Below are 115,343 nucleotides of genomic sequence, written 5' to 3'. Positions count from 1 at the left end.
TTGGCGCTGACCTGGATCGGGCCGGGCACCTGGAAGAATTCCTCGAAGACGCGCTCGTGGTACTCGGCGGGGATGCCGATCCCGGTGTCGGACACGGTGAAGATCACCTCGTTGGTGACCGCGTCCAGGTCGGCGACCAGGGTGACCGTGCCGTGCTCGGTGAACTTCAGCGCGTTGGACAGCAGGTTGCGCAGCACCCTGGTCAGCATGACCTCGTCGACGAACATCTCCCGGACCGAGTCGGCCACCCGGACGCTCAGCGTCACGTCGCTCGCCTCGCCGGAGGGCTCCAGCGCCATGCGCAGCCGCTCGGCGAGGGCGACCACGTCGATCACCGACGGGTGCGGTTCGAGCCGCCCCGACTCGGCCTTGGCCATGTCCAGCAGCTCGTCCACCAGGGCGAGCAGCGTCTCGGCCGAACTCCCGATCAGCCTGACCTGGTGCGCCTGCTCCTCGGCGAGGGGCTCGCCACCCGGTCCCACCAGCAGCCGGACCAGGCCGATGACCGAGTTGAGCGGCGTGCGCAGCTCGTGGCTGACCGTGGTCCAGAACCGCTTCCTGGTCTCGCTGGCCTCGCGCAGCCTGGTGGACTTCTCGTCCAGCTCCGCGTAGAGGGCGACGACGCCGCGGTTGGTCTCCTCCAGCTCCGCGGACAACTGGTTGTACATCGCCATGACCCCCCGGTTGGTCTCCTGCAGCTCGGTGTTCAGCTGCAGGACCTGCTCCAGGGTGGCGGCGAGCTCCCGGTTGTGCTGCCGCACCTCGTCGAGCATGTTGCTCGGGGTGAGACGGGCGATCTCGGCCCGTAGCTCGTCGAGGGACGGGGGCACGCTGTTGAAGGGCAGCCGCTTGCTCATACGGATCCGTCCTGCCCCGATATCGACGGTGATCTCATCGACCAGGCGTCCGGCCAGGGTGACACCCTCCGAGGCCGCCAGGTCGGCCCCCGCCAGATGGTTCACCGCGATGACGAGATCCCGCTCCTCCAGCGAGAACACGACGGTGGCGCCGGCGCCGGCGGCGAACGCCTCCCGGCCGACCTCGCTCAACGCGGTCGCCACCCGGATCTGGTCCTGCTCGCGCAGCCCGGCCAGCTCGGCGATCCCGCGGCCGAACCGGCGGATGGCGAAGACGTCCTGGTGGTCGGCCAGGGCGACCCGGACAAGCTCGCGGTCGGTCATCGGGCCGCCTTGAGGCTGACCACGCAGGCGTCGTCCCTGCGGCTGCCCGCCTCGCGCAGCAGGGTCGCGCTGATGACCGCCGCCCCGTGCGCGAACAGGCCGGGCATGGTCGCCGGGTTCCACCGGCTGGTCAGCCCGTCGGAGTGCATGACGACGGTGGCGCCCGGGGGCAGCGGGTACTCGTACTGGCGGAACCGCCGGCCCTGGTGTCCCACGATGCCGGGCAGCGAGATCATGCCCTGGCGGCTGTCGTCGTGCACGATCCAGCCCGCGACGTTGCCCAGCCCGGCGTAGGTCACGCTCTCCGCCCCGACCCGGGCGATCGCGATCGCGCCGCCGCGGGTGTGCCCGAGGCCGTGGTGCACGCGCTCCAGGATCTCCGTGGGCGCGAGGTCGGGCGTGCCGGCGAAGATGCGCACCGCTTCGCGGGACGCCTCGGCGGCGGCGTGGCCGTGGCCGAGCCCGTCGCAGAGCACCAGCGTCACGGTGGTCCCGCGGTCGGCGACGGCGAAGGAGTCGCCGCAGACCTCCTCCTCGCCGATGGGCCGGGACAGCCCGCTCGCGCGCGGCGGGACACGCATCTCTTCGGCGGCCGAGAAGTGCATGGTCAGCACAGTGCCCCTGCCGGGCAGGGAGTACACGTCGTAGCCGGAGGCCATTCGGGAGATGGCGCCGAGGCCGATGCCCAGGGTGCCGGAGGTGGAGTAGCCGTCGCTCAGGGCGCGCGGGAAACTGGACATGCCGGGGCCCCTGTCGATGGCGACGAACTCGATCATCGCGGGCGAGCCGGGGTGCGCGCGGATCAGGACGACGCCCTCCTGCGCGTGCTTGACGAGGTTGGAGACCGCCTCGGTGACCGCGATGGAGGTCTCCTCGGTGCGCACCCGGGAGAACCCGGCGGCGGCGGCCAGATCGGCGGCGGCCTTGCGCATCGCGCCGACCACGCTGGTGTCCTCGGCGCGGACCCAGACGTCACCGCGGGCGAGGGTCACCTCGCCCACTTCGTCACTGTGATGACCGTGCCCTCGCCGGGCTCCGACACCAGCTCGAACTCGTCCATCAGCCGCCGGGAGCCGCTCAGCCCGAGGCCCAGCCCGTTCCCGGTGCTCCATCCCTCGGTGAGCGCCTGCTGCACGTCGGGGATGCCGGGCCCCTCGTCGCTGAAGGCCAGCCGCAGGCCCTGCCGTACGCCGTTGTGCACGATTTCGATGCGGACCCGTCCGCCGCCGGCGTGCACCAGCGCGTTGCGGGCCAGTTCGCTCGCGGCGGTGACCACCTTGGTCTGGTCCACCAAGGACAGGCCCACCTCGACGGCGACCTTCCTGACGTGCTGACGCACGAGCACGACGTCCCCGTTGCCGGCTATGGGCAGTTCGCGGGGCTGGGTCACCGCCGGGCTCTGTCCCAGACGTGGTCCAGCAGCGCCACGCCCTTCTCCAGGTTGAGCGCGGTGCGCACGCCGCCCAGCGACAGGCCCAGTTCCACCAGGGTGATCGCCACCGCGGGCCGCATGCCGACCACGACGGTCTGCGCGTCGAGCATCCGCGCCACCGACGCGATGGTGGACAGCATCCGGCCGATGAACGAGTCGACGATCTCCACGGCCGTGATGTCGATGATCAGCCCACGTGCGCCGGTGGCCACGACGGTGTCGGCGAGGTCCTCCTGGAGCGCGAGCACACTCTGGTCCTCCAGGTCGATCTGGATGGTGACGATCAGAATGTCGCCGAGCTTGAGGATGGGCACCCGGTCCATCAGGCTCTCTCCGCCTTGACCGCGATCCGCGCCGAGCTTTCACGGCGCAGCTCGACGCCGCTGCGCTGGAGGGCGTGGGAGAGGGCGTCGGCCAGCGTGGCCTTGGTCACGATGTCGCCGAACTCGATGCCCAGGGTGACGATGGTGTGCGCGATCTGCGGGCTGATGCCGGAGATCGAGCACTCCGCACCCATCAGCCGGGCCGCCGCGACCGTCTTGAGCAGGTGCTGCGCCACCTCGGTGTCCACCGCGGGCACCCCGGTGATGTCGATCACCGCGTGCTCGGAGCCGGTCTCCACCAGCATCTGCAGCAGCTTCTCCATCACCACCTGGGTCCTGGCCGAGTCCAGGGTGCCGATCAGCGGGACCGCGACGATGCCCTCCCACAGCTTCACCACCGGCGTGGAGAGCTCCAGCAGTTGTTCGGCCTGGTCCCGGATGATCTTCTCCCGGGCGGCGGAGTAGGTCTCGAAGGTGAACAGGCCCAGGTCGTCGACGAGCTTGGAGAACCAGATGTAGCCGCGCAGCGCCTCCGGGTCGCCGTCGGCCTCGACCAGCTCGTACACCGCCTCCTTGAGCCCGAAGACGGCCCGGGAGGTCTGGGCGGGGGGCAGGCCCAGCCGGGCGCGGCTGCGGGAGAAGTCGGCGAGCAGCCCGCGCACGTCGCTGAAGTCGCCCTCGCCCACGGCGGCGCGCAGTGCCAGGAAGAGTTCGCGCAGTTCGTCCGCCGGCGTCTCCGATATCTCCTGCCAGCGCTTGAGCGTCTGCGCCTCGTGGCTGCCGAGCAGATCTTCGATGCGCCGCTGGGCGGCGGTCGTCGAGATGGTCAAGAAAACTCCTGGCATGAGCGGGGTAGGTACTCGTCGGCCACCTTACTGGGACCCATCTGCTGTATACGTGGTTTAAGGGTCAAATGCCGTCAAGGGTGGCGAATGACGCTGACATTCGACATTGTGCTCGTAGGCTCTTCTCATTTCGCGCCGTTGCCGCTGAGCTCCACCCAGCGTTGCATACAGGAGATCAGCTCCTCGGCGTCCACCGGCTTGGTGACGTAGTCGCTCGCCCCCGCGGACAGCGTCTTCTCCCGGTCGCCGTGCATCGCCTTGGCCGTGACCGCGATGATCGGCAGGTGCACGAAGTGCGGCATCGAGCGGATCGCCGCCGTGGCGGCGTAGCCGTCCATCTCCGGCATCATGATGTCCATCAGCACCAGGTCCACGTCCGGGTAGGCGCTCAGCATCTCGATGCCCTTGCGGCCGTTCTCCGCGTAGAGCACCTCCATGCCGTGCAGCTCCAGGATGGTGGTCAGCGCGAAGACGTTGCGGACGTCGTCGGCTGCGCCAGGTGCTGCGCAACCTGCTGTCCAACGCGGTGAAGTTCACCGAGACGGGCGCGGTCGAGCTGAGGATCGAGGTCGCCTCCGGGACGGGCCAGGCGAGCCGGAGCGGGCAGCGGGTCCTCGCCTTCCACGTGCAGGACACCGGCATCGGCATCCCGGCGGACAAGCTGTCCCAGATCTTCGACGCCTTCCAGCAGGCCGACGGCACCACGAGCCGGAAGTACGGCGGCACCGGCCTCGGCCTGTCCATCAGCAGGGAGATCGCGACCCTGCTCGGCGGCGAGATCAACGCGGAGAGCAGCCTGGGCGAGGGCAGCACGTTCACCTTCTACCTGCCGACGACGCACGTCACGGCCGGCCGGGTGGACAGGAAACCGGCTCCGGAGATCGTCCGGGCCGGCCCTTCCCCGGCTGCGGAGGACTCGGCGGGCTCCGGCTCGCCCTCCGGCGGGGAGGTGCGCCGCCTGCTGGTCAGGAGGGCCGGGCCGGCGGCCTGCTGTCCATGCTGGCCCAGAGCGTGGTGGCCGACCTGGCCGACACCTACGGCCCGGTCCAGGTGTCGGCGGCGGCCGACGCGGCCGACGCCCTGCGGCTGCTGAACGCGAACGACTACCACTGCATCGTGCTCGACCTGGGGATGCCGCACGACGCGGCGGCCGACTTCCTGACAGCTTGCGCGAGTGGTGGGCGAGCACCGGCAGCGCGCGCAGGGCGGGATCGTCGTCCAGCCCGCGCACGCTGCTCGTCGGTCAGCAGTACGGCCGGCACGTCCGCGGCGACCGTGATGCCGAACTCCAGGCCCTTCTCGGTGGTCAGTGGCCGGAAGTTCGCCTCCACGTAGTCCAGCAGCTGGCGCAGCGGCAGCGGCTCGGGGGAGATGTCCATCTTGCCGGCCTCGATCTTGGACAGGTCGAGGATGTCGTTGATGAGCTGGAGCAGGTCGGTGCCGGCCGAGTGGATGACGTTGGCGTACTCCACCTGCTTGGGCGTGAGGTTGCGGGTCGGGTTCTGGGCCAGCAGCTCGGCCTTCTCCTCCAGCTCGGCGTTGGACCGCTGGAGCTCCTCCTGGCCGACCTGCAACTCGGTGGCCAGCCGCTGCGACTCGGCCAGCAGGGCGTCGGTGCGGGCGTTGGCCACGATCGTGTTGACGTTGACCCCGATGGTCTCGACGAGCTGCTCCAGGAAGTCGCGGTGCACCTTGGAGTAGCGGCCCAGACTGGCCAGCTCGATCACGCCGAGCACCTGGTCCTCCACCACGATGGGCAGGATGATCAGGTTGACCGGCCCGGCCTGGCCCAGGCTGGAGGAGACCGTGAGGTAACCGGAGGCGATGTCCTCCACCAGGATCGTCCGCTTCGCCAGCGCGGCCTGCCCGACCAGCGACTCGCCGAACGCGTACCGGCGGGAGGTCTCCAGGTGGCCGTAGCAGCCGACGACCCTCAGCTCGACCTTCCCCGCGTACTCCTCGGCCAGCAGGAAAGTGCCGTTCTGCGCGGACACCAGCGGGGCCAGCTCGTTCATCACCAGCTCGGCGACGACCGCGAGATCCCGGTGGCCCTGCATGAGGCCGGAGATGCGGGCCAGGTTGGTCTTGAGCCAGTCCTGTTCCTGGTTGGCCCGGGTGGACTCGCGCAGGGACTCCAGCATGGAGTTGACGTAGGGCCGAACCGGGCAGGGGCAGGACGACAGACTGTTATACGTGATCCGTGTCGAAGACCGGCAGCGGGACCGGATCGTGGTCGAGCACGGCCAGCAAGTCGGCGACCGGCGACCCGACCCCGACCAGCCGGACCCGGGCCGGGTCGGCCTGGACGGCGGCGGCGAGCAGCCGGGCGGTGCCGATGTCGACGAAGGTCAGGCCGCCGACGTCGATGGTGACGGGTCCCTCGTGGTCGCCCGCGTCGGCGAGCAGATGGGCGAGCACCGTGGAGAGGGCCTCCCGGTTGGACAGGTCGGCCTCGCCGGTCAGCGTGAGCATCGGGCCGCTGCGGCGCATGCGCAGCAGCGGCGTCCACTCCTCCACGCTCCCCGCTCCGGCGCGGGCGGTACCCGGGTGGGCCGCGCCGACCCGGTCCAGCTCGGCCGCGGTGAACAGACGGCGGTCGTAGCAGCACAGCGCGATCGCCTCCGCCCCGGAGAAGATGCGGTTGGCCTGTGCCTCGTACCAGGCCAGATTGTCCACGCCGGGCACCGGGCGGACGGTCCACCCCATGTCGGCGGCCACCCGCAGCCCGGCGTACCCCTGCCCGCGCGCCTCGTCGATCGCCTTGTTCCACCCGCGCAACGCCCGCTCGGCGTCGAACGCGCCTCCGGCGAGGTAGGACTCGCTGGCGATGGTCACCTGGAGCTGGCCGGTGCGCTGCGGCGCCGCGACGGCCACGCCGTACGCGTCGAGCGCGGCGAGGAAGGCGTCGGGCAGGAAGGTGTCCGTGAAGTAGAGAACCTGGTCGTTGCGATTCAGGCCACTGCGGACGAAACGCGCAAGCGCCTTCAGATGACGCTCGTGGTCGTCGAAAGTCCAGCAGACATGATCACCTGGCGCCAGCCGGTCGACTGTCGTCGGATCAGCCATGGAACCTACTTCCAGCCGGTAGGAGAGGCCGGTCCGGAGCGAAGGGTTCTTGGCTCAAGTCCTACAGCCAGTCCTCCCATCCCGCCTCATGTCTGCGTCCACCGTAGAACACCGGTGGTGAGTCGGCCAACCGGGTGACGGCGAATCCCCGGGTCAGTCATCAGTGGCCATTCGGCGTACGGCCGCCACGATGTCGGCGTTCGGCAGGCCCTTGAGCAGGTATTCGGTCACGCCCGCCAGCCGCATCTGGTCGACCGAGCCGGCGTCGCCGTAGGCGGAAAACGCCATGATCCGGGTCCCCGGCGAGCGGCGGCGGATCCCCCGGGCGGCGTGCGCGCCGCCGCCGGCCGGCATCCGCACGTCCAGGATGGCGATGGCGGGGGCGTGCCGCCCGGCGAGTTCGATGGCCTCCTCGGCGTCGCGGGCGACCGCGACCACGTCGAGGTCGGGTTCGGCCTGGAGCACTTCGCGCAGCACCTCGCGGATCAACGGCTCGTCGTCGCCGATGAGTACGGTCACCACCCGTCCGGGGGTCTCGGTCATGGCAGGCGGTTCTCCTCGCCGCGCCACAGGGCGGGAAGCCAGAACTCCACCGTCGTGCCGTTGCCCGGCACCCCGCGGATGCTCCACCAGCCGCCGGCCGTCTCGGCGCGCTCCCGCATCTCGATCAGCCCGAAGTGCCCGGTGTCGGCCACCGCGTCGAGCGGGCGGGCGAACCCCGCGCCGTCGTCGGCGAGGCGGACCGTGACGCCGTGGTCCACCGACGACAGGGTCAGGGTCACCCGGCTCGCGTGCGCGTGCTTGCGCACGTTGGTCAGCGCCTCCTGGCAGATGCGGAAGATCGTGATCGCGGTCTCGTAGGGCGGCTCGCGGTCCAGCTCGTGCCGCAGGGTGTATCTCAGGCCGGTGCCCGCCGTCGTCTGCTTCAGATAGCCTGACAGCGCGGCCACCAGCCCGTCGCGCTCGATCTCCGGCGGTCGCAGGTGGAAGGTGAGGTTGCGCAGCCGGCCGATCGCCGCGGTCACCGTCTCGTTGAGCCTGAGCACGGCGTCCTCGTGCTCCGCGGGCAGGCCGCCGGCCAGCAGTTGCAGGCGCATCCCGACGGCCACCATGGACTGGATCGTGTCGTCGTGCACGTCCCAGGCGATCCGGCGCCGCTCCAGCTCCTGTGCGTGCACCAGATGGGTGAGCAGCTTGCCCCGCTCGTCCAGGGCGCGCTCGGCGGTGCGGCGTTCGGTCATGTCGCGGGTGACCTTGCCGAATCCGCGGAGTTCGCCGTGCTGGTCGTAGAGGGCGGTGATGACGACGTTGGCCCAGAAGCGGGTGCCGTCGTTGCGGAGTCGCCAGCCTTCGTCTTCGAGGCGGCCTTCGGCGACGGCGGTTTCGAGTTCGCGTCGTGGTTTGTCGGCGGCGATGTCCTCCGGGGGGTAGAAGACGGAGAAGTGCCTGCCGATGATGTCCTGCGCGGCGTATCCCTTGATGCGTTCGGCTCCGGCGTTCCAGCTGACGATGTGTCCTTGGCGGTCCAGCATGAAGATCGCGTAGTCCACGACGTTCTGCACCATCAGCCGGAAGCGGTCCTCGCTGTCGCGCAGCGCCAGGTCGGCCATGCGGCGTTCGGTCATGTCGCGGGTGACCTTGCCGAATCCGCGGAGTTCGCCGTGCTGGTCGTAGAGGGCGGTGATGACGACGTTGGCCCAGAAGCGGGTGCCGTCGTTGCGGAGTCGCCAGCCTTCGTCTTCGAGGCGGCCTTCGGCGACGGCGGTTTCGAGTTCGCGTCGTGGTTTGTCGGCGGCGATGTCCTCCGGGGGGTAGAAGACGGAGAAGTGCCTGCCGATGATGTCCTGCGCGGCGTATCCCTTGATGCGTTCGGCTCCGGCGCTCCAGCTGACGATGCGTCCTTCGCGGTCCAGCATGAAGATCGCGTAGTCCACGATGTTGTCGAGCAGGAGCCGGGCGTCCCTTTCGGAGAGGTCGGTGACGCGGGACGGGCGCGAGCTGGAGTCGGGCATACCGCAGCTTCGCACGGCCGGGCGAAGGTCACCACCGCAGGTCGGCGCCGCCGCGGGGGAGGTCATCGGTCAGGTCACGGCTCCCGGGCCCGCGGCCGGAACCGTGGCGGGCTGCGGGGACAACTCGCACCACACCACTTTCCCGCCCGGCTGCGGGGAGACTCCCCAGTCCGTGCAGAGGCGGCCGACGACGTGCAGGCCCCAGCCGTCCGCCGGGCCGGGCTCGCGCGGCTCGGGCAGCTCTTCACCCGCGTCGCCGACCTCGACCCGGACCCGCGAGGGGTGCACCGACAGCCGCAGCGTCAGCGGGCCGCCGCCGTGGAGCAGCGCGTTGGTGACCAGCTCGGTGACCACGAGGAGCACGTCCTCCTGGTTGCCCAGATAAGCGCCTTCCGTCAGGGTACGACGGGCCGCGTCGCGCGCCACCGTGATGCTGCCGAGTTCCTCGGCGAGGGCGCGCTCGTCCTCACACCCCCCGGCCTGCATACCCATCCTCACACTGTCGGGCACACCGGCGGCACCTCACGAGACGCAGCCGCGTCACATCACATAGTGCGAATGCATCAGTCGAGCAGGCCCTCGCGCCGGGCTACCGCCACCGCCTCCAGCTTCGAACGGGCGCCGAGCTTCTCCAGCACCCGCTGGATGTGGTTGCGCGCGGTGTTGTGCGCCACGCCGAGCCGCTCGCTGATCTGGCCGGTGCTCGCCCCCTCGGCGAGCAGCAGCAGCGTCTCCCGCTCCCGCGCGGTCAGCTCCGCCCCCGAGCCCCGTGCCCGGCCGGTCAGCCGGTTCAGCACCCCGGCCAGCAGGGCGTGCTCGAAGACCGCCCCGCCCGCGGCGACCTCGCGGACGGCCGACTCCAGCTTGCGCAGCCCGGCGGACTTCACGATCAGGCCCGCGCCGCCCGCCTCCGCGACCCGGGCGGCCACCGCGGGGCTCGCCTCGCCGGTGAGCACGAGCACCCGCACCCCCGGCGCGGCGGCGCTCAGCCGGGGGATCGCCGCGACGCCGTCCCCGTCGGGCAGCCGGCGGTCGAGCAGCACCACGTCGGGCCGCCACCGCTCGGTGTCCGCCACGGCGGCGGCCACCGACCCCGCCCGCGCCACCACCTCGATGCCCGCGGCCCGGCCGAGCGCCAGGCCGAGCGCCTCGGCCACCATGTCGTGGTCCTCCACCAGCACCAGCCGGATCGATGGCGACGCCGGCCGGCCGGGTGACGGTGACATGAGGCGTTTCCTCGGGAAGACGACGGTGCTGACCCTGCCCATTGTCCCGCCTGTGCCGGACACCGCGCCCCGGGGTCCTCGCCTGTCCCTTATATGGGATATTGTCTCTCATGTGAGAGAGGTTGAGGTGGGCGTGGACGCACTGGACGGGCGGCTGGCCGCGCGCCTGGCGGAGTTGCGGATCGAGCGCGGCTGGTCGCTGGACGAGCTGGCGAAGCGGTCCGGGATCAGCCGTTCGACGCTGTCCCGGCTGGAGCGCGCGGAGATCAGCCCGACGGCCGCCCTGCTCGGCCGGCTGTGCGCGGTCTACGAGCGGACCATGTCACGCCTGCTGGCCGAGGTCGAGACGGAGCCGCCGAGGCTGGTCCGCGCCGCTGCCCAGCCGGTGTGGCGGGACCAGGAGTCCGGGTTCGAGCGCAGGTCGGTCTCCCCGCCGCATCCGGGCCTGCGCGGCGAGGTCGTCCAGGGGACGCTGCGCCCGGGGGCCGACATCGCCTACGAGGAGCCCGCCGTCCCGGGGCTGGAGCAGCACATCTGGGTCATGAGGGGCGCCATGGAGATCACGGTCGCCGGTCACGTGTACGAGGTGCGCGCGGGGGACTGCCTGCGGTTCCGGCTGTGGGGCGACTCACGGTTCCGCTGCCTCGGCGCCGCGCCGGTGCGGTACGCGCTGCTGGTCGTCCTGCCCTGAATCCGTACGGCCTGACGCGGAGGCGCAGATCCCCGCGTAGACAAGGAAGCACGTCATGCACACCATCGAACGCCTGTCCGCCGGCGAGTTCCCCGGCAGCGTCAAGGACCTCGCGGAGCTGCTGGTCGACACCGTCGACGACGGGGCGTCCGTGGGCTTCCTCGCCCCCTTCGGCCACGAGGAGGCCGCGTCCTGGTGGCGGGCCCAGGCCCCGGTGGTGGCCGGCGGGGGACTCCTCGTCTGGGTCTGCCGCGACGGCGGCGGCATCGCCGGCACCGTCAGCCTGGCCCTGGAGAGCAAGCCCAACTCCCGGTACCGCGCCCAGATCATCAAGCTGATGGTCCGCCGCGACGCCCGCGGCCGGGGGATGGCCCGCGCCCTGCTGGCCGTGGCGGAGCGGGCCGCCGCCGACGCCGGGATCACCCTGCTGATCCTGGACACCGAGACGGGCAGCGCCGCCGAACACCTCTACCTCGCCGACGGCTGGACCCGCTTCGGCATCGTCCCGGGCTACGCGGGCGACCCGGCCGGCGTCCCCCGGGACTGCAGCTTCTTCTACAAGCGGCTCGGCTAGACGGGCGGCCCGCCGGGGGTTGCTCCGCTAGCTCCGGCCGGTCGCCGCGCCCGCGTGCTCGTACGCCGTGCGCAGCGCGGACGCGAACGTCTCGACGGGCTGCGCGCCGGACACGCCGTACGCGCGGTCCAGCACGAAGAACGGCACGCCGCTCACGCCGAGCGCCTGGGCCTCGCGCACGTCGTCCCGCACGTCCTCGGCGTACTCGTCGCCGGCCAGCATCCGGCGCGCATCCCCGGCGGGAACCCCCACCTCGGCGCCCAGCCTGACCAGCGTCTCGGCGTCGTCGAGCGTCTCACCCTCGATCAGCTGGGCGCTGAGGAGCCGCTCGTGCATCTCGCCGCCCAGGCCGTGCGCCGCGGCCAGGTGGGTCAGCCGGTGGGCGTCGAAGGTGTTGGCCGAGACGGACCGGTCGAAGTCGTAGGCCAGGCCCTCCTGCGCCGCCAGCGACGACACATGCTCGGTCATCGCCATGACCTGCTTCATCGAGCCGCCCATCTTCTGGGCGATGGTCTCGCGCACCGGCACCCGGGCGCCCCTGGGGGTCGAGGGGTCGAGCTGGAAGCTGCGCCACACCACCTCCACCTCGCCGGCGTGCTCGAAGCCGGAGAGGGCCCTCTCCAGCCGCCGCTTGCCGATGTAGCACCACGGGCACACGACGTCCGACCACACTTCGATCCGCATTGACCTCTCCTCGCTCACCACACGCAGCCGCCGTCCGAGCACGCCGGAGCGTCCTCGGAGCCCAGCGTCACCAGACCCGGCGTCACCAGCCCCGGCGGCACGGGAACCGGCGCCGGCCCGGGGGTTTCCTCGGCCGCGTCACGCGGCTCCGGCCGTGATGTCATCTTCCCTCCGGTGTCCTCGGCCACCACCCGTCCGTGACCATCATGGGGCAGCCCTTCACCGTGCCGCGCACGGGGTCAGGCGACGACCAGCGTGTGGACGAGGCCGATGGCCGCGCCGGCGGCGACGTACCAGGCGTTGTTCAGCCGGGTCCGCCACAGCAGGAGCAGCGTGACGGCGGCGATGGCCAGGGTGAGCGGATCGACGAGGGAGGTGCGGGCGAGCTGGTAGGAGACTCCGGCCATCAGCGCCAGCGCGGCGGCGTTGAGACCGTCCAGCACCGCTGCGGTCCACGCCCTGGACCGCAGCGCGTCGGTGAGCCGGGTGAGCAGCCCGACGAAGACGAACGACGGCAGGAAGATCGCCACCGTGGCCAGGAAGGCGCCGATCGGCCCGGCGACGAGGTATCCGAGGAAGGTCGCCGTGGTGAACACCGGCCCCGGGGTGACCTGTCCGATGGATATGGCGTCCACGAGCTGCTGCTGGGTGATCCAGCCGAGCCGTTCGACGAAGTCACCGCGCAGGAACGCCAGCAGCACGTAGCCGCTGCCGTACAGCACTGCGCCGATCTTCAGCATGGTCGCGAACAGCTGGGCGAGCTGGGCGCCGGTGGGATCGGGGAAGAGCGGCGACCCGTGGGCCGCGAGCAGCGGCAGGGCGAGCAGCCCGTGGCGCCCGCCGGGCGGGCGGCGCAGCAGGTGAGCCGCCGCCGCGAGCACCGCGCCGCCCGCCAGCAGCAGCAGCTCGTTCACGCCGAGCAGGTAACCGGCCAGGGCCGCGGCGGCCAGCGCGCCCAGCCAGACCGACTTGATCACCGTCCGGAGCAGCCCGAACAGCGCGTGGGCGATGATGGCGATCACCGCGGGCACGACGCCGTACAGGATGCCCGCCACCGCGGGCGTCTCGCCGTAGCGCACGTAGGCCCAGGCCAGCGCGGTGACCATGAGCGCGGCGGGCAGGATGAAGCACACCCCGGCGGCGATCAGGCCGCGCCGCCCGGCCCGGTCGTGGCCCAGGTGGATCGCCAGCTCGGTGGAGTTCGGGCCGGGGATCAGGTTCGTCGCCCCCATGAGGTCGGCGAACCGCTCGTCGGTGACCCAGCCGCGGCGGCGCACCAGCTCGTCGCGCATCATCGCGGTGTGCGCGGCCGGCCCGCCGAACGCGATCAGGCCCAGCTTGAGGAACAGCAGCGCCACCTCACGCCAGGAGGCCCCGGACGCCGCCGACTCCTGGCCGCCGTGCCGGGGAAGCTGGTCCTGGCTCACCTCGCGTGCCCTCCATCGGAATTTTACGTAACCCGATATCGGCAGACGATATCACTCGCTTCGCCGGGGGAGAGGGCCGCCTTCGGGCGTGGCCGGTGGGAGGCGCCGACCCGAGTCGAGTCGAGTCGACCCGAGCTGATCACGACGCGGCATCCGTGCGCGATACGGCGCGTGACCGGCGGATGAACAGCGCTGAGGAGGCCGCCGTGGTCGCGTGCCAAGGGGACGGGCCGGTGCTCCCGGCAACCGGTCGCGTGACCGGATCAGGTGTCGCAGTCGCCGCAGTCGCCGTGGGTGTCGTGGGTGTCGCGGGCCAGTTCGGCCAGGGCGGCGCGGTCCTCGGCTGTGCAGCCGTATCGCGCCGCGCAGGAAGTCGCGCACCCGTGCCACCCGCCCTTGACCGGACACCCGGGCAATGACGAAACCGATATCGGCAGCCGATACTACAGGGGGCGGCCCGCCGTACCGGCCGCCAGGCTGCGGCGGGCTCGCCAGGACGGGACGGGGTGTGGTCCGATGGGACGCGCGCAGAGCCGGAAGGGGTGGTACGGGTGAGCGATGACGAGGCCGCATCGCTGGTGCGGGAGATCTGCATGGGGCTGCCGGAGGCGGTGGAGAAGCCGTTCGGCGGGCACACGGCGCCCTCCTACCGGGTCCGCGACAAGCTCTTCGCGATGACCTCGGAGGACGGGCGGTCGCTGACGTTCAAGGCCGGGCCGGGCGTGCAGGAGGCCCTGGTGTCCTCCGACCCCGGGCGCTTCTTCGTGCCCGCCTACGTCGGCCGCAACGGATGGGTGGGCGCCCGCCTGGACGTCGCACAGGACTGGGACGAGATCGCCGGCCTCGTCGAGGACAGCTACCGCCTGGTCGCCCCCAGACGCCTGGCCGCGCTCCTCGGCGACTGACCAGGGCGACTGACACGGCGGCTGACAGCGCGACTCACAGGGCGACCGGCACGGCGGCTGACAGCGCGACTGACGGCGCGGACCGGCGGGTCACGAAACGACACGGGGAACAGATCCCGCCTGTGACGGGTTCGCACCGTACATGGCGACACTCGGACTCATCGGCAGTGGTTTCATAGGCGGCACGCTGGCCCGTATCGCGGTGAAAGCGGGGCTGGACGTGGTGCTGAGCAACTCCAGGGGGCCGGAGACGCTCTCCGGGCTCGTGGCCGAGCTCGGTCCCCGGGCCAGGGCCGGCACTCCCGCGCAGGCGGCGGAGGCGGGCGACTGGGTGGTGGTGACGGTCCCGCTGAAGGCTTACCGGGAGGTGCCGCGGGAGGGGCTGGCCGGCAAGACCGTGCTGGACACGAACAACTACTACCCGGACCGCGACGGGCGGTTCCCCGAGCTCGACGCCAAGGAGACGACGAGCAGCGAGCTGCTCCAGCGGCATCTGGAGGACGCGCACGTGGTCAAGGCGTTCAACAACATCTACTTCGAGCATCTCGCCGCGCTGCCCCGCCCCGCGGGCGCCGCGGACCGCACGGCGCTGCCGATCGCCGGGGACGACGACGCCGCCAAGGCGCGGGCCGTCGAACTGCTCGGCCTGCTCGGGTTCGACGCGGTGGACGCCGGCCCGCTCGCCGAGAGCTGGCGCTTCGAGCCCGGCACGCCGGTCTACGGCAAGCCGTACGCGGCGAAGTCCGGCGGCGACTTCACACAGCGGCCGGCGGATCCCGCCCCGGCGGCCGCCATCGCCGAGGCGCTGGCCGACGCCGTCCGCTGACCGCGCCGCGACCTCGGTCGTCACGAAGAGTCACGGCAGCACTACTCTTTGTCATCACTTTGCGCTAACGTCGCTGAACGTAAAGATCCCGGTCCCGTCCCCCGGCGGGATCGGGCGACGTTCCAAGTGAGAGGAGCCGCCGTGCTCAAGACCTTCCTGATCATCGGGGCCGCGGGTCTCCTGGGCTGGCCCGCCGCCGTCGCCCACGCCGTTGAAGCTCCCGGACGCGCTCCGCGGCCCCCCGTGGAGGCCGAACCCGCGGAGCCGGCGGAGCCCGCCGAGGTCCCCTCGGCCCAGAACCTGCTGACCGTCTTCAACGACGAGATCGTCGAACCGGTCTCCCTGCCGCTGAACGTCTGCGGCAACGTCATGTTCAACTCCGGCACCCCGACGGCGGCCTGCAACCGCGGATCCTCGGTCTCCGACGACGACGCCTAGGCACGCCGCCTGGCACGCCGCCTCTGGGCGGCTCCGGGCGCGGATGGCCGGGATTGTCGCAGCAGCCCGCTAGTGTCCTGCTCGATGAGGTATTCCGCATGACGCAGGGGAGGGCACGATGACCGTGCCCGCCCAGCCGCGCCCGGCGGATGTCGAGGCATCCGTCGAGCACCTGGTGTTCGTCCGCGAGGACGAGTACACCGTGGCGCGGATGAGCGCCGACGGCCTGGCCGGGTTCGTCGCCTCGGGCCGCGCGCTGGCCGGCGTGCAGCCCGGGGAGACGCTGCGGCTGACCGGCGAGTGGGACGAGCATCCGCGGCACGGCCGCCGCCTGCTGGTCGGGCGGTGCGAGCGGGTGATCCCCTCCACCGTCCGCGCCATCTCGCTGTATCTCGGGTCGGGCCTGATCCGCGGCATCGGGCCACGGCTCGCGCACGCCATCGTCAGCCACTTCGGCGAGCGGACGCTCACGGTCATCGACACCGAGCCGGAGCGGCTGCGCGAGGTCATCAACATCGGCGCCACCCGGCAGGCGCAGATCGTCCAGGCGTGGGCGGAGCAGAAGGCGGTCGCCGCGCTGATGGTCGTCCTGCAGGGGTTCGGGATCAGCCCCCTGCTCGCCGCCAAGATCTACCAGGTGTACGGGGACGAGTCGGCCGGCGTCCTCACCGGCGACCCCTACCGGCTGATCGGGCAGGTCAGGGGGATCGGCTTCCAGACCGCCGACCGGATCGCGCTGCGGTCGGGCGTGCCGGAGAACAGCCCGCAGCGGATCAAGGCCGCGATCGTGGACCGGCTGGAGACGGCCGCCGCCCGCGACGGGCACTGCTTCCTGCCGCTGCCGGCGCTGATCGCCGCCGTGGCGGTGCTGGTCGAACAGGACGAGGCCCCCATCCGCCGGGCGCTCGACGCGCTCGCGGCCGAGCGCCGGGTGGTCCTGGAGACGCCGCCGGACGACCCGGGCCGGGTGCTGGTGTACGGCAAGGAGCACCACGGCCGCGAGGTGGCGCTGGCGGGACACCTGGCCAGGCTGCTCAGGGCCCGTTCGACGCTGCCGCTGCGGCCGTTCACCGAGGACGGCAGCCTGCACGAGGACCAGCGGATCGCCGTCAACCTGGCGCTGACCAGCACCGTGTCCGTGCTGACCGGCGGGCCGGGCTGCGGCAAGAGCCACACGGTGAAGGTGATCGCGGCGACCGTGCGCGCGATGGGCGGCACGGTCACCCTGACCGCGCCGACGGGCAAGGCGGCCAAGCGCCTGTCGGAGCTCACCGGCCTGCCCGCGATGACCGTGCACCGCATGCTCGCCCGCCAGCCCGAGCAGGAGGAGGGCACGCTGTTCCAGGAGACGCCGGCGCGGGCCGACCTGATCGTGGTGGACGAGGCGTCGATGCTGGACCTGCACCTGGCCACCCGGCTCACGGCCGCGATCCCGTCGGGCGGCCACCTGCTGCTCGTCGGCGACGGCGACCAGCTTCCCAGCATCGGGCCGGGCAGCGTGCTGGCCGACCTGCTCGCCGTGCCCGACATCCCGCGCGTCCAGCTGACCCACGTCTTCCGGCAGGCTCAGGACAGCGGGATCGTCCAGGCCGCCCACCGGATCAGGGTGGGGGAGCTGCCCACGCTGCCCGGCCGGGGCGGCTTCTGGTTCGAGGAGCTCGACGACCCCGAGCGGGTGGCCGAGCGGGTGGTCCACCTGGCGACGGAGGCGATCCCCCGCAAACAGAACATCGGCCGGGACCAGGTCCAGGTGCTGTGCCCGATGCGCAAGGGCACGACCGGCACCGCCGAGCTGGGCCGCAGGCTCCAGGAGCGGCTGAACCCGGCGCGCGAGGGCGTGGCCGAGCACTGGTCGGGGCCGTCGGTCTTCCGGGCCGGCGACCGCGTCATGCCGATCCGCAACAACTACGACAAGGGCGTGTTCAACGGCGAGACCGCCACGGTCACGGCGGTCGACCCGCAGAACCGGTCGGTCGAGATCCGCACCGACGACGGCGAGACGGTGGAGTACGCCTTCGACGAGCTGGACGAGCTGACCCACGCCTACGCGATCAGCGTGCACCGCTCCCAGGGCAGTGAGTATCCGTTCGTGGTGGCGCCGGTCACCGTCGAGGCCGGCGGGGTGATGCTGCGCCGCAGGCTGCTGTACACGCTGGTCACCAGGGCCAAATCGTGGGTGGTCCTCGTCGGGTCCCGGGAGGCGCTGGAGCTCGCGGCGCACCGGCTTGGGCAGCGCAGGAACACCGGCCTCGCCCTCCGCGTCGCCGTGAGCCTGACCCGGCCCGCCGCGCCCGCCCGGCAGGGGGACGACCGGCAGGCATACGACCGGCAGGCATAGAGCGCGCCGGCCGGGCGGTCAGTGCGGCGCCGGGGACAGCCGGAGCACGCGGTCGGCGTTGCCGTGCGCGATGCGGGCGAGGTCGTCCGGGGCGAAGGGGGCGCCGTCCAGGAAGGCGGCGGCCTCGGCGGTGGACTCGTAGGGATAGTCGATGGCGAACATGACGTTGTCCACGCCCATCGCCTGCACGGCCGCGACCAGGGCGGCGTGCGAGTAGACGCCACTCGTGGTGATCATGAAGTTGTCCCTGAGATACTGCGACGGCGTCCTGGCCAGCGGACGGCTCAGCGCGAGCTGCCGGTGCCGGGAGTCGAACCGGGTCAGCTGGTAGGGCAGGAACTCGCCGTTGTGCCCCAGGATGACGGTGACCCCGGGGAAACGGTCGAACACCCCGGCGTAGACGAGCCGCATCGCGTGCCCGCCAGTTGCCGCCGCCCAGCTGAACGACGCGCCCTCCAGCTCGGGATGCCCCTCCAGCACCCGCCACCGGTCCACCGGCACCGCGTTCGGATGCAGGTAGAGCGGGACGCCGAGCGCTTCCAACTCCGCCCACACCACGTCGTACGGCTCCTCGTCGAGGTAGTGGCCCAGGGTGTGGTCGTTGACCAGCGCGCCGTGCAGGCCCAGCGACGTCACGGCGCGGCGCAGCTCGGCCGCGGCGCGCTCGGGGTCCTGCAGCGGCAGCGCGGCCAGCCCGGCGAACCGCGTCGGGTGCCGGGCGATGGTCTCGGCGAGGAAGTCGTTGGCTCGCCGGGCGTCGTCCACGGCGATGCCGGCGTCCGGCTGCATCTGCACGCCCGGCGAGGTCAGCGACAGCACCTGCACGTCGATGCCGTGCTCGTCCATCTCGGGCAGCCGGTACTCGGTGAAGTCCGTCAGCTTGCGCGTGTACCCCTCGACCGCCTCGGGCCGGTACGGTGTGACCCGGCCGGCACCGGTGAACGACCCGGCGGTCGTCAGCCCGTCGAACCAGAACGCCTCTTCCAACGCCACCCGCCGCATGGTCCGCCCCCCGTGCTGTCCCCCCGGCCTGCCTCCAGTGTCCGTCGTCCCGTGCCGCGCGGCGGGACGACACGCTGAGCGGTCGTACGGCGGAAGCGCCCCGGCCGCCGGGAGGGCGGCCGGGGCGCGGGTCCCGGGAGGAGGTCACTCGCCGACGGGGCCGAACTCCTGACGGGTGTCGATCACGTCGCCGAACAGCTCCCACCGCTCACCCTTGAACTCCATGAGCTGCATGGACTCGATGGGGAAGCCGTCATCGGCCCCGGTGTTCATCGTCACGCCGGGCAGCAGCATGTCCACCTGGACGTTCTGCAGGTTCCGCATGGAGTCGCGCAGCCCCTCGCGGGTCGGGCACTTCGCCGCCTCCATCGCCTTGTGGAAGCTGCTGGCCACGGCCCACCCGAAGGCGTGGTAGGGGATGCTCGGGTCGGCGTCGGGCGCGTACTGCCCCATCTTCGCCTTGTAGAGCGTCATCTCCGGGTCGCTCGCCCACTTCGGGTCGTTCGGGTCCTTGTAGTACGTGGAGGACACGACGCCCTGGACGTTCTCGAAGCCGACCGGCTGGAGGACGGTGATCGAGGCGGCCACGTTGTTCACGATGTGCAGCGGGTTCCAGCCGGTGTTCCTGGCGTCGGCGGCCAGCGCCTGGGAGCCGAACTTCGGCGTGGTGACGTTGAGCAGCACGTCGGCGTCGGACTGCGCCAGGTTGCGCATCTGCGGGTCCACGCTCGGGTCGGAGACCTCGTAGCTCTGCTCGGCGACCACCTGGATCCCGCTGCCCTCGATCGCCTTCTTGAACCCGCCGAGGAGGTCGTCGCCGAAGTCGTCGTTCTGGTAGAGCACCGCCACCTTGGCGTCCGGCCGCTCCTCCTTGAGGTACTGCGCGTAGACGCGTGCCTCGGAGATGTAGTTGGGCTGCCAGCCGATGGTCCACGGGTGGGCCTTGTCGCTGCCCCAGACCGACGCGCCGGTGGCGACGAAGACCTGCGGCACCTTCCGCTGGTTGGTGTAGTCCCACGTCGCCGTGGTCGAGGGGGTGCCCAGCGTCTGGAAGAGCGCGAACACCTGCTCCTGCTCGACGAGCCTGCGCGCCTCCTCCACGGCCTTCGGCGGCTGGTAGCCGTCGTCGCGTACGACGAACTCCACCTTCCTGCCGCCGATGCCGTTCTTCTCCGCGTTGACGTAGTCGAAGTACGCCTTGATCCCCTTGGGGATGTCGCCGTAGGCCGAGGCCGGGCCCGACAGCGGGTAGATGCCGCCGAGCTTGATGCCGGTGGCCGTGATGCCGGTCGTCTGCTGTCCCTGGCAGGCTCCCGTGGCCGTGGCGGCCGCTCCGTTCTCCTCCCGTCCTCCGCAAGCCGTCGCGGCCAGCAGCAGGAGTGCCGTCACCGCCGTACAGCCGAGCGCAGATACCCGCATTTCTTACTCCTTCCGGAGGATCTTCTGGATCGAGCGCGTCACACGTCCCGCCAGGCCGGCGAGACCGGTCGGGGCGACGTACATCACGGCGATGATCAGCAGGCCGAAGATGACGCCGGGCGCCGCGTCGTTGACGTCCTGGGCGATGCCCGGCACGAACATCACGAACAGCCCGCCGAGGATCGGCCCGGAGAACGACCCCAGGCCGCCGACGACGAGGCCCGCCAGGAGCGTGATGGACAGCGTGACGACGAAGGAGTCCGGCGAGACGAAGCCGATGACCCATGTGTAGACGCAGCCCGCCGCGCCCGCGAACATCGCGCTCCAGGCGAAGGCGAGCGTCTTGTAGAACGACAGCCGCACGCCCATGACCTCGGCCGCCGCCTCGTTGTCCCGGATCGCGTGCAGCGCCCGGCCGACCCGCGAGCGCAGCAGGCTGTGCGCCAGCAGGAAGGCGGCGACGGCCACGGCCAGCGCCAGGAAGTACAGCCACTGGTCCTCGGCGAGCCCCGTCCAGGCGGGCGGCGCCGGCTTGGCCAGGGTCAGCCCCATGGAACCCCCGGTCAGCGGCTCGAACCGCTTGAGCAGCGGGACCAGGAAGATCGCGATGGCCAGGGTGACGAGGGCCAGGTAGAGGCCGCGCAGCCGCATGGCGGGCAGGCCGAGCGCCAGGCCGAGCACGAACGCCACCGCGGCGGCGACCGGCAGCGTCAGCGGGTACGGCAACTCGACCCGCTGGAGCAGGATCGCGGCCGTGTAGGCGCCGACGGCGAAGAAGGCGCCGTGGCCGAGGGAGATCTGCCCGGCGTGGCCGACCAGCAGGTTCAGCCCGAGCAGCGCCACCGCGTAGACCAGCACCATGCTGAGCTGGAAGACGTGGAAGGGCACGAGCTGGAACGGCGCGTAGCAGGCCGCCGCGAGCAGCAGCGCGGCCACGATCCACCGCCACCGCACGGTGGCGGCCCGCCCCGGCGCCCGCCCCCGGCCGGGCGTCTCCGCTGACGCGGCCTTGGAGGTCACTTCGGTCGAGCCGCTCATGCCCGCTCCACCACCGCTCGGCCGAACAGCCCCTGGGGCCGCAGCAGCAGGACGCCGAGGATGATGACCAGCGGCACCCCCACCTTCAGGTCGGACCCGACGAACCCGACGTACGCGCCGGCCAGCGTCTCGGCGACGCCGACGATCAGGCCGCCGGCCACGGCGCCGACCGGGCTGTCGAACCCGCCGAGGGTCGCCGCGGCGAAGGCGTAGATGAGGACGCCGCCCATCATGTTGGGTTCGAGGAAGAGCAGCGGGGCCACCAGGATCCCGGACACGGCGCCGACGGTCGCGGCGAGCCCCCAGCCGAGCGCGAGCGTCCAGCCCACCCGGATGCCGACGAGCCGGGCGGACTCGGGGTTGGCCGCCACCGCGCGCATCCCGAGGCCGATCCTGGTGTGCTGGAAGAGCAGGTACAGCAGGCCCATGACCAGGCCGACCACGGCGAGGATGCCCAGCGTGGAGTACCCGACGTGCAGGCCGCCCGCCTCGAAGGCGCCCGCGGGGAACGGGTTGGGGAAGTCCTTGATGAGGAACGTCCAGATCCAGCCGGCGGCGGCGTTGACGAAGATGAACAGTCCCACGGTGACGATGACCACGGTGAGCTCGGGGGCGCCCTCCACCGGCCGGATGACGACCCGCTCGATGAGCATGCCGCCCACGAAGGACAGCGCCAGCGTGAGCACCAGGGCCAGCCAGAACGGCACGCCGGCGGCCGTGAACTGCCAGGCGATGTAGGTGGCGAACATCGCCATCTCGCCCTGGGCGAAGTTGACGATCCCGGTGAACCGGTAGATCAGCACCAGGGCCAGGGCGAGGCTGGCGTAGATCGCCCCCGCGCCGAGCCCCTCGACGATCTGCTGCAGGAAGCCGACCATGCTCTAGACCCGGTATCCGAGGTAGGACTGGGCGACCTGCTCGTCGGCCCGGATCTGCTCGGCCGTGCCCGACAGCACGATCCTGCCGGTTTCCAGGACATGTGCCTGCTGGGCGATGCCCAGGGCGATGTGAGCGTTCTGCTCGACGACGACCACGGTGGTCCGCTCCTCTTCGTTGATGGCCCGCACGATGCGGAAGAGCTCCTGGGTGACCAGCGGGGCGAGCCCGAGGGACGGCTCGTCCAGCAGGAGCAGCCGCGGGCGCAGCATCAGCGCCCGGCCGATGGCCAGCATCTGCTGCTCGCCGCCGCTGAGGCTGCCGGCCGCCTGCTTCAGCCGTTTCCTCAGCACCGGGAAGTAGGTGTATATGCGCTCCAGGTCGGCGTTGATCTCGGCCCGCGACCGCCGGATGAAAGCGCCCAGGCGCAGGTTCTCCTCGACGCTCAGCGGGACGAACGTGCCGCGGCCCTCCGGGACGTGCGCCACGCCCAGCCGGGCCAGCGCGTCCGGCGGCCTGCCGGCCAGGTCGGTCCCGTCGAGCCGGATGCCGCCGCGCACCCTGACCATGCCGGACAGCGCCCGCAGCAGTGTCGTCTTGCCCGCGCCGTTGGGGCCGAGGATCGCGCAGATCTCGCCCTGCGGCACCGCCAGGCCCACGCCGTGCAGCACCCGGGCGTCGCCGTATCCGGCGCGCAGGTCGGTGACCTCCAGGAAGGCGCTCATGCGGATGTCCCCAGGTAGGCGGCGATGACGCCGGGATCGCGCTGGACCTCCGCCGGCGGCCCTTCGGCGATCTTGCGGCCGAAGTCGAGGCACACGATCCGCTCGCAGATCCCCATGACGAAGCCCATGTGGTGCTCGACGACGACCACCGTCACGTCGAACTCGTCCCTGATCGCGCGCAGGGTGCCGGCGAACTCCTCGACCTCCGCGGAGTTGAGCCCGTTGACCGGCTCGTCCAGCAGCAGCAGTTTGGGCCGCCCGACCAGCGCCCGGGCGAGCTCGACCCGTTTCAGCGTGCCGAACGGCAGGCCCGCCGCCAGGTGGCCGGCGACCTCGGCCAGCCCCAGCCGCTCCAGCACCCGGTCCGCCTCCGCGCGCAGCCGCCTCTCCTCGGCGCGCACCCGGGGCAGTCCCAGCCCGGCCCTGAGGAAACCGGCCTCGCCCCGGTGGTGCGCGCCGACGAGCACGTTGTCCCGCACCGACATGCGCGGGAACAGGCCGAGGTTCTGGAAGGTGCGCGCGATGCCGAGCGCCGCGATCGCGTGCGGCGGTACGGCCAGCAGGTTCCCGCCCTCGTACCGGACCGTTCCCCCGTCGGCGTCGTAGCGCCGGGTCAGGCAGTTGAACAGGGTGGTCTTGCCGGCGCCGTTCGGCCCGATGAGCCCGACCATCTCGCCGTGTTGCACGGAGAAGCCGACGCCGTCCAGCGCGGTGATCCCCCCGAAGCGAACGGTAAGCTCGTGTACCTCCAGCATCCGGCCTCCTGGGCGCAGCCGACGGAAGAACAATGTTCTGATGTTGTGGTCAGCGTAGGATCCGGCCGTAACCGACCGCATTGGGTGCGGTGACCCAACATGTGGCAGGGGTGTTGTCCGCCGGACACAGCATCTGTCTCGGACCGGTTACGAACCGTTGACCGGCACGCTACGAGCGTGGATCATCCCGGCATGTCCAGTGGCTTCAGCGCGGAAACGTTCACTGGTGCGGAGACGGTCCGTGCTGAACGGACGCGCATCCTGTCAGAGCTCCTCCACGACCTGAACCGCCTGGCCGACACGGCCGCCAGGACGATGCGGGCGGAGATCCCCGCCTACGCGGCCCAGGACGACACCTTTCACGCCGACGTGCGCGACCAGGTCGCCCGGCACTACCGCAGCAAACTGGCCGTCCTCCTCGAAGACCGCACGGTGACCCTGGACGACATCGCCTTCACCCGCCGCGCGGCCATGCGGCGGGCCAGGTCCGGGGTCGCCCTGGCCGACTACATCAACGCCTTCCGGGTCGGCCAGCAGGTCTTCTGGGAGTCGGTGGTCGAGCGGGCCGGCCGTACGTTCGCCGGGCACGAGGCCGCGCTCTCGCTGGCCACGCCGCTGATGCGCTACTGCGACTTCGCCAGCACGCACGCGGCCAACGCCTACATGGAGTTCCAGCAGTACGCCGCCGCCGAGGCGGTGCGCGAGAGCAGGGACCTGCTGGAGACCCTGCTGGCCGGCGGCGCGCCCACCCGCGGCCGGCAGCTCGCCGCCGCGCAGGCGCACGGCCTCGGGCCGGACACCCGCACGCCGCTGCTCGTGGTGGTCGCGGTCCTCGCGCCGCTGTTACCCGGGCCGCGCGGCGAGGCGGTGGCGGCCGGGCCGGACCGCGGCGCCGACGCGCGGCACGCGGCCTGCGCGGCGATCGCGCGGACCTGGGGGAACGGCACCAGGACGCTGTCCGTCGTACGCCAGTCGGAGATCGTGGCCATCCCCGCCCTCGGCCCCGGGGCCGCCGCCGGGGACCTGTGCGACCGGCTGGAGGCGACGCGGGAGAGCCTGCTCGGCGAGGGGATCGTGCTGGCGGTGGGGATCAGCACCGTGATCGCCGGGACCGCGCGCATCCCGCAGGCCTACCAGGAGGCCCGCACCGTGCTGGAGTTCCTGCCCGAGGACGGCGGGGTGGCGGCGCTGCCCCGGATCACCGCCTTCCAGTATCTCGCCCTGCGCGCCGACGACACCGCCCGGCACCTCGTCGACCCGCGGATCACCTCCATGCTCGCCGAGGACCGGGCACGCGGCGGCGTCCTCACCGCCACCATCAGGGCCTTCGCCGCGGCCGACCTCAACCTGCGGGACTGCGCGGAGCGGCTGCAGATCCACCCCAACACCGCGCAGTACCGGCTGCGCAGGATCCGCGAGCGCACCGGGCGCAGCCTGCGCAGGATCAACGACCTCCTCGAACTGCTCGTCGCGATCGCGCTGGTGGACTCGCTGCCTCCGGGCACCAATCCCGAGCGGAAAAGACTGGCCGCCGCGACCGATGAGAGCCGTGCGCGCCAGACGTACGGTCGGTTCCATGAACCTCGCTGACCGGCTGCGCGCCGCCGCGGAGCGGCTCGCCGGGAGAGCGGTCGTCACGCTGGACGAGGCCGAGATCACCTACGGCACCCTCGAACTGCTGAGCGCGCGCGTCGCGGGCCTGCTCCGGCAGCGCGGCATCGGCGCGGGCGACCGGGTGGCGGTCATGCTGCCGAACGTCCCGGAGTTCGCGGTCATCTACTACGGCATCCTGCGCATCGGCGCCGTGGTCGTCCCGCTCGACCCGCTGCTGCGCAGACGGGAGATCGCCGCGTACGTCGGAGACTGCGGGGCCCGGCTGCTGATCGCCTGGCACGCCTTCGCGGAGACGGCCGAGGCGGGTACGGCGGGCACCGGCGCCGACTGCTTCTTCGTGGTCCCCGAGGAGTTCCGCCGGCTGCTGCGCGGCGTGGCCGCCGAACACGACGTCGCGGCCACCGCGCCGGACGACACCGCCGTCATCCACTACACCTCCGGGACGACCGGCCGGGCCAAGGGCGTCGAGCTGACCCACGCCAACCTGGGCGGCAACGCCGCGACGGTCGCCCGGATGCACGCGCTCGGCGTGGACGACGTCGTCCTCGGCGCGCTGCCGCTCTACCACGCCTTCGGCCAGACCTGCTCGCTCAACGCCACCATCCACGCCGGCGCCCGCCTCACCCTGCTGCCGCGCTTCGAGGCGGGCCGGGCGCTGGAGGTGATCCGGCGCGACGGCGTCACGGTCTTCCAGGGCGTGCCCACGATGTACATCGCGCTGCTCGACCACCCCGGCGCCTCGGACATGTCGCTGCTGCGCGTCTGCACCTCCGGCGGCTCCGCCCTCCCGGTGGACGTGCTCCGCGCCTACGAGACCCGGTTCGGCTGCTCGATCGTCGAAGGGTACGGCCTGAGCGAGACGTCGCCGGTGGCCGCCACCAACCGTTCCGGCGAGGGCCGCAGGGCCGGGTCGATCGGCTGGCCGATCAAGGGCGTGGAGATGAAGGTGGTCGACGAGCGCGGCGAGGAGGTGCCGTGCGGCCACGTCGGGGAGATCGTCATCCGCGGCCCCAACGTGATGAAGGGCTACTGGAACAACCCCGCCGCCACCGCCGAGGCCCTCAGGGACGGCTGGTTCCACACCGGCGACCTCGGCAGGGTGGACGGCGACGGCTTCTTCTTCCTGGTCGGCCGCCGCCGTGACGTGATCATCCGAGGCGGCTACACGGTGTACCCGCGGGAGGTGGAGGAGGTGCTGTACGAGCATCCCGCCGTACGGCACGCGGTGGTCATGGGGGTGCCGCACCCGGAACTGGGCGAGGAGATCGCCGCCGTGGTGGTGCCGCGCTCCCCGGTGGAGCCGGAGGAACTGCGCGACTTCACCCGGCAGCGGGTGGCCGCGTACAAGTATCCGCGGCACATCTCCTTCGCCGACGAGCTGCCGATAAGCCCCACCGGGAAGATCCTCAAGCGGACGATCGGCTCACCGCAGGACACGGTGGCCCCGCACCCGCGCAGGAGGTGATCATTCGGTCAGCAGGCCGACGAGCAGGCCCTTCACCTCCGTGGCGTCGTAGGCGGCGCGGTCGAAGGGGCCCAGCAGCACCGGGCCGTCGGCGGCGGCGTCGGGCAGCCGGCCGTGGCTGCCGCGCACCGGGGCGGGGTCGAGCGGCACCACCGGCATCGTGTAGCGGAAGCCGAGCGCCTTCCTGGCCAGCGCGTACCCGGCGCGGGCCTTGACCAGGGGATCGGCGGGGTTCATGAACAGCTCGGCCGGGTCGTAGCCGGGCTTGCGGTGGATGTCCACCAGCCGGGCGAAGTCGGGCGCGCGGTCGTCGGAGAGCCAGTAGTAGTACGTGAACCAGGCGTCCGGCTCGGCCACCGCGACCAGGTCGCCGGCCCGCTCGTGGTCCAGGCCGTACTTCGCCTTCCCCGCCTGGTCGAGGAGCTCGTCCACGCCGGGCAGCTCGCGGATCACGTCCCGGGCGCGGTCGAGGTCGGCGGGGTCGCGCACGTACACGTGGGCCACCTGGTGGTCGGCCACCGCGAACGCCCTGGACGCCCACGGGTCCAGGTACTCCATCCCGGCCTGGGTGTAGACCTCCAGCAGGCCGGCTCTGCGCAGGGCCCGGTTGACGTCGACCGGGCGGGAGGCCGCGGTGATGCCGTACTCGGACACCACCACGACCGTGGCGTCCTCCACCAGCAGCGGCGCCAGCACGGCGTCCACCTCCCTGGCGGCGGCGATCGCCTCCGGGCCGTCCGGACCGAACCGTTGCAGGTCGTAGTCGAGGTGCGGGACGTAGACCATGAGCAGGCCGGGGCGTTCCTCGCGCAGGATGTGCCGGGCGGCGGCGACGATCCACCGCGAGGAGGCGATCCCCGCGGTCGGCCCCCAGTAGTTGAACAGCGGGAACGGCCCGAGCTTCGCCTCCAGGGCGTCGTGCAGCGCGGGCGGCCGGGTGTAGCAGTCGGGCGACTTGCGGCCGTCGGCGTGGTAGATCGGGCGCGGCGTGACGAGCAGGTCGCTGGCCGCGCCCATCGCGTACCACCAGCAGACGTTGGCGGTGCGCAGCCCCGGCACGGCGTCCCACAGCTGGCCGCCCTGGACGAGCGCGTTGTGCTGGCGCCACAGGAGCACCTCGCCGAGGTCCCTGAAGTACCAGCCGTTGCCGACGATCCCGTGCTCGCGCGGCATCGTGCCGGTCAGCAGGGTGGCCTGCATCGAGCAGGTCACCGCGGGCAGCACCGGCCGCAGCGAGGCGGCGGCGCCGACCCGCGCCACGTTCGGCATGTGCGCCAGCAGGCGGGGGGTCAGGCCGACCACGTTGATCACGACGAGCGGCGCCATCACAGCTCCTTCAGTCCGAGGGCGGCCAGCTCCCGCCGCGTCCAGTCGAGTTCGGCGGCGATGCCCTCGGCGAGGTCGGGGGCGCCGCCCGGCAGCACGCTCCAGGTGTAGGTCTCCACCTCGACGTGCCGGGTGGCCGGCGTCCGGCCGCCGAACAGCGTGCCGAGCAGTTCTCGCAGGTAGGGGGAGGTGGTGGTGAGCGGCGGCGGCGGCGTGGCGTGCAACGGCATGTGGAAGTGCACCCGCCAGTCCTCGTCCGCGGGCAGGCCGCCGGCGAGAGCCTCGTCCAGGTCGTCCACCGATCCCGACGCCGAACGGGCCTGGTGCAGGAAGCGCGGCTCGGCGAAGGCCGACAGCGCCGCCTGCGAACCGGCCGGCGCCTCCAGCGCGCACGACGCCTGGAGCTTCACGATCGGCAGGTCGAGCTCGATCCGGGCCCGTTCGAAGCCCACCGCGAGATGGCAGGCGTCCAGGCAGACGCCGACGAAGTCGCGGTCCACGCCGCGCAGGTGGTGGGCGGCCTGCGCGGTGGTCTCCACGATGCAGCCCGGTTCCGGCTCCAGGGCGAGCCTGACCACCTTGCCGGTGCGCTCGGCCAGCGCGCGCAGGCCGAGCGCCGCCTGGTCGAGCATGCCCGCCACGACCGCCGCCTTCCCCGGCGTCCAGCCGGTACGCCAGGCCAGCGGCAGCGAGGAGATCGTGCCCTCGTCGATGTCGTCCGGCAGCAGCGCGGCGAGGATCTCGGCGAGGTCGAGGGTGTACCGGAGCCGGTCGGCGCACGCCCAGTCCGGACTGTAGACCCGATATTTCACGACTTCTTGGTGGAATCCGCGATACGGGAAGCCGTTGAGCGTCACCACCTCCAGCCCGAGATCGTCCAGCAGCGAGCGCAGCCGTACCAGCTCGGCGTGGTCGTCGAGCAGGGCGCGGGCCGCGTCGTGCGGCAGCCACAGGCCGACCCCGAGGCGGTCGGCGGAGAGCAGGCCGCGCACCCGGGCGGCGAAGCCGGAGAGCTGGCCGCGGATGCCGGGCAGGTCCTCGGCGGGGTGCACGTTGGTGCAGTAGGCGAGGTGGACGATCGAGCCGTCGGGATGGCGCAGCCGCATCGGTCAGCCCCGCCTGATCGTGTTGCCCGCGTACTCCGCCCCGGCGGAGACCTCGCCGAGGTCCAGCCGCCCGCTCTGGCCGTAGAAGCCGATCGGGTTGTGCCAGAGCACCCGGTCCACGTCATCGGCGGTGAACCCGGACGCCAGCATCGCGTCGGCGACCTGGCGGGTCTTCAACGGGTCGCTGCGTCCCCAGTCGGCCGCCGAGTTCACCAGCATCCTCTCCGTGCCGTACTCCTTCAGGATCGCCACCATCCGGTCCGGGTCCATCTTCGTGTCGGGATAGATGGAGAACCCCATCCAGCAGCCGGACTCCGCGACCATGCCGACGGTCAGCTCGTTCAGATGGTCCACCAGCACCCGCTCCGGCCGGGTGCCGCAGGCGCGCACGACGTCCAGCGTGCGCCGGGTGCCCGCGGTCTTGTCCCGGTGCGGCGTGTGCACCAGGACCGGCAGGTCGGCGTCGGCGGCCAGGGCGAGCTGCGCCTCGAAGACCCGCTCCTCCTCCGGCGTCATCGAGTCGTAGCCCACCTCACCGACCGCGACGACCGAGTCCTTGAGCAGGTAACGCGGCAGCTCGGTGAGTACGTCCGCGCAGCGCGGGTCGTTGGCCTCCTTGGGGTTGAGCGCCAGCGCGCAGTGGTGCCGGATCCCGTACTGCGCCGCCCGGTAGGGCTCCCAGCCGAGCAGCGAGTCGAAGTAGTCGAGGAAACTGCCCACACCGGTGCGCGGCTGGCCCAGCCAGAAGGCGGGCTCCACCACCGCCCGCACGCCCGCGGCGTACATCCGCTCGTAGTCGTCGGTCGTGCGGGACGTCATGTGGATATGGGGGTCGAAGATGCGCATCAGAGCCTCTCCAGCACGTCTTGGGGGACCTCACGGCCCGCCGCCCGCCGCTCGGCGGCGTGGTCGGCGAGCATCCTGGCGAGTTCGGCGTCGAACCGGCGGTCGAGCCCGTCCACCGACGCGAGCGGGATCGACATGAACACGCACTTGAGCACGCCGTGGCGGAAGGCGTGGTCGTCCAGCCAGCGCGACCCGTAGGGACCGAGCGCCGCCGCGACCAGCCGGGCGTCGTTGGTCCGCAGCGCGTCCTCGACCAGGGGCAGCGCGGCCGGGCCCAGGTCGAGACCGGGCAGCGCGCGCAGGATCGCCAGCCGCTCGCCCGCGTCGCCGTCGCGGTAGAGGGCCGCCACCGCCCCGGCGTCCACCAGTGCCAGCAGCGCGGCCCTGGCGTCCGGGCCGCCCAGCCGTTCCGCCCGGGGGAACAGCCGGTGCACCGCCTCAGGATCCTCCCTCACCTGCCTCAGGGCCTGCGCGGTCCACTCGTTCATATGCCCTCCTCAAGAAGTCGATCGACCGGCGGGCGACATCCGGGGCCGCGTGGCCGTGCCGAGCCAGCTCGACCGCCACCTGCCCCCGGAAACCGCCGAGCGCGGCGAGCGCGGGCGGGAAGTCGATCTCGCCCTCGCCGAACTCCAGGTGCTCGTGCACGCCCCTGCGCATGTCCTCGATCTGCACGTGCACCAGGTACGGCAGCGCCCGCCGTACGCACTCGGGCACGTCGTACGGCTCGACGCACCGGCAGTGGCCGATGTCCAGGGTGAGCCCGAGCGCCGCGGGGCCGCCGAGCATGCCGCGCAGCCGCTCGTACCCGGCCAGGTCGGCCACCAGCATCCCCGGCTCGGGTTCGAAGCCGAGCACGACCCCGGCCCGCCCGGCCTCCTCGACCAGCCGCGCGCAGCCGCGGGCCAGCCGGTCCCAGCCCTCCTCGGGCGTCACCCCGGCGGGGAGCGCCCCGCTCCACAGGTGCACCACCGGGGCGCCGAGGTCGGCGGCGATCCGCATCGACCTGACCAGGTAGTCGATCCTGCGTTCCGCGCCGTCGCTCAGCAGCGTGGGGTGGTGCTTGCGCAGGGGGTCCAGGGTGTAGCGCCCGCCGGTCTCGACGACGGCGTTCATGCCCAGCTCGCCGAGCAGCTTGCCGGTCGCCCGGACCTCGCCGGCCAGCCCGGGGGCGTACGGGTCGAGATGGCCGTGGTCCAGGGTGATCGCCGCCCCGGTGTAGCCCAGGTCGGCGAGGACGGTCAGCGCCTCGGGCAGGCGATGCCCGGGGAAGCCGTTGGTGCAGTAGGACCAGTTCACGAGGTGGCCATCCGCTCCGAGAGGACGCGGCCCGCGGGGAGCAGGGCCAGCAGGGCGCCCGCCTGGGTGAGCCGCCCGCGCCCGGCGACCGTCGCCGCCTGGAGCGGGATGAGGCCGAGGATGGCCGTCCGCACCGCCAGCCGTACCCGCTCGGGCGACGGGTCGGCGCGTAACCCGGCCTGCGCCCGCGCCGACGCGGCGACGTACCCGGCCAGCAGCAGCGCCGCCACGGTCCGCCCCGGCGGCCACGGCCCTGCGGCCGTGGCGCCCTTGGCGGGCGGGCGGAGGAGCGCCGCCGTGCGGGCGCGCACGCCCCTGACCGGCGGACCGGACGCGGCGGCGGGGCGCAGGGCGCCGAGGGCGGTGAGGGCGGCGGCGCCGCCGGCGGCGGCGAGCGCGGCGGTGGCCGTGCCGGGCGTGGCCCCCTTGACCTCGGCGCGGCCGAGGACGCTGATCCCGTAGGTGTGCGCCCCGATCGCCAGCGCCGTCGGGACGGCGGCGCGCACCCGATCGCCCGCGCCGAGCAGCACGTCGAGGGTACGGCAGGCCGCCATCGACGCGGGTCCGGCCGCCGTGTGCTTGAGCCCCAGGTCGTAGGCCCACACGCAGCCCGCGAGCAGCCCGGCGAGGGCGAGACCGCGGCGTCCGCCGGAGACCGCGGCGGCGGTGAGCCCGGCGCCGGTCAGGGCCGCGGCCAGCCCGAGCGCGGTGCCGGGCCGGACCCGGCCCGACGGGATGGGCCGCTCCGGGCGCTCCACCGCGTCGATCTTCCGGTCCGACCAGTCGTTGAGCGCCATGCCCGCCCAGTACAGCAGCGTCGAGGCCACCGCGGCGCCGGGAGCGGCCGGCCGGCCCGCGGCGGCGGCGCCGGCCATCGTGTCCCCGGGCACCGAGACCGCGGCGGGCGCCCTGACGAGCTCCAGCAGCGCCCTCACGCCAGCTCCCCCGCGAAGGCGCGCAGCCGTTCGTACTGGGCGGCCAGCCCGTGTTCGGCCGAGCCGAGCGGATCCTTGAAGAAGTAGCCCAGCTCGGGGAGCACTCCGGACCTGCCTTTCTCGTGTGCCCTGGCGACCAGCCGGGCGAGGTCCAGCACCAGCGGCGCGGCGAGCGCGGAGTCGCACCCCTGCCAGGTGAACTGGAAGGTCATCCGCACGCCGAGGAAGCCGTCGAACGTGACGTGGTCCCAGGCCGTCTTCCACTCGCCGAGCTCGGGCACGTAGTCGATGTGCGTCTGGCCCTCGACGTCCTCGCCCAGCACCCCGGACACCGCGCGGTCCTTGGAGATCTGCTTGCTGGCCCTGGCGGCGGGGTCGGCGAGCGTGGCCCCGTCGCCGCCGCCGAGCAGGTTGAGCCCGGACCAGGACCGCACCTGCAGCGCCCGCCCGGCGAACATCGGCGCCAGCGCGCTCTTGACCAGCGTCTCGCCCGTCTTGCCGTCCCGCCCGGCGAACGGCACCCCCTCCCGGGCGGCCAGTTCGGCGAGCGCGGGCAGCGTCGGCCCGGTGGACGGGGTGAACTCGACGTAGCCGCACCCGGCGCGGAAGGCCGCGTACGCGTAGCGGGAGCTGGGCGGCAGCAGGTCCAGCCCCTCCGCCTCCAGCGCGGCCAGGTCCCCGAACGCGGGATGCGGTACGGCGGGCGGCTCGGTGGAGGACACGTTGACCACGACGACCCGGTCCAGCCCGTGCCGTTCGCGGAATCCGGTGAGGTCCTCGGTCAGGCGGGCGAGCGGGACGTCGCCCGGCCTGATCTCGGCGTCGGCGGCGTCGAGATCCCGGGCGAGCAGGGCGGGCAGCGCGACCGGCATCACCCCGGCCGCGCTCAGCCGCTCGGCCCGCTTGCGCAGCGAGGTCTCGGCGATGTCGTGGCCGCCGAACACCAGGTCGGCGATCCTGGGCAGCGTGCCGGGGAAGCCCGGGGTCTCGGTGACACAGCCCTGCGGCGGCGCCAGTCCGGCCCGGATGGCGGCCGCACCGGCGACGACCGTGGTCGCGACGGATCCGCGCGCGCCGATGAGCCAGACACCGACCGCAGCCATAGGCACCTCCGAACGTCCGTTGATATTCGGTGTATAAACCTGACTTTTGGTTGTGTAAAGGGGCTATTTCGTCGGTGCAGGTACGGATATATGGCGATGACCGGCAGAAGTCAGAACGTCACCGTCTGGTCGACCGCGTCGGGGGCGAGCACGTGCTCGATCACCATGACCGCGGCGCCGGTCACCCCCGCGCGGTCGGCCAGCGCGCTGGCCCGGATGTCGAGACGCTGGGTGGCCAGCGGCAGCGAGCGGCCGTAGATCACCTCACGGACCCCCGCGATCAGATGGTCGCCGGCCCCGGCCAGGTCTCCGCCGATCACGATCTGCGAGGGGTTGAAGAAGTTGACCATCGAGGCGAGCACCAGGCCGATGTCCCTGCCGCTCTGCCGGACGAGCCGGGTCGCCCAGGTGTTGCCGGCCCGGACCAGGCGCACGACGTCACGGCCGCCGGCCGCCTCGACGCCGCCCTCGCGGAGCCGGGCGGCCAGCGCGCGCCCGCCGGCGACCGCCTCCAGGCAGCCGGGGTTGCCGCAGTGGCACTGCACGTGGTCGGCGGCCGGCACCCTGATGTGGCCGATGTCGCCGGCCGCGCCGCGCGCGCCGCGGTGCAGGCGGCCCTTGGAGATGATGCCGCAGCCGATGCCGGTCCCGATCTTCACGAACACGAGATGCCTGGTGGCGGGACTGGCGGACCAGTGCTCGCCGAGGGCCATGATGTTCACGTCGTTGTCCACCAGCACCGGGGCGCCGATGCGCGAGCCCAGCCAGTCGGGCACCGGGAAGCCGTTCCACCCCGGCATGAGGGGCGGGTTCACCGGGCGGCCGGTCTCGTGCTCCACCGGGCCCGGCAGGCCGAGGCCGACCCCGCAGACGTCGGCCAGGCCGTGCCCGCACTCGGCGAGCAACTCGGTGAAGGTCTCCAGCAGCCAGCTCAGGCAGTGCTCGGGGCCGGAGTCGACCGCCAGATCGGCGGTGCGCTGGGTGAGGATCGTGCCGTGCAGGTCGGTGATCGCGAGCCGGGCGCGGCTGACGCCGAGGTCGGCGGCGAGCACGATCTTGGCCCGGGGATTGAAGGCGAAGGCGATCGGCGGCCTCCCCTTGGAGTGCACCACGTCCTCCGCGGGCAGGATCCAGCGGTGCAGCAGCAGGGCGTCGAGCCGCTGGGAGAGCGTGGACCTCGCCAGGCCGGTGAGCTCGATCAGCTCGGCCCGGGTCCGCGCCTGGCCGTCACGCAGAATAGACAGCAGCGTTCCGGCGGTGGCATGTGCCAACTCCGCCCCCTTCCGATGGTCATACCCCTGGCTTATGGCGTAGCTTACCTGCCTTTTGCTTGACCATCGTCATAAGCCGTTTTACTATCCCGAAATATGGAGGAAATTAGCCATAAATCGGCTGATAGCCAGTGGAAAGGCGCAGGTCCGGACCGCTGCACCCCCCGCCTCCGGTCCGGCTCCGCCCCTGACGCCGTCCGAATCCCTGTCTCCGCCGATACAGGGATGTGGCCGTGCTGAAGATGATCGGAATCGGTAAGAGTTTTCTCGGCGTGCGCGTACTCGGCGAAGTCGATCTCGTCGCGGCGGCGGGTGAAGTGCACGCGGTAGTGGGAGAGAACGGCGCGGGAAAATCCACCCTCATGAAGATCCTCGCCGGGGTGCACCCGCCGGACGAGGGCACGATCGAGATCGACGGCCGGGGCGTGTCGTTCGGCCACCCGCTCGACGCGCAGCGGGCCGGGGTCGCGATCATCCACCAGGAGTTCAACCTGCTGCCCGAGCGCAGCGTGGCCGAGAACGTGTTCCTCGGCCGGGAGCCGGTGCGCCGCGGCCTGGTGGACCGGCCGGCCATGGACGCGGCCACCGCCCGGCTGCTCGGCGAACTGGGCGAGGACTCCTTCGGCCCGCGCGACCCCGTCAGGCACCTGTCGGTGGCGCAGCAGCAGGTCGTCGAGATCGTCAAGGCGCTGTCGCTGGACGCCCGGATCGTCGTCATGGACGAGCCCACGGCCGCGCTCGCCGAGCACGAGGTCGACCTGCTCCACCGGCTGGTGCGCCGGCTACAGGGGCGCGGGATCGCGGTGCTCTACATCTCCCACCGGCTGCGCGAGGTGTTCGACCTGGCCGACCGGGTGACGGTGCTCAAGGACGGGAGACTCGTCACCTCCGCCGCCACCGGCGAGCTCACCCCGGACGGACTCGTCCGCCTCATGGTCGGGCGCGACCTGGGCAGCTACTTCCCGCCGCGCGCCACCTCGGCCGGGGAGACCCGGTTACGGGTCACCGGCGGGGGCAACGACCGGCTGCGCGACATCGACCTGGAACTGCGGGCGGGGGAGATCCTCGGTCTCGCCGGGCTCCAGGGATCCGGCCGCTCCGCACTGGCCAAGGCGCTCTTCGGCGCCGAGCCGTTCACCCGGGGGCGGATGACGCCGGTCCGTCCCCGCACGGTCCGTGAGGGCATCGCCGCCGGGATCGGCCTGGTGACCGAGGACCGCAAGGCGGAGGGCCTCGCCCTGCGCCAGTCCGTGCGGGACAACGCGCTGCTGGTGGCCCGCGCCTCGGGCCGCGGCCGGCGCGACGGCGTGCGGGAACTGCTGGAACGGGTCCGGCTCGTCCCGCCGCGCCAGGACCGGGAGGTCCGGTACCTGTCCGGCGGCAACCAGCAGAAGGTCGTCCTGGCCAAGTGGCTGACCGTCGCCCCCAGGGTGCTGTTGTTCGACGAGCCCACCCGCGGCGTGGACGTGGGTGCCAAGGCCGCCATCCACGACCTGATGCGCGAACTGGCCGGGGAGGGCGCCGCCGTCATGATGATCTCCTCCGAGCTGCCCGAGCTGATCGGCATGAGCGACCGGATCGTCGTCCTGCGCGAAGGCCGGATCAGCGGCACCCTCCCCGCGGGCCCCTCCGAGGAGGCCGTCATGCGGCTGGCCGCCGGCGAGGTGGCCGCATGACCCCGGACGCGTTACCCGCCCGCCGGTCCCGCCGGTTCGCCGCGGTGGCCGGCCCGACCCGGGTGGTCTTCCTGGCGCTGGCCGGGGTGATCCTCATCGGCTGGGCGCTGGTCGCCGCGGACGGCGGCCAGTTCCTCACCCTGGAGAACGTCGTCGGCGTGCAGCAACGCTCGGCCGCGCTCGGCATCGTCGCCGTCGGGCAGACCCTCGCCATCCTCGCCGGGTCGCTGGACCTGTCGGTCGCCTATCTGATCAGTCTCACCTCGCTGGTCGCGGCCGAGACCATGGCCGGGCAGGACAGCGGCATCGTCGCCGCGATCGCCGCCGTCGCCGGGGTCAGCGTGCTCGTCGGGCTGGTGAACGGCCTGGTGATCACCAAGCTGCGGGTGCACGCCTTCATCGCCACCCTCGGCGTCGGCCTGATCATCAAGGGCATCGTGGACCACCTCTACGACGGCCCCGCCGGCCGGGTGCCCGAGACCTTCCAGCACCTCGGCTACGACCGCATCGGCCCGGTCCCGGTCTCCGCGCTGCTGTGGGCCGCCGTCGCGCTCACCGCCTGGTTCCTGCTCAGCCGCACCAGGTACGGCTACCGCGTCTACGCCGTCGGCGGCGACGTGGAGGTCGCCCGGCTGTCCGGGGTGCGCACCGACCGGGTGGTGATCGTCACGCATGTGCTGTGCTCGCTGTGCGCCGGGATCGCCGGCCTGCTGCTGGCCGCCAGGCTCGGCGCGGGCGCCCCGACGGTGGGCACCGACGGCGGCTACGACCTGGAGTCCATCGCCGCCGTCGTCCTCGGCGGCACCGCGCTGGCCGGCGGCAGAGGCGGGGTCGCCGGCACCGTCGGCGGCGTGCTGCTGCTGGCCGTGCTGGACAGCGTCTTCAACCAGTTAGAGGTGAACTCGTTCTTCAAGGACGTCGTGCGCGGCGTGGTCATCGTGGTCGCGGTGGCCGTCTACGCCCGCCGTACCGGGCTGCTGCGCGGGAGGCGGGCATGAGACGCACGCTGCCGATCCTCGCGGTCCTCGCGGTGCTGCTGGCCGCGATCGCGATCGCCAACCCGTTCTTCCTGGAGCCCGCCGGGTTCCTCGGCTTCGTCCGGCGGGCCGCGCCGCTGGTCATCCTGGCCGCCGGGCAGTACTTCGTGATCGTCTCCGGCGAGTTCGACCTGTCGGTCGGCTCGCTGGTGACCGTCGAGGTGGTCGTCGCCGCGCGGCTCATCGACGGGAACGAGGGCGCCACCTGGCCGGTGCTGCTCCTGCTCGTCGTCCTCGGCCTGCTGGTGGGCCTGGCCAACGGGCTGGTGACGACGCTGCTGCGGGTGCCGTCGTTCATCGCCACGCTCGGCATGATGCTCGTGCTGTCGGGCGCGGTGTTCCTGTGGACGGGCGGCGCGCCGCGCGGCGCGCTGTCGGAGGGCTTCCGGATGTTCGGCAGGCAGACCGGCTGGGCCGTGCTGATCCTGGCGGTCACCGCGCTGGTCGTCGTCCTGCTGACACGCGCCGACTTCGGCAGGACCCTCGTCGCCACCGGGGACAACGAGCGCGCCGCCGCGCTGTCGGGCGTGCGGGTGAACCGGGTGCGCATCCTCGCCTTCGTCCTGTCCGGCGCCTCGGCGGTCGTCGCGGGCATCCTGCTCGGCGGCTTCGCCGGAGTGTCGGCCCAGGTCGGCCAAGGGCTGGAGTTCCAGGCCATCACCGCGGTCGTGCTCGGCGGCGTCGTGCTCGGCGGCGGACGCGGCTCCGTCGTCGCCGCGATGGCCGGCGCGCTCACCCTGGAGGCGCTGTTCACGCTGCTCAACCTGTACGGGATCTCGGGGGCACTGGAGTTCACCGTTCAGGGGGTCATCATCATCGCCGCCGTGGCGGCGGGGGCGGTACGCCTGCCCTTCGCGCATCCCCGGAGAAGCAAAGGAGACGCCCATGCCGCGTCCTAGAACCCTCCTCGTCGCCGTGGCGGCACTCACCGTGCTCGCCGCCGGCTGCACCACCGACCGGCCCACCGGCGCGGCCGGGCAGCGGTCCGGCGCGGGCGCCTCCCCGCAGCCGCCCGCGGCCGGCACCGGAGACCAGTCGAAGTTCTTCGTCCAGGCCGACTACGACGCCCAGCTCGCCATGCGCTCCCAGACGCCGGAAGGCCCGGCGGACAGACCGTGGGAGCAGGCCATCGCCCCGGAGCCGGTGGACACCGCCGAGCACCGGAAGGACGGCCCCTACCGGCTGTGCTTCTCCAACGCGGCGGTCAACAACCCCTGGCGGCAGGTGGGCTGGAAGACCATGCAGGCCGAGGTGGCGCTGCACGAGGAGATCTCCGGGCTCACCGCGCTGGACGCCGAGGGCAAGGACGACAAGCAGATCTCCGACATCGCCGAGCTCCAGGCCAAGGGCTGCGACGTGCTGATCATCTCGCCGAACACGACGGCGACGCTCACCCCGGCCGTGACCGCCGCCTGCGCCGAGGTACCGGTGATCGTCTTCGACCGCGGTGTGGAGACCGACTGCCCGGTCACGTTCATCAAGCCGATCGGCGGCTACGCGTTCGGCGCCGACGCGGCCGAGTTCCTCGTGGCGAAGGTGCCGGCCGGTGGCAAGATCCTCGCGCTGCGGATCAGCCCGGGCGTCGACGTGCTGGAGACCCGCTGGTCGGCGGCGAAGGTGGCCTTCGACGCGAGCGAGCTGGAAGTCGTCGGGGTGGAGTTCACCGACGGGGACGCGGCCAAGGCCAAGAGCGTCGTCAGCGACTACATCCAGCGGCACGGCAGGATCGACGGCGTCTGGATGGACTCCGGCGCCACCTCCGTGGCCGTCGCCGAGGCGTTCGAGGACGCCGGGCTGCCCGTCCCGCCGATGACCGGCGAGGACCAGCAGGACTTCCTGCGCAAGTGGAAGGACGACGGCCTCACCGCGATGGCCCCCACCTATCCCACCTACCAGTGGCGCACCCCGATCATCGCGGCGCTGAAGATCCTCAAGGGCGAGGAGGTGCCGAAGGTGTGGAACCTGCCCCAGCCCAAGATCACCGCGGAGAACCTCGACACCTACCTGCAGCCCAGCATGCCGCCGCTGCACTACGCCCTGTGCGGCTGCGAGGACATGCCGGGCTTCCCCGAGGGCTGGGGCGGGACGAAGGGGTGAGGATGTTCCAGGCTGGAGTGAACACCTGGGTGTGGGTCTCCCCGCTGACCGGCGTCCATCTCGCCCGCCTCGTGCCCCGGGTCGCCGCGTGGGGGTTCGACGTCATCGAGCTGCCCGTCGAGCGGCCCGGCGACTGGGACCCGCACCGGGCCGCCGACCTGCTCGCCCGGCACGGACTCGCGGCGACGGTGGTGCTGGTCATGCCGCCGGGCCGGGAGCTCGTGGCGGCGTCACCCGAGATCGTCCGGGACACCCAGGACTACCTGCGGCACTGCGTCGACGTGGCGGTCACCGTCGGCTCGCCGGTGATCGGCGGGCCCGCCTACGCGTCGGTCGGCAGGACCTGGCGGATGACGCCGGACGAGCGCGGGGCCGCCCGCGCCGAGCTGCGCCGCAACCTGCTGCCGGTGGTGGACTACGCGGGCGAGCGCGGCGTGCGGCTCGCCGTCGAACCGCTCAACCGGTACGAGACCAGCCTGATCAACACCGTCGAGCAGGCCCTCGACCTGCTGCCCGAGGACGCCGGCCTGGCCCTCGACGTCTACCACCTGAACATCGAGGAGAAGGACCCGGCGCGGGCGGTACGGGCCGCCGCCGGCCGGATCGCGCACGTGCAGGTCTGCGGCACCGACCGAGGCACGCCCGGCGCCGACAAGTTCGACTGGCCCGGCTTCACCGAGGCCCTGCGCGCCGCCGGTTACACCGGGCCGCTCGTCATCGAGTCGTTCACCGCGCACAACCAGGCCATCGCCACCGCGGCCTCCGTCTGGCGGCCGCTCGCCCCCAGCCAGGACGCCCTCGCCGTCGAAGGACTGGCCTTCCTCCGCACCCTCTGACCCCCCTCACCCTGCCGCGGGAAGGAGACTCCCCTCCCGCGGCCCCCTCACCGTCCCTCTCCCAGCCCCCCAGCACCCCCACCGGAGATGCGACATGCGCCGATTACTCGCTGCCCTCTTCCTCCCCGTCCTGCTCCTGACCGCCCTCGCCGGTACGGCTCGCGCGGAAGCCGTACGGCACGAGCCCTTCCGCGCGCTGCTGTTCACCAAGGCCGTCGGCTACGTGCACGGGTCGATCCCGGCCGGGATCCAGATGGTCCGGCAGCTCGCCCAGGAGCACGGGTTCGAGGTCGTGCAGTCCGCCGACTCCGGCGTGTTCGACGACGCCAACCTGGCGACGTTCGACGTGCTGATCATGCTGCAGAACTCCGGCATGGTCTGGGAGAACGACGCCCAGCGGCAGGCGGTGCAGAACTTCGTACGCTCGGGCAAGGGCGTGGTGGCCGTGCACAACGCCCTGGACATGGGCATCGAGAACGAGTTCCCCTGGTGGGACGACCTGATCAACGGCGGCGCGCACATGCCCGCCCACTCACCGGGCACGTTGCAGGGCACCGCCAAGGTCGCCGACCGGGTCCACCCCTCCACCCGGAACCTGCCGCCGCGCTGGCAGCGCGCCGAGGAGTGGTACAACTTCGCGCCGAACCCGCGCGGCGACGTGCACGTCCTGGTGACCGCCGACGAGACCACCTACAACCCGGGCGGCTCCGCGATGGGCGCCGACCACCCGATCTCCTGGTGCCGCGACGCCGAGGGCGGCAAGGTGTGGGCCACCGCGATGGGCCACGAGACCGCCGCCTACAGCGAGCCGCTGTTCCGCGAGCACGTGCTCGGCGGCATCGGCTGGGCCGCCGGTGTCGAGGAGGGCGACTGCGGCGGCACCGTGCACAGCAGCTTCGAGAAGATCACCCTGGACGACAACACCGCCGACCCGATGGAACTCGACGTCGCCGCCGACGGCAGGGTCTTCTACGTCCAGCGCCGCGGCGAGATCAAGATCTTCAAGCCGGACACCCACACCACGGTCACCGCCGCCACCCTGGACGTGTACACCGGCGGCGAGGACGGCCTGGTCGGCATGGAGCTCGACCCGGACTTCGCCGACAACGGCTGGATCTACGTCTACTGGTCGCCGGCCACCAGCGACGAGGACGTCAACCGGCTCTCCCGGTTCACGGTGAGCGGCGACACGATCGACCCGGCCACCGAGGAACAGATCCTCGAAGTGCCCGCCTACCGGCAGGACACCTACCCCGAGCCCGGCCACACCGGCGGCGCGGTGGAGTTCGGCCCGGACGGCGACCTCTACCTGAGCACCGGTGACGACGTCCCGCCGAACCTGTCGCCGGACTGGCAGGGCTACGCGCCGCTCGACTGGCGTCCCGGCCGGCACATGCTGGACGCCGCCCGCACCGCGGGGAACACCGACGACCTGCGCGGCAAGATCCTGCGGATCACGCCGAAGGACGACGGCGGCTACGACATCCCCGAGGGCAACCTGTTCCCGGCCGGCACCGGGAAGACCAGGCCGGAGATCTACGCGATGGGCTTCCGCAACCCGTTCCGGTTCACCGTGGACCAGGAGACCGGGTACGTGCACGTGGCCGACTACGGCCCGGACCGCGGCGCGCCCGCCACGAACCGCGGGCCCGAGGGCCTGGTCGAGTACAACGTCATCAAGGAGGCGGGCAACTTCGGCTGGCCGTTCTGCCACGGCGACAACCAGGCGTACGCGCCCTACAACCCGGACACCAAGGTCGTCGGGCCGAAGTTCGACTGCGCCAACCCGGTCAACGACTCGCCGAACAACACCGGGCTGACCGAGTTGCCGCCGCTCCGGCAGCCCGTCATGTGGTACGGCTACGGCGTCTCGCCGGGCTTCCCCGAACTGGGATCGGGCGGCGCGGCCCCGATGAGCGGGCCCGTCTACCGCTACGACGAGGACAACCCGTCGGAGACGAAGTTCCCCGCCTACTTCGACGGCGTGGGCTTCTTCTACGAGTGGGCCCGCAACTACGTCAAGGAGGTCCACCTCGACGCCGACGACAAGGTGCTGAAGGTCAACGACTTCCTGGCGAACCAGCCGTTCGTCAAGCCGATGGACGTCACCTTCGGCCGTGACGGGTCGATGTACCTGCTGGAGTGGGGCAGCTCCTTCGGCGGCGGCAACAACGACTCCGGGCTCTACCGGATCGACTACTCCGCGGGCGCCCGCGCCCCGGTCGCCAGGGCCACCGCCTCGCGCACCGACGGCCCGGTCCCGCTGACCGTGGAGTTCGGCAGCGCGGGCAGCGCCGACCCCGACGGCGACCCGATCACCTTCGCCTGGGACTTCGACGGCGACGGCGACTTCGACTCCTCCCAGCCTTCGGCGACCCACGTCTACCAGGAGGCCGGACGCCACACCGCCCAGCTCAGGGTGACCGACAACACCGGCAGGGAGGGCTTCGCCAACATCGAGATCACCGCGGGCAACACCTCGCCCACGGTCACCGTCGAGACGCCCCTGGACGGCACGCTGATCGAGTTCGGCCAGGACGTGCCGTACACGATCGAGGTGACCGACCCCGAGGACGGCACGATCGACTGCGACCGGGTGCTCGCCGTCCCGGCGCTCGGCCACGACGACCACGAGCACGAGACCGCCGAGCATCCGGGCTGCCAGGGCACGATCTCCACCGGCGACCTCGGCGGCCACCCCGAGGGCGCCGACCTCTACTACGTGATCAACGCCCGCTACACCGACGAGGGCGAGGACGCGCTCACCGGGTACGCCAAGGTGGTACTCCAGCCCAAGCGCAAGCAGGCCGAGTACTTCACCGCGATGTCCGGCGTCCGGGTGATCGACCAGGCGGGCGCGGAGAGCGGCAGGCGCATCGGCGACATCAGCGACAACGACTGGATCGCGTTCACCCCGATGGACCTGAACGGGATCACGTCGGTCGGTTACCGGGTGTCCACGCCGTTCGGCGGCGGCTCCATCGAACTGCGGGCCGGCTCGCCCACCGGCACCCTGCTGGCCACCACCCCCGTGCCGAACACCGGCGACTGGAACAACTACCAGATGACGCCGCCGGTCCAGGTGAACTCCGGCGTGCGCAGCACGACGATCTACGCCGTGTTCAGGAACGGCCGCGACAACGGCTTCGACCTGGACGCCGTGCAGTTCGCCGGCGGGGACGCGGGCGGCGGCCCCGAGCCCGGCTTCTACACCCTCACCGCGCAGCACAGCGGCAAGAACGTCGCCGTCCAGGGCGGCTCGACCGCCGACGACGCGCTCATCGTCCAGATGGGCGCGAGCAGCGGGGCCGAGCAGCGGTGGGAGGCGATCCCGGCCGCCGGCGGGTACCAGTTCAGGAACGCGCTGAGCGGCAAGTGCCTCGACGTGCCCGGCGGCACCCCCACCGCGGGCGCCCAGCTCGTCCAGTGGAGCTGCCATCCCGCCGGCCACGCCCACCAGGTGCACCAGCGGTTCGAGGCGGTGCCGGCCGGGGACACCTACAAGATCACCTCGGCGGCCAACGGGCTGTGCCTCGACGTGGACGGGGTCTCCCAGGCCGACGGCGCCCGGGTGATCCAGTGGAACTGCACCAACAGCGACAACCAGCGGTTCCGGCTCAACCCCGCCCGGGGCGCGGACCGGACGGCGCCGGTCACCGAGGCCGAGGCGGCCGAGCCCGAAGGGGCGGACGGCTGGCACACCTCCGGCCCGGTCGAGGTGGCGTTGTCGGCCACCGACGACGACTCGGGCGTGGCGGCGACCGAGTACCGCCTCGACGCGGGCGCCTGGACCCCGTACACGGAGCCGGTGCTGGTCAGCGGGGACGGCTCGCGCGCCTTCGAGTACCGCTCCCGGGACGGCGCGGGCAACGTGGAGGAGGCCAGGACGCTCACCCTGAGGATCGACACCACCGCGCCGCAGACGACCGCGTCGTTCGCCGCGCCCAACGACGCGGGCTGGAGCGGCGGCGACGTGCCGGTGCTCCTCGCCGCGCAGGACGCCACCTCCGGCGTCGCCCGCGTCGAGTACTCCCTGGACCGGGGGGAGTGGCGGGAGTACGCCGGCGAGGCCGTGGTCGTCGCCGGGGACGGCGAGCACGAACTGCGCTACCGGGCCACGGATGTCTCGGGCACCGCCGAGCAGGAGAAGGCCGCCGTGCTCAAGATCGACGGCACCCGGCCCACCCTGATGGTCTCCGGCGTGTCCGACGGGGAGGTGTACGGCGACTCCCAGGACCTGCGCATCACCTGGCAGGCGGTGGACGCCACCTCCGGGGTACGCACCACCGCCGGCACGCTGGACGGCTCCGCGCTCGCCGCCGGCTCCGTGCTGCCGCTGTTCACCCAGTCCCTGACGCCGCACGCGGTGGCCGTCACCGCGGACGACCGGGCGGGCAACACCGTGACGGCGGACGTCAGGTTCACCGTCACGACCTCGCTGCGGGACATGCAGAACCTGCTGGACCGCTTCCGCGCCACCGGCTGGCTCTCCCTCCCCGGGCACACGACCCTGACCAAGGAGCTGACCAGGGCCAGGAAGGCGGAGGCCCAGGGCAAGGACGCCAAGGCCCTGCGCCACCTGGCCGGCTTCCGGACACTGGTCGCCGACCAGCGGCTGGTGACACGCGCCGAGGTGCGCCAGACCCTCACCCGTGACGCCGGCAAGATGATCGACGAGATCGGCTGATCTCTGCCCGGAGACGCCCGGAGGCGTCCGGGAGACGTCCGGCGGCTTCACCGGCTTCGCGCCGGGGGCCGCCGGGCGTTTTCGGCTTTCCGGAGCGGCTTTCCCGGAGCGGTTTCAGCGGGTGGCGCCATTTGTCTGGTGGCCGGGTCCCGCCGCAGCCACGCCGGAGACGTTTGGCCCGCCGGATCCGGGCCGGCAGGCAGAACGTCGCCAGATTTGGCGGGCTATTGAACAGCTTGTCCGGTTTCGTTCACTATTCGGGTACACGCCGTCCACGGCGATCGTCCACGAGAAGTGAGTTGGCCATGGTGCGACCGGAACCGGATCCCGCGGATCGCGTACCCGGCCGGGAGTGGCACGGCGGCGCCCGCCCGCGGGCTCAGGCGCTCCAGTCCACCCCGCGGCCCGGCGCCTCCTCGAACACCAGCCACGTCCGCGTCGCGCGCACCCCGGGAACCTCCTGGACGCGCTCCAGGACCACCTGGCGCAGGGCCGAGTTGTCCGGTGCGCGGACCAGCACGAGGATGTCGAAGTCACCGCCGACCATCGCGAAGTGCTCGATGTACGGGATCTCGCGCAGATGTCGCGACACCGTCCGCCAGGCGTTCTGCTCGATGGTCACCATGACGTAGGCGCTGGTGCCGAGTCCGGCGCGCTGCGGGTTGAGCCGTGCGGTGAAGCCGCTGATCACGTCGTCGGCCAGCAGCCGGTTCAGCCGCGTGTAGGCGTTGGCCCGGGAGATGTGCACCTGCTCGGCGAGCGCCCGGATGGACACCCGCCCGTCCCTGCGCAGCTCGGCGATGATCGCCCGATCGGTCTCGTCGAGCGGCGCGAACGTCCGCCCGGGACCGGAACCCGCTTCCCCCGCTTCCGAAGACATGTCGCTCTCTCTTCCGAGCCGTCGCCGTCCCAACCTTTCGAACGAACATACAGCGCCTCGTCCGCGAAGCGTCCACCAGAAAGCGAGTGCTCATGCCGGGGAAGACCACCAGGCGGACCGCGCAGGGGCTGCTGCCGTCCGCCGCGCCCGTGCGCTTCGTGGCGGAGGACGGCACCGCCGTCGCCAGACCGCCCGGCGGCTACACCGAGCCGCCCGCGGGGCTGCTCCGCGAGGCGTACCGGCGGATGGTGGCCGGGCGGCGCTTCGACACGCAGGCCACCGCCCTGACCAAGCAGGGCAGGCTCGCCGTGTACCCCTCCAGCCGGGGCCAGGAGGCGTGCCAGGTCGCCGGGGCGCTCGTCCTGGGCGAGCACGACTGGCTCTTTCCGACCTACCGCGACTCCGTGGCGCTGGTCGCCCGGGGGCTGGACCCCGTGCAGGTGCTGACCCTGCTGCGCGGCGACTGGCACTGCGGCTACGACCCGCGTGCCGTACGGGTGGCGCCGCAGTGCACGCCGCTGGCCACCCAGGTGCTGCACGCCGCCGGCATGGCCGAGGCCCTGCGCCGCAGCGGCGAGCCGGGCGCGGTGCTGGCGCTGGTCGGGGACGGCGGCACCAGCGAGGGCGACTTCCACGAGGCGCTGAACTTCGCGGCCGTCTTCGCCTCCCCCGTGGTGTTCTTCGTGCAGAACAACAAGTACGCGATCTCGGTGCCGCTGGCCCGGCAGTCGGCGGCGCCGTCCCTGGCCTATAAGGGCGTCGGGTACGGCGTGCCGTCCGAGCAGGTGGACGGCAACGACCTGGTCGCCGTGCTGGCCGTGCTCACGGCCGCGATGGAACGCGCCCGCGCCGGCGGAGGGCCGACCCTGGTCGAGGCGCACACCTACCGGATGGACGCGCACACCAACGCCGACGACGCGACCCGCTACCGGGACGCGGCCGAGGTCGAGCAGTGGGCCGGCGCCGACCCGCTGGCCCGGCTGGAGGCCCACCTGCTGGCCAGGGGCGAGCTGACCGCCGACGACGTGGAACGGGCGCGGGCCGAGGCCGAGACGGCCGCCGCGGACCTGCGCGCCGCGATGGACACCGAACCGGTGGGCGACCCGCTGGAACTCTTCGACCACGTCTTCGCCGAACCCACCCCGCAACTGCGTGAGCAGCGCGCGCTGCTCGCCGCCGAACTGACCGCCGAGGAGGGCTGACCATGGCCAAGGTCACCATGGCGCAGGCGCTCAACACCGCCCTGCGCGACGCGTTGAGCCAGGACGAGCGGGTGCTCGTCTTCGGTGAGGACGTGGGCCCGCTCGGCGGCGTCTTCCGCATCACCGACGGCCTGACCCGCGACTTCGGCGAGGAGCGCTGCTTCGACACCCCCCTCGCCGAGTCCGGGATCGTCGGGCTCGCCGTCGGCATGGCCATGGGCGGGTTCCGGCCGGTGGTGGAGATGCAGTTCGACGCCTTCGCCTACCCGGCGTTCGAGCAGATCGCCTCGCACGTCGCCAAGCTGCGCAACCGCACCCGGGGCCTGATGTCCCTGCCGATGGTGATCCGCATCCCGTACGCGGGCGGCATCGGCGGCGTCGAGCACCACAGCGACTCCAGCGAGGCGTACTACGCGCACACGCCCGGCCTCAAGGTCGTCACCCCCGCCACCGCGGAGGACGCCTACTGGCTGCTCCGCGACGCCGTGGCCGACCCCGACCCGGTCGTCTTCATGGAACCGAAGAAGCTCTACTGGTCCAAGCAGGAGGCCGACCTGACCCGGCGCGGGGCCGCGCCGTTCGGCCGCGCGGCCGTCCGGCGGCCGGGCCGGGACGCCACGCTCGTCGCCTACGGCCCCTCGGTCCCGGTGGCGCTGGAGGCCGCCGAGGTCGCCGCCGGCGAGGGCGTCGAACTGGAGGTCGTGGACCTGCGCACGATCGTGCCGTTCGACGACGAGACGGTGACCGCGTCGGTCCGGCGGACCGGCCGCTGCCTGGTGCTCCAGGAGGCGCAGGGGTTCGCCGGGGTCGGCGCCGAGATCGCGGCCCGGGTGCAGGAACGCTGCTTCCACTCGCTGGCCGCGCCGGTCCTGCGGGTGGCCGGGTTCGACATCCCCTACCCGCCGCCGAAACTCGAACACGCCCACCTGCCCGGAGTGGACCGCGTCCTCGACGCCGTGGACCGCCTCCAGTTCGGCGACACCCCCGACCTGCGCCACCTCGGCGGCCGGATCGAGGGCGCCGCGTGACCGGCCGCACGTTCCTGCTGCCCGACCTCGGTGAAGGGCTGACCGAGGCGGAGATCGTCGAATGGCGGGTCGCGGCCGGTGACACGGTGACCGTCGACCAGATCGTCGTCGAGGTCGAGACCGCCAAGGCCGCCGTGGAACTCCCCGTCCCCTACGCGGGCAGGGTCCTCACCCTCCACGCCGTCCCAGGCGCCCCCGTCTCGGTAGGCGAACCCCTCATCACCGTCGCCACCACCGCGGAGACCGCGCCCCCCGCCGACACCCCCGCGGCAGCCGACGCCGGTCCCACCGGCACGCCCGCCGCGGCGGTGGACGGGGCCGCCGAGCGGTACCGGGAGGAGGAGCGGGCGGGCTCGGGGAACGTGCTCGTGGGGTACGGGACGGGACACGCCGTGTCCCGCCGCGCCCGCCGGCGAGCGCTCCGCACGGACGCGCCCGCGTCCGCGTCCACAGGCCCGCAGACGCCTGCGACGCCCGCCCCGCCGACGCCCGCGACGCCCGCGGCGCGTGTGGCGGGCGGGGGCGGGGTACGTGCGGGGGAGGGCGCGGTGCGGGTGATCTCGCCGCTGGTACGGCGGACGGCCCGGGAGCACGGGATCGACCTCGCGACGCTGACGCCCAGCGGCCCCGCCGGGATCGTGCTGCGGCGGGACGTGGAGCGGGCCGTGGAAGAAGCGCGGACGGCCGGCGAGGAAGGGGTGCGGCGCGTACCGCTGCGCGGAGTGCGCAGGACGGTGGCCGAGAAGCTGGCCCGCAGCCGCAGGGAGATCCCGGACGCCACCACCTGGGTCGACGTGGACGCCACCGGCCTCCTGGAAGCCAGGGACGTGCTGCGCACCACGGCCCCGGACGCGCGGATCGGCCTCCTCGCCCTGCTGGCGCGCATCTGCGTCAGGGCGCTCGGCCGCTTCCCCGACCTGAACTCCCAGGTGGACACCGAGCGGGGCGAGATCGTCACCTACTCCCGGGTGCACCTCGGCTTCGCCGCCCAGACCGAACGCGGCCTCGTGGTCCCCGTCGTCCGGGACGCGGACCGGCTGACCACGGCCGAACTCGCCGCGGAACTCACCCGGCTGACCGGCCTGGCCCGTACCGGCGGCCTCCCGCCGTCCGCGCTCACCGGCGGCACCTTCACCCTCAACAACTACGGTGTCTTCGGCGTGGACGGCTCCACCCCCATCATCAACCACCCGGAGGCGGCCCTCCTCGGCGTCGGCCGCATCGTGGACAAGCCGTGGGCGGTCGGCGGGGCGCTCGCCGTGCGCAAGGTGACCCAGCTGTCCTTCACCTTCGACCACCGGGTCTGCGACGGCGGCACGGCGGGCGGCTTCCTCCGCTACGTCGCGGACTGCGTCGAGCACCCGGTGTCCCTGCTCGCCGACCTCTGAGAGCGCCCGCCACCCGGGGGCTTTACCGCGGCCCTCGTTACGCCCTCTCCCGCCGGGTAGCCCGTGCGGCGGGAGAGGGCGGCGGTGGAGAGGGTGATCGAACGGGTGCGTGCCGCGGCGTACCGGGTGCCGACCGACCGGCCCGAGGGCGACGGCACCCTCGCCTGGGACGCCACCACCCTGGTGGTCGCGCACGTCACGGCGGGCGGCGTGACCGGCACCGGCTGGACGTACGCGCCCCCCCGGCGGCGGCCGGTTACGCCGCCGAGGCGCTCGCCCCGCTGGTGACCGGCGTCGATCCGATGGACATCCCCGCCGCCTGGACCGCCATGGTGCTCGGCGAGTCGTCCGGCGCCGCCCCCGGCCGGGACCGCACCGGCTGAACCCCGGTTCGCGCCAACCGGTCGCGAATGCCACCCGGCACCGCGCCGACCGATCGCGCAGGCCGATGGTCCCGACCGATCGCGCCGACCGATCGCGCAGGCCGCCCGGCGCCGCGTCGGTGGGCCGTCAGGCCGACAGGAAGCGGTTCCTGGCGCGGGAGAGGTGGTCGCGCATGGCGGTTTCCGCCTCCTCGGGCCGGCCCGCGATGACGGCCTCCCCGATCGCGTGGTGCTCGTCGAGGGTCGGCTCCCCGCTGTCCCTGCCGGGGTAGTCCAGGCGGAACAGGTGCAGGTGGCTGTGGGTGCGCTCCAGCGCGTCGCGGACCGCCTCGCTGCCCGACAGTTCGGCGATGAGGTCGTGGAAGCGGGCGTCGTGCCCCTGGATGGCGCGGTACTGCTGGTAGCTCGTGCCCTCCGGCGCTCCGGCCAGGCTCTCCAGCTCCGCGCGCAGCCGCTGCGCGCCGGCCGCCGTCACCGCCGCGGCGGCCCGGCCCGCGGCCCACGGCTCCAGCAGCAGGCGGAGGTCGTACAGGTCGGTGACCTGGGCCGGGGTGAGCACCGGGGCGACGGAGTAACCGCGCAGCGGCTCCTTGGTCACCAGCCCGTCGGACTCCAGGCGGGCGAGGACCTCCCGCACCGGCGTCTGCGAGACGTCCAGCAGCCGGGCCACCGCGTAGATGTTGACCCTGGCCCCGGGGGCGAGCTCGCCGTCCATGATCAGCGTCTTGAGGTGCTCGTAGACGTCCTCGGTGAGCACGGTGCGCCGCGCGGGCGGCACCTGGCCTTTCAGCCGGCGCTCCATCTCGCTGGTCATCCGCGCTCCTTAGTCGACCGGGGGTGTTGACGAGCGTAGTCCATTCCGAGGAGCATGCACGAAATATCCAATAGGAAATGCTCCTCGAAGTCCGGGCGTCCGCGGGCGTCGCCGTAGGGGTTGGGAGCCCCTCTCGGGCGGGGCGGCCGGGCGGATTCCCGCGGTGCCGAGCTCCCGGCCCGGGGGCGTCCGCCCCTAGTATGTTGTCGGTGGCCGACTATCCTCCGCAGGCCGCCGACGGCGGCCGGAGATCGATGGAGCATCTCAGCGTGTCCAGCTGGCGGCTGCCCATCGGGATCGTGCTGATCGCCCTCAGCGGGCAGCTCGACGCCACCGTCACCGGTGGCCTGGAGGAGTTCGTCGTCCAGGCCCGCCAGGATCCCGGCGACCACCTGGTCTTCGACCTGGCCGAGTTGAGCTTCATGGACAGCGCGGGGCTACGGGTGCTGCTCAACGCGCACGCCTTCGCCCGCCGCCACGGTGGCCGGGTGCACCTGGCGGCCGTGCAGCCGATGCCGGCCCGCGTCCTCCAGCTCACCCACGCCGGAGACCATCTCGCCGTGCAGGCCACCGTGGAGGAGGCCCTGAAGGCCGCCGTGGCCGAGGTGCTGCCCCGCGGCGGCACCGGCGAGGGCAGGTCGACCGATGCGACTCCGGCCTGAGCCCGGGGGTGACGGTTTCATCGATCATCGCCGAGGAAGACCGGACGACACCGGCGTGAGCGCCGGTGACGTCAGCCGTCCCATCACCGACGATCTGTCCGGGCTGCGGGCGCAGGTCCACGACTACGGCGCCAAGGCCGGGCTGTCCGGGCAGCGGCTGGGCGACCTGGTGATCGCGGTCAACGAGGCGGCCATCAACGTGCTGGAACACGGCGGCGGGCGGGGCACGCTGACCATCACCAGCGACCGGGCGGAGGTGACCGCCGAGATCACCGACACGGCCGGCGGCCTGACCGCCCGCCATCTCCGCCAGCCCAAACCCGACCACGCCGCGCTGCGCGGGCACGGCCTGTGGCTGATCCGCCAACTCTGCGACCGGATCGTGCTGGACCACCCCGGAGGCGTCTCCCGGCTGCGGCTGTACATGCGCCTCGACCTCCAGGTGTGAACCGGCCGCCGGAAAACCAGTTGGCAGGCCGTACCCCTGATCCCTAACCTCTCCCGCATGAATCAGGCACTGTTGAACGCCCCGCTCGTGGTGGGGCGGGTCGTGAGGCCTCGCGTCACCCGGGCCCTGGCCCGCTAGGACGCAACCTCCTCAGACGAAAACCGAGGCGAGGCGTCCCGCACGCGTGCCCAGGGCCACCGAGACCCATCTCTCTCGGACCCATAGGGGCGACAGCTGTGACGCGTTCATTCGCACACGGAGACCATTCACACACCCAGAAGCAGGTCAGGAACGGCGGCGGGCATACCCGGCCCGGCCGGGATCGCCGCCGCGAGTTCTCCCAGAACTTCCTCACCGACGCCGCCGAGATCGGCAGGATCGTCCGGGCCGCGCGGCCCGCGCGCGACGGCCTGATCCTGGAGCCCGGCGCCGGGGAGGGGCACCTGACCCGTGCGCTGGCCGACCACTGCCGGAAGGTGATCGCTTACGAGATCGACCCGCTGCTCGCCGGAAGGCTGGCCGCCCGCACCCGCGACGACGACCGGATCGAGGTGGCCCGGGGCGACTTCACCACCGCCAGGGCTCCCGGCCGGCCGTTCGCGGTCGTGGGCAACATCCCGTACTCGGTGACCGCCGGCATCGTCCGGTGGTGCCTGCGGGCGCCGGATCTCACCTCGGCCACACTGGTGACCCAGTGGGAGTACGCCCGCAAACGCACCGGCGACTACGGACGGTGGAGCAGGCTGACCGTGACCACCTGGCCGCGGTACGCCTGGGAGCTGCACGGCCGCATCGACAGGGAACGGTTCCGGCCGGTGCCGCAGACCGACTCGGCGATCATGCGCATCGAGCGCAGGCCCGCCGGGCTGCTGCCGGCCGGGACCCTGGCGGACTACGCGGAGTTCGTCGAGCTCGGCTTCGGCGGCCACGGCGGCACGCTGTACGCCTCGCTGAGCCGGCGCCACCCGCCCGGCGTGGTCGGTGACGCCTTCGCCAGGGCCGGCGTCGACCCGGCGGCCGTGGTTGCCTACGTCCACCCGGACCAGTGGCTCACGCTGTTCCGGCACGTCGTGCTCGGCTGACGTACACGCCGCGCCGCCGCCCCCTTTGCGGGGGCGGCGGCGCGGCCTCGTGCACGGCCTGCTGGGTCTCGCATGCTCTCCACGGTGCGGACAGCTTTCCGGCCCGGCAAAGATGCCCACTGGGCGAACCCGCCGTCTGAACGGCGGTTACCTGTCCGCCGGGGGGCGCGCGTCAAGCTGGGCGCGGATGGCGTCCATGACCGTGTCCGGCGAGGCGGAGCTGCGGAAGGCGGCCACCACGACCCGGTCGGAGGTCTCCCGGCCGCGCGGCTTCTCCAGGTGCCGGAACGTCGTGATGACGTACTGGAGGGCGTGGTCCAGCGGACCGAAGGGGTCGTGCCGCCCTTCGGCGCGCAGCCAGCCGCGCAGCACCTGGTTGTGCGCCGCGACGACGGAGGCGGCCATGAGCTCCGCGCGCAGGGCGGCGTCCGGGGAGCCGTCCAGCCAGTCGGCGACGAACTCCCGGAACAGCCGCTGGTACCGGGCGACGCTGGCGATCTCCCGGTCCCGCAGCGCGGGCACCTTGCCGACGAGCCGGTAACGCTGCAACGACACCTCGGCGTCGTCCACGTAGTGCGCGAGCACGATGCGCACCGCGTCGCACACGGCCACGACGGCGGTGTCCGCGGTCGAGGCCGCCAGCCGGGCGGCGACCTTCGCCAGCAGCGCGTCGTGCTCGGGGAAGATCACGTCCTCCTTCGAGCGGTAGTGCCGGAAGAAGGTGCTGCGGCTGACCCCCGCCCTGGCCGCTATGTCGTCGACGGTGGTGGCGTCGTAACCGCGCTCGTCGAACAGCGCGGTCGCCGCCTCGGCGAGTCGCCGGCGGATGGGCGATCTTGGCATCTCCCCATTCTCCCGCATTGGTGTTGTCGGACGCGATGGGACTGAGTATCTTCTGAGCGATACTGAGTTCCAGGAAGCGGTGGTCCATGGACCTGAAGGGCACGGCCGGGCGTCTCGCCCGGCTGGAGGACCGGTTGGACGCCGTGCGCGCCGCCGGGGCACGGGCGGCGGAGAAGCAGCACGCCCGCGGCAGGCTGAGCGCCCGCGAGCGGATCGAGCGGCTGCTCGACGAGGGATCGTTCGTCGAGCTGGACGCCCTGGCCGCGCACCGGAGCACCGCCTTCGGCCTGGACCGCAACCGCGTCCCCGGCGACGGCGTGGTCACCGGGTACGGCACCGTCGGCAACCGTACGGTGTGCGTCTTCGCCCAGGACTTCACCGTCCTCGGCGGCAGCCTGGGCGAGGTCTACGGCGAGAAGATCTGCAAGGTCATGGACCTCGCCCTGAAGACCGGATCGCCGATCATCGGCATCAACGAGGGCGCCGGGGCGCGGATCCAGGAGGGCGTCGTCTCGCTCGGCCTGTACGGCGAGATCTTCCGCAGGAACGTGCGCGCCTCCGGGGTGATCCCGCAGATCTCCCTGATCATGGGCGCCTGCGCCGGCGGGCACGTCTACTCCCCGGCCCTCACCGACTTCACCGTCATGGTCGACTCGACCTCGCACATGTTCATCACCGGCCCCGACGTGATCAAGACGGTCACCGGCGAGGACGTCACCTTCGAGGAGCTCGGCGGCGCCCGCGCGCACAACACCAGGTCAGGCAACGCGCACTACCTGGCCGCCGACGAGGACGACGCGCTCGACTACGTCAGGGCGCTGCTGTCCTACCTGCCGTCCAACAACCTGGACGAGGCGCCGTCCGGCGCGGGGGCGTCCGGCGCGGAGCTCACCGCGGGCGACGCGGCACTCGACGCGTTCGTGCCCGACTCGCCCAACCAGCCCTACGACATGCGGGTCGTCATCGAGTCGGTGCTGGACGACCGGGACTTCCTGGAGGTCCAGGCGCTGTTCGCGCCCAACATCATCGTGGGCTTCGGGCGGATGGACGGCCGCCCGGTGGGCGTCGTCGCCAACCAGCCGACCCAGCTCGCCGGCACCCTCGACATCAACGCCTCGGAGAAGGCCGCGCGCTTCGTCCGCACCTGCGACGCCTTCAACATCCCGGTGCTCACCTTGGTCGACGTGCCCGGCTTCCTGCCCGGCACCGAACAGGAGTGGAACGGCATCATCCGCCGCGGCGCCAAGCTCCTCTACGCCTACGCCGAGGCCACCGTCCCGCTGGTCACCGTGATCACCCGCAAGGCGTACGGCGGCGCCTACGACGTCATGGGCTCCAAGCATCTCGGCGCCGACGTCAACCTCGCCTGGCCGACCGCGCAGATCGCGGTGATGGGCGCCCAGGGCGCGGTCAACATCCTGCACCGCAGGGAACTCGCCGCCGCCGACGACCCCGTGGCCCTGCGCGCCAAGCTGGTCGCCGAGTACGAGGACACGCTGGCCAACCCCTACCAGGCGGCCGAGCGCGGCTACGTCGACGCCGTGATCCGGCCGGGCGACACCCGCGGCCAGGTCATCAGGTCCCTGCGGCTGCTCAGGAACAAACGGGCGTCCCTGCCGCCGAAGAAGCACGGGAACATCCCGCTGTGAGCGAGCCTGGAGGGCTGCTGTGAGCGCACTGCGCAAGGTGCTCGTCGCCAACCGCGGGGAGATCGCCGTCCGCGTCGTCCGCGCCTGCCGGGACGCCGGTCTCGGCAGCGTGGCGGTCTACGCGGACCCGGACCGGGACGCCCCGTTCGCCCGGATGGCCGGCGAGGCGTACGCCCTGGGCGGCTCCGCCCCGGCCGAGACCTACCTGGCGATCGGCAAGATCCTGGACATCGCCCGGCGGTCGGGCGCGGACGCCGTGCACCCCGGGTACGGGTTCCTCGCCGAGAACGCCGCCTTCGCCCAGGCGGTCATCGACGCGGGGCTGACCTGGATCGGGCCGCCGCCCGCCGCGATCGACGCCCTCGGCGACAAGGTGCGCGCCAGGCACATCGCGCAGAAGGTCGGCGCGCCGCTGGTCGCGGGCACCCCCGACCCGGTGGCGGACGCGGCGGAGGTGGTCGCCTTCGCCCGCGAGCACGGCCTGCCGGTCGCGATCAAAGCCGCGTACGGCGGCGGCGGGCGCGGCCTCAAGGTGGCGAGGACCCTTGAGGAGATCCCCGGCCTGTACGACTCGGCCGTGCGCGAGGCGATCGCCTCCTTCGGCCGCGGCGAGTGCTTCGTCGAGCGCTACCTCGACCGCCCGCGGCACGTCGAGACCCAGTGCCTGGCCGACGCGCACGGCAACGTCGTCGTGGTCGGCACCCGGGACTGCTCTCTCCAGCGCCGCCACCAGAAGCTGGTCGAGGAGGCCCCCGCGCCCTTCCTCACCGAGGAGCAGGTCCGCACGCTCTACCGATCCTCCAAGGCCATCCTGCGCGAGGCCGGCTACGTCGGCGCCGGCACCTGCGAGTTCCTCGTCGGGCAGGACGGCGTCATCTCCTTCCTGGAGGTCAACACCCGCCTCCAGGTCGAGCACCCCGTCACCGAGGAGGTGGCCGGCGTCGACCTCGTCAGGGAGATGTTCCGGATCGCCGCGGGGGAGCCGCTCGGCTACGACGACCCGGTGGGACGCGGCCACTCCATCGAGTTCCGGATCAACGCCGAGGACCCCGGCCGCGACTTCCTGCCCGCACCCGGGACGCTCACCCGCTGGCGTCCGCCGTCGGGACCGGGTGTCCGGGTGGACGAGGGTTTCGCCGAGGGCCAGACCGTCCCCGGTGTGTACGACTCGCTGCTCGCCAAACTGGTGGTCACCGGCGCAGACCGGGCGCAGGCGGTGGAGCGGGCGCGGCGGGCGCTGGCGGAGTTCACCGTCGAGGGGATGCCCACCGTGCTGCCCTTCCACCGGGCCGTCCTGGAGGACCCCGCCTTCATCGGCGACGGCGGCTCCTTCGCCGTGCACACCAGGTGGATCGAGACCGGCTTCGCCAACACCCTCCCGCACTACGCGGGCGCCGCGGAGACGGCCGCGCCGCCGGAGACGGAGACCGTGGTCGTCGAGGTCGGCGGCAGGCGGCTGGAGGTCGTGCTGCCCGCCGGCTTCGGCGCGACCGGCCGGGGGACCACCGGGCACGGGGCGGCGAACGGGCGGGCCGCGCAGCCCAGACGCGGATCCCGGGGACGGGCGCAGGCCGCGGTGAGCGGTGACACGCTGACCTCGCCGATGCAGGGCACCATCGTCAAGGTGGCCGTCGAGGACGGCGCCGAGGTGGCCGAGGGAGACCTCGTGGTGGTGCTCGAAGCCATGAAGATGGAACAGCCGCTGACCGCGCACAGGGCGGGCACCGTGACCGGCCTGTCCGCCCGGGTGGGCGCGACCGTGACCGCCGGATCCGCCATCTGCGAGATCAAGGGCTGACGGCCGCCGGAACGTCCGCCTTCGACCGGCGGCCACCGGGGGCATCCGGGGCCCGCCGGTCGAAGGCGGCGCAGCCCACCCGCCGCCCGGGATGTCACACCGTGCCGGCGAGGCTGCCCAGCAGGACCAGGCGCTGCGCCGACGCGCTGCCGGGCTCGGCGTGCATGGAGAACAGCTGCTGGCCGGGCGCGCGGTTGATCTGGAACTGCCCGCAGGACAGGTCCAGCTCGCCCACCTCCCGATGGTGCAGGCGCCTGCCCGTGCAGGAAGGGTCGAACATCTCTCCGCGCGCCCACAGCCGGCGGAAGTCCGCGCTCTCGCGGGTCAGCTCGCCGACGAGTTCGGTGAGGTAGGGATGCTCGGGATCCCGTACGGCGGCGGCCCGCAGGTTCGCCACCCTGATCCGGGCGACGTCCTCCCAGTCGTGGTAGAAATCGTGGGCGGCCGGGTCGAGGAAGGCCAGCCGGGTCAGGTTGTCCCAGCACTCCAGCCCGTCGTACAGGGCGGTGGCCAGCGGGTTGGCGGCCAGCACGTCCATCCACCGGTTGACCACCAGCGTCGCGGTGTACGGCTGGCTCCGTATCAGCCAGGTCAGGATCGGCCTGACGGCTTCCGGCCGCCCGTGCACCCGCTGCCGCTGCGGGAGCCTGGCCAGCTCGTGCAGGTGGGCCGTGGCCTCCGGGTCGAGCCCGAGCACCCGGGCCAGGGAATTGATCACCCGGCGGGACGGGTGACGCTCGCGCCCCTGTTCCAGCCGGATGTAGTAGGCGGTGCTGACCCCGGCCAGCATGGCCACCTCCTCCCTGAGCAGCCCGCGGGGCCGGGAGGCGCCGACGTCCAGCCCCGCCTGCGCCGGGGTGGTGGCCCTGCGCCGGGCGTGCAGGAACTCACCGAGAAGCCGGTCGCTTTCCATGCCCACACGGTATGTCGTACACACCTGGTCAGGGTGGTCCTGTCGTTCCTAGGTACCCCTCGGCCGGACGCGGTCCGACCGGCCGTGAGGGACGCCGGCGCGTGGCCCGCCGTACGCCCGGTGACCGATTCGTGCAAGACCGGGCGGCCGACCGGCTCCTAGACTCTCCGAATCCGTCTCCCCAGTCCGTATCGCCAGTTCGTATCCCAGCAGAAGGAAGACATATGAAAGCCACCATCGACCTCATCGGGATCGTCGTGCGGGACATGGCCCGGTCCCTCGCCTTCTACCGGCACCTCGGTCTCGACCTGCCCGCGAGCGCGGACGCGCTGCCGCACGCCGAGACGGAACTGCCCGGCGGCCTGCGCCTCGCCTGGGACACCGAGGAGACCGTCCGGTCCTTCGACCCCGGCTGGGAGCGGCCCACCGGCGGCCACCGGATCGCCCTGGCCTTCAGGCTGGAGTCGGCCGCCGAGGTCGACGCCGCGTACGGCCGGCTCACCGGCCTCGGCTACCACGGGCACAAGGAGCCGTGGGACGCGGTGTGGGGCCAGCGCTACGCCATCGTGCACGACCCGGACGGCAACGCGGTCGACCTGTTCGCCTGAGGGTCACCGGCAGCCTGCGCGGGCCGCCGGCCGGTTCCTCCCGGTCGCCGCGAGCCAGCCACCACCAATGCTGCCTTATTACGAAATAGCAGGGTTAACCCGACTTTTACTTACACGACAATCTTGTGGGTAAAAGTCCTTTCTGGCCTATTCCTCGCCCCCGACCAGGGACCCCCAGCCCTGGCCGAGGATGTCGGCCAGGAGGGACCCGCTCGCATGCGCCGAGTCGTCTCTGTCCTGTCTGCCGCCCTGGCAGTCCTCTTCGTCGCCGGCCTCACCGCCGGACCGGCGGCGGCCGTCCCGCCGAACATCCCCTCCGCCGCCACCGCGGCCTCCCGGCTGGCGTCCCTGACGGTCGCCGCCGAGTCCAACGCCTCCAGCTACGACCGCGACCTCTTCCCGCACTGGATCACCGTCTCCGGCACCTGCGACACCCGCGAGCAGGTGCTCAAGCGCGACGGCACCAACATCTCCACCAACTCGAGCTGCGCCGTCTCCGGCCAGTGGTACAGCCCGTACGACGGCGCGACCTGGACCGCCGCGTCCGACGTCGACATCGACCACATGGTGCCGCTCGCCGAGGCGTGGGCCTCCGGCGCCTGGGCCTGGACCACCGCCCGGCGCCAGGCGTACGCCAACGACCTCGGCGGACCCGAGCTGTGGGCCGTCACCGACAACGTGAACCAGGCCAAGAGCGACAAGGACCCGGCGCAGTGGCAGCCGCCGCTGGCCGGATTCCGGTGCACCTACGCCCGCGCCTGGATCCAGGTGAAGTGGTACTACGGCCTGAGCGTGGACAGCGCGGAGAAGACGGCGCTGAACGGGATGCTCGGCACCTGCTGACCGGCGAAGCGGGCGCCTCACCCGTGCCGGACGCGGGTGAGGCGCCCGCACTCACCGTGCCGGACGCCGGTGAGACGTCCGCCGTGCGTCGACGGGCCTCTCACCGCCGGCGAAACCGGAGTGTGAGATCCTGACGGGGAAGCCCAGACCGGCTCCCGGACGAGGCGCGCCGTACCCGGCCAGACAAGACGGCGCCGAGGAGCCCGTGATGGCCTGGATCGTCCTGGTGGTGTCCGGTGTGCTGGAAGCCGTGTGGGTGGCGGCGCTGGACAGGTCCGAGGGGTTCACCCGGCCGGTGCCCGTCGCCGTGTTCGCCGCCGGGCTGGCGCTCAGCATGATCGGACTCGGCTTCGCCCTCCGCGAGGTGCCCGTCGGCACCGGCTATGCCGTCTGGGTCGGCATCGGGGCCGCGCTCACCGTCGCCTACGCGACGATCTCCGGCGCCGAGGCGTTCTCCGCCGTGAAGCTGCTCCTGGTCGCCGGCATCGTCGGCTGTGTGATCGGCCTCAAGGTCCTCGCCTAGCGGGAGCCCAGGGTGGTAACGGCAGACCTACCCTGGATGCCGAAGCCGGACATAGTGTGACGAAATGGACAACGGCACGTTGCTGGGCGAGTTCCTCCGCGCCCGGCGTGAGGTCACCGCTCCAGGCCAGGTGGGGCTGCCGTGCTCGGGCAACCGGCGGACGCCCGGGCTGCGCCGGCAGGAGGTGGCGATGCTGGCCGGAGTCAGCACCGACTACTACATCCGGCTGGAACAGGGCCGCGAGCGCCACCCGTCCGAGCAGGTCCTCGCCGCGCTCGGACGGGCCCTGGCCCTCGGCCCCGAGGCCGCGGCCCACCTGCGCGAGCTCGCCCGCCCCTGGCCGCGCCGCTCCGGCTCCGCCGACGTCGCGGTCAGCCCGCACCTGGTGCGGATGATGAACGGCTGGCCGAGCACGGCGGCGCTGGTGGTCGGCCGCTGGATGGACGTGCTGGCGTGCAACCCGCTGGCGGGCGCCCTCTACGGCGGGCAGGAGCACGGGGACAACCTGCTGCGGCTGACCTTCATGAACCCGGCCGCCCGCGAGTTCTACCTGGACTGGGAACGGGTCGCCGAGGCCAGGGTCGCCCACCTGCGCGCCGTCGCCGGGGCCGACCTGGACGACCCGCGCCTGACCGAGCTGGTCGGCGAGCTGTGCCGGGAGAGCCCCGACTTCCGCCGGATGTGGGCCAGGCACGACGTCTTCGGCATGCCCAGGGAGACCAAGCGGCTGCGCCATCCGGACATCGGCGAGCTGACCCTGACCTGCGAACTGTTCAACGTCAACAGCTCGCCGGGTCAGCAGCTCATCACCGTCCAGGCGGAGGCGGGGAGCCCCTCCGAGCACGCCATGCTGACCCTCGCCGAGATGGCCCGCGCCGCGGCCCCGGCACGGCCGCTGCTCCGCTGACCCGGGCGCACCCCCGCCGCCGTGTACGCGCGGGTGAGCGTCGCGGGCGGGGCGGGCAAGGCGGATCTGGCGTTCATGGTCGAGTCGGTGAGCCACCCGGAGCTGGCCCAGGTGTGGGAGGACCTGATGAGCCGCTGGGCCCCGGTGCCAAGGTCGGCCGAGCCGCGGGACATCGACCCGTTCCTGGCCCGGCTGGCCGCCGACGGGCTGTGGTTGTTCGAGGCCACCAGCGGGATCCCGCTGTCCGAGCCGGTCAGGCAGGCCCTGCGCGAACGCCTGGCCGCCCTGGCCGAGGCGGCCGACACGCCTGACACCACCTGACCCCGCTGTGCCCGACGACCGCGAAGAGACATGGGTGGAGACATGAGCGGCGCGAACCGCTGGTGGCTGCTGGTGACGGTGTCGGCCGGGCTGCTGCTGATCTCGGTGGACATGACGGTGCTGTACACCGCGCTGCCGACGCTCACGGCGGAGCTGCGCGCCGACGCGTCGCAGAAACTGTGGATCGTCAACGCGTATCCGCTGGTGATGGCCGGGCTGCTGCTGGGCGCGGGCACGCTGGGCGACCGCGTCGGGCACAAGCGGATGTTCCTCGCCGGTCTGGCGCTGTTCGGCGCCGCCTCGCTGGCGGCGGCGTTCGCCCCCGGGCCGTGGGCGCTGGCCGGGGCGCGGGCCTTCCTCGCGGTGGGCGCGGCGGCGATGATGCCCGCCACGCTGTCGCTGATCCGCACCACCTTCGAGGACGCCCGGGAGCGCAACATCGCGATCGGCGTGTGGGGCTCGATGTCGGTCTGCGGCGCCGCGCTCGGCCCGGTCCTGGGCGGGCTGCTCCTTGAACGCTTCTGGTGGGGCTCGGTCTTCCTGATCAACGTGCCCGTGGTGCTGGTCGCACTGGCCGCGGCGGCCGTGCTCGCGCCGCGCGGCTCGGGCCGTTCCTCCCGCTCGACCGGCAACTCTGGGTCGTGCCGGGGATGCTGCTGGCCGGGGCCGGGCTGGGCCTGGCGATGACCGCGGCCTCGGCCGCCATCATGGGCAACGCGCCCGCCCATCGCGCCACGCCGCCTCGGCGCCGCCGGAGGCGGTGGAACTCGCGGCGCCCCAACCGGATCCGGATCGCCGGAGCCGCACGTGACCCCGGCCGCCGAGCCGGCCGTGACCCCGGCGGGAAGGGAGAGCGACGCGGCCTTCAAGATTCGCTTTGACGGGGTGTTGTCACGAGCCGGCGTGGAGAAGGTGAGTGGAGAAGACCTCCACTCACCTTCATCGCTGCTTGGTCAGGACTCGATGGGCGGCGTACCGCCCCGATTCAGGCCGGACCCGGTAGTGCAGAAGTCGCACCTATGTTGTGCTTGAATCTTCAAACCGCTCACCAGTTGAGGTTGTCTGACAGTGACACAGTCCATGGTGATCTGGATGTGCGCAGGTGTCATCTGACCGCTGCTCCCCCTGAACGACAGGTCGAGCGTCCCGGTGAACGTGTGTCGGAACGAGTACACCTCACAGGCTTCCGGCGCCGCATTCTGACAATAGGCGTTGAGGTTGGGCACGAGCACGTCCAGAACGGGAAGGTGTCCCGGCTTACGCTTGCCCTTGGAGCTGACGCAGGTGGGAGCGTGCTGACTGTCGACCTCTTCACTCCAACTGTAGGTGAACGACAGCCCTCCGCTGCCGGTGCCACCGCCGGCGTCACGGCCGCGTCTCGTGGCGACGGGGCCCTCGGTGCCGCCACTCAGGCCGATGTCGACGCTCTCGGACTTTTTCGTATTCGTGGACTTGGCGCCGAAGCAGGCTTTGGAATCGAACTGCATTCCCCAGTTTTTCATCACGTACTTCCCGTACGCCGTCTGCCACGGATCGTCGTATACGTACTGCCTCTTTACCACATCCCATCTCTTCCAATAGGCGGGGTAGATCTCGAGATAGTTGTGATAGCCCTCGACGAGCCACCTGTTCTGCCAGGTGTTCAGCGGACCCGACGACCGCGGCCAATAGGCGCCGCTCCAGGCCTTCACCGCCCATGTCTTGGTGATGTCGAGGGTGCTTCGCTCCTGGCCGTTCACCGTGCTGAAAACCCGTTGGCGGCCGAGCGAACCCGAGACCAGGTTGCCTTGGCGGTGATCGACCGGCGCTTTGGACCATGCCGGGTCGGGTGCGGAGTCCTCACCGCTACAGACAGCCGGGGCTGCCGCGGCCGGGCCCGCGGCCAGGCGGGACGGGGGAATCTCGCCTTCGACGAAATCGTGTGAACAGTATTCACCCGTCTCATCGCGGAAGTCGCTCGGATCCCGCGAGTCCTCCAGCGGCATGATGATGACGGTCATGTTGCCGCAGTTGTCGAAGACGTGGATATTGATCGTCGCCGCGCTTGGCTCTACCTGCCCGGCCGTGCCCGCCGGCGCCTTCCCGGTGTCGCTCTGTTCGGTCCAATTGCGCTTGATCTCGGCGGTCACCTTCACGCCGCCGCCTGGTGACGGCTGGACGACCGCGTTCGTTACGTTGACGCTGGAATCGGAACGGGTGATTCCCTGGTCGGCCAGGCTGGCCCGGGTTTCGACAAGCGCGGTGTTCAGCAGGGAGAGTTTCGCCGTGCTGGGAGCGGAGGGCGTCACCCCGGTACCGTCCCAGATCGTGTCCGCCCTACCTTCCAATACAGCGTCCTGCGCCACGTAGTAGGCCTTGACCCGGTCGATGTAAGCCTGGGCTCCCGTTACCTCCGTGGCACTGGTCCGTGCCATGGGCTCAAGGAAGGGCAGACAACCCCCGCCTGGCTCGGGAGGTGGTGGAACGGCTCTGGTGACGGCCGTGGTGCTCTCCCACTCACTGACGCCGAAGGCGGTTTTGGCCCGCACCCTGATGGTGTAGGTGACACCGTTGGTCAGGCCGTCGATGGCGGCGTGCGGGTCGCTGACTTCCATGGTTTCGACGGTCGTACCTGCGTTGTCGACCACCTCGACGTCATAGCCGTCCAGGATCGCGACACTGCCGTTCGATTCCGGCAGGCCCCAGCTGGCCACCGCACTGGCGTCGCCGCCGGACGCGGTGAGGTTGACCACCTTGCTGGGAGGCCCTGCGGGAAGGTAGGTGAGTGCCAGCGACGGCTGCTCGGTGGCGGAAGGATCCGCGAAGGTGATCATCTCCTCTGTGTTGGAGGTGATCAGCAGCCACTGGTACTCGCTGCCGGCGATGTCGGCTTGCGGGTTGTTCAACGGCATGGTGAACGGTTCGGTGTCTGCGACCGCGTCAGATGCCAGATCCGATCCCTTGCTCTGACCGGTGACCGGATTCTGCAAGGGTGTGGCAGTGATGATCACCCCTGCGGGGCAGGCGCCGGCGCACGAGTCCGCCGTGGGCGTGCCCAGCTTCATCGTGCCTTCCGAGACTCCGGCACCGTCGGGCAGTTCGGCCAGGTTGAATCCGATGACGGTGGCGGTCTTGTCCGTGCCCGAGCCGCCGACTCGCATGATCGCCGAGTCCTGGACCGTGCACGGCTCACCGTCACAGGCGGCCGGATCGGTCTTGGCGGTTTTGAAGACGAAGCTGTCCTTGCCCAGCGTCAGGTGCCGAACATCCTCCACCGGGTCCGGCGAGGGCGTACCGGGGGTGGTGAACTCGACAAAGGCGCTCTTGGGAGTGCAGACCTCATGGACGGCGCCGTCCGACGACTCGGTACCCTTCACGGCCGGCGCTTCGGCGGCTGACCGGGCGGGCAGAGACGTACCCCCGAGGGGGGTGTTCATGTCGGTGGTGATCTGGGCGGCGGTTTGGGCGCGGTTGTAGATGCGGACGTCGTCGATGGCGCCCTGGAAGTACTCGCCGTCGTAGGCGGTGCTGCCGCCGATGCGCAGGGCGCCGCCGTCGGTCAGGATGGGGCCGTTGACGGGGCTCTGGCCGGTCTGGGTGCCGTTGCGGTAAAGGGTGGCGGTGGTGCCGTTGAAGGTGACGGCCAGATGTGTCCAGGTGTTGGCGGTCAGCGGGCTGTCCCCTCCGACGACGTAGTAATCGTCCGCGGTGGTGAACCATCCGGCGGGACCGCCTGAGGCGGCTGCGTACAGCGCGTAGGACAGGTCCAGGAAGGACTCGTACCCCTTGCCGATGACGGGTCGCCAGCCGTTGACCGCGCTGGGCTTGACCCAGGCGGACAGGGTCAGCCCGGTGCTCAGCCGCAGGGAGGGGTTGCTCGGGATGTTGACCCAGCTGGTGGTGCCGTTGAAGGACAGCGCCTGGCCGTACTTGCCGGGCACCCAGGTCGTGGCCTTGGCGTTGCCGTGGTTGACACCGGTGACATCGGCGACGGCCGTTCCCGTGCCCTCGTTCATGCCGTAGGCGGCGACCAGCCCTACCGGCGTCGGGTCGGGATCGGGGTCCGGGTCGGGATCGGGGTCCGGGTCGGGGTCCGGGTCGGGATCGGGGTCCGGGTCGGGGTCCGGGTCGGGGTCCGGGTCCGGGTCGGGGTCCGGGTCGGGGTCGGGATCGGGGTCCGGGTCCGGGTCGGGGTCGGGACCGGTGCCGCCGCCGTCCTGTGGGCTGGTGGCGCAGGCGGTCATCTGCCACTTGTACGTACTGCCGGGCCGTACGGTGTTGAACGGGAGTTTGACGGAGGCGCGTTCGCCGCCGTTGGCGGTGCGGATGGCGAGCGGTGCGGAGCCGACGGGCAGTCCCTGGTTGTCGTAGAGGTAGTACTTGGCCGTCATCTGCCCGCCGGAGGGGCGGTTGACGATGCCGGAAAGGATCGGCTGGCTGGGGTCGGCCATGCCGGTCTCGGTGTCGGACGGCAGCATGGGGGCGTCGCTGGTGATGCGGTAGGCCGGGCTCTCGTTGCAGGACGGCGGGACGACGCCGGTCCGGCAGGCCTTGACCACGAACTTGAAGCTGGCCGGGTTGTCCAGGGTGAAGATCTGGTTCAGGACCTGGCCGGAGGGGATGTTGTTGTGGGTGGTGGTGGTCGGCACTCCGACCATGGCGCGGATGTCGGCCACGCTCAGCACCCGCTGGTAGACGTGCACGTCATCGACCGCGCCATCCAGGGAGAGGTCGCCTTCGTCGCCCAGGCCGCGGCCGATCCGGAAGGGGCCACGGGCGTTCCAGCCGACGGTGTGGTCGCGTTCGCCGGCCAGCTCGCCGTCGACGTACAGGCGGATCTTGTGCGCGCCGGCGTCGTACTGGGTGGTCAGGTGGGTCCACTGACCGATCTTGGCCAGGTTCTCGGATTCGACGGCCTGCTCATGGATCTGGTCGGAGTTGTCCTGGGTGACGAAGGACAGCAGCCAGCGTTGGTCGAACTCGGAGGCGTCGAAGGCGGTGTAGGAGAGGGTGAAGCCGGGGACGTTGACCCCCATCTGGGACCAGACGGCCTGGCTGGTGAGGCTGCTGTCCAGGCGTACCCATCCGGCCACGGTCCAGCTCTGGTTGGTGTTGAGCACCGGTCCGCCGGTGGCGGCGTAGGCTTCGTCGGTGAACTTCACGGCCTGACCGAGCTGGCCGGGGACCCGGCTGTAGGCGCCGTAGAGAGTGGCGGTCCGGTTGTTGCCGGAGGCGTCGGTGGCGGTGCCGCCGGAGGCTTCGTCGAGCTTCCAGTACGCCGCCTCACCCGTCGGGAGCTGCGGGGCGGGTGGCGCCATGGTGGAGTCGTTGACGGTCACCGTGTAGTCCAGGCCGGTCGTCTCAGGGACGCTGGACTTGTAGGTCACCTTGACGCTGGTGCTGCGCGCGATGGCGTCGTTGCCGGCCATGGAGTCGATCGATTCGGCGCTGACCGTGGGGATCTCGGGCGGCAGCACCCAGTCCACGCTGAGCTTGGGCACGTTCTGACCGAACAGTTGCGGCCAGAACGAGTAATACCCGCCGTCGAAGTGGGGGACCGGGAACTCCTCGGCCAGGCTGAGCATCAGCCCGTGGTTGGCCGTTCCGGAGGCCCAGGCCTGGGCCATCGCGGTCAGGTTCCAGCTCCACACCGATCCCGCGGACAGCGGCACCGAACAGGAGTCGACGTACGCCCGCCCCTCACCCGTGGTGGTGGGCTGGTCCTCCCAGAAGGTGTCGTCGGCCACCCACGCGGAGGTGATCCGCCGCGCGGCCACGCCCTGGAAGTCGATGCAGTCGGCGGCCTCACGTAGCCGCAACTGCATGGTGGCATTGATCACCTGGCGGTTGGAGATCGGCGCGGTGTCGAAGGCCATCAGCCACCGGGTGACGTGGTCCTCTTCGCCGTCGGTCCAACGGTCGACCACGCCGGGATTGGTCTGATAGTCGGGCGACGTGATGCCCACCTCCTGGGTCACGCCCAGGGTGGTGGTGGGATCGACCGTCACCGGGTATTTGGTGGCCGGATCGGCCAGCCATTCAGCGTCCGGCTTGAGCACGAGCACGGTGTCGCCGTCCTTGGTTCGCACCTCGGTGGCGACCTTGGCCTCCCGGCCCGGCTGCTGGGCGGCGGGCTGGGCGGCGACCGCGTCCCACATGCGCGGGGCGGGTGCGGAGGCCACCTTCTTGCCCTTGGCGCCGGACAGGGACAGCCCGCCGGACTTGGTCAGCTTGAGCTTGAGATTCGGGGCGTGTACCGGCAGCCGGAACTCCACCGGCCCGGTCGGCCGCTCGCGCAGTACCACGTCGTGCCGGAAGCCGGTGGCCAGCGCGGTCACCACCAGGTCCGCCGACGGGCCGGCCGCGCCTGCGTAGGTGGCCACGTTGCCCTTGATCAGCGGCTTGGGCAGCGGGGTCGGCCAGGACAGGCCGAAGCTGTCCTGGCGTCCCACCCTCATGCTGGCGAACGGGCCGGAGCCGCCGGTCGACAGCCGTAGGCCGGCCTTGGCCAGCCGAGGTTTCAGGACGCCGTCCTTTTCCTCGAGTGTGGTGTCGATCCACGCCCAGGAGCCGTCATCGTGCTGAAGCTGGGTGGGGCCGCTGTAGGACTGGGTGGCCAGATGCCCGTCCGGATAGGCCCACGTGCGGGAGGTCTCGGTGAAGGTGGCCTCGACCGCCACCGGTTTGTTCTGCTTTCTGGCTTCCGTGATTGCCGCGCGCAGCGGCGCGTCCGGGTCCGCCGGCCGGGGGAACGCGGTCAACGCCGGTTCGGCGGGACCGGCGGCAGGGCCGGGATCCGCCTGCGCGGCGCCGGTCACCCCCGCCACCAGCAGCGACGCTGCCATCGTGAGCACCGTTGCCATCGCGACCTGCCGACGGGCAGGTCGTGGCCGCTTCGGTGGGCTGACTGATTTGTTCACTGACACCTTCCATCCGATGTGGGGTAGAGCCACAAGGGGCCCTTCGACATCGCCCCGGAAGCGGCGGTGGACGTCTCACGGGACGGGACGATCCCGGAGACCTCAAGGGCGCGGGCAAAGGCTCTGGTACGGGCGGGCTTACGTGCCGGCATCGCCGGCGTGCAGTCACCTGGGGTCCCAGTAGTGACGACGAGGAACAACGGATATGCAGGTCGGCGGATCTTCGGGCACAGCCTGGAAGGTGGGCTAAGAGAGCTCTGACCTGCATATCCGTTGAAAATTTCGCCGATACTACCGGGACCCCTGCTGCTCGCGACTGCGTTGTACTTGTTGACTACGTCGATCCTGGTTTAGTACGCGTGGTGTTTGTTGTGCACCCGGTGACCTGGGGAAACAAAATCGCCGCGGTTCCGCGACCTCGGCCCGCGCGGCTTGGAGGCTGGGGTGGTGGCCTCGCCAGGACCGGCGCGGCCCCTTAACACGCACCTGTGCAGTCCCGTGCGCGCCGGGGCGATGCGGTCCTTCGGATACTGAGCGACCCGCCTGCCGCTGACGGCGGGGCCGTACGGCTGTCGCGTCGGTCGCCGAGCAGGTCAGCGGGCCGGTCCGGGGCGGGGGATGGGCAAACGGAGCAGATCCGGGACGTCGCGCGGCAGGCGCGGCATAATAGCTTTTGGTCCTGGTTCGGGCAGAAATTTTCTTTGAGTATGCCAGTAATGTCAATTATCGACATTTGTCAGGAATAGACCTTACTGTGCAGCCGTTGGCACCCCCGAACGAGGAGCGATCATGACGCTCGCCCGGACCCGATTAGCCGCACTGGCGACCTGCCTGCTCACCGCCCTGCTGGTGCTCCCCGGCAGCCCGGCGACCGCCGCGGCCCCGAGCCCCCTGGCCACCGCGTTCGACCGCGCCGCGGCCGAGCACGGCGTACCCCGTGATCTTCTTGTCGCCGTCGCCTACTCGGAGACCCATCTCGACGGCCACCGTGGCAAGCCCAGCGCGAGCGGCGGCTACGGTGTGATGCACCTGGTCAGCAACCCCACCACGCGCACCCTGGAGCAGGCCGCGGAGCTCACCGGGCTGCCGGCCGCGGACCTGCGCACCGACGACGCGGCCAACGTGATGGGCGGGGCCGCGGTCCTGCGCTCGCACGCCGACAAGCTCGGCCTGGACGCGTCCGCCCGCAAGGACATCGGCCGCTGGTACCCCGCCGTCGCCGCGTACGGCAACGCCACCAGTCCCGAGGTGGCCAGGCTCTACGCCGACACCGTCTACGAGTTCCTCGGCACCGGCTTCCAGGCGGCCGGGGTGAGCGTCGAGTCCCAGGAGGTGACCGCGGACCGGGGCGCCTACGCCCGGGCCCGCGACCTCAACGCCCGCGCCGCCAGCCCCGACTACCCGGACGCGGCCTGGGTGCCGGCGAACTCCGGGAACTACGCCGTCTCCAACCGGGAGAGCAGCCAGCCCATCGACCGGGTCGTCATCCACGTGACCCAGGGGTCCTACGCGGGCACCATCTCCTGGTTCCAGAACGCCAGCTCCAACGTCTCGTCGCACTACGTCGTGCGCTCCTCCGACGGCGCCATCACCCAGATGGTCCGCGACAAGGACATCGCCTGGCACGCCACCAGCTTCAACGGCAGGTCCATCGGCATCGAGCACGAGGGCTTCGTCAACGACGCCTCCTGGTTCACCGAGGCGATGTACCGGTCCTCCGCCGCGCTGACCCGTTACATCTGCGACAAGTACGGCATCCCCAAGGACCGGTCGCACATCGTCGGGCACAACCAGGTCCCGGGCGCGACCCACACCGACCCCGGTCCGAACTGGAACTGGACCAAGTACATGCAGTACGTGACCGGCAACAGCGGCGGCACCCCGTGGTCGGTCACCGTCGACAACACCACGGCGGGCAAGTTCACCGCCAGCGCCAACTGGGGCACTTCGACCTTCTCCAGCCAGCGTCACGGCGCCGACTACCGGTTCGCCGCCCCGGTCGCCGCCAGCGACCCGGCCTGGTACCGGGCCACCATCCCCAGCGCCGGCACCTACCGGGTGGAGGTCTGGTACCCCGCCGATCCCGGCTACAACAGCTCGGCCCCGTACATCGTGGCCACCTCGGGCGGCAACCGGACCGTCTACGTGGACCAGCGTTCCGGCGGCGGCGCCTGGCGGAGCATCGGCACCTTCTCCCTCAGCGCCGGTGACCAGAACATCGTGAGCGCGAGCCGCTGGACCTCCGGCGTCGGCTACGTCGTCGCCGACGCCATCCGCATCACCCGCGTCTGATCCCCCGTGCGGCTCGCGCCGCCCGGCCGGGCGGCGCGAGCCGCACGCGTGTCCCGACCCGGCCGCCCCCGTCCTGACCCACCCGCCCTGACGCACCCGAGCCTGACCGTGATCACCCCTCGCATGCCATGCGCCCTCCAGCCGCCGGATCCCGGCCAGAGCGCGGCCGGATCCAGGGCGGAGAATCGGCCCCTGGGATTCGACGACGCTGTCCTACAAAGCATCCGCCGACGTGCGGTCCGGCTGCTCCTCGCTGCCGCCTCCGCCGGAAAGCCGCCGCCCGCCGGTCGAACCCGCCGCTTCAGCGGCCGGATCCGCCGCGCTCGCGGTCCTCCGGGGCGACGCCGTCGCTGTCGTCGAGCACGGTCACCACCGCCTGGCCGCCGGATCGCTCGGCGGTCACCTCCACCGCGGACTCCGCGTGCCGCTGCGCGTTGACCAGCAGGTTCGTCAGGACACCGATCAGCTGGATGCGGTTGCCGTGGACCATGACGCCGTGCTGGGCGCGGGCGTGCACGGGGACGAACCCGTGCCGCGCCCCGGCCTCGTCCGTCACGAGCGCCCCGAGATCGACCGGTTCCAGGGTGACGGGGGCGTCGCGGATGCGAGTGAAGACCAGCAGGTCGTCGGTGATCCCCTGCAGGCGGTCGGCGATCACCAGTGAGTTCTCGATCGTCTCCTGGAAGTCGGACTCACGCGGGTACAGCAGCGCCTCCTCCAGCCCGGCTCGCAGGCCGGTGAGCGGGGTCCTGAGTTCGTGGGCGACGAGGGAGGCGAACTGGCGCTGGTGCCGCACGGCCGTCTCGAGCCGGTCGAGGGTCCGGTTGGCGGCACGGGCGAGCTGGGCGATCTCGTCGTGACCGGGCGGCTCCGGCACTCGCGGGGACAGGTCCTTCTCCGTGATCTGCGACACCTTCCGCCGGATGGCCGCCACCGGCCGCAGGACGCGGCCGGCCATCCGCCAGGTCGCCCACGTCCACAGGAGGGCGGCCAGTGCCAGGCAGGCGCCGATGACGTATTCCAGCCGGTGGCCGCGGACGCCGACCGCTACCTCGTCCGGCGCAGCAAACGCCTGATCGCGGCGTCCCAGGGCGAGTACCTGCAGCTCTGTCTGCTGACCCGCGGAACAGGGGTGGTCCTCCAGGACGGGCGGAGCGCGCTGCTGAGCCCGGGGCAGTTCGCCCTGCACGACACGACCCGCCCGTACACGTGGAACTTCACCGATCGCTTCCAGACGATGGTGTTCCGCGTGTCCCGCCGGGCGGTCGGGCTCTCCGAAGCCGAGCTCCGGCGCATCACCGCGGTCATGATGAGAACCGATCGGGGCCTGGCCGGGACCGTGCTGCCCTTCCTGTCCGGGCTGGCGTCCGATCCTGTCCGGGCTGGCGTCCGAAGCCGACGCCTGCTGCTCCGACGTCGCCGAGATGCTCGCCCGCAACGTGGGAGACCTGATCACCACCGTCGTCGCCGAACAGCTCGGCCGGGACACCGCCACGACAGGCGCTCCCCAGGAAAACTTTGATGCTGCGGATCCAGTCCTTCATCGACGCGCACCTGGCAGATCCGGCACTCTCCACAGAGAGGATCGCCGCCGCCCATCACATCTCCGTACGCCACCTGCAACGCCTCTTCCAGACGAGGGGCACCACCGTGAGCGGCTGGATTCGCCGCCGCCGTCTGGACGAATGCCGTCGGGAACTCAGCCGTCCGGGGCGGGCCCGGCCGACCGTGGCCGCCATCGCCCACCGGTGAGGCTTCGTCAGCCCAGCCCATTTCAGCCGGGCGTTCCACGCCGCCTACGGCATGTCCCCGCGCGAATGGCAGGCGACCCCCCGCGTCGAGGCGTGGACACCTTGAACGCCCGGCTGGTCACCGATCACCGCTACCGACGACGCGCCACCGCGTCAACTCGACTTCTTGGCGAGTTCGGCGAGGAACTGCGGCACTCGGCCGGCGCCGAAGTCGTAGAACCGTGCCCACTGCGGCTCGACCGCGATACGTGCCATCTGGTCGTACATAGCCCGGCAGTTCCGCTCGAACTCGGCCGCGTACTCGGCGTCGAAGTTCTTCCGCGCGGCCGCGAGGTACTCCGGGACCACCCCGTCGACGATGGTGAGGTGCACGACGCCGCGCACCGACAGTGTCCTGGCCGAGCCGGGGCTGTCGCCGGCGTCGATGGTCAGGGCGACCTCGGGGCGGGCGGACAGCGCTTTTACCTTGGGCGCCGTGGCCGCGGTGGACATGACGATCTCGTCGCCGGTCCAGAAGATCCCGATCGGGACGACGCGTGGCCGCCCGTCGAGTCCGTTGTATGCCAGCCGCGCCATTGACGCCTGGCTCAACAGCTCGTGGGCGTCGGCCAGTTCCTGTGCGATCTGCTTGGGGTCCATGACTCGTCGTCCTCTGCTCTCGCGCGGCCGCTCGTGGTCGCTGTGCCCCTGGGACGGAGCCGCCGCCACGTTCTCGACATCCGCGGCCGAATCGCCGTCTACTCGCCCACGGTAATCGTGCCGCGCTCGCCGCTTCGATGCATCGCGTACGGGACGCCGTCGTACGGGACGCGTCGGCCGTCGAGGGGCACGACGGCCGGGCGCCGTCGCCGGCGGTCACCGGCGTGATTCGGGCGGCACGTAGGCGAAGACCGGCCCGGCCGTGGTGCCGTCCTCGTCGGGCAGGTGCATCAGGGTCTGGGCCTGGGCCTTGAGCGCGTACATGGTGCCGGTGGCGGCCGCCAACTGGCCCGGGCTGCCGTTGAACGCCTGCTCCAGCAGGTTCAGGAGCGTGCAGTAGGTGTGGTCGAACTCCTCCTGTGCCGTGCGGATCGCGCTGCCCGGCGCGTGGTCGGCCGGCCGCGGGTTGCGTCTCATCGGGAGTACGCCGCCCCAGTCCACGGAGATCGTCTCGCCGGTGGGGCCGGACTGCGGGGTGTCGCCGCGCCGGTACCGCCGGCCGATCTTGAGCTCCTGGAACCGGTAGTAGTGGGCGACCTCGTCCCGGTCGGGGTGGAAGACGTCCCGGTCGCCGTCCCAGACCTCGCCGCGGGCGGTGCCCTCGCCCTGCTCGACGATCTCCTCCAGCGCCGCCAGCGCCGAGGCCAGGTCCGTGACCGCGACCAGCCGCGGCCAGTGCCAGGTGCAGCATCTCCTCGGCGAAGACGCCGCCCACCAACTGGACGGCTTCCGGGTTCCGTTCCGGGTCGAGGGAGTACAGGGCGCACAGGTACGGCAGCAGGGTCGCGTGTTCCAGCTCGATCGCCCACTGCAGGTGCTCGCGGAGGCTGTCGAGCGTGCCGATCCGGGGCGGCGAGCCGGGAACGGCACGCGCTGACGGTTGTGAGTGTTTCATCGTGTCTTTCCTCGTTCGTCGGAAGGGTGGGTCCGCCAAGGGCATGCGTGATCGCCGCGTCTGGGGTCGTCCTTTCCACCTCGACCTCGTCACCGGACTGCTCGAAGCGCTCACCTGTTCTGCACAGGTGGCTCAAGACGGGCGAGGGGCGCGGCGGTCCTGACGCTGGGCGAGTTCTTCGTCATCCACCAGGACGAGCATCGGCTTGCCCGGGTCGCACAGCATGGTGACGGTGAACCTGAGCGGGATGTTGTCGCGGTTGTTGCCGTCCTGGTAGTGGATGACATCTCCACCCGGCTCCCAGAACGCCTCGCCGGCGCGGATCACCCGCTCCGGCTCGCCCTCCAGCTCCATCAGCATCTCGCCCTCCACGACGTAGCCGAAGGCGGGCCCGGGGTGGCGATGCGGCGGCGCTCCGGGGTCGCCGGGCGGGTACTCGATGACCACGGTCATCACGTGCGCCCCTTCGGGGATGAACGGCGGTTCGACTTCCTGCAGCACGGTGAGTGCCGTCTGCCACACGGTCGATCTCGGTTCGGACATGGCACAGCCTTTCGTCAACGGCCCGGTCGAGCCGGTCGCGGTGGGTCGGATCCGGCCGAGCCACTCCTTGCGACCGGTCGCCAGCTAAGACCGGACAGCCCGCGGACCCGTGACAGCCACCGCGAGATTCTTTTCCGGACCGCCGCTGGAGCCTCTGCCGGCCGTCGTCGGTGCTCGGCGCGAGGGTGCGTTCAGCGTCCTCTGCGCATGTAGGCGCGGAGCGACAGCGGGACGAAGATCACCAGCAGTGCGGCCGACCAGAGCAGGACGGCGGTCACCGGATGCGCGAGTGGCCAGGCCACGTCTCCGGACGGGGCGCCCGGGTTGCCGAACAGCTCCCGTGAGGCGGCGGTGAGCGCGCTCACCGGGTTCCAGTCGGCCAGGAAGCGCAGCCAGCCCGGCATGCCGCCGGTCGGCACGAACGCGTTGGACAGCATCGTGAACGGCAGGCCCAGCGGCACCAGCGCGTCGGCGACCCGGTCGTTCTTCACCGCCAGGCCCACATAGACGCCCACCCAGCTCAGCGCGTACCGCAGCACGATCATCAGCAGGAACGCCTGGGCCGTGGGGATCAGGCCGCGGTGCGGCTGCCAGCCCACCAGGAGCCCCGCGCCCACCATGATGGCCAGCATCAGCAGGCCGGTCAGCAGGTCGGCGCCGGTCTGCCCGAACGGCACCGCCAAACGCGCCATCGGCATGGAGCGGAACCGGTCCATCACCCCACGGGAGGCGTCGGCGGCCATCCGCGTCATGACCCCCAGCCACGCGGAGAAGGTCACCATCGCGAACAGGCCGGGCATGAGGTACTCGCGGTAGTCGCCGCCGTCCGGCACCTGGATCGCGCTGCCGAAGACGTACCCGAACAGCACCACCATGATGACCGGGAAGACCAGCGCAGCGACGATCTGTCCGGGCTCCCGCCGCAGCCGGCCCAGCTCGCGGCCGACCAGGGTCAGCCCGTCGGTGAGTGTCCAGCGCAGGCGGCCCAGTGGCGTGGTGAGGGCGGTCATCGGGCAGGCTCCTTGCGGTTGGTGAGGCGCAGGAACACCTCGTCGAGGGTGGGGCGGCGCAGGCTCACATCGGCGGCGGCGACTCCGGCGTGGTCGAGCTCGCGCACGATGTCGGCGAGCCGGAGGCCGGTGGCGGGCAGGGCGACGCTGAGCCGGTCGGCGTCGGTCGTCGTGGGTTCGGTGCCGGCCAGGGTGTTCAGGACGGTCGCCGCCGCGGGCAGCGCGGCGGGGTCTTCGAGGGTGACGTCGAGGCGGTCGCCGATCGTGGCCTTCAGCTCGTCGGGCGTGCCGGTGGCGATCACCTGCCCGTGGTCGACGACGGCGATGTCGTCGGCCAGTTGGTCGGCCTCGTCCAGGTACTGCGTGGTGAGCAGCACCGTGGTGCCGTCCGCCACCAGCTCGCGGATGCTGTCCCAGATCTCGCCGCGGCTGCGCGGGTCCAGGCCGGTGGTGGGCTCGTCCAGGAAGAGCACGTCGGGGCGCAGGATGAGACAGGTGATCAGGTCGAGTCGGCGGCGCATGCCGCCGGAGTAGCCGGCGACCTGCCGATCGGCGGCGTCCATCAGGCCGAAGCGTTCGAGCAGCTCGTCGGCCCGCCGGTGCGCCTGGCGCCGGGACAGGTGGGAGAGGCGCCCGAACATGCGCAGGTTGCCGCGGCCGGTGAGCTTCTCGTCCACGGCGGCGTACTGGCCCGCGAGCCCGATCCTGGCCCGCACCTCGCCGGCCTCGCGGACGACGTCGTATCCGGCGATGCGGGCATGCCCGGCATCGGGATCGGACAAGGTCGCCAGGATGCGCACCGCGGTCGTCTTCCCCGCGCCGTTGGGCCCCAGCACGCCGCAGACCGTTCCTCTCGGAACGCTCAGGTCCAGCCCCCGCAGCGCATGGGTGTCGCCGAAGGACTTGTGCAGCCCCTCGGCGACCACGATCGGATCAGGCATGACCCCTCCACTGGGTACGTTGTACGCGGTTGCGGGTCAGGTTAGATTACTGGGTACCATGTACGCAACTAAGGGGGAGGAGACGGTGGCCGACGCCGAGTACGTGAACATCTGGATGCGGCCCGAGCGCCCCGCCCGCGGGCCGAAGCCGGTCTACAGCCGCGCGCAGATCACCGAGGCGGCGATCCGGATCGCCGACGCCGAGGGGCTGGAGGCCGCCACCATGCGGCGGATCGCCGCCGAGATCGGCGCCGGCGCGATGTCCCTCTACCGGTACGTCCCGAGCCGCGGCGACCTGGTCGAGCTCATGGCCGACCGGCTGATGGGCGAGATCGACGTCACCGGCATGCCCTCGGGCGACTGGCGCGCCGACCTGACCCGCTACGCCGACGGGCTGCGGGTCATGTGGCAGAGGCATCCCTGGATCGCCACCGTGCAGCGGTCACTCCCCAGCTTCGGCCCCAACCAGCTGCTCTTGATCGAACGGCTGATGGGAGTGCTCGACGCCTTCGTCTCCATCGACGAGAACCTCGGCCTCGTCGCCATGCTGAACAGCTACGTCGAGGGCACCGTCCGCGAGGAGATCCGTGCGGCCGAGGAAGTCCGCCGCAGCGGGCTCAGCGAGTCGGAGTGGATGGCGCGGAGCTACCCGTACGTCGACCGGTTGGTGAAGAGCGGGGAGTACCCGATCTTCACCAAGATCGTGATGGAGGCGCGCCAGCCGCACCTGAGCCGCGACGACCAGTTCCGGGACGGGCTCCGGCGCGTCCTCGACTGCATCGCCGCGGCCCTCCCGGCAACGGCCGAGCCCCCGATGCCGGCCGCACCGAGAGGGGCGGGAAGGACAGGACGGGCCAGGGCAGGCTCGTAGTCGACCCTCCGAGAGGGCGTCAAGACCGAAACAGACCCACAAGCCTGTCCGTCTCCCGCGGCGAACGATCTTGGGCAGCCTGTGGCAGGGTTCAGTCCACGGGAGTCTGGTCCGCGACGTCGATGCCGGCCGAGCGCAGACGCGCTTCGATCAACGCGGTCAGCCGGGTCCAGGCCGGCTTGTGCTCCTGTCCGTGGTGGGCGAGCAGGCTGTACCGGATCGCACTGTCGGTGCGGGCCTGGAGTCCGGCCGGGATGGGCAGCAGTGCGGGATGGGCGAGGAAATGATCGGCGACGGCCGTGGCGAGTTCGTCGAGGCGGGGGTCGTCCGGCTCCCACTCGGCAGCACGCCACATGCGCCTGATCAAGGACAGGTACCGAGGGTCGTCGATGGCGCGCTCGATCCGGGAGACGTAGTCGTCGAAGCCCTCCGGCACCAGGGCTTTGATCAGTACCAGGCCCTCCCTGGCCATCGTCACGTCGTCCGGGGTGAAGCCGAGATCGGGGGCCTTGTCCAGCAGGGCGAGAGCGCGGTCCGGCAGCAGGGCCCGGTCCCCGGTGGCGAGCCGGCGCAGCGTCCCACGCCGCGCGATCAGGTCGTCGATCCGGTCGGTGAGGCGCCGTTCGACGTCGACGAGCACGGCGGCGAACCGGTCGGGATCAGCGTCGAGGATCGCCGCGATCTCGGCCAGCGGCACGCCGGCGGCGGCCAGCGTCCGGATCTGGACCAGCCGCAGCAGGTCGGCCGATGCGTAGCGTCGGTAGCCGGAAACGTCGCGGCGGGGCTCGTCGATCAGCCCGTGCCGGTGGTAGTGCCGGATGGTCTTCACCGTGACGCCGGCGAAGGCCGCCGCCTGGCCGATCGTGACGCCGTCCGTCATCTGCTCTGCCGACCCGGCGCTCGCCGGGTGCCTGCGAGCTCGCGAACCGCGTCCGCGACCGCGCGGAAGTCCTTGTTCAGGATCTTGGTGTGGTTGCTGGCGACCTTCGCACTCACCTTGATGTTGGGGTTGCGGGCGAGCACCGGGGCGAGGGTGGCGCGTGCGCTTTCCATCTCATCATGGCCGCCTCCGAGGTTGGCGCCCGTGGCGACCACGTACCGGACCGGGAAGGTCGCACCGTCCAGGAGCGGGCCGAGGGCGGCGCAGATCTCGATGAGCTCGATGTTGCTCTGGGCATGCGACTCGGCGGACATCCTCGCGGCCATGCCCATCCTGGAGAGCATCGGCAGCACCCAGCGGGAGCGGCGCCATATCCGCCGGACCCGCTCCGGGGGAGCGTCGGGGTAGTCGTGCGGGAAGGCGCCGTCCACGAGCACCACCCCCAGGGCGCGGTCCGGATGCCGGTTGGCCCAGTGCACCGCGACCGCCGCGCCGTAGGACCAGCCGACCACAAGCGGCTGGTGCACGCCCCTCGCCGCAAGGACGGCGTCGACGTCACGGACGTGCGCCTCGAACGAGGCGGCCGAGGCCGAACGCCTCGATCTGCCGCGGGCCCGCATGTCGTAGGTGATGTGCCGGTATCCGCCGCCGAGTTCGGCGACGACGCGCCGCCAGTACGCCTGACTGGCGAACTGGCCATTGAGGTAGACCACGGGACGACCGGGACCACCGGTGTCGGTCGCGGCCAGTGCGGTGTCGTCGACCGGCACCATGCCGGTCCAGGTGGAGTTGGAGTTGGTCACCCGTTCAGCGTGCACCCTGACCCAGGGTCAAGGTCAAACCCAGGCGCCACCCACGCTCACCAGCGATTAGACGGTTACCGTAGAGGCTACGGACTCCCGGGTGAGAGCGCCACGCTGGAACCGACGCCGACCACCACAGACGTCACGGGCAAGCCCGCGCGCACGTTCGCCGAGTGGGCACGCGACGACCACGCGCCCGACCACGAAGCCGCCGCAGGACGCGCGACGGCCCGGAGGCACGCCCGCGCGGGTGTCTCCGGGCCGGATCGCGGACCGCCCGTACGGGCGCCGCGGCTCAGCGGGAGCGGCTGCTGAGGGTCTTGCGCCAGTGAAGGCCGCCGGGCAGGTTGACCGTCAGGGTGCGGCGGCCGTCGGCCGTGCGAGTGACCCGGAACAGCCGGTTGCCCCAGCTGTGCCCCACGCCGCCGCGGGACAGATTCAGCCGGACGGGCCCGGCCTTGATCGACTTCCGGTAACTCCAGCCCATCGGAGATTCCTCCTCTAGAAATCGCGTGGACCCCTACTACCCACTAAGGCGCGACATATCGGGTTTGGTAAAGAGAGTGCCGCCGGGGCGTCCCCGATGACTCGTGCCGGCGGCGGACGCGCCTCGCCGGCGTGCCGGAATACGGATGGGGGGTAGGGGTGTTGTGGCGCCACGGGGAACCGAGCGGAGGCGAGGACATGGCCGGATACACTCACGCCAAACAGGACCACCTGCGGCGGCTGCGCCGGATCGAGGGCCAGATCAGGGGCCTGCAGCGGATGGTGAAAGAGGACAAGTACTGCATCGACGTCCTCACCCAGGTGTCGGCCGCCACCCGCGCCCTGCAGTCCTTCGCCCTCCCGCTGCTGGAGGAGCACCTGGCCCACTGCGTCGCCGAGGCCGCGGCGAAGGGCGGCCCCGAGGCCGAGGCCAAGGTCAAGGAGGCGTCCGACGCCATCGCCCGCCTCGTCCGTTCCTGAAAGGAGGCGTCCGAGCCCGCCTCGTCCCTTCCTGACCCGCACCCGCGCCCGGCGGGAAGGGCCCTCCACGCGGAGGGCCCTTTCGGCGTTGTCCGGCGATCCTCGGCGAAGTTCCGGAACGCGCTCTCGCGCCACCTGCGCGGACCGGTCGCGTCCACCGGCCCGTCGCCGGGTTGACACCGATACCCCCCACCCGTACGTTGAATACCACTACCCCCTAGGGGTATCCAATCCTCAGTCGACCACGGCGGGATCGCGGGCCCAGGGCACCGAAGCTGCCGCCCGGTGACCGCTGGGAAGGAATACCGATGTCCAGTCAGGCGCCGGCACGTGCCGGGCGCAGGGAGTGGATGGCGCTGGGACTCCTGGTCCTGCCCGCGTCACTCCTGTTCATGATGCTGACCATTCTGTTCCTGGCGATCCCCGATCTCGCCGCGGACCTGCGGCCCAGCGGCACGCAGACGCTGTGGATCCTGGACGTCTACGGCTTCCTGATGGCCGGGTTCCTGGTCCTGATGGGTTCGGTCGCCGACCGGATCGGGCACCGGAACCTGCTGATGCTCGGCGCCGCGATCTTCGGTGTCGTCTCGGTGCTCGCCGCCCTCACCGAGAACCCGGCGATGATGATCGTCTGGCGTGCGCTGCTCGGCCTGGCCGCCGCCATGCAGATGCCCGCCACGCTCGGCCTCATCTTCACGATGTTCCTGGATCCCAGGCAGCGCGGCGTCGCCATCGGCACCTGGGCCGCGGGCATCTCCGCCGGCGTCGCCCTCGGCCCGCTGCTGTCCGGGCTGCTGCTGGAGGCGTTCTCCTGGCGGGCGACCTTCCTCGTCGCGGTGCCGGTCATGGCGGTCGTCGCCATCGGCGCGCCGCTGCTGCTGCCCCGCCACCACGGCTCCGGCGGCGCCAGGGTGGACGTGTTCAGCGCGATCCTGCTGCTCGCGACGCTGCTGCCGTTCATCTACGGCGTCAAGTCGTTCGCCGCGGCCTCCTCGGCGCTCGTCTCCACCGGGAGCGTCGTGGCCGGCGTGCTCTTCGGCGTCTGGTTCGTCCTGCGGCAGCTCCGCTCGCCGGCGCCGCTGCTGGACGTCCGGCTGTTCCGCAACCGCACGGTCAGCGGCGCGCTGGTGGTCTTCATCCTCTCCGCCACCGGCCTGGGCGGCGTGTACCTGCTGTTCACGCAGTTCCTGCAACTGGTGAAGGGGTTGTCGCCGATCCAGGCCGGGCTCGCGATCCTGCCCGCCGCGCTGGTCCTGATCGTCGTGGCCACCTCCTCCCCGATCCTGGCCCGCCGGATCCGCCCCGGGTACGTCATCGCGGCCGGCCTGGCGATCCAGGTGGTCGGCTATCTGCTGTTCACCCAGATCGGCAGCGCCACCTCCGTCGGGCTGCTGATCGCCGGGTTCGTCGTGCTCTATCCCGCGGTCGCGCCGTCCATGGCGCTGACCACCGACCTCGTCGTGGGGTCGGTTCCGCCGGAGAAGGCGGGCGCCGCCGGGGGACTCGCCTCCACGGTGAACGACCTCGGCATCTCGCTCGGCGTCGCGATCGTCGGCAGCATCGGCGCCGCCGCCTACACCGGCCGGATGGCGGACAGCATGCCGCGGGGAGTGCCGGCCGAGGCCGCGTCCGCCGCGGGCGACAACCTCGACGGCGCGATCGCCGCCGCCGGGCACCTGCCCGCCGACGTGGGCGAGGCGCTGCTGCGGGCCGCCGGGGACGCGTTCGCCGGGGGGCTCAACGCGAGCGCCGCCACCGCCGCCGGGATCGCCGCCGCCGGGGCGATCCTCGCCGCCGTGCTGCTCCGGCACGTCCCGCCCACCGGGGCGGCCACGCCCCCGGCGGAGAGCGGCCCGCAGCCGGCCACGGCGACGGCGAAGTCCGGCCCGGCGCACTGAACCGGCCGGGTGACCGCGGCAGGCGGGCCGCGGTCACCCGGTGGTCAGCCCGATGCGCCTCCGGTAGCTCATGACCGCCTTCCAGACCTTCTCGTGCTCGGCGCGCCTGACGGTCGTGATCCGCTCCACGGCACTCGCCCCGACCTCCTTGAGCTCGTCCGCGGTGGGTTTGAGCAGCGCCATCGCCATGTCGACCAGGTCCTGGTAGACGAGGTCCACCGCCGTGCCGATGTCGGAGTCGGTCGTCCAGCGGGCATCGAACTCCGCCCGCAGGAGGGCGGCCGAGTCGTTCAGCCTCTGCGAGAGGGTCAGAGGGGGTTCCTCGGCGCTTTCGCCGCCGCCGTCGTCGTCGCCCTTGCTCTCCTCCTCGTTCTCCTCCTTGTTCTCGTCCTCGGCGGAGTCGAGGAGTTCCTGCTGCTTGATCTCGGCGGCCTCCTCCAGCGCCCCTTCGTCGAAGGTCTCCTTCAGGCCGCCGTCCTGGCGTTCGGCATGGCCCGCCCGGTCGCCCTCGTTGACCGTGGCGTAGGGCAGCAGGTTGCGGAAGGAGAGGTACGCGGTGGCGGCCGTGGCGACATCGGTCGTCGTCAGCACGGTGAACGCCTCGCCGAACAGCTCGATGAGCTGGCGTCCCTCAAGTTGGTCGATCGGCAGCACGTCGCTGAGCCGGATGAGCGACGACGTGAGATCGGTGCGCACGGCCGCGCGCAGCGCCTCTACCGGCTCCTTCCTCGTGCGGAGTGCCGTATGGACGATGGCACTGGCGTGCTGGCTCTCGATCACCCAGGCCGTCGTGTGACACCCCATGCCCGCCACGCCCTGGGGAGCCGGGGCGCGGCCGTTGATCCTGAGAGGCGCGTCCACCTGGTCGGTGTACTCCACCACCAGGTCGGTGCCGGCCGCGTCGGCCGCCCAGTCGCCGGGGTCGTCCGCCATGGGGATCCCGGGCATGGCGCCGAGCCGGGACCGGACCTCCGCCAGCAGAGGGGCGAGCTTCGCCGGGGTGCCCGTCTTGAAGAAGAGTGCGAACTCCGCCCTGATGGCGCTGTCGAGCTGCACCGCGACGGCGGCCGCCACATCCGCGCCGAGCGTCGTCCCGGTCGGGGCGGGGAAGCCGCTCGCCAGCAGCGAGCGCGGGTACGCGGTGGCCACCGCGCGCAGGTGCTTGTACAGCAGATAGGAGAGCAGGTCGGCCGCGTGGGCCGGGGCGTCGGTGCCGATCTTCGCGACGCTCTCCGCCACCTCCCTGGCGTCCGCGAGCGCGTTCGTGTACAGGGTGGAGTCCATCTCCTTGCGGGCGGCGTTCGCCCGGACGGTGGTGATGCCTCCCTTGCTCACCTGCCCGAGGTTGTTCCGGAGCGCGCCGCTCTTCTGCTCAAGGAGGTTCGCCGCCCGGTAGATCGCATGGAACACGTTCTTCTCGGAGGCGACCGCCTTCGCGTTCTTCGCGGCCTGGTCCACTCCCTCCGCGGCGTCGTAGGTCATGGGGACCTTCTCGGCTATCAGGCTCAGCATGACGTTCAGCTGGTCCTGGACCGCCGTCAGCGTGCCGTACTGCCTGCCGGCCTCGAGAGCCGCGGCGGGGTTCAGCACGTACTCGACGTGCGCGACACGCAGCGCGGCGTCGAAGGCGAACATCCGCCACACCGCGGTGCGCAGCCTTGAGACCTCGGCCGGGGTCGCCGCCGGCGCCGGCGCCGGGGGAGGCGGTGTGCCGCCCGCCGCGACGATCTCCGCCGCCCTCGTCGCGGCCGCCTCCCTGGCCGCCTTCCGCGCCGTCGCGGTCTGGTGCTCGTACTCGACGAGGACGTTGCGGAAGGTGCCCTCGCCGGAGCCCTTGGAACCGCGGTCGGAGGCGGCCGGGACCGTGGCGAACGGCAGGTAGTTCAGATAGGTGAGGTGCTGCGCGACGGCCAGTGCGAGCTCCCGGGTGGCCACCCCGGGATCGGTGGCGGCGTACGCCCGCTCGCAGTGGAGGTGCACCCGGTGTGCGGCGTCCTCCAGCAGCGGCACCCGTCTGATGATGTCTTCCCTGTCCAGCCGGCCCAGTTGCCGCAGCCCGGCGGACGTGCCGCCCAGCCACACCGCGTTCTGCAGCGCGCGGAGAGCCTGCACCGCGTCGGCGACGGGCCTGCCGTGCAGCGAGGCGCGTACCGCGTCCACGACGGTCTGCCAGGCGACCGTGTGGTCGCCCATCCGGCCGGGGAACGGCGAGGGCGTGCGCTGAAGCCGGCTGATGAGGATGCTCTTGACCGTCTTGCCGCCGTCCGCGCCCGCGAGTTCGATCCGGGGGCGCAGGCGGACGGTGGCGCCGGTGGGCAGTCTGTGCGCCTGGACCGTGAGCGTCCCGGAGAACGGCAGGGGGGCCGTGCCTCCGGATGCGCCGCCCGCCGGGCCCGTGGCCGGGGCGCCGCCGGTCGCCGGGGCGCTCGTCGTGGGGCCGCTCACGCCGGTGGTGCGGGTGTCGCGGTCCCGGCCGTCGTCCGCGCCGGTGTCGGCGCCGAGGCCGAGGCCGTCCGAACCGATGCCGGTGCGCCCGAGGTCGGTGGTCAGCGGGCCGGTCCTGCCGCCGAGGCCGCCGGAACCGCTGAGACCGCCGAGGCCACCGAGGCCGCCGAGACCGGTGATGCCGTCGAGCCTGCCGTCGTCCGACGAGTCGGGATCCGTCCGCCTGGTCTTCGTCAGGTCGGTGTCCGGCGGCGGGGAGGTGTCCGGTGACTCCGTTTTGAGGCGTTTGGACCTCCGGGTCCCTGTTTTAAGAGACTTGCCGCGTTTCAGCATCGCCGTTCCCTTTCCCGCCCCCGGCAGGCGTGTCTCTCGTTCGGCACGGTGCGGCCTCTCCTCTCCGGGCGCGCCGTCACCGGACGCCCGCCTTGTAGGTCATCGCCAGACCGAAGCCGCGCAGCGCCTCCCGGTCGCCCTCCAGGACGAAGGTCCAGCCCACGCCCTCGCCGGGCGCGACGCCGAGCCCGGGTGTCGGCAGGTACGCGCCGTCGTTCAACGGGGTACGCGGATCGCCGTTCAGCACGAAACGCGTCCCGCTCCGCCCGGCGAGGTCGTACCGGGGGAAGACGCCGGCGATCTGGCGGCTGTGCATGCCCGGGAACATGTCGGGCGTGAACCTGAGCGTGAGGACCGGCTCCTCGCCGCCCAGGAACGCCGCCCACTCCCGCGGGAAGTCCCTGGCGACGTCGAAGAACCGGGCCGTGGTGTACGGCTTGAGCATCCCCTTCACCGCGTTGGCGAACGGCTCCCCGCCCTGCTCGGCCGTGTACCGCACGATGATCACGACGTCCCGCAGGTCCTCGGGCCGGTCGGCCGACCGCTGGCCGGTGAGGTCCAGCCGCCACGTGGACACCGCCCCCGTGCCCTCGAACGGCAGGTAGCGGTCGTCGTCGAAACGCAGCTCGAACAGGCCGTTGTTCTCCGCGTCCCCCACCTGGGACAGCGCGATCTGCTGGCTGGGCCGCCAGTCGGCGCGCAGCGTCTCCGGCGGCATGCCCTTCGGGTCGAGCAGGTGCCTGACCGCCTTGGGATCGGCGGCCAGCACGGTCTTGTGGCCGATCTGGGTCAGCGTCGCGTGCAGGCCGGGATGCGGCCCGTCCTCGTTGTGGAAGGCGACGGACACCGTGCGGATCTGGCGCCGGTAGTGCCCGGGGAAGTCGTAGTCGTACAGCGCCTCGGTCAGCGCGAACTCGCACGTCCCCGTGCTCTTCAGCCGCAGCAGCGCGACCGGGTCCAGGGCGAGCAGGGACACCCGCTTGGTGATCTCCAGTTTGCGGGTGTCGGAGTCGGTGTACGCCTTGCCCAGCCGTTCGAGGTCCAGGACGAGGGACTCGCCGGCGAGCAGGCCGTTGCGCCTGCTGTCCCAGTACACCGACCGGATGAACTCCTCACCCTCGGGCGCCCCCCGCTCGAACCGGTAGGCCCGCTCGGCCGCCTTCGCCATGTCGTGCGCCATGCCGTACGTCTGGAAGTACATCGACGACAGCTGCCCGGACATCCACTGGTAGAGCTCGGCGCCGCTGAACTTGTCCTTCAGGAACGCGGTGACCGACTCGTTGTGCGCGATCTCCTGGTCGTGCACCTCCAGCTCGCGCCGGGCCATGGCGGCCTGCTGTTCGGCCATGGCCACCTGGTGGCCGGCCTGCACGAGGTCGCTCTTGGCGGTGGTGAGCTGGAACCGCCAGTCCGCCAGCTCGCTCTCGTGCTCGGCGCGCACCCCGAGGAGTTCGCCCAGGACGCTGAGCCCCTCGCCGAGCGACTCCGAGACCTCCGACGCCTTGCCGAGCGATTCGCCGATGTTCTCCCCGCCGTGCATCGTGCCCATGATGAACGGGCCGATGAGCACCTGCGGCGCGCCGTGCGCCACGGCCGAACCGATCTTCAGGCCGCTGGCGACCAGGTGCGCGGCCGAGGCCAGCGACATCATGGCGACCTGCGCCTCCTGGAGGGGGGTCAGGCCGTTCGCGATCAGGTCCTCGTAGTACCGCACCCGCTCGGCCAGCTCGCTCCGCCCGGCCTCGGCCTCGGCGAGGTTCTCGGCGGCCAGCCGTACCTGCGCCTCCCTGATCCCGCGGGTCAGGCCGAGGATCACCTGCTCCTGGGTGGCCTGGAGCAGGGTGAGCTGCTCGGCGTCGCGGCGTTCCAGCACGCCGAGGAGGTCGCCGCCGAAGCCGCGCAGCCGGTCGGCGAGGTCCTGCGCCTTCCTGAACACGAAGCCGAAGCGGTGGTGCGGCACCGGGACCGCCCGGCCGGCGGCGAGCGTCTCCGGCGCGGCCCCGGACGCCACGCCGCGGACCAGCGCCATCGGGTCGACCGGCGGGTCGAACAGCGGCACCGGCCGGCCGACGCCCATGATGTCCAGCGACTGCCGGATCTTGCGCAGCCGGTCCTCCACCCGGTCCCAGTACTCGGCGAACGCGCTGTTCTCCGGGACGTGGAAGTACGGATGGGCGATGCTGCGGTGCACGGCGCCGGGGCCCGCCAGCAGCTTCCCGCCCGCGGTCAGCTCGCGCGCGCCGTTCAGCTCCGCCGGGTCCTCGCCGGTCGGCGCGGGCTCCAGGGCGGCGTAGCGGCGGGCGGGCGGCAGCGGCCGGGGGCCCAGATGGTCGGGCCGCTCGCCGAGGAGGTCGTGGGCGAAGATGTACAGCATCCGCGCCTCGTCCACGCTCTCCGCCGTGTACTGCCGGAACAGCAGGTCGCCCCAGTCGAGCAGGTTGTCGATGTAGGCCATCACCACCGCCCGGCGGTAGGCGACCGGGCGAAGCTGGGCGATGGCGTGCGGGTCGAACGGGTCCTCCCGGTAGGCCGCGAGCAGCCGGCCCGGGTCGCCGAGAAGGTTGTACTGGCCGGTCAGCCCGGAGAGCATGGCGGTCCGCTCGCGCAGGCCGTCCAGCGCGGCCTGGGCCTCCCCGCCGGTGACCCCGCCGACGGCGCGCACGGCGTCGGCGAGGGCCCTGGCCCGGCCGGGCGCGGCGAGCTGCCGAAGGTAGTCGAGGTCCTCGGCGGACAGGTCGCGTTCCTGGAAGGCGGGGGCCAGCTCGGTCAGCCGGGCGAGCACCGGTTCGAGCAGCGCGGAGAGGGCGGAGACGCCGGCGCCCTCCGCCCGCAGCACCTCCAGGTCGTGCGCGCAACTGTCGGCGAGGGCGCGCACGTCGATCGCCAGGAACGGCAGGAACCGCCAGTAGGCGCCCGGCTCGGTCGGATCGAAGACGTACTCGTACCACGTCCGCGCGTCCTCGAACCGCTGGGCGTTGTTGAGCGCCTGCGCGATGAGCAGCGGGCCATGGAAGAAGATCTCCCAGTAGTAGACGCTGTTGGCGCTCTGGAAGTCCAGGTGGGAGCCGGCCGGCAGCCGGTCGGCGGCGACCTTGCCCGCCTGGAGCAGCACGGTGGTCGGATCGGACACCTCGACGCTGAACGCGGGCAGCTCGTCGGTCTCCTGCGTCTCGGGGGCCAGCAGCGCGGCCACCCCGCCGGCCAGCAGCCGCTGGTTGAGCTTGTACGCCGTGCTCGTGGTCAGCCGGACGATCTCGTGCGGCAGCGTCGCCACCTCGTACGGCCGCGGCACGGCCGCCGTCTTCGGATAGGCGACGTACTCCCCGCCGAGGAACAGGTACAGGTCGGACGAACCGTCCAGCAGGCCGGTCAGCGGGCCGGGGAAGCCGGAGGGCAGATCCCCCCAGTTCCCCTCGATCCGGGTGGACGTGGTCACGGTGTCGAGTTCGCGGCCCGGCTGGAGCACGCCGTACCGGTCGCCGCTGAAGACGAACCTGCGGCCGTCGCGGGCGAAGACCGCGTCGACGGGGCGGCGCAGCGGGCGCGGGTAGCCGCGGTCCACGGTGGCGGGCACGGACCCGTCGGCGGCGAGCGTGTAGCGGACGTACTCCCGGTCCCTGGTCAGGTACAGCCGCCCGCCGTCCACGTAGGCCGCGTCCACCGTCCACCAGCGGGTGCCGAGGTCGGCGTTCGGCGTCGTCTCCGTCGTGCCGTCGCGGGCGACCCGCAGGCAGGTCTTCGCCGTGTTGTCGAAGAAGTAGGCGGCTTCGCCGTGGAAGAGGGCGGAGCCCATCCGCTCCCAGCGGGGCAGGCCCTCCTCGTTCCGGGAGAGCTGCCGGGGGTATCCGGCGTCGAGCCTGCCGTACTCCCCGCCGGTGTACCTGACGTACTGGTCGCCGGAGAACAGGTAGGTGTGCTCGCCGCGGACCAGGGTCGCGTCGATGCCGTCCCTGCCGAAGGCCGGCTCGTCGGGTTCGCCGGACCTCTCCCTGACGGGCCTGGCGGACAGCCGCCAGTGCTCGGCGACCGGCCGTAGGGTGCCGAGCGCCCCGGACTGGACGAACCCCTTGCGCTCGCGGGAGAAGAAGTACTCCACGCCGCCGGGGCCGGTGAGGGCGGCGTCGACCCTGGACCACTGGGGCAGGTTCTCGGTGTTGCCCGCCAGGTCCTTCGGGTAGCCGGCGTCGACCGGGCCGAAGGGGGTGCCCGAGTAACGCAGGTACTGGCCGCCGGAGAAGACGTACGTGTGCCCGTCCCGGCGCAGGACGGCGTCCACGACGCCGGTCGAGAGCAGGTTGTTGCCCGCCTCGCCCCAGTTCCCGGCGATCGGCTTTGCGGGCCCCGACTTCGACTTGTCCGGCTTTATGGCGACAAACAGCCGGGTCTCGTTGTTGAAGAAGTACCGCGTCCCGTCGGGCAGCTCGAACGCGGCGTCGATCCGGTCCCACGACGGGAGCCGGTCCTTGTTGGCCTTCAGCGGCAGCGGCCGGACCCCCTCCTCCGGAGCCGGGGTCACCGGGCGGCACAGGAAGCTGCCGCCCTTGTGGTCGATGCTCAGCCAGTGCCGGTCGGCCGAGGTCACCGGCTGGTTGAACCGGACGACGTCGAACTCCTCGACCGCCTCCGCCTCCACGTCGGCGAGGATCTCCGAGACCTGCCCGGGACGGGCGGCCGGCGCCGTCGCGCCGGTGACCGGGACGGCGTACATCTCCGGGGTGAGGGCGAACGCCGTCTCGACCGGCGTCTCCGAGCCTTCCGGCGGCGGCAGCGTGAAGGAGACGATGATCGACTCGTGCTCCACGCCGGACGGCTGGCCGGGCAGCGGCCCGGACCGCACGGACAGCGTGACCTCGGGGATCGGCTCCACCCGCGGCTCGCCCGTGCCGAGCACCTGAGCGGTCACCCACTCCTGGTTCAGGTTGTAGAACGAGTAGTAGATCCTGACCTGGTGCTGCGCCGCCGGGGTGGAGACCTCCTGCGTGTCGCCCTCCTGCCGGGCCACGACGGTCGTGCTGGACGTCCGCTCCGGCGTGACCGGCTCGACCGCGACCCAGAAGACGAACACCCGGTCGAAGGCGTAGATCGGATAGACCTTCTCCGCGTCGATCTGCACGTCCACCTTCAGCCACGGCCCCCACGAGGTGGACAGCCGGGCCCCGTCCCGGAACTGCGCCCGCCGGTAGTAGAACCGGCGCGGCCTGGTCCGGGTGCGGCCGAACAGGACGAGGTCGCGGGTGCCGTCCGCGGAGCCCTCGTAGACGTAGCCGCCGGCGATGGCGAGCCGGGAGACCTCGGTGTACTCGTCGAGATACCGCTTGTACGCCCGCTGCACGGCTTCGGCGGTGATCTCGCCCTGGAGCAGGTCGTTCTCCAGGTCCGCGAACGCGGGCGTCTTGGTGTCCCGCAGCTCCGGCCGGACGTAGTTCTCCGGGTAGAGGAAGACCTTGCGGTTGGCCTCCCAGATCCGGTAGTTGCGCATCCACCCCCACCACGTCTTCAGCCGCCGCCGGACGTCGGACTCCGCCACGCCGTCCGGCACGGCGACCGGTTCCAGGTCCAGGAAGTACCGGTGCAGGTAGAGCTGGGTGGCCGCGATCGCCTCCCGGACGCGTGACGTCCTGCCCCTGGCGCCCATGTCCACGTCGATGAGCAGGTGCTCGAACAGGTTCCGCGACGTGTGCGGCCCGCCGCCGGGCGCGCCCGTGGCCCCGAGGGCGAGCACGGCCGACACCAGCGCGTCGCGCCGCGCCAGGTTCAGCTCGTCGCGCAGCCGCGCCGACACGACCGGCCACTCCTGCGGGCCGTGCCGGCGGGCGAGGAGCTCGGCGAGTACCGCCACCGCCTCGTCGATCCCGTCCGCCGGGGCCGGATCCGCGCCGTGGATCCGCGACCAGACGCCGGTGAACAGCGCGGACGGCCCCGCCCCCAGCCGACCGGCCGCCTCGAACAGCTCGGCCAGCCGCAGCACGGACTCGACCTCGAAACGGTCCTCGGTCCCCGCCGTGTCCGGCAGGAAGCCGCCGTGGCGCTTGACCCACCTGACCTCCTCGGCGTCCCACCCGAAGAGCCCCGCCAGGTGCCGGTAGGGGTCCTCGACCGCCGGCCCGGCGGCCAGGAAGGCGGCGAGCCCGTCGTCCCCGGCCGGTCGGGAGCGGGCCAGCTCGGCGAACCGGGCGATCGCGTGGACGTCGTTCAGCCGGTAGTCGCCGTCGTCGGACCAGCGCTGCCGGAAACGCTGCGGGTACATGCGGTCCACGGCGTCGTACCCGTCGCCCGAGTAGCGGACGTACCGGTCCTCCTTGCACAGGTACGTCCTGCCCTGGAAGACGAAGGCGCCGTCGATCCCGCCTTCGAAGGAGGCGGGCAGGTCGCCCCAGTCGTCCCTGACGGTCCGCGGATACCCCTCTTCGACGTGTTCCACCTCTCCGGGCCGGTACCGGACGTACTGTTCGCCGCGGAAGGCGTACAGGTCCCCGCCCGGCGCGACGAAGACGGCGTCCACTCCCGGCGTGCCCTCGGTGAACGTGTTGCGCACCCTGCCCCACAGCTCGGTCACCGGGGAGACGGTCGACGTCGTCGCGTCCGCGCCCAGGCAGTGCCCGTCCCGGAACAGGTAGGTCCGGCCGTCGGTGCCGCGGAAGGCCGCGTCGATCCCGTCGTGGAACTGCGGCGGCAGCGCCGCGAGACCCAGCTCGGCGGCCAGCGAACCCTCGATGGTGAGCGGGTAGCCCTCGTCCGCGAACTCCCGGTCGGTCCCCGAGTAACGGACGTACTGGTCCCCGGAGAACAGCAGCGTCCCCGAATCCGTGACCAGCGCCGCGTCCACCTTCCCGCGCTCGGCGATGACGTTCCTGACCCGGCCGAGCAGGTCCAGGTCGTAGGTGGCCGCGAGGTCCTGCGACACGACGTGGCAGGTGTCCCCGGTGAACAGGTGGACGTTGCGGCGGCCCGCCACCACGGCGCGCACCACCGGACCCGGCCCGGCGGCGAGCACCACGTCCTCGAACGACTCCGGCAGGTGGGCGAACGGCTCCTCGGCGCGCAGGTTGCCGAGGATCGGCCGGGGGTAGCCGGGATCGGCGTACCGGTACTCGGGGCCGGTGTAGCGCACGTACCGGTCGCCGGAGAAGAGGTACGTCGTGTGCCCCCGGTGGACGAAGGCGGCGTCCACGGTACCCGTGCCGGCGGCGAACGAACCCGACGAACCGCCCCACCGGTCCCGGATCGGCGTCAGCGGCGAGAACGTCCGGCCGGAGTACGCGGCGAAACTGTCGCGGAAGAAGAAGTACGTCGTCCCGTCGGACCCGGTGAACGCGGTCCTCAGCCGGTCGCCCGGTTCGAGGCCGGCGCCGAAGCCGCGCCAGACCCGCTCGATCGGCCGCGGATAGGACCAGGCGCCGGTCCGCTCGTCGCGTTGCAGCACCTCCTCGCCGCGGAGCAGCAGCATCGTGTCGCCCTCGAACAGCACCGCGTCCGGCGCGGTGAACCCCTCCGCGCGGTAGCCGTCCGGGATGTCCCAGAACGTGGAGTCGGTGGTCCGCGGATACCCCGGGTCCGGGGTCAGGTAGTCCTCCCCGGAGTACACCACGTACCGCATCGTCCCGTCCGGACCGGCCGGCTCGAACAGGTGGGTCCGGCCCTCCCGCACGTACGCCAGGGTCACGCCGGTCAGGCCGCCCCAGTGCGCGGCGACGGGACGCGGCTCGCCCTCGGCGGGATCGGCGGCGTGCCGCGCGCCGCCGTCCACGATGAACTGGTCACCGCTGAACAGGTAGGTCCGGCCGTCCTCGCCGACGAAGGCCGCGTCCACGGCGTTGCGGTGGTAGACGTTGTCCCGGGGCCGCCCCCACTCCTCGGCCAGCGGATACTCCCGGTTCAGCCGCACGTTGAAGCACGACGAGCCCTTGAACAGGTAGGTGTTCCCGTCCGCTCCGTGCAGCACCGCGGACAGGCCGGTGCGGAACTCCTCCGGGACCGCGCGGAGGGTGCGCGGCCGGACCTCGGTCTCGGCGCTCGCCACCCCCTCCACGCCGCTGCGGCGGCGCCACCCCTGCGACCCCTCCACCATGAGCGCCCCGTCCTCCAGGAACGCGCAGCCGACCCCGGCCGCCTCCGGACCGTCGTAGACCCGGTGCGCGGAGGCGGAGACGGCGTACACCTTCGACCCCCTGACCAGGTAGGCCGTGCCCCGGTCGGCGAAGGCGGCGTCCACGCCGTCCAAGGTGACCGGCAGCGCGCCGAGCCCGGGTTCCGCCGACAGGGCCGCCACGGCCCGCGGATACCCGTCCTGCACCCTGGAGTAGTCGTCGCCCTCGTAACGCACGTACTGGTCGCCGGAGAACAGGTACGTGTAGTGCCGTACCGTCTCGACCTTCTCGACGGTCTCCTTCACGTCCATGACCAGGGCCGCGTCCACCCTGCCGGTACGGGCGAGGTTGTTGACGACGTTGCCCCAGAAGGGCGCGACGGGCGCCGGGTAGCGGTCGTCCACCCGGGTGTAGTCGCCGGTGGAGTAGCGGGCGTACCGGTCGCCGGAGAAGACGTAGGTCCTGCCGTCCCTGCCGACGAAGGCCGCGTCGACCCGCTCGAACGGGATGCCGTCCCAGTGCTCGCGCAGCGCCCGCGGCTCGGACCACCAGCGGCGCCGGGCGTCGAACACCACGAACCGGTCGCCGGAGAACAGGTAGGTGCGGTCGTCCCTGCCGGTGAACACGGCGTCCACCGTCGTGAACGCCGGGTCGCGGACCAGGGACGCGGGAAGGTTCCACCAGTTGTCGGCGAGCGGCCTGGGGTAGCCGGCATCCGGGGTGGTGTAGTCCCTGGTGGAGTATTTGACATAGAAGGCGGCCTGGCCTGTCTCCGCGGCGTGCACGTCGAGCCGGTCCGCCGCGCGCCTGATCACGAGCCCGATGCCGCCGTCGGCGGTCAGGCGCCACTCGGGGGCCCGCCCCTCGGCGGACGCGTCCTCGGCGAAGGTGATGCCGTGCTCCTGGAACCGGCGGCGCAGCGCGGGGGAGAGGCGCCCTGTGTCCAGTTCCGCCTCGTGCTCGGCGGCCACGGCGAACAGCAGGCCCGCGGCGCCGAACAGGTAGGTCGCGCGGTCCAGCACGAACGACGCGGTCACCCGGCGCAGCCCGCCCCAGTCGCCCGCCACGGCCCGCGGGTAGCCGGAGTCCGCCGCGGAGTAGTCCGGGCCGGAGTACCGCAGGTACCGGGTGCCGCTGAACAGGTAGGTGCGCCCGTCCAGCCCGACGAAGGCCGAGTCCACGGCGCCGCCGGCGAGCACGTCGCCGAGCAGCCCCCAGCGCTGCGCCGTCGGCGCCACGACGGGCTCGCCCGGCGTCAGCGGGACGGGCTCGCCGTCCGGCGTCAGCGCCATGGTCCTGCCGTTCCTGAACAGGTGCAGCCGGCCGGCCCGGTCGGTGAAGGCCGCCTCCAGCGCCCCTTCGAACTCGGCGGGCAGGCCGCGCAGGTGCGTCCCGACCCGCCGCGGATAACCGTCGCCCACGCAGACGCCGTCGTTCTCCACGCTGTCGGTGTAGCGCAGCACCTGGTCGCCGGACAGCAGGTAGAGGGCGGCCCCGTCGGTGTACGCGGCGTCCAGCCGCCCGGTCTCCGCGAGCGTGTTGCGGACCCTGCCCCACGTGCCGGCGATCGGCAGGTCGGTGGCGTCCTCACCGGCGGCCAGCCAGCGGTCCCCGGCGAACAGGTGGATCCTGCCGCCCCCGCCCCACCTGTCCCTGCTGTCCTGGAAACAGGCGTCGATCGACTCCCTGAACGCCTCGGGCAGCGGCGCCGTGTGCCCTTCGGCCTCCCACCATTCGCCGATCCCGCGCGGGTAACCCTCGTCCACCGTGGCGTAGCCGTCGCCCGAGTACCGCACGTACTGGTCGCCGCAGAAGAGGTACGTCCTGCCGTCCTCGTCGACGAACGCGCTGTCGATCCGCGCCGGGGCCGCGAAGTTGTTCCGCACCTTGCCCCACACGCGCTCCCTCGGCGCCCAGCGCCGGCCGCCCGGCCGCCTGGCGAACGCCCGCGATACGCCGTCGGCGCCGTGGCCGACGATCCACTCCTCACCGGACGGATCGGTGAACGCGGCGTCGATCCCGGTCAGCCCGGCGAGTGCGGGAGACCCGGGGGACCTGGGGGACCCGGGAGGCGCTGGGGGGAGGTCGGTGAGCGGCGCGGGCCGGTCGTCCACGAGCGTGTAGGAGCCCGCCGTGTAGGTCCAGTACCGGTCGCCCTCGAACAGGTAGACGCGGCCGTCGAAGCTCTCCAGCAGGGCGTCGAACCGGTCGAGGCCGGGCGGCAGCACCAGCGGCTCGGGGAACTTGCCCACCAGGTCCTGGTCGTGGAAGGCGACGCCGGCCTCCACCGCGGACAGGCCGAGCTTCCCGGCGAGCAGGGCGAACCTGCGGATCCTGCGGTAGGCGAGGCGGTGGCGCGGGTCGGCGGGCACGGCCGCGATCTCCATCTGGTCGGCGGGGGTGTCGTCCCAGGCGGCGAGCGCGGGCGCGACGAGCACCTCGACCGCGTCCGCGGCGCCGCCGGTCACCGCGACGCAGACCGCCTCCAAGGTCGCCGCGGGCACGCCGAACGCGTCCTGCAACACGGTGAACAGCGCCGTCCGCTGCCGCTCGGCCTGCGCTTCGAGGGTCCCGGTGATCTCCGCGATCCCGGCGGAGAGCTCGCCCGCCACGTCGTGCAGCAGGAAGAACACGTCCCTGGCGTAGTCCTCCAGCCCGGACAGGGTGAAGTCCAGCGCGTTGCCGGGGTTGGCGAAGTAACCGAGACGGTCCGGCGGCACCGACAGCCCGCCGCCCAGATGCCCGGCGGCGGCGAGCCGCGCGAGGAGCCGGGGCCGCTCCTCGTCGTCGAAGCCCAGCTCCGTGAGCGCCGCCGGGTCCAGCCGGTAGGGCCGCTCCTCCGTGAGGATCGCCGCGACCCGGCTCCGGATCGTCGCCTCTTCCGCCGCGGTGAACGCCTCCCCGAGGCCGAGGTGTCCCTCCGGGTCCTCGAATACGGCCCGGACGTCCTCGCGCACCCGCCCCGCATCGGTGTAGTCGCCTTCCAGGGCGTCCACGACCCGCTGCGCGGCGGCGTCGTCCGCGATCCAGGTGAAGTCCTCCGCGACGAACGTGGTCAGCCCGGCCCGGAACTCCTCGATCTGCGTCCGCATGGCGTCGAGCACGGCCCGGCGGTGGGGATGGAACCGCGCGGCGATGCCCAGGTCGTCCGGGCCGAGCCCGAGGAGCGCACCCTTGTCGAGGTAACAGGAGTCCTGGTCGAGGTGGCCGTTGAAGCGCAGGCTGTCCAGCAGGACGGCCGTCTCCGCCTCGCCCAGTCTCAGCCCGGCGAAGATCTCCGGGTCCAGTGCCAGCCGCTCGGCCGCGAAGCGCTCGACCCGCTCGCGCAGCAGCGCCAGCACGGCCGGTGCCACGTCGGCGAGGTCCGCGCCCACCTCGAACCTGCCGGCGTTCGCCGGGTCGGCGAAGAACTCCGGCCGCAGGACCTCGCCCGCCTCGTCGATGTACCGGTGGAAGACGAGGTTGTCGTACAGCTCGGCCCGCTCGGCCGCGGACAGCCCGCCGAGGCCGGCCAGGCCGGCGAGGTCGGACGGGTAGAAGGACGCCGGTTCGGCGGGCTCCGCGTCCGCGCCCCGCTCCCCGGCGCCGGCGAGCCCGCGGATCGACGCGAAGAGCGCCTCCCGGTGCTCCTCGAAGCCGGTCGACAGGCTCAGCTCCCCGGTGGAGGCGGGCAGCCGGTCCTCGGCGAGTGTGCCGTCCGCCCGCAGGTAGCCCGCCATGACGAGCGCGGTGAAGATCTTCTCGGTCAGCCGGTCGCCGAGCCCCTGCGCCGTGAAGTCCTCCCTGGCGAGCACCCCGAGGTCGGTGAGCGCGTCGTGGGCCGGGGCGTCGGCCTTCGCCGGGTCGAAGCGGAGCAGCCGCCCGTCGACGGGGGACACCACGCCGTCCTCGTACGCCGTCAGCACGTCGTGCACCACCTGCGACGCCCGCTCGCCGAACCGGGAGGAGACGAACAGGCCCGGATGCAGCGCCGCCTGCTCGAACTCCCGGCACAGCGCGCCGAGCACGTCGAGGTGGAGCCGCTCCTCCTCACCACCCGGCTCCTCGGCCGCCCGCGTGGACGGCCCGCCGAGGATCCGCACCAGCTCCCTGCCGGTGAACCCCGCGGCCTGCGTCCAGCGCACGACGGCGTACAGGGTCTGGGCGAGCCACAACGCGGACGCCGCGTCGGAGCCTTCGAGCATCCGGTAGCAGTCCTCCGCCGGGCCGTCCGTGTCGATCAGGATGCGGAAAGTCGTGTGACCGCGGATCGAGGCGTCGCTCTCCACCGCTTCCAGCACGTCGAACAGCTCGGCGGCGGACACGCCGAGGGCCGCGCAGAGCCGGGCGACCCGGTGCAGCAGCGACAGGGCGGCCAGCCCCATCCCGCCCCGGTCGAACGGGCTGTTCTCCAGCGGGGTCGCGGAATACCGCAGCCGGAACCTGGTGACCGTCTCGGTGATGTCGCTCTCGGGCATCGCCAGGGACCTGGCCACCCTGGCCCGGTACTCCGCGTTGCGCGCCGCCAGGATGTCGCCCGAGCAGGCGAGCACCGCGGGACCTGCGCCCGGCGACGGGCTGATGATCACGCTCGGCGCGGCGCCGGTGACCGCGGGGGCGTTGAAGGTGCGGGAGAAGAGATCCTGCGGCGTCTCGCTCCGGATGCCGACGGTGTCCATCGGGGCGGCCAGGGCGCACACCACGTCGATCGGCAGGTCGTAGACGTCCCGCAGGTAGACGACGACCGCGACGGTGCGGAGCGCGGCATGGTCGATCCGGTTGCCGCAGCAGGTCCGCAGGACGAGATCCAGCTCGGTCAGCGCCAACCCGGTCAGCCGGGCCAGCCGGACGAACCGGTTGACCCGCTCGAACCACTCGGCGGGGACGGGCGCCGAGCCGTCACCCCACACGAGCGCCGTCTCCTCGTCGTCCACCGTCACGCAGACGCCGCCCTGGTGGACGAAGAACGCGGAAGCCTCCGCCCGCCCCGGCTGCCCCGCCTCCTCGCGCGGCGTCACCGGCAGGTGCTGGAACAGCAGCTCCCGCACCTGCGCCCCGGTCAGCATGGTGGCCCGCCGGAAGCCCTCCACGTCGTGCAGCCCGGCGAGCGTCGCCGTCGTCCCGTAACAGGCCAGCACGTCGGCCTCGCCGGTGCGCACCGTGGTCACCATGGCGACGTCCTCGGGCGACAGGCCCAGGAACTCGCGCGCCACGACATCCGGCCGCTCCGGAGAGGCGAAGAGCCGGTAGAACTCCTCGCCCGTGACGCCGAGGTGCTCGAAGTACTTCCTCAGCGTCACGTGCTGGAGGGAGAACGGCATGTCGAAGGGGAACCTGAGCTCCCGCAGCATGGTGTACGGGTCCGCCAGCAGGCCCTCGAGGATCTCGTTGACGATGTCCAGATAGGGCGTCTCCGTGAACGTGTTCTCGGCGTCGAGGGTGATCTCGCGCAGTCCCGGCCGCCGTTCCAGGAGGGTGCCGCCGGTGAAGTTGTCCTCCACGAGCTGGAGCAGGTCGGCCAGGTAGGCGGCCGGGGAGTACACCGACCGGGAATCGTCGCCGGGGCGGAAGTCCAGATCACCGAAAAGCCGCTCGTAGCTCGGTAAGGAACCGTTCGCGCCCACACGATCCTCCAGGTTGGTCCCGATCTCAGCCGGTCCATGCTGGCGTAGCGGGAGATTCCGGCCCCCTGTCCGTCAGGTGACACTCTTCTAAGCCGCTGCTCCGCCTCCGTGGCCACAAGAGGACACCCGGCCGGGGCGGTTTACCCAGGCCGGGATGAGCCATGACCGCCCCGTGACGCCGCGCCCGCGACCCCGCCCGTACGGTGGACACGTAGTCGTACGGACGTTCCCCCGCGCGTGCTCAGGTGACCACGAAGGGCGGCCCGCCATGGCGATCGCCACGATAAATCCCGCGACCGGAGAGACGGTCGGCACCTGCACCGAGCTGAGCGAGGCCGAGGTGCACGAGAAGATCGGCGTCGCGTACGACCGGTGGCTCGGCTACCGCGCCACCGGGTTCGGCGAGCGGGCCGAGCTCATGCGGGCCTGCGCCGACCTGTTCGAGAAGGAGGCCGACGCCGTCGCCCGGCTGATGACCACCGAGATGGGCAAGACGCTGGCCGAGGCCCGCGGCGAGGCGCTCAAGTGCGCCCGCGGCATGCGGTACTACGCCGACCACGCCGCGGAGTTCCTGGCCGACGAGCCGCTGGCCGACCCCTCGGCGGTCGGGGCGAGACGTGCCCTGGGCCGCTACCAGCCGCTGGGCGTGGTGCTCGCGGTGATGCCGTGGAACTTCCCGATGTGGCAGGTGATGCGGTTCGCCGCGCCGGCGCTGATGGCGGGCAACGTCGGGCTGCTCAAGCACGCGTCGAACGTGCCGCGGTGCGCGGGCTACCTGGAGGACGTCTTCCGCCGCGGCGGGTTCCCCGAAGGCTGTTTCCAGTGGCTGCCGATCTCCGCCGGGCAGGTGGAGCAGGTGCTGCGCGACCCCCGGGTGGCCGCCGCCACGCTGACCGGCAGCGAACCGGCCGGGCGTGCGGTGGCCGCGATCTGCGGCGACGAGGTCAAGCGCACCGTGCTGGAGCTGGGCGGCAGCGACCCGTTCGTGGTGATGCCGTCGGCCGACCTGGACCGCGCCGCCGAGACCGCGGTGCGCGCCAGGGTGCAGAACAACGGGCAGTCCTGCATCGCCGCCAAACGGTTCATCGTGCACACGGCCGTCCACGACGCCTTCACCGAGAAGTTCGTCGCCCGGATGAGGGCGCTGAGGGTCGGGGACCCGTTCGACCCGTCCACCGACGTCGGGCCGCTGGCCACGGAGCAGGGCCGGGCGGAGGTCGGGGAACTGGTGGACGAAGCGGTCGCCGCCGGGGCCACGGTGCTGTGCGGTGGGCGGCGGCCGGACGGACCGGGGTGGTTCTACCCGCCGACCGTCATCACGGACATCACCCGCGACATGCGGATCTTCGCCGAGGAGGTGTTCGGCCCGGTCGCGTCGCTGTACCGGGTGGCCGACATCGAGGAGGCGCTGGAACTCGCCAACGCGACCACGTTCGGCCTGGGGGCCAACGCCTGGACGGACGACGAGGCGGAGCAGGAGAGGTTCGTCGCCGACCTGTGCGCCGGGCAGGTGTTCGTCAACGGCATGACGGTCTCCTACCCGGAGCTGCCGTTCGGCGGCGTCAGGCGCTCCGGCTACGGCCGGGAGCTCGCCGCGCACGGGATCAGGGAGTTCTGCAACCTCAAAACCGTCTGGGTGGCCTGACGGGTGATCGCCGGGTCCGGGGCGCCGCCGGGCGAGCGCTCCGGCCGCACGGGAGCCGGGATCCGCGTTCCGGGCCTGCCGGGTGCCGGCGGTTCTCCTCTCCGTCGGTCCATCGGCGTACATACTGGTAGGTACAGAAGGCGGCTCCGGTGCGCGTGGACTGGAACGTGCCGGTTTGGGCGGACGCACAACGGTTGCGGGGTTTCTTGTTCTGACGCCCGAAGCACGTCCAGGGAGGCTGGCCTACTGTCTCCGACATGCCCCGCCTCTCGCTGAACGACCTCTTCCGCCTCGCGGTGCCGGGCGATCCGCAGCTTCGTCCCGACGGAGGCGCCGTCGCCTACACGCTGACCACCGCCGACCGGGAATCCGACGAGAACCGCTCCGAGATCTGGCTCGCCGCCCCCGGCGCCGAGCCGCGCCGGCTCACCGAGGGCCCGCGTGACTCCGCCCCGCGCTGGTCGCCCGACGGGCACACCCTCGCCTTCCTGCGCCCGGTCGAGAACAAGCCGCAGATCCACCTGCTGACGCCGGACGGCGACGTCAGCGTCCTCACCTCGGCGCCGCTGGGCGCCGGCGCGCCCGTCTGGTCGCCGGACGGGACCCGCCTCGCCTACAGCGGCCCGCACGGCCCGCTCGACCCGAACGCCCCCGTCGTCGCCGACCGCCTGGACTTCAAGGCGGACGGCACCGGGCTGCTGCGCGAGCTGCGGATGCACGTGTTCACCGTGGACGCGGCCTCCGGCGAGACCACCCGGCTCACCGACGGCGACCTGCACGCGGGAGCACCGTCCTGGTCGCCCGACGGGAAGACCCTCGCCTACGTCACGAACACCGAGGACGACCGCGACCTCACGCCGCAGGGCTTCGTCCACACGGTGGCCGCGGCGGGCGGCGAGCCCGAGCGGCTGACCGGCCCGGAGGTCGTGTGCGGGGCTGTGTGGTGGCTGGGCGGGCGGCTGGTCGTCGCGGGCGGCGCGGGCGGCCCCCTCGGGCACACCCGGCTCTTCGAACACGGTCCCGGCGGGCTCACCGAGCTGGAGACCGGCATCGACCGCAACGTCATGGTCGGCGCCCCCGGCTATCCGGGCGCCACCCCGCAGCAGCTGGGCGAGGACCTGCTGTACTGCGCCCGCGACCGCGGCCTGACCCACCTCTACCGCTTCCCCGGCGAGAAGATCGTCGGCGGCGAGCAGAGCGTCTCCGGAGCCAGCGCCGCCGCCGGCCGCATCGCGTACGTCGCCGCGACGCCGCGCAGCTCGGGCGACGTCTACCTGATCGGCGAGGACGGCGAAACGGTCAGGCTCACCGACCACGCCCTCGACGGCGTCGAGCTGTTCACCCCGCGCAGCCGTACCTTCACCGCGCCCGACGGCACCTCCGTCGAAGGGTTCGTGCTGCGCGATGAGACGCTGACCGGCCCCGGGCCGCTGCTGCTGGACGTGCACGGCGGCCCGCACAACGCGTGGGCGCCGGTCTTCGACGGCGCGCACCTGTACCACCAGGTGCTCGCCGCGCGCGGCTGGACCGTGCTGATGCTGAACCCGCGGGCCAGCGACGGGTACGGCGAGGAGTTCTACACCGCCACCGTCGGCGCCTGGGGGCTCGCCGACGAGCAGGACTTCCTCTCGGCCGTCGACGACCTGGTGGCCGAGGGAGTGGCCGACCCCGGTCTGCTTGGCCTGACCGGCTACAGCTACGGCGGGTACATGTCGTGCTGGCTGTCCGCCCGGACCGACCGGTTCAAGGCGGTGATCCCGGGCGGCTGCGTGAGCGACCTCGCCAGTATCGGCGGCACCTCCGACGTGGGCCACTTCCTGAAGGACCTGGAGTGCGGCGGCGAGGTCGTGAAACAGTCGCCGATCACCCACGTGGCCGGCGTGACCGCGCCCACCCTGCTGCTGCACGGCGAGGCCGACGACCGCTGCCCGGTCGGCCAGGCCGAGCAGTGGTTCACGGCGCTGCGCGAGCGCCGGGTGCCGGTCCGGCTGGTCAGGTACCCCGGCGCGTCCCACCTGTTCATCCTCAACGGCCGCCCGTCCCACCGGCGGGACTACAACGAAAGGATCGTGGAGTGGCTGGAGAAATGGGTCACCGGCTCGCCGAGCTGATCAAGGAGTACGACGTTCCCGGCGCCGCGCTGGCCTACCTGCACGACGGTCAGGTCAGCGAGTCCGCGGCGGGCGTGCTCAACGTGGACACCGGAGTCGAGGCGACCCCCGACTCGCTGTTCCAGATCGGCTCGGTGTCCAAGGTCTGGACCGCGACCATGCTCATGCAGCTCGCCGAACAGGGCAAGCTGACCCTCGACACCCCGGTGATCGACCTGGTGCCCGACTTCAAGGTCGCCGACGCCGAGGTGACCAAGTCGGTCACCGTACGGCACCTGCTGTCGCACACGTCCGGCATCGACGGCGACCTGTTCCTGGACACCGGGCGCGGCGACGACTGCATCGAGAAGTACGTCGCGGCCTGCGCCGACCTGCGGCAGAACCACCCGCTGGGAGTCACCCAGTCATACTGCAACTCCGGCTTCATCATCGCCGGGCGGATCATCGAGGAGGTCACCGGCAAGGTCTGGGACACCGCGCTGCGCGACCTGATCGTCGAGCCGCTCGGCCTCACCCACACCTGGACCCTGCCGGAGGACGTGCTGCGGTACCGCGCCGCCGTGGGCCACCTGGACGGCAAACCCGCGCCGGTCTGGGGCATCACCCGCTCCTGCGGCCCGGCGGGTCTCATCTGCGCCCGCCCCGCCGACGTGGTCGCGTTCGCCCGCGCCCACCTGGAGGGCGGCCTGCTGGAGAACCCGCGGGCCATGTGGGAGCCGCAGGTGGACATCCCCAACCCGCACACCCTGGGCAAGCAGTGGGGCGTCGGCTGGATCCTCGACGAGTGGGACGGCCACCGGGTCATCTCGCACGGCGGCAACACGATCGGCCAGAGCGCGATGCTGTGGGCGGTCCCGGACACCGGCACGATCGTGTGCGCCGTGGCCAACGGCGGCCACTCCGGCGCGTTCTTCCACGCGCTGGCCGCCGAGCTGTTCCGCGAGCTGGACGGGCTCACCGTGCCGGCGCAGCTCGGCCCGCCGGAGACGCCCCCGCAGGTGGACGTCGAGCGCTACGCCGGCGTGTACGAGCGGGTGGGCAACCGCATGACGCTGTCGGTGACCGACGGGGAGCTGTCCCTGTTCGCCGAGGCCACCGGCGCGATGGCCGGGCTCAGCCCGTCGATCGAGATGCGGCTCGTGCCGGTGGACGAGACCACGTTCGTCGGCCGCAGGGAGGGCGCTCCCGACTGGGTGTCGGCGGTGTTCTTCCAGCTCCCGGACGGCACCGAGTACATCCACCTCGGCGTGCGCGCCACCTCGAAGATCGCCTGACCGGGCGTGGACGGCGGCCCCGGCCCGCGCGCCTGATGTCGCTCTACGACTATCGTGATCGGATGACCGACCGGCCACATGCCAGCCTGCGCCGGATCCTGGAGGATCTCGGCAGCACCGTGCTGGACGTGGCCGCGGCCCCCGGCGGCCTCGACGCGGAGGTCACCGGGGTGCACATCTACGACCCCCTCGACGAGCTGCTGCTGCCCGCCGGCGGCATCCTGCTCGCCGTGGGAGTCGAGGGCGCCGGGCGGATCCGCGCCCTGCTCGACGTGGCGGGCGAGGCGGCGGCCGTCGTCGTCAAGCATCCCGTCGAGGTGGACGACGAGATCAGGGCCGCCGTGCGGCGGACCGGCACGGCCCTGCTCGGGCTCACCCGGGCCGCCTCGTGGGCGCAGGTGGCGGCGCTGGTGCGCGCGATGCTCGCGGAAGGGGCCTTCCCCGAGCCCGGCGACGAGCCGCCCGACGACCTGTTCTCGCTGGCCAACGCCGTCTGCGCGCTGCTCGATGCGCCGGTCACCATCGAGGACAGGTCCTCGCGCGTGCTGGCCTACTCGGGACGCCAGGACGAGGCCGACCCGGGCCGGATCGAGACCGTGCTCGGCCGCCAGGTGCCCGAGCGCTATCAGCGGATGCTCGACGAGCGCGGATTCTTCAAGCAGCTCTACCACAGCCGCGAGCCGATCTACATCGAGCTCAGCGGCGAGAGCATCAACCGGGCGGCGGTGGCCGTCCGGTCCGGCGACGAGATCCTCGGCTCGATCTGGGTCGCGGTCCGCGAGCCGCTGACCGAGCAGCGGCAGCGGGCGCTCGCCGACGCCGCCAAGATCGTCGCCCTGCAACTGCTGCGCGAGCGCGCCGGCGCCGACACCAGGCGGCGGCTGCGCGCCGAACTGCTGTCCACGGTGCTCGCCGGTGGCATCGACGCGGCCGACGCGGCGGGCCGGCTCGGCGTCGCCAGCGAACGGCTGTGCGTGCTAGCCGCCCAGCTCACCGGCACCTCCGAGATCGACTCCGCACGCATGGAGAGCGACCGGCAGCGCTTCTGCGACGCGCTGGCCCTGCACGTCGGCGCGATCCACCCGCGGGCCGCGGCGGCGCTGGTCGGGTCGGTGGCCTACGCCGTGCTGCCGCTGCGCTCCGGGGGAGACGAGGAGACGCGGGCCGTCCACGTCGCCGAGAGCTTCCTGGCCAGGGTCGGTCCCCGGCACGCCGCCAACGTCGGCGTCGGCCGGCTGGCCGCGGACCTGTCGGAGGTGGCCAGGTCGCGCGCCGACGCCGACCGGGCGCTGCGCGTGCTGCGCGCCCGCGGCGCCGCCGGAGCCGCGGCCGGGTACACGACCGTGCACTTCGAGTCGCTGCTGCTGCAGATCGCCGACGTGGTGGCCGCTGAGGAACAGGCGCCCACCGGCCCCTACGAGCGGCTTCTCGCGCACGACCGGGAGCACGGCAGCGAGCTGGCCGTCACCCTGCGGGCCTACCTGGACGCCTTCGGCGACGTCAACGCCGCCTCCGCCCGGGTGCACGTGCACCCCAACACCTTCCGGTACCGGCTCAAGCGGCTGACCGAGATCAGCGGACTCGACCTCTCCGACGCCGACGCGCGGCTCAGCGTGATGCTCCAGATGCGGATCTTCGGCCTGTAGCACGACGACCACGGATCTTTTCGTGTCTGGGCACGAAGAAGCCGGGAACGTAACCGGCGAATGTGGGGCTCACCTCCCATCACTGGAGTTCCCCATGAGAAAAGCCGTCGCCGTTATCGGCATCCTTGGCCTGGCCCTCACCGCCTGCGGCAACGCGGCCGGTCCCACGTCGGACCAGGCGGGCGCGGGTGGCACGTTCACCTACGCCATCAGCGCCGATCCGGGCGTCCTCGACCCGGCCATGGGCGTCCTCTCGGTCACGAACACCGTGCTCTCGTTCGCCTACGACACGCTGGTCGCCTACGACAAGGACGGCAAGATCGTCCCGAGGCTGGCAGAGAAGTGGGACGTGAAGCCCGACTCGGTGACCTTCACCCTGCGCAAGGACGTCACGTGCGCGGACGGGTCCAAGCTGACCCCCGCCGATGTGGCGGAGAACGTCAACCACGTCACCGACCCGGCCACCAAGTCGCCGGTCAACGGCGTGTTCGTGCCCGCGGGGACGAAGGCGGCGGCCGACGACGCGGCCGGGACGGTCACCCTGACCACGCCCACCCCGTTCAGCTTCACCATGGAGAGCATGACGCAGGTCTACATCGTGTGCGGCAAGGGGATCAAGGACCGCTCCGTACTCGCGCACGGCACCTCGGGCAGCGGGCCCTTCACCCTCACCGAGGCCGTCTCCGGCGACCACTACACCTTCCAGGTCCGCAAGGACTACGCGTGGGGCCCCGGAGGCGCGAACTCCCAGGGGCTGCCCGGCAAGGTCGTGCTGAAGGTCGTGCCCAACGAGCAGACCGCGGCCAACCTGCTGATGTCCGGCGGCATGAACGGCGCGACGCTCTTCGGCCCCGACCGGGCCCGGCTGGAGGCCACCCCCGGGATCGGCAAGGAGGTCGTCGCGGCGGGCAACGGCCAGTTCTTCTACCACCAGGGCGACGATCGCCCGGCCAAGGACCCGGCCGTGCGCAAGGCGCTCACCCAGGCGGTCAACCTCAAGGAACTCGCCGGGATCGCCTCCAGCGGCACCGGGCGGCCGGTGACCGGGCTGGTCAGCGAGCCCCGGCCGTGCGAGGGCGACACGGTCACCGGCCGCGTCCCCGCGTTCGACACCGCGGCGGCGACCGCCGCGCTCGACGCCGCGGGCTGGAAACCCGGCCCCGACGGCATCCGGGCCAAGGACGGCAAGAAGCTGTCCCTGCGCCTGATGTACGGCACCACCAGGGGCGTGGGCGTCCAGGCCGCCGCCGAGTACATGGCCGCCGCCTGGCAGAAGATCGGCGTCGAGACGAAGCTCAACGGCGTCATCGACACCAAACTGTCCGAGTCGCTCAACCTCACCCAGGACTGGGACGTGGCCTGGCTGCCGATCGGCGTCACCCTGCCCTCGCAGCTCGTCGGGTTCCTGTCCGGGCCGGCCGCGCCCGACGGCGCCAACTTCGCCCACCTGGCCAACAAGGGCTACGAAGACCTGGTCGCCAAGGCCATCGGCACCCCCGGCCCGGAGGGCTGCAAGCTCTGGCAGGACGCCGAGTCGTCGCTCTTCGAGGCCGCCGACCTGGTGCCCGTCGTGGAGAACACCGCCCTGGTGGCCACCAAGGGCGCGACGCTCGACATGATCGGCATCGTGCTCGACCCGCTGAGCATCCGGCTGACCGGGGGAGCGTGAGTGACCTTCTCCCGACGCGGCGGCCGGGGCTCCTTCTGGAGGCGCAGGCTGGTCCGGTTCGTGGTCTCGCTGATCGCGCTGCTCCTGGCGTCCTTCGCGATGATCCACCTGATCCCGGGCGACCCTGTCCGCGCCTCCCTGGGCCCGGCCGCGCCGGCCGAACTGGTCGCCGCCAGGCGGGCGGCGCTCGGGCTCGACCAGCCGCTGCCGGTCCAGTTCGCCCACTACACGCGCGACCTGCTGTCCGGGAACATGGGGACCTCGTTCCTCAGCGGTGAGCCGGTCACCGGCGTCATCGCCGCGCGGCTGCCGAACACGCTGACGCTGGCCGTGCTCGCCGCGCTGCTCGCGCTGGCGGTGGCGGTGCCGCTCGGCATGTGGGCGGGGGTGCGCACGGAGAACGGCCGGCACCGGGGCACCGACGTGACGTTCGGCTCGGTCACCGGCACCGCCGTCGCGGTCCCGGAGTTCCTGTATTCGATCGCCCTGGTCTCGGTGTTCGCCATCGGCCTCGGCTGGTTCCCCCCGGCGGGCAGGACCGGTCTGACGTCCTGGGTGCTGCCGATCCTCGCGCTGGCCATCGGCCCGACCGCGATGATCGCGCGCCTGTCCCGGGTGGAGACCCAGCGCGAGCTCGGCACCGAGTACGTCCGGCTGGCCAGGGCCAAACGACTGCCCGCGCCCCGGCTCTACCTGCGGCACGTGCTGCCGAACACGCTCACCGCGACCCTGACCGTGGGCGGCCTGCTGCTCACCGCGCTGATCGCGGGCAGCGTGCTCGTGGAGTACGTGTTCGCCTGGCCGGGCCTCGGACTGAAGATCGTGGAGTCGATCACGCAGAAGGACTACCCGGTGGCCCAGGGCGTGATCCTGGTCTACGGCACGATCGTGCTGGTCGTGAACCTCCTCGTCGACGTGCTGCTCGGCTGGCTCGACCCGACCTCTGACATCAGGGAGGCGTGATGGGCCGCCTGATCCGCCGGCTGCCGTCGTCCCCCGCCGCGGTGGCGGGCGCCGTGCTGGTGACGCTGATGGTGATCCTCGCGATCATCGGCCCGCCGATCTGGGGCGCCGCCGCCGAGCGCATCGACCCGGCGGCGATCCTCCAGGGCTCCTCGGCGGCCCACCCGCTCGGCACCGACAACCTGGGCCGCGACCTGCTCGCCCGGGTGCTGGTCGCCGGCCGGTACTCCCTGACCCTCGCGCTGCTGGCCGCCCTGATCGGCGCGGGCGCGGGCATCGTGCTCGGCGCCCTGCCGTCCGTGCTGCCCCGCCGCGCCGCCCGCCTGGTCACCGGTACGGTCAACGCGCTGGTCGCCTTCCCCGGCCTGCTGCTCGCCATGTTCACCGCGGTGATCGCCGGTCTCGGGGCGAAGGGGGCGGTGCTCGGCATCGGCGCCGCCATCGCGCCCGGCTTCGCCCGGCTCACCCAGACGATGGCGGCCTCCATCGCCGGGGCCGACTACGTGGCCGCCGCCCGGATGCTCGGCGTCTCCCGCGCCCGCATCCTCGTCAGGCACGTGCTGCCGAACATCGCCGAGCCGCTCATTCTCAACCTGACCCAGGCGCTCGGCGGCGCCCTGCTCGGCCTGGCCGGCATGTCGTTCCTGGGGCTCGGCGTGCAGCCGCCCGCCTTCGACTGGGGACGGCTGCTGTTCGACGGGTTCGCCCGGATCTACGTCACGCCCGAGGTGGCGCTCGGCCCCGCCCTCGCCGTCGCGCTGGCCGGCATCGGGTTCAACCTGCTGGGCGACGCGCTGGCCAAGGTCGCGTCCCGCACCGCCGTACCGGGGAAGCTGAGCGTGCCCGTGGTGCCGCCGGAGCAGGGGGAACCCGATCCCGGCGCGGTGCTGGAGGTGAAGGATCTCAGCGTCACCTTCCCCGGCGGGGTCCAGCCGGTGCGCGAACTGTCGCTGACCGTGGCCCCGGGGGAGATCGTCGGCCTGGTGGGGGAGTCGGGCAGCGGCAAGAGCCTCACCGCGGCGGCCGTCGGCGGGCTGGTGCCCTACCCCGGGGCCGTCACCAGCGGGCGGCTGCGGCTGTGCGGCGCGGACCTCGGCGAACTGCCGGAGGCCGAGCGGCGCAAACTGCTCGGCACGTCGCTGGCCATGGTCTTCCAGGACCCGATGGCCTCGCTGAACCCCGCGTTGAAGGTCGGCGGGCAGCTCGCCGAGGTGTCGATCGTGCACCAGGGCGCCTCCCGGGCCGACGCGCGGCGCCGGGCCGTCGACCGGCTCGGCCACGTGCACCTGCCCGAACCGGAGAAGCAGGCCCGCCGCCATCCGCACCAGCTCTCCGGCGGCATGCGGCAGCGGGCGGTGATCGCCATGGGCCTGATGGGCACCCCCAAGCTGATCATCGCCGACGAGCCGACCACCGCGCTCGACGTGACCGTGCAGCGGCAGATCCTGCGGCTGCTGCGCGAGGTCACCGAGGAGACCGGCTCGGCGGCGCTGTTCATCTCGCACGACATCGCCGTGGTCGGCGAGCTGTGCGACCGGGTCGCCGTGATGTACGCCGGGCGGGTCGTCGAGGAGCTGCCCGTCGAGCAGCTGGCCACCGGCGCCGCGCACCCCTACACGCGCGCGCTGGTCGCCTCGCTGCCCGACATGGACACCGACCGGTCGGGTCCGCTCGCCAGCATCCCCGGCCGGCAGCCCTCGCCCGGGCAGGTCGGCGCGGGATGCGCCTTCACCGACCGCTGCCCGCTGGCCACCGCCCGCTGCGCCGAACGCCCACCCCTCGTCACGTACGGCAAGGCGCACCGAGTCGCCTGCTGGGAGGCCTGACATGAGGATCGAGAACCTGACCGTCCGCTACGGCGCCTTCACGGCGGTCGACGACGTGACCCTGGAGGTCCCCCCCGGGGCGATCGTCGGGCTGGTCGGCGAGTCGGGATCGGGCAAGTCCACGCTGGCCAGGGCGGTCAGCGGGCTGGTCCCCTACGAGGGCGGCATCCGCGGGGGCGGCACGGTCCAGATGGTCTTCCAGGACCCGTACGCCTCGCTGGACCCGCGGATGACCGTGGGCGCGTCGGTCGGGGAAGGGGTCCGTCCCCGCGCGGAGGACGGGGCACGGCTGTCCCGCGCCGGACGCCGGGCGGAGGTGGAACGGCTGCTCGGGCTGGTGTCGCTGCCGCTGGAGCTCGCCGGGCGCTACCCGCGGGAGCTGTCCGGCGGGCAGCGCCAGCGGGTGGCCGTCGCCAGGGCGCTCGGCGCCCGCCCCGGAGTGCTGGTCGCCGACGAGATCACCTCGGCGCTCGACGTGTCGGTGCAGGGCGCGGTGCTCAACCTCGTCCGGCGGCTGCGCGACGAACTGGGCCTGTCGATCCTGTTCATCTCGCACAACCTGGCCGTGGTGCGTTACGTCTCGGACGTGGTCGCCGTCATGCGTCAGGGGCGGCTGGTCGAAATGGGCCCCACCGAGAAGGTGGTCGCCGCCCCCGAGCACGAGTACACCCGCGAACTCCTGGACGCGGTACCCCGGCTGGCCGGACGTCAGGATCCGGCGCGCGGGCTGATCACAGGTTGATCCACTCGGTGGAGGTGGTCACCTCGGCGAGGATCTCCGGCACCGGCTCCACACCCAGGCCGGGACCGGTGGGCACGTCGAGGTGGCCGTCCTTCAGCTCGAACGGCGCGGTGACGTCGGTCGCGAAGTAGCGGCGCGAGCCCGAGGTGTCGCCCGGCAGGGTGAAGCCGGGCAGCGCGGCGAGCGCCACGTTGGCGGCCCGGCCGAGGCCGGTCTCCAGCATCCCGCCGCACCACACCGCCACGCCGTGCGCCCGGCACAGGTCGTGGATGCGGCGGGCCTCAAGATAGCCGCCGACCCGGCCCGGCTTGATGTTCACGATCGAGCACGCGCCGAGCGAGATGGCGGCGGCGGCGTGCGCGGCCGACTCGATCGACTCGTCCAGGCAGACCGGCGTCCTGATCATGCGGGCCAGGGCGGCGTGCTGGACCAGGTCGTCGTCGGCGAGCGGCTGCTCGATCAGCAGCAGGCCGAAGTCGTCGAGCCGGGCCAGGTGCCGGGCGTCGTTGAGGGTGTAGGCGGCGTTGGCGTCCACCTGGAGGAGCACGTCGTCGCCGAACCGCTCGCGGACCGCGCGGACCGGCGCGACGTCCCAGCCCGGCTCGATCTTGAGCTTGATCCGGACGTACCCCTCGTCGAGGTAACCGGCGACCGCGTCCAGCAGCGCGGGAACGGAGTCCATGATGCCGACCGACACCCCGCACGGCACCCGGTCACGGGTCGCCCCGAGGAAGCGGCCGAACGACTCGCCCGACGCCCGGAGCTGCGCGTCCAGCACCGCCGTCTCCAGCGCCGCCTTGGCCATCCGGTGCCCCTTGATCGGCTCCAGGGCGTGGCCCACGCCGTACGCGTCGACGTGCGCGGGCAGCGCCGGCAGCAGGAAGCGGCGGATCGCCGCGGCGGCGCCGTCCACGTACTCGGGCGAGTAGCGCGGCTCGGACATCGCCACGCACTCGGCCCAGCCCTCGGAGTCGGGCGTGACCACGCGCAGCAGCAGCACGTCACGTGTCGTCTCGGTGCCGAACGACGTGCGGAACGGCGACACCAGCGGCATCGCGATCCGCCGCAGCTCCACCCCAGTGATCTTCATATGTCCCTCTCTACGACGTAGTACATCTTGCGATGGAAGCCGGTCACCTGGGCGCCCTCCGCGAGGAGGCCGCCCAGCACGTCGCGAACGGCGTGCCGCCACGCCTTGGCCGCCCCGGGATCCGCTCCGCGCAGCCGCTCGATGTCCTCCGGCACCGCCACCAGCACCACCCGGGCATCCGTACGGCCCGCCACCGGGCGGTCGCCGTCACCGGACAGCCCGACCACGGCGTCCGCCGGGACCTGCGGCGGCCGGGGCTCACGCCGGACCGCGGCCTCGACCCCGGGATCGGCCAGCGGCCAGACGGCCAGGATCCGGTCCGACTCGTCCCCCTGGTTGATCGCGTCGGCCATCACGCCGTAGAAGCTGGGCAGGTACTCGGCCGGGCGTGCGCCTAACTTCGCCAGGTTGAAGTGCGCGTTGCGGCGGACCAGCGGGTCGTAGGTCCAGGTGATGCGGGAGAGGCCGCGCGCCAGCGCCCACAGCCGCTGGTGCAGCTTGAGGTCGAAGCCGATGCCGTGCCCCACCGCCGCGCCGGTGATGTGGGAGTGCAGGGTCGCGTCCTGCCCGAAGAACCCCACAGACGCGCCGACCATCCGCTCGCCCTGGAAGGCCCCGGCGACGTAGTTGCCCGCGTGCGCGAGCGCCCGCATCAACTCCGCCGTGATCGGCTGCCCGCCCGGCTCGAACCGCCAGATCCGCGCGAAGAGCGCGTCGACCTCCCCGAACTCCTCGATGGCGTGGAGCTCTCTGATCGTGGTCGCCGCGCCTGTCCCCGGCGCGTGCGAGACGGCCGTGACGGGGTCGTGGTGCGTGCCCGCGATGGCGCGGGGGAGATCAGCCGACACGTTTCAAGCCCCTCCGAGTACGTGGTTAACCGCGACGTTATGCCACCGTGAGGCTGGCTGAATTCGTCCGCGCACACCAAGACCCACGCCATCTTCGTCCCCGCCACCAACCACCCCCACTCCGCCCCCCACCGACCCCCGGCCCCCGGCCGGCTTCCTCCGCCCCCGGCCCCCGGCCGGCCCTCAGCCCTCAGCCCCCGGCCCCGGCCCCTGGCCGGCCCTCAGCCCCGGCCCTCAGCCCTCGGCTCTCAGCCCCGGCCCTCTCCTCCCCGGATCCCCCCGGATCCCCCCGGATCCCCCCGGATCCCCCCGGATCCCTGGAAAGTTGGTAGGGAAGGTCTTGATTTATGAGCTAGATCACTCTTAAAGTCGGAATGTTGTCCAATTCGCTACGGTTTACTCCCCTCGTGAGGCTTATCGTCCTGTCTGTGTGGCTCGTTGAGCGGCTGCACATCGACCTCTGCCGCCTGGCCGGCTCCCTCTGTCGCTGATCGCGCCCTGACGAGCGCTCGATCCCCCGACCCCTTCACTCACCCCCTTTCGCATGCCCTGACAGGCATGCCGTCTTTCGGAGCCTCCTCATCGTGAAGAGATTCTCGTTCTCTCTGCAGTTGCTGCTGGGTCTGGTCGTGGGAGTGGCCCTCGGCTTCGCCGCCCGCATCTGGGACCTCGCCTGGCTGGCCACCACCCTCACCGAAGTCGGAAGTATCTTCGTCCAGTTGCTCAAGCTGGCGGTGCCGCCGCTGGTGTTCACCGCCGTGGTGGTCAGCGTCGCCAACCTCCGCAACGTCAACGGCGCCGCCAGGCTGGCGGGCAAGACGTTGTTCTGGTTCCTGGCCACCGCGCTGATCGCCGTCATCGTCGGCATCGGCCTCGGCCTGATCATCAACCCGGGCCAGGGCGTCACCCTGAGCACGGCGGGCGCGGAGGCGCCCGAGAACGTCGGCACCTGGGTCGACTTCCTCACCGGCATCATCCCGACGAACATCGTCACGGCCTTCACCGAGCTCAACGTCCTCCAGATCGTCTTCCTGGGGATCGTCCTCGGCGCGGCGGCCATCGCGATCGGCGAGAAGGCCGAGCCGTTCCTCAACTTCAGCCGCTCGATCCTGGAACTGGTGCAGAAGGCGCTGTGGTGGGTCATCCGCCTGGCCCCCATCGGGACCGCCGGCCTGATCGGCAAGTCGGTCGCCACGTACGGCTGGGACCTGCTCGCACCGCTGGCCAAGCTCAGCCTCGGCGTCTACGTCGGCTGCTTCATCGTCCTGCTGGCCGTCTACCCGGCGCTGCTCGCGCTGGTCGGCAAGGTCAACCCGATCACGTTCTACCGAAACGCGTGGCCCGCGATCGAGCTGGCCTTCGTCTCCCGCTCCTCGGTCGGGACGCTGCCGCTGACGCAGAAGGTCACGATCGAGCGCCTGGGCGTCAGCCGCGACTACGCCTCCTTCGCCGTGCCGTTCGGCGCGACCACCAAGATGGACGGTTGCGCCTCGATCTACCCGGCGCTGGCGGCGATCTTCGTGGCGCAGGTGTTCAACGTCCCGCTGGGGGTCGGCGACTACCTGCTGATCGCGTTCGTCTCCGTGGTCGGATCGGCCGCGACGGCCGGTCTGACCGGCGCGATCGTCATGCTCACGCTGACGCTGAGCACGCTGGGCCTGCCGCTGGAGGGCGTCGGCCTGCTGCTGGCCATCGACCCGATCCTCGACATGATCCGCACCGCGACCAACGTCGCGGGACAGATCGTGGTGCCGGTCCTCGTCGCCCGCGGCGAGGGCCGTCTCGACGACGCGGTGCTCAACGCCTCCCCGCAGCCGCTCCACGAGGCTCCGGCGAGCACGCCGCGCTCCTCGGCCGAACCTGCGCTCGCATGACGTTCCCACCCGGATGAGCAGACGGGGCGGCCCACGCCGGGCCGTCCCGTCTCTTCGTGTTCCGGACGGGTCACACGTCCGGTGGGCAGGCGAAATGTCCACAGATGCGACTTGGAACGCTCCAAAGGGAGGAGGGCGTCGTCGAAGGTCACACGGCTTTCTCTCCGCCACGGGCCGGAACCGTGTGCTTGGCCTGCGCCCCCCACATACACACGACGACCCCCCGCCCGGACCTCTTCCGATGTCTCATGGTTTTCTCCCGCGCTCCAGATAAATGCCGGCTCAACGAAAGCGGGAGTTCAATCTCTCTTGAAAATTCCGACGATCGCCATGACGACCACGATAATGACCACCGGAACGCCGACGACCGCGAGGCCGATGGCGAGCCCGACCATTGCCCCCACTATGTACCTCCCTTCATGGGTGTCAGGAAAAGGGTAGGTCCCGCAATATCGCGGGGAAAGGTTGTGGGTCCGAACGCACTCCCGGTAAGAGCTTCGTGACCGCCTCGTCACCTTGCTGTGAGCCCGTCGAGTCCCGCGCCGCCCAAACCTCCCTTACAGGGATTTTTCATGATTTGGGGGGCAATGTGGCGACAAGGGGCTTTCGCTCGTCCGGCGAGGAAGCACCGGCCGTACGCGTGGCAGCAGTGCGCTGTACTCCCTTGAATGCCGATCATCCGCCTGAGGCGGGGCGCGTCCTGCGGATCCCGTTCGGGTGCGTCAAAAACGAGATCTCGCCGATCGATACACACGACACAAGCACCACGGGCACCGGCAACAGCACGCACATGCGCCGTTTCGTGCAGGCATTATCAGCGCGCACCGATCGTGAAGGGCGAATCAAAAGTATGGGCACGCGGTGCCGTACTCGAAGGGACCGCGCAAAAAGTGGTAACCGCTGGCGGGATGCGCGTACGAGACGCCCGGCCGCATCACGCGCAACCCCACGGCCACCGGGCGGGACACCCGTGATCGGAGCCTCCGGCTTCGCCAAGGACTCCACTCGCGATCATCAGACCATTATGATGTTGTCGCCGCGCTCGTACGCGAGCACGACCCCTCCCCGTCCGAGGCACCGGCGACTGACACCCAGGCAGCGCCGGTCGTCATCGGCCGCGGAACCCACTCGATCGGACACCGATTCCCTCGACCTGACATGTATCCAGGCTCCGCGACGCCCTCCCTCCGATAGGCCACCCGATGACCGACACCCCCCAGGCCGGCAGCACCTCCCGCGAACGCATGGAAGAACTGTGGGCCGCGCACGACGCCGCGTTCCACCCCGCGCTGCGCCATGCCCTCGCCGAGGTCCCCGGGCTGAACGGCGACTTCGAGCACAGCGGCACCTCCGTATGGGTGTTCTG

At 71.9% G+C, this 115,343-nt stretch carries 92 protein-coding genes, 4 pseudogenes and 1 riboswitch (2 of these 97 only partly in view); of the genes and pseudogenes, 48 read left to right on the top strand and 48 right to left on the bottom strand.

Translation table 11 applies throughout. The features are described 5' to 3' along the window. The 6 genes and pseudogenes from QSK26_RS11440 to QSK26_RS11415 form a co-directional block, all read right to left on the bottom strand. Window positions 1-1,181, bottom strand: the 5' portion of a protein-coding gene (locus QSK26_RS11440; RefSeq protein WP_285775024.1) for an ATP-binding protein. The gene continues 490 nt to the left of window position 1, outside the view; only the first 1,181 of its 1,671 coding nucleotides appear in the window; its start codon is at window positions 1,179-1,181; its stop codon lies beyond the left edge, outside the window. Next, window positions 1,178-2,182, bottom strand: a complete 1,005-nt coding sequence (locus QSK26_RS11435) for an ATP-binding protein (RefSeq protein WP_285775023.1) — start codon at window positions 2,180-2,182, stop codon at window positions 1,178-1,180. Before QSK26_RS11435 ends, QSK26_RS11440 begins: the two co-directional genes overlap by 4 nt. Next, the gene (locus QSK26_RS11430) at window positions 2,170-2,571 is read right to left on the bottom strand and encodes an anti-sigma regulatory factor (RefSeq protein WP_285775022.1); all 402 of its coding nucleotides are present in this window, start codon (window positions 2,569-2,571) and stop codon (window positions 2,170-2,172) included. The genes QSK26_RS11435 and QSK26_RS11430 overlap by 13 nt, the downstream gene beginning before the upstream one ends. Then, window positions 2,568-2,936: an STAS domain-containing protein gene (locus tag QSK26_RS11425; protein WP_285775021.1), complete on the bottom strand. Its 369-nt coding sequence runs from the start codon at window positions 2,934-2,936 to the stop codon at window positions 2,568-2,570. The genes QSK26_RS11430 and QSK26_RS11425 overlap by 4 nt, the downstream gene beginning before the upstream one ends. Further along, the gene (locus QSK26_RS11420) at window positions 2,936-3,766 is read right to left on the bottom strand and encodes an STAS domain-containing protein (RefSeq protein WP_285775020.1); all 831 of its coding nucleotides are present in this window, start codon (window positions 3,764-3,766) and stop codon (window positions 2,936-2,938) included. Before QSK26_RS11420 ends, QSK26_RS11425 begins: the two co-directional genes overlap by 1 nt. A 140-nt stretch (window positions 3,767-3,906) precedes the next feature. After that, window positions 3,907-4,269 (bottom strand): annotated as a pseudogene (locus tag QSK26_RS11415) (response regulator); the annotation flags it as partial. 11 nt (window positions 4,270-4,280) lie between these two features. On the opposite strand from QSK26_RS11415, the gene QSK26_RS41765 reads away from it, so the two are divergent. Continuing rightward, a complete protein-coding gene (locus QSK26_RS41765) occupies window positions 4,281-4,874 on the top strand; it encodes an ATP-binding protein (RefSeq protein WP_352244312.1) in 594 nt (197 codons plus the stop codon). Between the two features lie 10 nt (window positions 4,875-4,884). Here the strand turns inward: QSK26_RS41765 and QSK26_RS11405 are convergent, their stop codons facing one another. The 6 genes from QSK26_RS11405 to QSK26_RS11380 form a co-directional block, all read right to left on the bottom strand. Then, window positions 4,885-5,922, bottom strand: coding sequence for a GAF domain-containing protein (locus QSK26_RS11405; protein WP_285775019.1), 1,038 nt, complete (start codon window positions 5,920-5,922; stop codon window positions 4,885-4,887). Window positions 5,923-5,968: 46 nt separating this feature from the next. After that, window positions 5,969-6,847, bottom strand: coding sequence for an MEDS and STAS domain-containing protein (locus QSK26_RS11400; protein WP_285775018.1), 879 nt, complete (start codon window positions 6,845-6,847; stop codon window positions 5,969-5,971). A gap of 153 nt (window positions 6,848-7,000) precedes the next feature. Beyond that, entirely contained in the window at window positions 7,001-7,390 is a 390-nt protein-coding gene (locus QSK26_RS11395; protein WP_285775017.1) for a response regulator, read from the bottom strand. Further along, window positions 7,387-8,859: a PAS domain-containing sensor histidine kinase gene (locus QSK26_RS11390; RefSeq protein ID WP_285775016.1), complete on the bottom strand. Its 1,473-nt coding sequence runs from the start codon at window positions 8,857-8,859 to the stop codon at window positions 7,387-7,389. The genes QSK26_RS11395 and QSK26_RS11390 overlap by 4 nt, the downstream gene beginning before the upstream one ends. A 69-nt stretch (window positions 8,860-8,928) precedes the next feature. Continuing rightward, window positions 8,929-9,351, bottom strand: a complete 423-nt coding sequence (locus tag QSK26_RS11385) for an ATP-binding protein (protein WP_285775015.1) — start codon at window positions 9,349-9,351, stop codon at window positions 8,929-8,931. 71 nt (window positions 9,352-9,422) lie between these two features. Beyond that, the gene (locus QSK26_RS11380; RefSeq protein ID WP_285775014.1) at window positions 9,423-10,085 is read right to left on the bottom strand and encodes a response regulator transcription factor; all 663 of its coding nucleotides are present in this window, start codon (window positions 10,083-10,085) and stop codon (window positions 9,423-9,425) included. 112 nt (window positions 10,086-10,197) lie between these two features. Between QSK26_RS11380 and QSK26_RS11375 the strand changes: the two genes are divergently transcribed. Next, the gene (locus tag QSK26_RS11375) at window positions 10,198-10,776 is read left to right on the top strand and encodes a helix-turn-helix domain-containing protein (protein WP_285775013.1); all 579 of its coding nucleotides are present in this window, start codon (window positions 10,198-10,200) and stop codon (window positions 10,774-10,776) included. 55 nt (window positions 10,777-10,831) lie between these two features. Continuing rightward, window positions 10,832-11,350, top strand: coding sequence for a GNAT family N-acetyltransferase (locus tag QSK26_RS11370; RefSeq protein WP_285775012.1), 519 nt, complete (start codon window positions 10,832-10,834; stop codon window positions 11,348-11,350). A 27-nt stretch (window positions 11,351-11,377) separates the two neighbouring features. On the opposite strand, the gene QSK26_RS11365 is transcribed toward QSK26_RS11370, so the two are convergent. The 3 genes from QSK26_RS11365 to chrA all read right to left on the bottom strand — a co-directional run bounded on the left by QSK26_RS11365 (window position 11,378) and on the right by chrA (window position 13,461). Then, entirely contained in the window at window positions 11,378-12,034 is a 657-nt protein-coding gene (locus QSK26_RS11365) for a DsbA family oxidoreductase (protein WP_285775011.1), read from the bottom strand. Window positions 12,035-12,048: 14 nt separating this feature from the next. Beyond that, on the bottom strand, window positions 12,049-12,198 hold the full coding sequence (locus QSK26_RS11360) for a hypothetical protein (protein WP_285775010.1): 150 nt from the start codon (window positions 12,196-12,198) through the stop codon (window positions 12,049-12,051). 75 nt (window positions 12,199-12,273) lie between these two features. Further along, window positions 12,274-13,461 (bottom strand): chromate efflux transporter, encoded by a 1,188-nt coding sequence (gene chrA, locus QSK26_RS11355; RefSeq protein ID WP_285775009.1) that lies wholly within the window; start codon window positions 13,459-13,461, stop codon window positions 12,274-12,276. Window positions 13,462-14,012: 551 nt separating this feature from the next. Between chrA and QSK26_RS11350 the strand changes: the two genes are divergently transcribed. The 4 genes from QSK26_RS11350 to recD2 all read left to right on the top strand — a co-directional run bounded on the left by QSK26_RS11350 (window position 14,013) and on the right by recD2 (window position 17,968). Continuing rightward, on the top strand, window positions 14,013-14,366 hold the full coding sequence (locus QSK26_RS11350; protein WP_285775008.1) for an MmcQ/YjbR family DNA-binding protein: 354 nt from the start codon (window positions 14,013-14,015) through the stop codon (window positions 14,364-14,366). A gap of 142 nt (window positions 14,367-14,508) precedes the next feature. Beyond that, window positions 14,509-15,192: an NADPH-dependent F420 reductase gene (locus tag QSK26_RS11345; protein ID WP_285775007.1), complete on the top strand. Its 684-nt coding sequence runs from the start codon at window positions 14,509-14,511 to the stop codon at window positions 15,190-15,192. Between the two features lie 141 nt (window positions 15,193-15,333). Beyond that, on the top strand, window positions 15,334-15,630 hold the full coding sequence (locus tag QSK26_RS11340) for a hypothetical protein (RefSeq protein WP_285775006.1): 297 nt from the start codon (window positions 15,334-15,336) through the stop codon (window positions 15,628-15,630). Window positions 15,631-15,748: 118 nt separating this feature from the next. Beyond that, window positions 15,749-17,968, top strand: a complete 2,220-nt coding sequence (recD2, locus tag QSK26_RS11335) for an SF1B family DNA helicase RecD2 (protein WP_285775005.1) — start codon at window positions 15,749-15,751, stop codon at window positions 17,966-17,968. Between the two features lie 18 nt (window positions 17,969-17,986). On the opposite strand, the gene QSK26_RS11330 is transcribed toward recD2, so the two are convergent. The 6 genes from QSK26_RS11330 to QSK26_RS11305 form a co-directional block, all read right to left on the bottom strand. Next, complete coding sequence (locus QSK26_RS11330) at window positions 17,987-18,970, bottom strand: amidohydrolase family protein (protein WP_502888691.1); 984 nt, start codon at window positions 18,968-18,970, stop codon at window positions 17,987-17,989. Between the two features lie 144 nt (window positions 18,971-19,114). Further along, the gene (locus tag QSK26_RS11325) at window positions 19,115-20,389 is read right to left on the bottom strand and encodes an ABC transporter substrate-binding protein (RefSeq protein ID WP_285775003.1); all 1,275 of its coding nucleotides are present in this window, start codon (window positions 20,387-20,389) and stop codon (window positions 19,115-19,117) included. 3 nt (window positions 20,390-20,392) lie between these two features. Next, the gene (locus QSK26_RS11320; protein WP_285775002.1) at window positions 20,393-21,427 is read right to left on the bottom strand and encodes a branched-chain amino acid ABC transporter permease; all 1,035 of its coding nucleotides are present in this window, start codon (window positions 21,425-21,427) and stop codon (window positions 20,393-20,395) included. Next, window positions 21,424-22,305: a branched-chain amino acid ABC transporter permease gene (locus QSK26_RS11315; protein WP_285775001.1), complete on the bottom strand. Its 882-nt coding sequence runs from the start codon at window positions 22,303-22,305 to the stop codon at window positions 21,424-21,426. The genes QSK26_RS11320 and QSK26_RS11315 overlap by 4 nt, the downstream gene beginning before the upstream one ends. Window positions 22,306-22,308: 3 nt before the next feature. After that, window positions 22,309-23,028, bottom strand: coding sequence for an ABC transporter ATP-binding protein (locus QSK26_RS11310; protein WP_285775000.1), 720 nt, complete (start codon window positions 23,026-23,028; stop codon window positions 22,309-22,311). Continuing rightward, window positions 23,025-23,783, bottom strand: coding sequence for an ABC transporter ATP-binding protein (locus tag QSK26_RS11305; protein ID WP_285774999.1), 759 nt, complete (start codon window positions 23,781-23,783; stop codon window positions 23,025-23,027). The genes QSK26_RS11310 and QSK26_RS11305 overlap by 4 nt, the downstream gene beginning before the upstream one ends. Window positions 23,784-23,975: 192 nt before the next feature. Between QSK26_RS11305 and QSK26_RS11300 the strand changes: the two genes are divergently transcribed. Both QSK26_RS11300 and QSK26_RS11295 read left to right on the top strand, forming a co-directional pair. Continuing rightward, window positions 23,976-25,373, top strand: a complete 1,398-nt coding sequence (locus tag QSK26_RS11300) for a PucR family transcriptional regulator (protein ID WP_285774998.1) — start codon at window positions 23,976-23,978, stop codon at window positions 25,371-25,373. Next, window positions 25,360-26,862 (top strand): long-chain-fatty-acid--CoA ligase, encoded by a 1,503-nt coding sequence (locus QSK26_RS11295; RefSeq protein ID WP_285774997.1) that lies wholly within the window; start codon window positions 25,360-25,362, stop codon window positions 26,860-26,862. The genes QSK26_RS11300 and QSK26_RS11295 overlap by 14 nt, the downstream gene beginning before the upstream one ends. Here the strand turns inward: QSK26_RS11295 and QSK26_RS11290 are convergent, their stop codons facing one another. From QSK26_RS11290 to QSK26_RS11255, 8 genes are all read right to left on the bottom strand, one after another. Further along, window positions 26,863-28,188 carry an alkaline phosphatase family protein gene (locus QSK26_RS11290; RefSeq protein ID WP_285774996.1) on the bottom strand — a complete coding sequence of 442 codons (1,326 nt, stop codon included), beginning with the start codon at window positions 28,186-28,188 and terminating at the stop codon, window positions 26,863-26,865. Further along, window positions 28,188-29,294, bottom strand: a complete 1,107-nt coding sequence (gene eboE, locus QSK26_RS11285) for a metabolite traffic protein EboE (protein WP_285774995.1) — start codon at window positions 29,292-29,294, stop codon at window positions 28,188-28,190. Before eboE ends, QSK26_RS11290 begins: the two co-directional genes overlap by 1 nt. A 3-nt stretch (window positions 29,295-29,297) precedes the next feature. Further along, window positions 29,298-30,140, bottom strand: coding sequence for a TatD family hydrolase (locus QSK26_RS11280; RefSeq protein WP_285774994.1), 843 nt, complete (start codon window positions 30,138-30,140; stop codon window positions 29,298-29,300). After that, entirely contained in the window at window positions 30,140-30,628 is a 489-nt protein-coding gene (locus QSK26_RS11275; RefSeq protein WP_285774993.1) for an EboA domain-containing protein, read from the bottom strand. The genes QSK26_RS11280 and QSK26_RS11275 overlap by 1 nt, the downstream gene beginning before the upstream one ends. Continuing rightward, window positions 30,579-31,439: a sugar phosphate isomerase/epimerase family protein gene (locus tag QSK26_RS11270; protein WP_285774992.1), complete on the bottom strand. Its 861-nt coding sequence runs from the start codon at window positions 31,437-31,439 to the stop codon at window positions 30,579-30,581. The genes QSK26_RS11275 and QSK26_RS11270 overlap by 50 nt, the downstream gene beginning before the upstream one ends. Beyond that, complete coding sequence (locus tag QSK26_RS11265) at window positions 31,436-32,374, bottom strand: SCO3242 family prenyltransferase (protein ID WP_285774991.1); 939 nt, start codon at window positions 32,372-32,374, stop codon at window positions 31,436-31,438. Before QSK26_RS11265 ends, QSK26_RS11270 begins: the two co-directional genes overlap by 4 nt. Then, complete coding sequence (locus tag QSK26_RS11260) at window positions 32,371-33,477, bottom strand: inositol-3-phosphate synthase (RefSeq protein WP_285774990.1); 1,107 nt, start codon at window positions 33,475-33,477, stop codon at window positions 32,371-32,373. The genes QSK26_RS11265 and QSK26_RS11260 overlap by 4 nt, the downstream gene beginning before the upstream one ends. 110 nt (window positions 33,478-33,587) lie before the next feature. Continuing rightward, window positions 33,588-34,748, bottom strand: a complete 1,161-nt coding sequence (locus QSK26_RS11255) for an ROK family protein (protein ID WP_285774989.1) — start codon at window positions 34,746-34,748, stop codon at window positions 33,588-33,590. Between the two features lie 242 nt (window positions 34,749-34,990). Here QSK26_RS11255 and QSK26_RS11250 point away from each other — a divergent pair, with 242 nt between their 5' ends. The 6 genes from QSK26_RS11250 to QSK26_RS11225 all read left to right on the top strand — a co-directional run bounded on the left by QSK26_RS11250 (window position 34,991) and on the right by QSK26_RS11225 (window position 45,081). Continuing rightward, window positions 34,991-36,424, top strand: coding sequence for a sugar ABC transporter ATP-binding protein (locus tag QSK26_RS11250; RefSeq protein WP_285775098.1), 1,434 nt, complete (start codon window positions 34,991-34,993; stop codon window positions 36,422-36,424). Continuing rightward, window positions 36,421-37,422, top strand: a complete 1,002-nt coding sequence (locus tag QSK26_RS11245; protein WP_285774988.1) for an ABC transporter permease — start codon at window positions 36,421-36,423, stop codon at window positions 37,420-37,422. The genes QSK26_RS11250 and QSK26_RS11245 overlap by 4 nt, the downstream gene beginning before the upstream one ends. Then, a complete protein-coding gene (locus QSK26_RS11240; protein ID WP_285774987.1) occupies window positions 37,419-38,360 on the top strand; it encodes an ABC transporter permease in 942 nt (313 codons plus the stop codon). Before QSK26_RS11245 ends, QSK26_RS11240 begins: the two co-directional genes overlap by 4 nt. Then, the gene (locus tag QSK26_RS11235; RefSeq protein ID WP_285774986.1) at window positions 38,347-39,558 is read left to right on the top strand and encodes an ABC transporter substrate-binding protein; all 1,212 of its coding nucleotides are present in this window, start codon (window positions 38,347-38,349) and stop codon (window positions 39,556-39,558) included. Before QSK26_RS11240 ends, QSK26_RS11235 begins: the two co-directional genes overlap by 14 nt. A gap of 2 nt (window positions 39,559-39,560) precedes the next feature. Next, entirely contained in the window at window positions 39,561-40,394 is an 834-nt protein-coding gene (locus tag QSK26_RS11230) for a sugar phosphate isomerase/epimerase family protein (RefSeq protein ID WP_285774985.1), read from the top strand. Between the two features lie 94 nt (window positions 40,395-40,488). After that, complete coding sequence (locus tag QSK26_RS11225; RefSeq protein ID WP_285774984.1) at window positions 40,489-45,081, top strand: ThuA domain-containing protein; 4,593 nt, start codon at window positions 40,489-40,491, stop codon at window positions 45,079-45,081. A 379-nt stretch (window positions 45,082-45,460) separates the two neighbouring features. On the opposite strand, the gene QSK26_RS11220 is transcribed toward QSK26_RS11225, so the two are convergent. After that, window positions 45,461-45,961 (bottom strand): Lrp/AsnC family transcriptional regulator, encoded by a 501-nt coding sequence (locus QSK26_RS11220; RefSeq protein ID WP_285774983.1) that lies wholly within the window; start codon window positions 45,959-45,961, stop codon window positions 45,461-45,463. Between the two features lie 92 nt (window positions 45,962-46,053). Between QSK26_RS11220 and pdhA the strand changes: the two genes are divergently transcribed. From pdhA to QSK26_RS11200, 4 genes are all read left to right on the top strand, one after another. After that, window positions 46,054-47,163, top strand: a complete 1,110-nt coding sequence (pdhA, locus tag QSK26_RS11215; RefSeq protein WP_285774982.1) for a pyruvate dehydrogenase (acetyl-transferring) E1 component subunit alpha — start codon at window positions 46,054-46,056, stop codon at window positions 47,161-47,163. 2 nt (window positions 47,164-47,165) lie between these two features. Then, on the top strand, window positions 47,166-48,191 hold the full coding sequence (locus tag QSK26_RS11210; RefSeq protein WP_285774981.1) for an alpha-ketoacid dehydrogenase subunit beta: 1,026 nt from the start codon (window positions 47,166-47,168) through the stop codon (window positions 48,189-48,191). Beyond that, window positions 48,188-49,579 carry a dihydrolipoamide acetyltransferase family protein gene (locus tag QSK26_RS11205; protein WP_285774980.1) on the top strand — a complete coding sequence of 464 codons (1,392 nt, stop codon included), beginning with the start codon at window positions 48,188-48,190 and terminating at the stop codon, window positions 49,577-49,579. The genes QSK26_RS11210 and QSK26_RS11205 overlap by 4 nt, the downstream gene beginning before the upstream one ends. Before the next feature lie 84 nt (window positions 49,580-49,663). Beyond that, entirely contained in the window at window positions 49,664-49,867 is a 204-nt protein-coding gene (locus tag QSK26_RS11200; protein ID WP_285774979.1) for a hypothetical protein, read from the top strand. A 222-nt stretch (window positions 49,868-50,089) separates the two neighbouring features. On the opposite strand, the gene QSK26_RS11195 is transcribed toward QSK26_RS11200, so the two are convergent. After that, window positions 50,090-50,776, bottom strand: a complete 687-nt coding sequence (locus QSK26_RS11195) for a GntR family transcriptional regulator (RefSeq protein WP_285774978.1) — start codon at window positions 50,774-50,776, stop codon at window positions 50,090-50,092. Between the two features lie 209 nt (window positions 50,777-50,985). On the opposite strand from QSK26_RS11195, the gene QSK26_RS11190 reads away from it, so the two are divergent. The 3 genes from QSK26_RS11190 to erm all read left to right on the top strand — a co-directional run bounded on the left by QSK26_RS11190 (window position 50,986) and on the right by erm (window position 52,968). Continuing rightward, a complete protein-coding gene (locus QSK26_RS11190; protein ID WP_285774977.1) occupies window positions 50,986-51,438 on the top strand; it encodes an STAS domain-containing protein in 453 nt (150 codons plus the stop codon). 55 nt (window positions 51,439-51,493) lie between these two features. Then, the gene (locus QSK26_RS11185; RefSeq protein WP_285774976.1) at window positions 51,494-51,886 is read left to right on the top strand and encodes an ATP-binding protein; all 393 of its coding nucleotides are present in this window, start codon (window positions 51,494-51,496) and stop codon (window positions 51,884-51,886) included. Between the two features lie 236 nt (window positions 51,887-52,122). Further along, window positions 52,123-52,968, top strand: a complete 846-nt coding sequence (erm, locus tag QSK26_RS11180; protein WP_285774975.1) for an ErmE/ErmH/ErmO/ErmR family 23S rRNA (adenine(2058)-N(6))-methyltransferase — start codon at window positions 52,123-52,125, stop codon at window positions 52,966-52,968. A gap of 147 nt (window positions 52,969-53,115) precedes the next feature. Here erm and QSK26_RS11175 read toward each other — a convergent pair whose 3' ends face one another. Then, the gene (locus tag QSK26_RS11175) at window positions 53,116-53,811 is read right to left on the bottom strand and encodes a TetR/AcrR family transcriptional regulator (RefSeq protein WP_285774974.1); all 696 of its coding nucleotides are present in this window, start codon (window positions 53,809-53,811) and stop codon (window positions 53,116-53,118) included. Window positions 53,812-53,897: 86 nt separating this feature from the next. Between QSK26_RS11175 and QSK26_RS11170 the strand changes: the two genes are divergently transcribed. Both QSK26_RS11170 and QSK26_RS11165 read left to right on the top strand, forming a co-directional pair. Beyond that, window positions 53,898-55,460, top strand: a complete 1,563-nt coding sequence (locus QSK26_RS11170) for an acyl-CoA carboxylase subunit beta (protein ID WP_285774973.1) — start codon at window positions 53,898-53,900, stop codon at window positions 55,458-55,460. 28 nt (window positions 55,461-55,488) lie between these two features. Next, window positions 55,489-57,258 carry an acetyl/propionyl/methylcrotonyl-CoA carboxylase subunit alpha gene (locus QSK26_RS11165; RefSeq protein ID WP_285775097.1) on the top strand — a complete coding sequence of 590 codons (1,770 nt, stop codon included), beginning with the start codon at window positions 55,489-55,491 and terminating at the stop codon, window positions 57,256-57,258. A 94-nt stretch (window positions 57,259-57,352) separates the two neighbouring features. Here the strand turns inward: QSK26_RS11165 and QSK26_RS11160 are convergent, their stop codons facing one another. Continuing rightward, the gene (locus QSK26_RS11160) at window positions 57,353-58,171 is read right to left on the bottom strand and encodes a helix-turn-helix transcriptional regulator (RefSeq protein ID WP_285774972.1); all 819 of its coding nucleotides are present in this window, start codon (window positions 58,169-58,171) and stop codon (window positions 57,353-57,355) included. Between the two features lie 224 nt (window positions 58,172-58,395). On the opposite strand from QSK26_RS11160, the gene QSK26_RS11155 reads away from it, so the two are divergent. From QSK26_RS11155 to QSK26_RS11130, 6 genes and pseudogenes are all read left to right on the top strand, one after another. Next, complete coding sequence (locus QSK26_RS11155; RefSeq protein ID WP_285774971.1) at window positions 58,396-58,779, top strand: VOC family protein; 384 nt, start codon at window positions 58,396-58,398, stop codon at window positions 58,777-58,779. A 216-nt stretch (window positions 58,780-58,995) separates the two neighbouring features. Continuing rightward, entirely contained in the window at window positions 58,996-59,622 is a 627-nt protein-coding gene (locus QSK26_RS11150) for an HNH endonuclease family protein (RefSeq protein WP_285774970.1), read from the top strand. 136 nt (window positions 59,623-59,758) lie between these two features. Next, a riboswitch (guanidine-III (ykkC-III) riboswitch) is annotated at window positions 59,759-59,820 on the top strand. A 10-nt stretch (window positions 59,821-59,830) separates the two neighbouring features. Further along, on the top strand, window positions 59,831-60,145 hold the full coding sequence (locus tag QSK26_RS11145) for a DMT family transporter (protein ID WP_285774969.1): 315 nt from the start codon (window positions 59,831-59,833) through the stop codon (window positions 60,143-60,145). A 64-nt stretch (window positions 60,146-60,209) separates the two neighbouring features. After that, window positions 60,210-61,052 carry a helix-turn-helix transcriptional regulator gene (locus tag QSK26_RS11140; protein WP_285774968.1) on the top strand — a complete coding sequence of 281 codons (843 nt, stop codon included), beginning with the start codon at window positions 60,210-60,212 and terminating at the stop codon, window positions 61,050-61,052. 21 nt (window positions 61,053-61,073) lie between these two features. Next, window positions 61,074-61,373 (top strand): hypothetical protein, encoded by a 300-nt coding sequence (locus tag QSK26_RS11135; protein ID WP_285774967.1) that lies wholly within the window; start codon window positions 61,074-61,076, stop codon window positions 61,371-61,373. Window positions 61,374-61,415: 42 nt separating this feature from the next. Further along, a pseudogene (locus tag QSK26_RS11130) lies at window positions 61,416-61,994 on the top strand (MFS transporter); the annotation flags it as partial. 332 nt (window positions 61,995-62,326) lie between these two features. Here QSK26_RS11130 and QSK26_RS11125 read toward each other — a convergent pair. Continuing rightward, window positions 62,327-68,197 (bottom strand): LamG-like jellyroll fold domain-containing protein, encoded by a 5,871-nt coding sequence (locus tag QSK26_RS11125; protein WP_285774966.1) that lies wholly within the window; start codon window positions 68,195-68,197, stop codon window positions 62,327-62,329. An 864-nt stretch (window positions 68,198-69,061) separates the two neighbouring features. Here QSK26_RS11125 and QSK26_RS11120 point away from each other — a divergent pair. Further along, window positions 69,062-70,564, top strand: a complete 1,503-nt coding sequence (locus tag QSK26_RS11120) for a golvesin C-terminal-like domain-containing protein (protein WP_285774965.1) — start codon at window positions 69,062-69,064, stop codon at window positions 70,562-70,564. A 301-nt stretch (window positions 70,565-70,865) separates the two neighbouring features. Here QSK26_RS11120 and QSK26_RS11115 read toward each other — a convergent pair whose 3' ends face one another. Beyond that, window positions 70,866-71,753, bottom strand: coding sequence for a histidine kinase dimerization/phospho-acceptor domain-containing protein (locus QSK26_RS11115; RefSeq protein ID WP_285774964.1), 888 nt, complete (start codon window positions 71,751-71,753; stop codon window positions 70,866-70,868). Here QSK26_RS11115 and QSK26_RS41760 point away from each other — a divergent pair. The 3 genes and pseudogenes from QSK26_RS41760 to QSK26_RS41755 all read left to right on the top strand — a co-directional run. Then, the gene (locus QSK26_RS41760; protein ID WP_352244318.1) at window positions 71,637-72,086 is read left to right on the top strand and encodes an AraC-like ligand-binding domain-containing protein; all 450 of its coding nucleotides are present in this window, start codon (window positions 71,637-71,639) and stop codon (window positions 72,084-72,086) included. The genes QSK26_RS11115 and QSK26_RS41760 overlap by 117 nt on opposite strands. Continuing rightward, window positions 72,086-72,316 carry a helix-turn-helix domain-containing protein gene (locus QSK26_RS11110; RefSeq protein WP_285774963.1) on the top strand — a complete coding sequence of 77 codons (231 nt, stop codon included), beginning with the start codon at window positions 72,086-72,088 and terminating at the stop codon, window positions 72,314-72,316. Before QSK26_RS41760 ends, QSK26_RS11110 begins: the two co-directional genes overlap by 1 nt. A 6-nt stretch (window positions 72,317-72,322) precedes the next feature. After that, window positions 72,323-72,421 (top strand): annotated as a pseudogene (locus QSK26_RS41755) (helix-turn-helix transcriptional regulator); the annotation flags it as partial. 47 nt (window positions 72,422-72,468) lie between these two features. Here the strand turns inward: QSK26_RS41755 and QSK26_RS11105 are convergent. The 6 genes and pseudogenes from QSK26_RS11105 to QSK26_RS11085 form a co-directional block, all read right to left on the bottom strand. Next, complete coding sequence (locus QSK26_RS11105) at window positions 72,469-72,954, bottom strand: pyridoxamine 5'-phosphate oxidase family protein (protein WP_285774962.1); 486 nt, start codon at window positions 72,952-72,954, stop codon at window positions 72,469-72,471. 216 nt (window positions 72,955-73,170) lie between these two features. Further along, window positions 73,171-73,680 (bottom strand): ferritin-like domain-containing protein, encoded by a 510-nt coding sequence (locus QSK26_RS11100; RefSeq protein WP_352244317.1) that lies wholly within the window; start codon window positions 73,678-73,680, stop codon window positions 73,171-73,173. Between the two features lie 66 nt (window positions 73,681-73,746). After that, a pseudogene (locus QSK26_RS41750) lies at window positions 73,747-73,909 on the bottom strand (ferritin-like domain-containing protein); the annotation flags it as partial. A 132-nt stretch (window positions 73,910-74,041) separates the two neighbouring features. Beyond that, the gene (locus tag QSK26_RS11095; RefSeq protein ID WP_285774960.1) at window positions 74,042-74,452 is read right to left on the bottom strand and encodes a cupin domain-containing protein; all 411 of its coding nucleotides are present in this window, start codon (window positions 74,450-74,452) and stop codon (window positions 74,042-74,044) included. Window positions 74,453-74,643: 191 nt separating this feature from the next. Further along, window positions 74,644-75,462: an ABC transporter permease gene (locus tag QSK26_RS11090; RefSeq protein WP_285774959.1), complete on the bottom strand. Its 819-nt coding sequence runs from the start codon at window positions 75,460-75,462 to the stop codon at window positions 74,644-74,646. Continuing rightward, the gene (locus tag QSK26_RS11085; RefSeq protein WP_285774958.1) at window positions 75,459-76,403 is read right to left on the bottom strand and encodes an ATP-binding cassette domain-containing protein; all 945 of its coding nucleotides are present in this window, start codon (window positions 76,401-76,403) and stop codon (window positions 75,459-75,461) included. The genes QSK26_RS11090 and QSK26_RS11085 overlap by 4 nt, the downstream gene beginning before the upstream one ends. A gap of 58 nt (window positions 76,404-76,461) precedes the next feature. Between QSK26_RS11085 and QSK26_RS11080 the strand changes: the two genes are divergently transcribed. Further along, on the top strand, window positions 76,462-77,274 hold the full coding sequence (locus tag QSK26_RS11080; protein WP_285774957.1) for a TetR/AcrR family transcriptional regulator: 813 nt from the start codon (window positions 76,462-76,464) through the stop codon (window positions 77,272-77,274). A gap of 91 nt (window positions 77,275-77,365) precedes the next feature. Here the strand turns inward: QSK26_RS11080 and QSK26_RS11075 are convergent, their stop codons facing one another. The 3 genes from QSK26_RS11075 to QSK26_RS11065 all read right to left on the bottom strand — a co-directional run bounded on the left by QSK26_RS11075 (window position 77,366) and on the right by QSK26_RS11065 (window position 79,444). Beyond that, entirely contained in the window at window positions 77,366-78,154 is a 789-nt protein-coding gene (locus tag QSK26_RS11075; protein ID WP_285774956.1) for a MerR family transcriptional regulator, read from the bottom strand. Continuing rightward, window positions 78,151-78,972: an alpha/beta fold hydrolase gene (locus QSK26_RS11070; RefSeq protein ID WP_352244310.1), complete on the bottom strand. Its 822-nt coding sequence runs from the start codon at window positions 78,970-78,972 to the stop codon at window positions 78,151-78,153. The genes QSK26_RS11075 and QSK26_RS11070 overlap by 4 nt, the downstream gene beginning before the upstream one ends. 280 nt (window positions 78,973-79,252) lie before the next feature. Beyond that, window positions 79,253-79,444 (bottom strand): DUF4236 domain-containing protein, encoded by a 192-nt coding sequence (locus QSK26_RS11065; RefSeq protein ID WP_285774955.1) that lies wholly within the window; start codon window positions 79,442-79,444, stop codon window positions 79,253-79,255. A 197-nt stretch (window positions 79,445-79,641) separates the two neighbouring features. Between QSK26_RS11065 and QSK26_RS11060 the strand changes: the two genes are divergently transcribed. Continuing rightward, on the top strand, window positions 79,642-79,923 hold the full coding sequence (locus QSK26_RS11060) for a metal-sensitive transcriptional regulator (protein ID WP_285774954.1): 282 nt from the start codon (window positions 79,642-79,644) through the stop codon (window positions 79,921-79,923). Window positions 79,924-80,231: 308 nt separating this feature from the next. Beyond that, window positions 80,232-81,821, top strand: coding sequence for an MFS transporter (locus tag QSK26_RS11055; protein ID WP_285774953.1), 1,590 nt, complete (start codon window positions 80,232-80,234; stop codon window positions 81,819-81,821). Window positions 81,822-81,854: 33 nt separating this feature from the next. On the opposite strand, the gene QSK26_RS11050 is transcribed toward QSK26_RS11055, so the two are convergent. Next, window positions 81,855-84,599 carry a hypothetical protein gene (locus QSK26_RS11050; protein ID WP_285774952.1) on the bottom strand — a complete coding sequence of 915 codons (2,745 nt, stop codon included), beginning with the start codon at window positions 84,597-84,599 and terminating at the stop codon, window positions 81,855-81,857. Window positions 84,600-84,675: 76 nt separating this feature from the next. After that, entirely contained in the window at window positions 84,676-98,289 is a 13,614-nt protein-coding gene (locus QSK26_RS11045) for a hemopexin repeat-containing protein (RefSeq protein WP_285774951.1), read from the bottom strand. A gap of 268 nt (window positions 98,290-98,557) precedes the next feature. On the opposite strand from QSK26_RS11045, the gene QSK26_RS11040 reads away from it, so the two are divergent. From QSK26_RS11040 to QSK26_RS11005, 8 genes are all read left to right on the top strand, one after another. Beyond that, window positions 98,558-99,934 (top strand): NADP-dependent succinic semialdehyde dehydrogenase, encoded by a 1,377-nt coding sequence (locus QSK26_RS11040; protein WP_285774950.1) that lies wholly within the window; start codon window positions 98,558-98,560, stop codon window positions 99,932-99,934. Between the two features lie 257 nt (window positions 99,935-100,191). Next, window positions 100,192-102,045: a S9 family peptidase gene (locus tag QSK26_RS11035; RefSeq protein ID WP_285774949.1), complete on the top strand. Its 1,854-nt coding sequence runs from the start codon at window positions 100,192-100,194 to the stop codon at window positions 102,043-102,045. Then, a complete protein-coding gene (locus QSK26_RS11030) occupies window positions 102,009-103,319 on the top strand; it encodes a serine hydrolase domain-containing protein (RefSeq protein ID WP_285774948.1) in 1,311 nt (436 codons plus the stop codon). Before QSK26_RS11035 ends, QSK26_RS11030 begins: the two co-directional genes overlap by 37 nt. A gap of 62 nt (window positions 103,320-103,381) precedes the next feature. After that, window positions 103,382-104,965, top strand: a complete 1,584-nt coding sequence (locus QSK26_RS11025) for a PucR family transcriptional regulator (protein ID WP_285774947.1) — start codon at window positions 103,382-103,384, stop codon at window positions 104,963-104,965. 94 nt (window positions 104,966-105,059) lie between these two features. Further along, window positions 105,060-106,634 carry an ABC transporter substrate-binding protein gene (locus QSK26_RS11020; protein WP_285774946.1) on the top strand — a complete coding sequence of 525 codons (1,575 nt, stop codon included), beginning with the start codon at window positions 105,060-105,062 and terminating at the stop codon, window positions 106,632-106,634. Beyond that, window positions 106,635-107,597, top strand: a complete 963-nt coding sequence (locus QSK26_RS11015) for an ABC transporter permease (RefSeq protein WP_285774945.1) — start codon at window positions 106,635-106,637, stop codon at window positions 107,595-107,597. Further along, window positions 107,597-109,423: a dipeptide/oligopeptide/nickel ABC transporter permease/ATP-binding protein gene (locus tag QSK26_RS11010; RefSeq protein ID WP_285774943.1), complete on the top strand. Its 1,827-nt coding sequence runs from the start codon at window positions 107,597-107,599 to the stop codon at window positions 109,421-109,423. Before QSK26_RS11015 ends, QSK26_RS11010 begins: the two co-directional genes overlap by 1 nt. A gap of 1 nt (window position 109,424) precedes the next feature. After that, a complete protein-coding gene (locus QSK26_RS11005; protein WP_285774942.1) occupies window positions 109,425-110,165 on the top strand; it encodes an ABC transporter ATP-binding protein in 741 nt (246 codons plus the stop codon). Here the strand turns inward: QSK26_RS11005 and menC are convergent. Beyond that, complete coding sequence (menC, locus tag QSK26_RS11000) at window positions 110,155-111,255, bottom strand: o-succinylbenzoate synthase (RefSeq protein ID WP_285774941.1); 1,101 nt, start codon at window positions 111,253-111,255, stop codon at window positions 110,155-110,157. The two genes, QSK26_RS11005 and menC, sit on opposite strands and share 11 nt — an antisense overlap. Continuing rightward, complete coding sequence (locus tag QSK26_RS10995; protein ID WP_352244309.1) at window positions 111,252-112,103, bottom strand: GNAT family N-acetyltransferase; 852 nt, start codon at window positions 112,101-112,103, stop codon at window positions 111,252-111,254. The genes menC and QSK26_RS10995 overlap by 4 nt, the downstream gene beginning before the upstream one ends. Window positions 112,104-112,477: 374 nt before the next feature. Between QSK26_RS10995 and QSK26_RS41745 the strand changes: the two genes are divergently transcribed. The 3 genes from QSK26_RS41745 to QSK26_RS10985 all read left to right on the top strand — a co-directional run. After that, window positions 112,478-112,594: a putative leader peptide gene (locus tag QSK26_RS41745; RefSeq protein WP_352244308.1), complete on the top strand. Its 117-nt coding sequence runs from the start codon at window positions 112,478-112,480 to the stop codon at window positions 112,592-112,594. A 93-nt stretch (window positions 112,595-112,687) separates the two neighbouring features. Next, the gene (locus QSK26_RS10990; RefSeq protein ID WP_285774940.1) at window positions 112,688-113,977 is read left to right on the top strand and encodes a dicarboxylate/amino acid:cation symporter; all 1,290 of its coding nucleotides are present in this window, start codon (window positions 112,688-112,690) and stop codon (window positions 113,975-113,977) included. Window positions 113,978-115,179: 1,202 nt separating this feature from the next. Further along, window positions 115,180-115,343, top strand: partial view of a hypothetical protein gene (locus QSK26_RS10985; protein WP_285774939.1) — the 5' portion only. The gene runs 556 nt beyond the window's last position; 164 of the gene's 720 nt are visible here — the first part of the coding sequence; the start codon lies at window positions 115,180-115,182; its stop codon lies beyond the right edge, outside the window.

Origin of the sequence: Microtetraspora sp. NBRC 13810 (genome assembly GCF_030268685.1) — a bacterium.
GTDB lineage: Bacteria > Actinomycetota > Actinomycetes > Streptosporangiales > Streptosporangiaceae > BSRQ01.
The sequence above is the reverse complement of the archived record's forward strand: the minus strand, read 5'-3'. Positions and strand labels throughout refer to the sequence as shown.

Coding starts and splice junctions, on each gene's coding strand:
- QSK26_RS11005 (WP_285774942.1), top strand. CDS start 109,425: ATGAGGATCGAGAACCTGACCGTCCGCTACGGCGCCTTCACGGCGGTC.
- QSK26_RS11400 (WP_285775018.1), bottom strand. CDS start 6,847: ATGGCTGATCCGACGACAGTCGACCGGCTGGCGCCAGGTGATCATGTC.
- QSK26_RS11390 (WP_285775016.1), bottom strand. CDS start 8,859: ATGCCCGACTCCAGCTCGCGCCCGTCCCGCGTCACCGACCTCTCCGAA.
- QSK26_RS11085 (WP_285774958.1), bottom strand. CDS start 76,403: ATGCCTGATCCGATCGTGGTCGCCGAGGGGCTGCACAAGTCCTTCGGC.
- QSK26_RS11225 (WP_285774984.1), top strand. CDS start 40,489: ATGCGCCGATTACTCGCTGCCCTCTTCCTCCCCGTCCTGCTCCTGACC.
- QSK26_RS11260 (WP_285774990.1), bottom strand. CDS start 33,477: ATGGCTGCGGTCGGTGTCTGGCTCATCGGCGCGCGCGGATCCGTCGCG.
- QSK26_RS11090 (WP_285774959.1), bottom strand. CDS start 75,462: ATGACCGCCCTCACCACGCCACTGGGCCGCCTGCGCTGGACACTCACC.
- QSK26_RS11380 (WP_285775014.1), bottom strand. CDS start 10,085: ATGTCACCGTCACCCGGCCGGCCGGCGTCGCCATCGATCCGGCTGGTG.
- recD2 (WP_285775005.1), top strand. CDS start 15,749: ATGACCGTGCCCGCCCAGCCGCGCCCGGCGGATGTCGAGGCATCCGTC.
- QSK26_RS11315 (WP_285775001.1), bottom strand. CDS start 22,305: ATGGTCGGCTTCCTGCAGCAGATCGTCGAGGGGCTCGGCGCGGGGGCG.
- eboE (WP_285774995.1), bottom strand. CDS start 29,294: ATGCGGCTGCGCCATCCCGACGGCTCGATCGTCCACCTCGCCTACTGC.
- QSK26_RS11385 (WP_285775015.1), bottom strand. CDS start 9,351: ATGGGTATGCAGGCCGGGGGGTGTGAGGACGAGCGCGCCCTCGCCGAG.
- QSK26_RS11035 (WP_285774949.1), top strand. CDS start 100,192: ATGCCCCGCCTCTCGCTGAACGACCTCTTCCGCCTCGCGGTGCCGGGC.
- QSK26_RS11345 (WP_285775007.1), top strand. CDS start 14,509: ATGGCGACACTCGGACTCATCGGCAGTGGTTTCATAGGCGGCACGCTG.
- QSK26_RS11325 (WP_285775003.1), bottom strand. CDS start 20,389: ATGCGGGTATCTGCGCTCGGCTGTACGGCGGTGACGGCACTCCTGCTG.
- QSK26_RS11250 (WP_285775098.1), top strand. CDS start 34,991: ATGATCGGAATCGGTAAGAGTTTTCTCGGCGTGCGCGTACTCGGCGAA.
- QSK26_RS11080 (WP_285774957.1), top strand. CDS start 76,462: ATGTACGCAACTAAGGGGGAGGAGACGGTGGCCGACGCCGAGTACGTG.
- QSK26_RS11110 (WP_285774963.1), top strand. CDS start 72,086: ATGCTGCGGATCCAGTCCTTCATCGACGCGCACCTGGCAGATCCGGCA.
- pdhA (WP_285774982.1), top strand. CDS start 46,054: ATGCCGGGGAAGACCACCAGGCGGACCGCGCAGGGGCTGCTGCCGTCC.
- menC (WP_285774941.1), bottom strand. CDS start 111,255: ATGAAGATCACTGGGGTGGAGCTGCGGCGGATCGCGATGCCGCTGGTG.
- QSK26_RS11010 (WP_285774943.1), top strand. CDS start 107,597: ATGGGCCGCCTGATCCGCCGGCTGCCGTCGTCCCCCGCCGCGGTGGCG.
- QSK26_RS11145 (WP_285774969.1), top strand. CDS start 59,831: ATGGCCTGGATCGTCCTGGTGGTGTCCGGTGTGCTGGAAGCCGTGTGG.
- QSK26_RS11075 (WP_285774956.1), bottom strand. CDS start 78,154: ATGACGGACGGCGTCACGATCGGCCAGGCGGCGGCCTTCGCCGGCGTC.
- QSK26_RS11125 (WP_285774966.1), bottom strand. CDS start 68,197: ATGGCAGCGTCGCTGCTGGTGGCGGGGGTGACCGGCGCCGCGCAGGCG.
- QSK26_RS11230 (WP_285774985.1), top strand. CDS start 39,561: ATGTTCCAGGCTGGAGTGAACACCTGGGTGTGGGTCTCCCCGCTGACC.
- QSK26_RS11295 (WP_285774997.1), top strand. CDS start 25,360: ATGAACCTCGCTGACCGGCTGCGCGCCGCCGCGGAGCGGCTCGCCGGG.
- QSK26_RS11280 (WP_285774994.1), bottom strand. CDS start 30,140: ATGCGCATCTTCGACCCCCATATCCACATGACGTCCCGCACGACCGAC.
- QSK26_RS11025 (WP_285774947.1), top strand. CDS start 103,382: ATGACCGACCGGCCACATGCCAGCCTGCGCCGGATCCTGGAGGATCTC.
- QSK26_RS11220 (WP_285774983.1), bottom strand. CDS start 45,961: ATGTCTTCGGAAGCGGGGGAAGCGGGTTCCGGTCCCGGGCGGACGTTC.
- QSK26_RS11365 (WP_285775011.1), bottom strand. CDS start 12,034: ATGCGGATCGAAGTGTGGTCGGACGTCGTGTGCCCGTGGTGCTACATC.
- QSK26_RS11065 (WP_285774955.1), bottom strand. CDS start 79,444: ATGGGCTGGAGTTACCGGAAGTCGATCAAGGCCGGGCCCGTCCGGCTG.
- QSK26_RS11330 (WP_502888691.1), bottom strand. CDS start 18,970: ATGCGGCGGGTGGCGTTGGAAGAGGCGTTCTGGTTCGACGGGCTGACG.
- QSK26_RS11160 (WP_285774972.1), bottom strand. CDS start 58,171: ATGGAAAGCGACCGGCTTCTCGGTGAGTTCCTGCACGCCCGGCGCAGG.
- QSK26_RS11360 (WP_285775010.1), bottom strand. CDS start 12,198: ATGACATCACGGCCGGAGCCGCGTGACGCGGCCGAGGAAACCCCCGGG.
- QSK26_RS11210 (WP_285774981.1), top strand. CDS start 47,166: ATGGCCAAGGTCACCATGGCGCAGGCGCTCAACACCGCCCTGCGCGAC.
- QSK26_RS11305 (WP_285774999.1), bottom strand. CDS start 23,783: ATGCTGGAGGTACACGAGCTTACCGTTCGCTTCGGGGGGATCACCGCG.
- QSK26_RS11405 (WP_285775019.1), bottom strand. CDS start 5,922: ATGCTGGAGTCCCTGCGCGAGTCCACCCGGGCCAACCAGGAACAGGAC.
- QSK26_RS11175 (WP_285774974.1), bottom strand. CDS start 53,811: ATGCCAAGATCGCCCATCCGCCGGCGACTCGCCGAGGCGGCGACCGCG.
- QSK26_RS11235 (WP_285774986.1), top strand. CDS start 38,347: ATGCCGCGTCCTAGAACCCTCCTCGTCGCCGTGGCGGCACTCACCGTG.
- QSK26_RS11095 (WP_285774960.1), bottom strand. CDS start 74,452: ATGTCCGAACCGAGATCGACCGTGTGGCAGACGGCACTCACCGTGCTG.
- QSK26_RS11275 (WP_285774993.1), bottom strand. CDS start 30,628: ATGAACGAGTGGACCGCGCAGGCCCTGAGGCAGGTGAGGGAGGATCCT.
- QSK26_RS11195 (WP_285774978.1), bottom strand. CDS start 50,776: ATGACCAGCGAGATGGAGCGCCGGCTGAAAGGCCAGGTGCCGCCCGCG.
- QSK26_RS11425 (WP_285775021.1), bottom strand. CDS start 2,936: ATGGACCGGGTGCCCATCCTCAAGCTCGGCGACATTCTGATCGTCACC.
- QSK26_RS11120 (WP_285774965.1), top strand. CDS start 69,062: ATGACGCTCGCCCGGACCCGATTAGCCGCACTGGCGACCTGCCTGCTC.
- QSK26_RS11140 (WP_285774968.1), top strand. CDS start 60,210: ATGGACAACGGCACGTTGCTGGGCGAGTTCCTCCGCGCCCGGCGTGAG.
- QSK26_RS41745 (WP_352244308.1), top strand. CDS start 112,478: ATGTTGTCCAATTCGCTACGGTTTACTCCCCTCGTGAGGCTTATCGTC.
- QSK26_RS11150 (WP_285774970.1), top strand. CDS start 58,996: ATGCGCCGAGTCGTCTCTGTCCTGTCTGCCGCCCTGGCAGTCCTCTTC.
- QSK26_RS11245 (WP_285774988.1), top strand. CDS start 36,421: ATGACCCCGGACGCGTTACCCGCCCGCCGGTCCCGCCGGTTCGCCGCG.
- QSK26_RS11050 (WP_285774952.1), bottom strand. CDS start 84,599: ATGCTGAAACGCGGCAAGTCTCTTAAAACAGGGACCCGGAGGTCCAAA.
- QSK26_RS11300 (WP_285774998.1), top strand. CDS start 23,976: ATGTCCAGTGGCTTCAGCGCGGAAACGTTCACTGGTGCGGAGACGGTC.
- QSK26_RS11310 (WP_285775000.1), bottom strand. CDS start 23,028: ATGAGCGCCTTCCTGGAGGTCACCGACCTGCGCGCCGGATACGGCGAC.
- QSK26_RS11105 (WP_285774962.1), bottom strand. CDS start 72,954: ATGGACCCCAAGCAGATCGCACAGGAACTGGCCGACGCCCACGAGCTG.
- QSK26_RS11040 (WP_285774950.1), top strand. CDS start 98,558: ATGGCGATCGCCACGATAAATCCCGCGACCGGAGAGACGGTCGGCACC.
- QSK26_RS11320 (WP_285775002.1), bottom strand. CDS start 21,427: ATGAGCGGCTCGACCGAAGTGACCTCCAAGGCCGCGTCAGCGGAGACG.
- QSK26_RS11055 (WP_285774953.1), top strand. CDS start 80,232: ATGTCCAGTCAGGCGCCGGCACGTGCCGGGCGCAGGGAGTGGATGGCG.
- QSK26_RS11170 (WP_285774973.1), top strand. CDS start 53,898: ATGGACCTGAAGGGCACGGCCGGGCGTCTCGCCCGGCTGGAGGACCGG.
- QSK26_RS11155 (WP_285774971.1), top strand. CDS start 58,396: ATGAAAGCCACCATCGACCTCATCGGGATCGTCGTGCGGGACATGGCC.
- QSK26_RS11290 (WP_285774996.1), bottom strand. CDS start 28,188: ATGGCGCCGCTCGTCGTGATCAACGTGGTCGGCCTGACCCCCCGCCTG.
- QSK26_RS11060 (WP_285774954.1), top strand. CDS start 79,642: ATGGCCGGATACACTCACGCCAAACAGGACCACCTGCGGCGGCTGCGC.
- QSK26_RS11395 (WP_285775017.1), bottom strand. CDS start 7,390: ATGACCGAGACCCCCGGACGGGTGGTGACCGTACTCATCGGCGACGAC.
- QSK26_RS11240 (WP_285774987.1), top strand. CDS start 37,419: ATGAGACGCACGCTGCCGATCCTCGCGGTCCTCGCGGTGCTGCTGGCC.
- QSK26_RS11020 (WP_285774946.1), top strand. CDS start 105,060: ATGAGAAAAGCCGTCGCCGTTATCGGCATCCTTGGCCTGGCCCTCACC.
- QSK26_RS11370 (WP_285775012.1), top strand. CDS start 10,832: ATGCACACCATCGAACGCCTGTCCGCCGGCGAGTTCCCCGGCAGCGTC.